Origin of the sequence: Rummeliibacillus pycnus, from assembly GCF_050459865.1 — a bacterium.
GTDB classification, from domain to species: Bacteria; Bacillota; Bacilli; order Bacillales_A; family Planococcaceae; genus Rummeliibacillus; species Rummeliibacillus pycnus_B.
In genome coordinates, this window is record NZ_JBCMNM010000012.1 from 1 (window position 1) to 115,343 (window position 115,343).

Here is a 115,343-nt window from a genome sequence, read left to right on the forward strand (position 1 = left end):
TCGCTTTCCCGCAGGAGTCTACGCTGATTCCACTTCAACATAGATAACAACACACAAATTTTTATCAAAAATATATTATTCCATTTTGACTTTTCCAGTGCCTTCACTTCGTTCTCTCCGGGTCTTTCTAACTTATTTTTCCACAGGAGTCTCGCAAGTTCTCCCCATTCAACTTTCCATGAAGTTCTGATTAATTCAGTTTATAAACTAACTATACCTAATATACCTTTTTATTATTCTATGAAATAGCACAAAAATGTTGTAAAAAGGAACTTAAATTTAGGTACGAATAAAGGGGCTATCCATTTATTGGACCGCCCCTTTTATCTTTGTTTAAATTCTATAAAGCTGCTTCTACTTCCTTCGCCATTTCAGCTACAGATTGTAGTCCACCACCAGATAAGTACCAAACTTCTGGGTTAAGATAAATCATTTTGCCATCTTTATAAGCATTTGTTTTCTTTACGATATCATTTTCAATATCCTTCTTCGCAGATGCTCCTTCAGTAACAACAGAATCACGGTCTACTACGAAGATGATGTCTGGATTTTTTTCTAAAACATATTCATAAGAAACATTTTGTCCATGAGTAGAAACTTCAATCCCTTTATCAACAGCTTTGAAGCCAAATACATCATGAATAAGACCAAAACGTGATGCAGGACCGTAAGCACTGATTTTGCCTTCAGAACCTAGGATGATTAAAGCTTTTTTATCTAAATCTTTTGTTTCACCTTGCACTTTTGCGATTGTATCATCAACTTTTGCTAATTCATCTTTTACTTGATCTTCTTTACCAAAGATTTGACCAGCTAGTTCCGTATTCTTTTTAAATGAATCCATGTAATGTGTAGTATCTAAACCTACATAAACCGTTGGGGCAATTTTGCTTAGCTCTTCATAAAGGCTTGCTTGACGACCAGAGATGAAAATAACATCCGGAGCCATTGTCGCAAGTTTTTCAAAATCAGGTTCTTTTAAGGCACCCACATTTTCATAATCTGAACTTGCGTATTTTTCAAGATATTTTGGGATAGTATCTTGTGGAACACCTGCAATTTTAACACCAAGTGTATCAAGTGTGTCTAGAAAGCCCATATCAAAAGAAACGACTTTTTTTGGATTTTTAGGTACTTTTACTTCGTCTTTTACTGAATCTGATGAGCCATCTTCATTTTGAATTCCAAAATCATTTGTTACTGTAATTGTTTCTTCTTTTGAACCGGCATTTGAATCCTCTTTACTTGAACCTTTAGGGCCACATGCCCCTAATACAAGAAGCATAGCGAATACTAATGTTAATAACGACCACTTTTTCATTTTTTCGTCTCCTTTATTATGAATTAAAATATACGCAGATACGGCAACTATTCATCTCTTGAATAGGAATATCCATATCATAAATTTCCTTTAATGATTCAGAATTAATAATTTCATTGGTTGGACCATCTTTTATGACCTTTCCATCTTTTAATGCAACGATGTAGTCCGAATAAACGGATGCAAAGTTGATATCATGCAAGACAATAACAACCGTTTTGTCTAATTCATCCACAAGCTTACGTAAGATTTTCATAATCTGAACAGAATGCTTCATATCTAAGTTATTTAATGGTTCATCCAGCAATATATATTCGGTATCTTGAGCGATTACCATTGCGATAAAGGCTCGTTGGCGTTGACCACCTGATAATTCGTCTAAGTAATCATGCTGAATATCTTCTAAATTCATATAGTGAATAGCTTCATCGACTTTCTGATTATCTTCATCTGTTAAATGCCCCTGTGAATATGGAAACCGTCCAAAAGAAACAAGCTCGCGGATTGTTAAGCGTACATTCATGAAGTTGGATTGTTTTAAAATTGATACGCGTTTTGCAAAATCATTGGATTTTACTTTCTTTACATCTTTACTATCAAGTAGCACCTCACCAGTGTCTGCATCTAACAAGCGACTTACCATCGATAATAATGTAGATTTACCGGCGCCATTAGGACCGATAAAGGAAGTAATCTTCCCACGTTGGATATCAACGCTTACTTTATCAACGACGACTTTCTTTCCAAAGAATTTGGATATTTCTTTTACTTGAATCATGCAGATCGACTCTCCCTTAATAATAAGTAAATAAAGTAGATACCACCGATGAAATTGACGATAACACTTAATGTTGTTGAAAAAGTAAATACTCGTTCAACAATCCATTGACCACCGATTAATGCAACTAGACTTATAAGAGCTGCACCCGTGATTAACACAGAATGTTTGTATGTTTTGAAAAATTGATAAGACAGGTTAGCTACGATTAATCCAAAGAATGTAATCGGTCCAACCAATGCCGTTGAAACTGCAATTAACACTGTCGATATGATAAGCATACGTTTTACCACCTTATCGTACGGAACGCCTAAGTTAATAGCTGTTTCACGACCAAGTGATAAGACATCTAATTGATTTACCATACGCCAACCAAATACCATAACAATGATGACGATTACTAATGCAAACCATACTAAATCGCCATTCACATTATTAAAACTTGCGAACATCTTATCTTGCACTCGAGCAAACTCATTAGGGTCTATTAGAACTTGCATGAAAGTAGTAATACTTCCTAAAAAAGTCCCCACAATAATGCCGACTAAAAGTAAAAAGTAAATCGGACGGCCCCCTGAGCGAAATAAAAACTGATAGAGCAATAAAGCAAAGCCAATCATTACAACTACGGAAATAATGAAATTCACTTGTGCATTCATAATCGCAATATGGCTAGATCCGAGGAAGAAGATGATGACCGTTTGCAGTAACAAATACAACGAATCTAATCCCATAATACTTGGGGTTAAAATGCGATTATGTGTGATTGTTTGGAAAATAACAGTTGAATAAGCAATGGAAACACCGGTTAATACCATCGCAATCACCTTAATTGCACGCCGAGGCAATATGTAGTCATAATTACCATTTAAACCTTGAAATAGATATAAACTACAAAACATAGTAGCAAGAATCACTAGTATGAGCATTTTCATACTGTTACGCATATGCTTTCCCCCTAAACAACAAGAATAGGAAGACCGCACTGCCGATGACGCCTACCATTAAGCTAATCGAAATTTCATATGGATAAATCAACACACGACCTAAAATATCGCATATTAATAGGAAGATTGCTCCTAGCAATGCGGTATGTGGTAAAGTCTTTTGTAAATGATCTCCTTTAAAAATGGAAACGATGTTCGGGATGATCAAACCTAAAAATGGAATCATGCCCACTGTAAGTACAACAGTAGTAGTCACTAAAGCAACGAGGATCAAACCAAAATTCACGATACGCTTATAAGCTAGCCCTAAGTTCTTTGCAAAATCTTCTCCCATTCCAGCAACCGTAAACCGATTTGCATAGAGATAAGCAATAATTAATACTGGAACACTAATATAAAGCAATTCATAGCGCCCCTTCATAATCATTGAAAAATCCCCTTGCAGCCAAGTTGATATATTCTGAATGACATTCGACTTATATGCGAAGAACGTTGTAATAGAAGATAAAATATTTCCAAACATCATCCCAACTAGTGGAATAAAGATTGCGTCCTTAAATTTAATACGACCCAAAATTTGCATAAATAATAATGTGCCGGCTAATGCAAATACAAATGATACGGCCATTTTTTCCAACATCGAAGCGTTTGCAAATAACAGCATCGATACAAGAATTCCTAAACGAGTGGCATCTAATGTTCCAGCCGTTGTAGGTGACACAAACTTATTGCGGCTTAAGCTTTGCATGATTAAGCCCGCAATGCTCATACCAAACCCTGCTAAGATAATCGCGATTAACCTTGGTACACGACTAATAAGGAAGATTTGTGTTTTCTCCGAATGAATATTGAGTAAATCCTTTGGTGATATATCCGTTACCCCTACGAAGAGAGATACGATTGATAAGACAACAAGCGCTAAAAATAAATATCGTTTCTTCATAACAATCCCCGACTTTTTTCCATTTTGTAAGTTGTTTCTTGAAAATGAAAATCATTATCATTTAACTCACAATATTTATTATATCATCTTGATAATCATTTTCAATGATTAATTGAAAATGATTATCAAATAAGTGACGGATTACCAAAAAACGCCTATAATTACTCATTTTCTGCGTTTCCTGATTCTCATTTAGCATTTATAAAATAGGCGCTGTTAAATATGATTGGGCTAGTTGAAAGGAATCTATATTGCGCTGGCACTGCGAATACAATTAATTAACGGTGTCCATTAACATAGTCTTTGAAATAAAAAAGACCCGTCCCACAAAATCGGCATAACCGACTTTGATAGGACAGGTCCTGTATAAAATTAATTTTATCTAAGGGTACCCATTTTCTTAGAAATCCAAGGGCTTAGTAATAACATGATAAAGAATAGTACTATAGAAGCTCCACCAAGATAACCAAAGTATTGAACTTCAGAAATTTCCGCAAATAGTTTTGCAAATTGAGCGTTAAGTGCTTGAGCTGCAGTACTAGCTAAGAACCAAAGTGACATGGTTTGTGCAGCAAATGCAGCTGGAGCTAATTTCGTTGTTGCTGATAAGCCCACTGGTGACATCAGTAATTCACCAACTACTACTAGGAAGAATGAAAGAACAATCCACCAAGGGCTAATTAATTCTTTACCACCAGAAGATATTGCAGGGATAATCATGATTAAGAATGATAAACCAGCAAATAATAGTGATAATGAAAATTTAATTGGTGTAGATGGCTGACGATTGCCCAATTTAACCCAAATCCAAGCAAAGATTGGAGCCATTGTAATGATAAATAATGGGTTTAATGATTGGAACCAAGAAGCTGGAATTGTAAATGATCCAACTGTTAAATCAGTACGTTCAGCTACATAAGTAGCAAGAATAGTTGAGCCTTGTTCTTGAATAATCCAGAACATTGTACCCGTAATAAATAAAGGGATATATGCAAGAAGATGTGACTTCTCTTCTTTTTTTGTTTTTTTACTAGTGAACATCCAAGTAAATACTGCGATTGGTGCTAATAAACCGATTACTGTAAAGAAGTTAACAGCCCCATCAATTGATAAGTTACCGGTCATTGCTGCAATTAAAACTAATACCGCTACTACAATAACTGCTACAATCAATTTTTTAAGAATGCTACTACGTTCTTTAGCATTTAATGGGTTTTTAGGTTCTACACCCGCAAGACCCAATTTTTGTTTTTGGTTAAGAGTGAACATAAATAACCCAATAGCCATACCAATTGCCGCAATACCAAAACCTACATGATAGTTATAATTTTCTTTTACGGCACCTACAACTAATGGAGAGATGAACGCACCTGCGTTGATACCCATATAGAAGATGTTGAAGCCTGCATCACGACGGTTATCACCATCTGCGTAAATATCACCAACAACTGATGATACGTTTGGTTTTAATAAACCAGTACCAATAATAATAAATACCATTGAAGTAAATAAGAATGGTAGGCCACCAGGAATTGCTAAGCAGATATGACCAGCCATAATTAAAATACCGCCCCAGAAGATTGTTCTTCTAGTACCTAAAATACGGTCAGCAATCCATGCCCCGATAATACCTGACATATATACTAATGATCCATAAATTGCCATAATTGAAGCGGCTGTAGTTTTATCTAACCCCAAACCACCATTTTGTACTGTATCGTACATGAAATATATTAGGATTGCCTTCATACCATAATATGAGAAACGTTCCCAGAATTCTGTAAAGAACAAACTAAACAAACCCTTTGGATGTCCGAAGAACCCTGTTTGGGGAACCGACTTGACGATTTCTTCTTTAGTTGCCATAAAAACTCTCCTTCTTTCAATATAAAAAATAGTCTTACAATTCAAACTATAAAGTTTATAACTTCGTAAATTTAGTGAAGATGTTGTCCATTATACACGCACATTTGTGTCATGTCAAAAAATTTTCTGATATAGAAAATTGTTTATTTTTTGATTATTAAGACAATTAGAAACCTTTTTACAGCAACGAATATACGTTATACTATAATCAGAAAATTACAATATTTCAGTTCATTGAAAAATCAACCTGAAAAGTATGTCCTTTCCAAAAATACATATGGTTCCTTTATTAAGTTACAAATGCTAGATTTTCAAGTAAAGAAAAAAGCGAATGACGCTCGTCCAAACCCAAAAATTATTGGATAAATTGAAAACAAATAAAAAAGGAAGATGAATTTTATCATCTCCCCTAGTTTACCCGAAACTCTCTAAATTTTTGCGCAGTTGATTCATGAACTTCAACTTTTAATATAGTACCCTTTTCATCATAAGATGTTTCAAATATATGAGCTGACTCATTCATATAAGAAACTATATCTCCTCGTTCAAAAGGTATACAAAATGTACACGTTACATAATCCGAGAAAATGTGTTGACGAATTAATTGTAGTAATTCATCAAGTCCAGCTCCTTCTTTTGCTGACATCCAAATTTGATTGTTATTTACATAAGGATAAGCAAGATTAGCTAAATCCGCTTTGTTAAATACACAAACAGTCGGAATATCTTCAACACCAACTTCTTGCAAAGTAGTATTTGTAACTTCCATCATATATTGATTTTCTGCATTGGATGCATCCACTACATGCAACAGCAAATCAGCATCTCTTGCCTCTTCCAATGTAGAACGGAACGCTTTAACTAAATGGTGAGGAAGTTTACTAACAAAACCAACTGTGTCTGTTAACAGAAAGCTCTTATTGTCAGGTAAGGTAATTTGTCTTACTGACGTTTCGAGTGTTGCAAATAGCATATCCTTTTCAAAAACTTGTTTATGTTCTTGTTGATCGATTTTATTTAACAGTTGATTCATAATTGTTGATTTGCCTGCATTTGTATAACCTACAATTGAAACAATTGGAATTTCACTTTTACGACGCTGTTTTCGTTGAGTTTCACGTTGTTCTTTTACATGCTCTAGCTCTTTATTGAGTTTTGAGATTTGTTCTTCAATTTTCCGGCGATCCAGTTCGAGTTTTGTTTCACCAGCACCACGGTTTTTAAACCCACCACCAGTACCACCACCTTGACGACTTAAGGAATCTCGAAGCCCTACTAATCGTGGTAGCATATATTGCAATTGAGCTAATTCTACTTGCATTTGCGCTTCTTTTGATTTTGCTCGTCTGGCAAAAATATCTAGAATGAGCATAGTTCGGTCAATAACTTTACACTCTAAATCTCTTTCTAAATTACGAATTTGTGATGGTGATAATTCATCATCGAATATTACCAAATTTGCGTCTGCTGCATCATAGAAATTTTTTATTTCCTCGGTTTTGCCTGTACCGACATAGTGCGAAGGATTTATACGTTCTAAATTTTGGGTTACAACACCAACCACTTCTACGTTTAGCGCTTCAGCCAAATTTCCTAGTTCTTCTATTGAATAGTCAAAGTGTAAATCATTACGTAAATTAACCCCAACTAATATTGCTTTCTCAATGAATATATCCAATAATGATCCTCCTTCACAAATCATGCAGAACAATTAAAAAAGAAGAGCCGAGCAGATTCCCTTTTCTACTCTCCTCTTCCTGTCATTCCTATTTATAAGTTATGTCCATCCTAACACAAGAAATGTCAAAAACTCAAACTTTCACAATATCGATAGTTTGAAGGCGTTCTTTTCCTTCTTGCAATTGTTGAAATTCAAAAGTTGCATTGGCTAGTTTTAATGTATTTCCTTTAGCAGGTAAGGATAGTAGCCGTGACCACTGTATTAATTTTCTTTCTACATCTTTTACACGGAAAATACAGCGTTCTATTTGTATTTCTTCATTTACTTGCTGGATTGTACCGTCAGCTTTTAGCATGTCATATCTTTCATCTAAAGGCTGTTCCCATTCTATAAAAAAAGGATAAGGCAAGGAATCATCTAGTTTTTGCTCAATGAATAACATTTTCCATCTAATAACTTTACCGTCTGCTGTTTTTCTTTCAGCAGGTAAAATGCCACTCGTTCGATAACCTAGCTTTTTGAAATAAAGATTTTTCCTTTTTAAATCATCTGATCTTAAACATAATGAGTAAAATCCATCCCCATCATCAATATCATAAAGTAATTGTTTTACAAGTGGTTGATTTGTCACCTTTGCAACATCTTCATTCTCCACTGCTAACCACTCAATATAACTATTTTTTGTATATAGTAATGCATTATACGTTCCCCATTGTAAATGTTGCCCACCAATAACTGGATGAATTCCTTCTATTATAACTTGCTGTGCAATCTGAGCTGGACTTTTCGTTGTAAAATATACAACATGATCTAATTCGAACATTTATTACCACCCCTTAGAAAAAATCGGCCTGTAGCCGCATTTATTGCAAACTACAGGCATGACTTCTTTACCCTCTTTTTTCTTGTTCTAACAATTCTATCGTTCGATCGAATTCATCTTCAATGTCTTTATTTGGTCTATACGTAATTAAGCTAATAATTACTGCGACAATTAAACAAATGATAAAACCTGGAACAATCTCATACAGGGCCTTATGTAAATGCTCATTAGATCCCCAAATATAAGCAGTTGCAGCACCAGCTACCATGCCTGCGAGAGCACCCCAGTTCGTGATTTTTTTCCAATAAAGTGTTAACAAGATAATTGGACCAAACGCTGCACCAAACCCAGCCCAAGCAAAGGATACAAGATCTAGAATTTTATTGTCTTGTTCCCACGCCAAATACATTGCTAAAACAGAAACAAGTAATACGGCCATGCGGCCCAAAAATACATATTGTTTATCTGAAGCATTTGTTTTAAATACCGCTTTATAGATATCTTCTACTAAAGCAGATGATGTAACGATTAATTGTGAAGAAATCGTACTCATGATTGCAGCTAAAATAGCCGCTAACATAATACCTGCGATAAACGGATGGAATAGTATTTGACCAAGCGCTATAAATACAGTCTCTGGATTTTTTAAGGTTAGACCTTTTTGGTGATAATACGCAATCCCTACTAACGCAGTAGCAATCGCACCAATTAAGCTTAATAACATCCACCCGATTCCTATACGTCGTGCTTGTTTTGTTTCTTTTACACTCTTAATAGCCATAAATCGAACAATAATATGGGGCTGTCCAAAATATCCTAGCCCCCAAGCAACCGTTGAAATAACACCTGTCACTGTAGCTCCTGAAAATAGACTTAATAGTTTAGGATCCACTTCACGAATGGATGCTGTTGTTTCTGAAAATCCACCTGTTAAAAATACACCAAAAATCGGGACAATAATAAGTGCTAAAAACATCACAAGTCCTTGTATAAAGTCTGTATAACTTACTGCTAAGAAGCCGCCAAATAATGTATATGCAATGACGACACCTGAAGTTAACAATAAACCTGAATGATAGTTATATCCAAATGAACTCTCAAAAAATACTCCACCCGCAACCATTCCCGAAGAAACGTAGAAAGTAAAGAATACTAAAATGATTAAACCCGATGCAATTCTTAGTAATTTTGTTTTATCTTTTAAGCGATTATCTAAATAACTTGGAATCGTAATCGAATCATTCGATACTTGTGTATACATCCTTAAACGTGGTGCCACAAATAACCAGTTTAAATAAGCCCCTACAGTTAAACCAATGGCAATCCACGCTTCTACTAAACCGCTTGCATAAATTGCGCCTGGTAATCCCATTAATAACCATCCTGACATATCTGCTGCTCCAGCACTTAATGCTGTAACTGCAGGTCCTAACGATCGTCCACCTAACATGTAATCTGTTAAATTAGACGTCTTCCGAAATGCATACCAGCCAATGACCAACATTGCGACCATATAAATAAGAATGGCCATTAATTGAAACATATTATCGGACATCTTGATTCCCCCTTTGAACAACTCTGTTTTATATCCAACTTAATTTCTCGTTACAAAAACAAACCTTTTTATATTGCAATATAGCTGGTTTCAATCTAAAGAAATTAATAATGAATATATTTAAAACTTTTTACGCCACCCCATTTAATAGAGTTCTGTATATTCTATACTATCATATTATTCTGTTATTAATAACCTTAAAAATGAATGACTATTTATTCATTTGAGTCAATTTCATAAATGCTTATTCTTAGTATGCCGCTCCAGATGGCGCTTTCCACTGGCGAGCGTTGAGCCTCCTCAGGGCAACAGGATGTTGGTCACGGAGTCGTTGCCACAGGACGTGGCGTTCTTAGACTCCGTTCCTTAATTGCTTCACTGCGGGGTCTCACCTTTCTCGCTTTCCCGCAGGAGTCGCCATCTTCCGCTTCATAGATAATGTTCTCATAAATATGGCATATAACAATGGTACTTTAGTTTTCGTGAATTCAGGCTTCATCCTATAATAATTGCTACTGTTTATCTTTTATGGTCATCCTTCTTAGCTTCTGAGTATTCATTTTATCAACGACTCATTATATAAATTAACTATTTTAAATAAAAAAAATACGTCAAACATATTGACTAGTTTTCAAAACATGTTAAAATACTTTATAGCTTCAACGCGTTGAAGCGAAAAAGTATATTTCGAGTGATGGACCAATAGTAGTGTTGTAGATAACAGCAAATAGAGACTAGGTAGTTGCTGAAAGCCTAGGTTATTACAATGATGAATTACACCATCAGCTAAACTTGAACCAATGAAGTGGTCAAATTAACTTTGACAATTAGGGTGGTACCGCGGAGTTTTCCTTCGTCCCTTTTGATGGGATAGAAGGATTTTTTTATGAATAAATGCTCTGTCACTAGCGCGGGAAGTTAAATAGATTATTAATTTTGAAGGAGGATTTACCATGTTTCGTATTCAAGCTAAGATGACACCTTCCTTTTTAGAGGCACTCATCTTAATCATTATTATTATTGCTACTATGACAATTTGTATTGCTGGTTTTGATGCAGTACCACATATGCCTATTTTAATCAGCATTCTATTATTAATGGCATATGGTCTATATAAAAAAGTATCCTACAAAGATTTGGAGAATGGACTAGTAGAAGGTGCATCAGCAGGACTTAGCGCTATTTTCATTTTCTTCTTTATTGGGATGTTGATTAGTAGTTGGATTATGAGCGGGACAATTCCTACACTTATTTACTTAGGATTTGAAACAATTACTCCTCATTTCTTCTACGCTGTAGTATTTATCGTTACTTGTATTGTCGGAATTGCGATTGGTAGTTCTCTTACGACTACGGCAACAGTAGGAGTAGCCTTTATTGGTATGGCTAGTGCCATGGATATTTCGCTTGCGATTACTGCAGGTGCCATTGTATCTGGTGCATTCTTTGGCGATAAAATGTCACCATTATCTGATACTTGCAATTTATCATCTACAATAATGGGCGTTGATTTATTTGAACATATCAAGAATATGTGCTGGACAACCATTCCTGCACTCATTCTTTCACTAATTTTTTATGCTATTTTGTCACCATCACAGGTATTACAAAACGCACATAAAATTACAACCTTCAAAGACGGTTTGCTTTCAACTGGAATGATTCATTGGTACACATTGATTCCACTTTTCGTTCTTGTTTTAATGGCATTGAAAAAAGCTCCAGCTATTTTAACACTAGCAGCAAGTACTGTTGTAGCCATATTAGTTTCTTATTTCCACCATCACTATGGATTTGGTGATGTCTTGAACATTCTATTTAATGGGTATACATCTCATACAGGTATAAAAGATATCGATTCTCTATTATCTCGCGGGGGCATCAATAGCATGATGTTTACTGTAGGACTTGTTATTTTAGCTCTTAGTATGGGTGGCCTTTTGTTCACTCTAGGTATCATACAAGCATTACTGTCCCGTGTTGAAAAAATATTCAAAAGTGTCGGTTCTGTTGTTACAGGTGCTGCATTAACAGCTATTGGTGTGAATGCATTAATCGGGGAACAATACCTTTCAATCTTACTTACTGGCCAAGCCTTCCAATCACAATTTCAAAAAGTAGGATTAAAGAACAAAAACTTAGCTCGTGTTGCAGAAGATGCAGGAACTGTTGTAAATCCACTGATTCCTTGGAGTGTTTGCGGAATTTTCATCACAAAAGTGTTAGCAGTATCTACGTGGGAGTACTTGCCTTTTGCATTTTTCTGCCTTCTATCACCCATATTAACTATCATTGCTGGTTGGACTGGTAAGACTCTTACCTATATTGATAAAAAGTAACGATTGATCCTTCATCGTTTAGAAAATCCAAAATTATGATACACTTATGCCAATGATTAAATGATAAAGAAGGCGAAGATGATGGATTTTAACGAAATGAAACAGGGTTTGCTCGAGCATATATTAAAGGAAGAACTTGTATCAGCAACCATCAGTCAACCACGTACTAAATCTAGTGATTTAAAACGGGTGAAAATGAAACCAATTAATCTAAAAGGTATTTATCATATTCAATTTGAATATCAATATGAACGAATTATCAAACACGAAAATATCCCTTTATCTTTGATTGGCCCTAGCTTAAACGAACTCTTTGAACAGTTCCGCCAATTCCAAGGTGAATTTATCCGTGAAAATATTCAAGTGCAGCTTTCTAAGAAAAATAAAGTGCTATGGAAAACAGAAAAGACTGAAAAGAAAAAAGTGAATTTATCACACAACCGCAAGAAAAATTATTTACTTGATCCCGATAAGCCATATCCATTCTTAATCCGTCTAGGGGTTCAATCTCCTGAAGGTAAAGTAAAGAAACAAAAATACGATAAATTTAAACAGATTAACCGTTTCATTGAATTTATTCATGACTCGCTTGATTACTTACCAAAAGATCGAACAATTCGTATTTTAGATTTTGGCTCTGGAAAATCTTATTTAACCTTCGCTTTATATCACTATTTAAAAGTCGAACAAGGATTAGATATTCGTGTGACAGGACTTGATTTGAAAAAAGAAGTCATTGAAGAATGTGCAAAAATCGCAAAAGACTTACAATATGACCAACTTGAATTTTTAGTTGGAGATATTAATGACTATAATGAGGAAACAGCTGTTGATATGGTCGTTACGCTTCATGCTTGCGATGTCGCAACAGATATGGCTTTAGCACGTGCTGTAAAATGGGGAGCCCGTGTTATTTTAAGCGTCCCTTGCTGTCAACACGAATTGAACCGTCAACTTCATTCACCACAACTTGATATCATGCTACAACACGGTATCATTAAAGATCGTTTCGCAGCACTTGCTACAGATTCTATACGTGCTGAAATTTTAAATCTCGTAGGATATGATGCACAGCTCCTAGAATTTATCGATATGGAGCATACACCTAAGAATATCTTAATCCGTGCTTACTATACGGGTAAAAAACCGACTATTGTTCAAAAAGCACGTTATAATGCATTTACCGAATTATTATCAGCCAAGCCATTTTTGGAAAATGAATTAAAAGAATATCTAGATTAATCTCTAACAAAAAACATGCCCCACCTTTTTGATGGGACATGTTTTTTTATATTTATGATTAGATTATTTAAACTTTGTTTACCGATACTGTTGATCTCTCGTGGGCGGACCGACAAGCCTATAACAGCGTCATTACTTAATATACTGATTACTTACTAAATCCTTTTGTATTATTTTGGTTGGGATTTTAAACTCAACTAGCCCCATGTATCCTGGTGCTACTTCATATTTATCAAATGCTATAACTAATTGATGGTGTTTATTAATATAGAAGTTTTGAGTTGGTTTAATATTCTTTGATCCATCAAATGTACCATAATCTTGTCCCCCTACACCTTCTACCCAATAGGTTTTATCTTTGGATTCTTTCATTTCTTTCTTCATCTGATCCTCGATATAGTTGGAGATGGTTTTGATATAGGCATCGTCTTTGAATAGCATTGGCAGACTTAGAACGACTTTATTTTCTTTGTCCACCGTATCGTATTTCATCGTTGTTGATGAAGAGCCCACTGTGTTTACAACATATCGACCGATTGATACGAGTTGCTCGTCATTTGTTTTTACTGAGTAACCACTTTCTACACCATAATGGCCTCCACCATTTTTCTTAATATCTGCAACGGTGTCTTTAAAATCACTATAAAGTTTTTTTCCATCTTCAATATATTTTTCGTTTAACTTAGATTCTAATTTATCATCATTTAAACCTTTAATATTTGGTACTTTAATATTTGCTTCATATGTTTCATCTTTTACTTTATATTCACGGAAAGTAAGAATTTTCGCGACTTTATTAATAACCGGTATACCATCTAATGTTTGAGCCATTGCTGGACTAATGTTCACCCCAACAGTGAAAATCGCCACTGCTGCTACAGTACTAAAAAGCCATCTTGGTACTGTTTTTTTCTTTTTTCCTTTTTTTATAGCCATCTCAATGACATCATCTAAATTGTCTGGAATAGGCATACTCTCATATTGTTTTTTTAATTCTTTTATTTTGTTATCCATGGTACTTCTCGCCTTCTTCCTCTTGTAATTCAATTCGCAAAAGCTTCAGTGCCTTGTACAATCTGGTTTTAATCGTATTCGTATTTTCATTAAGAACATAGGCCACTTCTTCTAATTTCATATCCTCAAAGTATCTTAATATAACAATTTCGCGATATTTTGTGGGTAACATCGATAAGGCTTGTTGAAGATCAATGTTCTCATACCGATCTTCTTGAGGAGAAGTTAAATAGTGTAATGTTTCATCTTCAGTTGGTAAATGACGATTTTTCTTTAAAAAATCGAGTGATGTATTAACTACTATTCTATAAAACCAGCTTTTCAGCTTTTCCTTCTCCATTAGTTGATCATAATACTGCATAGATTTTTGAATGCTTTCTTGTACAATATCTAAAGCATCTTGCTCATTTTTAACGTAACTATACGCTAACCAATAGAGTTGCTTTTTATTTGCTCGGATAAATGATAGTAAGTCTTCATCATAGTGCATCTGCGCTTTTCTTTTTTTCATTCCTTAGAAGCTCCTTTAGGGAATTTTCCTGTATACGTTTAAAAGACGATTATACATACATAAAAAGTTTTACTGTAATTTATCGTAAAAAAAAATTAAATATTTTATCCATACACCTCATATATATAGGGAAGTATTGTAAAAAGTTCGAATTTTAATTTTTACGTAAAGTTGAAAATAGTTTTGTAGATTCATATATTAACTCCACTCTTTTAATTTCTTTCTCTAATTCTATTGATTTTCTCGATGATAATGATTATCATTACTATTAGTGGAAATGAACCGAGAAATAATTTAATAGAAAGAAGGATATGAATGAAAGCGAAATCATTAACAGCCATTTTATTAGCAGGGAGCGTTGTTTTAACTGGCTGCAATAGTTCAGATACGGCTAAGAAAGATGACTCCAAGGCAAAAACAGAAGAAACAACTTCTGCAACATCCCCTGATTTACAAAAAGAAATCGAGGCATATAAAGAATTTGCAATTGACCAAATGGACAAATTCACAATTGAAACTGAAAAATTCGTTAAAGCAGTGAAAGCTGGCGACGTCGAAAAAGCGAAAGAAATTTACCCAACAGCTCGTATGTATTTTGAACGTTCAGAACCAATCGCAGAAAGCTTTGGCGATCTTGATCCTCGTATTGATGCTCGTCTTGCAGACTTAAAAGCAGAAGGTCAAGGTGAAGAAGACTGGACTGGTTATCATAAAATCGAATACGGCCTTTGGAAAGAAAACACGACAAAAGGTTATGAAAAAATAGCTGACCAGTTACTTGCTGACTCAAAAGAATTACGTGCTCGTGTAGAAACTGTAGACGTAACACCTGATCTTATGATGACTGGTGCTGTTGACTTATTAAACGAAGTATCTACATCAAAGATTACAGGAGAAGAAGAAATCTATTCTCACACTGACTTGTATGACTTCAAAGCGAACGTTGAAGGTGCAGAAAAAATCTTCACTATTTTAGAAGATCAAATCATCAATAAAGATCCTAAATTAGCAAAAGATTTAACTGAAAAATTTAAAGCAGTTAATGATTTGTTAGCAAAATATGAAACAAAAGACGGCGGTTATGTTTCATATACAAAACTAACTAAAGAAGATACTAAGGCCTTAGCAGAAGCTGTAAACCACCTAGGTGAACCATTAAGTCAAATGGGAATTATTATGGAGTGATTGATCAATGACTGAAACAAATAATGGTGAAAAATTATTAGATAAAAAAATCTCACGTAGACAAATGTTGAAAATGACCGGTGCTGGAGCTGCCGGTATTGCAATTGGCGCCTCTGGTATGGGAGGAGTTTTAAAAGCATTCGGTAAAGATTTCTTGCTGGATGATGATAGTAGCGTAGCCAATAAAGTAAACTTTTACGGTAAGCACCAATCAGGTATTGACACTGCTGTACAAACGAATATCTACTTTGCTTCTTTAAACGTTTTAGTCAAATCAAAAGCAGAGCTGCAAGAGTTGTTCAAAATGTGGACACCTCTTGCTGTTCATATGATGAATGGCGAAACAATTGGTGTGGAATATAAAAATGGTATTCTTCCACCAAAAGATACTGGTGAAGCAAAAGGACTGGATGCTCGTAATTTATCCATCACATTTGGTGTTGGACCGTCTCTATTTGAAAAGAAGGAACTTGGTCTCGCATCTCTAAAACCAACAGAACTAAAAGACCTCCCCCATTTCCCAAAAGACCAGTTAGAAGAGGTTTATACAGGTGGGGATATTTGCATTCAAGCTTGTGCTGACGATCCACAAGTTGCATTCCATGCAGTGCGAAATCTAATTCGTGCCGCATCAGGTAAAGTTTCTATGAAATGGTCCCAAGCAGGATTCAATTCATTCCCTGTTGAAAACGGCAAAAAGCAAACACCTCGTAACTTATTTGCATTTAAAGATGGTACAGAAAATCCAATTACTTCAAGTGAAAAAGATATGAATAAGGTTGTTTGGGTACAATCCGGTGATTCTAAGCCATGGATGACAGGTGGTTCTTATTTAGTTGTCCGTCGTATACAATTACATTTAGAAACATGGGATCGTACAGCATTAAAAGAACAAGAAAATACTTTTGGTCGCCATCGTGATAGTGGCGCTCCAATTGGTAAGAAAAATGAATTTGATTCTATGGACATTGAACGTAAAGATGAAAATGGCAACTATATTGTGCCAGAAAACTCACATGTATTCCTTGCAAAACAATCCAAAGCCCGAATCATGAGACGTTCTTATTCTTACTCATCAGGTATTGTAGATTCAACAGGTTCTTATGATGCTGGATTAGTCTTTATATCATTCCAAAAAAATCCTGAACAATTTACTAAAATCCAAAACCAGCTTGGTCGTATGGATAAATTAAATGAATATATTACCCATCGAGGCAGCGGAGTCTTTGCTTGCTTCCCTGGCATTAAAAAAGGGAGTTATATAGGTGAAGCATTATTTAATACGTTGTAGTCAATTTGCTATTATCCTTCTCCTTGTTACACTAACAGCAATTCATCCTGTAGCTGCTGCGGAATCTTACAGTCATCTGTATATTTCCATCAGCGATGCCATTATGAATTCCAAACAAGGTGACGATGCAAAAGCAAATGACGCACTCCAAACTTTTGAAAAAGATTGGAATCAAGCAAACGTCAAAAATTCAAAAGAATCAAAAGCTGTTACTCAAGCGTTGGATGATGCACAAAGCGCATCTTCAAAAGATGATCGTTTAGCTGCACTTTCAGCACTTTCAAAAGCATTAACAGCTCTTGAAAAAGCTGAAAACCCAGTTGACGAAAAGGCCGAAAGAAAGGCTTTTGCCACTGCAATGACTCCTGCACTTAATCAATTGCAAGCAGCGATAAAAGAAGGTAATGTTGAGAAACTTACAACAGCTTATAATAACTTTAATGCCTTCTGGAAGAAAAAAGAAACACCAGTACGCGAATACGATATTGCTGCATACGGTAAAATTGAAACGAAAATGTCTTTCATACGTATTGCACTTTCTGATGAAAAACCAAATATTGATGCAATTCAAGATCAATATAACGAACTACAAAAAGCCATAACAGATTTTGGGGCTGGTAAGAAAGTCGCTTCAACTGCTAAAGGTACTTTCTCTTTACAATCATTAGTTGACTTAATCGATCAAGCAAAAACGCAAATTGATGACCAAGATTATTCAAAGGCATCTGCTACTATCAAAAAATTCATCACCACTTGGCCTAACGTTGAAGGCGATATTCGTACGAAGAATGCAGGTCTTTATACGAAAATTGAAAGTGACATGCCAATTATCGCAAGTGATTTGATGAAAGATCATGTTGATACAAAAGATATCCAGGCACAACTTGATAACTTTAAGCAACAAATTCAGTTGATCCAAGGTAATCAAAACTATAGCTTTTGGGATTCAGCATTAATCCTTCTTCGTGAGGGTTTGGAAGCATTACTAATCATTATTGCATTAGTTGCTTTCTTAAAGAAATCAGATAACCGCCATATGGAAAAATGGATTTATCTTGGTGCCGGTGTTGGGATTGCATTAAGCGCTGTCGCAGCGATTTTAATGTCTACATTATTTAACTCAGCTACCATCAACACGAGCCGAGAAATGATTGAAGGATATATTGGTTTAATCGCAGCTGCTATGATGCTAGGTATTGGTGTTTGGATGCATAGTAAATCCAATATTAAAGCTTGGAATGCTTATATTGCAAAACAATTAAACCATGCGATGTCAAAACAAAGCGTATGGGTAATGGCTTTCATTAGTTTCCTTTCCGTATTTCGTGAAGGTGCTGAAACATTAATTTTTTACGCCGGCATAGCTCCCAAAATGTCGACTTCGGATTTCTCTCTGGGAATTGCAGTTGCAGTCGGAATATTAGCTGTTGTAGCATTCTTCTTATTAAGATTTAGTGGAAAAATTCCTGTTCACCGATTCTTTACAGTCGCAACAGTATTAATTTATATACTAGCGTTCAAAATTATTGGTGTAAGCATTCACACATTGCAACTAACAGGTGTATTACCTTCAACTGTTATTACTGGCTTGCCAGTATGGGCATCTATTGGTTTCTACCCAACAGTTGAAACAATTATCGGTCAAGTAATTCTACTTGTTTTAGTTGTTCTAACGATCATTTATAAAAAAAGAAATGAACATTAATAATTCCAACAAAGTAAAGAGCTAACGAAAGTAATTTTTCGTTAGCTCTTGTTTTAATTTATCGACGTTATAACTCGAGTATTTATTTACTTGAGCTAGTTAAATCTACGAACACTTTTATTAAATAATAGTTAATACGACAGAACTTAAAATCACCGATACAATGGTTAACATGATTAGTGGTTTTAAAGCTCTTGTTTTTAATTCTTTTAAGTCAACTGACATTCCTAATGCAGCCATTGCTACAGCTAAAAAGAAAGTACCTGTTTGAGCGATTATATTTTGCATTGCTTCACTAAGCCATCCTTGTTGTGTCCCCCAAGTACCTAGGGCTGAAACGATTAAGAATCCTAATAAGAAATATGGAAAAGAAGCTTTTTGACCTGTTCCCCCATTTTTAATTTTCATAAACCCAACAAGCAATAATGTTACTGGGAATAATAATAATACACGGCTTAGTTTTGCCAATAGAGCTGGCGTTAGTGAAGCATCACCAAATGCTGCTCCCGCTAATGCAGCGTGTGCAATTTCATGTAAACTATATCCTGACCAATACCCATAAGCTTCTGGCGTTAAGTTCAACAAATGACCAACAGTTGGATAAATTAAGGAGAAAATGGTTCCCATTAAAGCAATCATACCAACCGACATGGCTGTATCTTCTTCTTTAGCTTTTACAATAGGCGAAACTGCAGCTATAGCGGCTGCACCACAGATTCCTGTGCCAAATGCCAATAGCATCGTTAACTTTTCTTCTACGCCTAATAATTTCCCAATAAAAACTGTTAATAAGATTGTGCCTACAATGACCCCTGCTGCTCGAAGAATCAATGGAAGTCCTTCATTTGCTACAACAGCAATATTTAATCGAATCCCATATAGGATAATTGCAAATCGTAAAATTTTCTTAGCTGAAAAATCAATTCCACTTTTCCACTGCTGTGGATAAGGTCGTGTATTTCTAATAATAACTGCAATAATTATGGCAATTGCCAATGGCCCTAAATAATTCATGTATGGAAGTTTGCTTAGGAAATACGATACAATCGCTATAACAATGGTAAATACTATTCCTTTAATAAACCCTCCAGATAGTTGCATAATCTCATCTCCTATTTTGTTTTCTATTATCATGATAGAATGTAGCTAATCAAAAAGATAATTAATGATTATTATCAAAACCATAAGTATTTACTTATAGGAGGGTCTATGGCTGATAAACTACAGATTTTCTTAACTGTCGTAAGGCATATGAATTTTTCACGAGCTGCAGAAGAGCTGTATATGACACAGCCGGCTGTCAGTCAGTATATAAAAAGTTTAGAAGAAGAGCTAAACGTGCAGCTTTTTGATCGTTCACAAAAAAAGATACAACTTACTAAAGCTGGGGAGATTGTGGTCTACTATGGAAAAGAAATAAACATGTTATCCACAAAAATGAATCGAGCATTGGACGATTTGACGAATCATGTTGCGGGTGAATTACTACTTGGTGCAAGTTATTCATATGGTGAATACCTTCTACCCAAATGTTTAGCAGCGTTTTTAACAAATTATCCACAAGTATATCCACGTATATGTATCGATAATACAACAGAAATAGCTGATAAAATCATTAATCAGACTTTAGATTTGGGGATAATTGAAGGTTCTATTCCCATTAAACGGTTAGTTATGCACAAGATTGCAACAGATCATATGGTCATTGTTGCAAAGTCTGAACAAACTGTGCATAACTTAAATGATCAAACATGGATTATTAGAGAACAGGGCTCTGGTACTCGTGAAGCATTCGAACATTTTATAAAGGAACATAATATTGTACCTCATCGTATATTAGAATTTGGTAGCACACAGCTCATAAAAGAAGCCGTAGTAAATGGTCTAGGGGTTGCACTACTCTCTGAATGGACAATTAAAAATGAAATGCAGTTAAACAAGTTACAGATTGTTTTAAAGGATAAATACAATTATAATCGTGACTTCCATGCTATTCATCTCAATACGCCATTCCTTTCTAAAACAGCCGAGACATTTCTAGAGTTTTTGAAAAAATAAAAAAGACCCTGTGAAAAACATAGTATCAATGTGGATATACCAAGGAAAAAGGAGTTGCCAAATGTGCTATATTTGGACAACTCCTTTTTAAATATCTATACGAATTTAATCTATTGTGAAATGTAAAATCAAAACCACAATAAGTTTTAGAATTTAATCATTTTGCTTGGAACAACCCATTCGTTGAATTGTGCTTCTGTTAGAAGACCAGTTTCAAGGGCAGCTTCTTTTAATGTTAGACCATTTTTATGTGCATGTTTAGCAATTTTCGCTGCATTTTCATAACCGATGTATGGGTTAAGAGCAGTTACTAACATTAGTGAGTTGTTTAAGAAGTGTTCAAGTTTATCTTCGTTAGCAGTAATACCTTGTAAGCAGTGTTCATCGAAGCTGCGGATTACGTCAGATAATAATTCAACAGATTGCATGAAGTTATAAAGAATAACAGGCTTGAATACATTCAATTCAAAGTTACCTTGAGATGCAGCAAAGCCAAGAGTTACATCATTACCCATAACTTGTACAGCTACCATTGTAACAGCTTCACATTGAGTTGGGTTTACTTTACCTGGCATAATGGATGAACCTGGTTCGTTTTCTGGGATTGAGATTTCACCAAAACCAGAACGAGGACCTGAAGCTAACCAGCGAACATCGTTGGCAATTTTCATTAAGTCTGCAGCTAAAGCTTTCATAGCACCGTGAGCTGTTACCATTTGGTCATGAGAAGTTAGTGCATGGAATTTGTTTGGTGATGCAACGAATTTTAGACCTGTTTCTTTAGCTAATACAGCAACTACTTTTTCATCGAAGCCATCAGGAGTATTTAAACCAGTACCTACTGCAGTACCACCGATTGCAAGTTCTAACATATGTTTAGAACTTTCTTCAATCATTTCTTCTGATTTTTCGATCATGTGTAACCAACCGCTAATTTCTTGACCTAATGTTAAAGGAGTAGCATCTTGTAAGTGTGTACGACCAATTTTAATTAGTTGCATAAATTCTTCAGATTTTGCTTTTAAAGTTGCTTTAATTTGACGTAAAGCAGGAAGTAAATTCTTTTCTACTGCAATTGAAGTTGCAATATGAATTGCAGTCGGGAACGAGTCGTTCGAGCTTTGAGATTTATTCACATCGTCATTTGGGTGTAGGCGTTCTTCACTACCTTGAGCTTCAAGGTATTCGTTACCAAGGTGAGCGATTACTTCGTTAACGTTCATATTTGTTTGAGTACCACTACCTGTTTGCCAAATAACTAGTGGGAATTCGCTATCCCATTTACCAGTCATGATTTCATCAGCTGCATGAGCAATTGCATCTGCTTTCACTTGTGATAATGTACCAAGTTCAACACATACTTTTGCTACTGATTTTTTAAGTAATGCATAGCCATGAATAAAGTCGATTGGCATATGTTCAGAACCAATTTTAAAGTTTTGTTTACTACGCTCCGTTTGAGCACCCCATTTACGTTCTGCAGGTACTTTTACCTCTCCCATGGAATCATGTTCAATACGATATTCCAAGTTGTTCATCTCCATTTCTTTTGCTACGAGTTTTGTTCCCACTCAACACTTATGATAGCGGTTTCTCTTCTAATTGTCTGCTATTGTGTTTTAATTATGGTAAAAACCTATTGGAAAAGTAAAAATCCTAAATTTAACCCTAGATTCACACAAAAGATCATATATACTCCCTATTCTAGACAGATATTATAATGGCATAGGGGTTGATGTTGGTTTTGCATATCCCTCTTTATAATCATTATCAATTTGTTTACGGATTTCTTTAAGTGATGCCCCTTCTTGTGCTTGCTTAATCGATTTAACTGCAATTTCTACACAAACAATACAGCGCGTACCATGATCATCCCACACAACGGAACCATCGTCTTTTACTTTTTTTATAAAACAATTTAAGTTGCTTTTATGATTGGCACTTTCTGCACATCCACAATAACAAGGCATCCATTTTAAAACTTCTGTTGCCTGCCCAGCTGCTGTATAAACCAGTTTCAAATCCTCTGATTGATTATCTAAAAAACTCGGTAATTTGTTTGCCGATGCTGTTTCCTCTTGAAGATCGCCATTGGCTAGTGTGTGTTGATGACTTCCGTGATTTGATTGCTCTTTTGTTTGTGTTTGATCATGTTCCGTATGATTTTTCTTAGACGATTCTTCTGCATTGTTGCCACAAGCTGCTAAAATCATTGTGCCCGCTAATAGCACTGATAACCACTTTTTCTTCACAGTAAAACTCCTTTAAACGCTTTTTCTTTCATTATACCTTAGGTAGGTATTTTAAATACTGACAATAATGACAAATCAAAGACAGTGCTTTTTATTTAAAATCAACAAAAAAATAAAAATTGCCCGACAAGTCGATTCTCCGACTTACTCGGGCAATTAAGGATGCACTAATTTTCAGTAGTTGTTGCAGCTGATGCATCGTCTTTTTGTTTTACATTGTCAGCTAATCGTTCAATACTTGGACGAATTGTATATTTACCTGAATAATTTTCTAATAATTCCTTCATATCAATACCTGAAGATGCTTTTAGTGTTTCTTGTAATGTTGCCATTAAGTCTGTTGCATATCCAGTTACTTTATTGGCTCCACCACCTTCACCACTACCAGTATCTACGACAGTAATTTTATCGATATTAGATAATGGACTTGCAACTTGTTTTGCATATTCAGGCATCATTCGGATAATCATATCTAATACAGCGGCTTGACCGAATTGTTCGAATGCTTCTGCGATTTTACGTTTTGCTTCGGCTTCTGCAAGACCTTTAAGACGGATAATTTCTGCTTCTGACTCCCCTTGTGCACGTTCAGAATCAGCTTTTGCCAAACCATCTAAACGGATCTTCTCAGCTTCTGCTTTTGCTTTCGCTTCAATACGATATTTTTCTGCATCGGCTTGTGCTAATTGTTTCATCTTTTCTGCTGAAGCATTTTGTTCAATTGCATAACGATCCGCATCAGCCTTTTTCTTCACTTCTGAATCATATTGTTTCTCACGACGTAAAATTTCTTTTTCTTCTAATTCAATTTGCTTTTGACGTTCAATGATTTTAATTTGCATTTCTTGTTCTGTTACTTCTTGTTTTGCACGCGCAGTTTCTAATTCGTACGCTTGGTCAGCACGAGCTTTTGCAATATCTTGTTCACGACGGAATTCAGCTACTTTTAATTGATTTTCTTTTTCTGCTTCCGCAATTTCGGTTGCACGTTCAAGCTCTGCCTTTTGTGCTTCTTTATCTGCTTCTGCTCGTTTAATACGAGTTTCTTTTTCTGCATCTGCTGTTGCAATATCTGCATCACGTCTGACCTGAGCTATTCTTGGTTTCCCTAGTGAATCTAAGTAACCGTTTTTATCTCGTACATCTTTAATCGTGAAGGATACGATTGTAAGACCCATTTTTGCTAAGTCTTGAGAAGCAACACGTTGTACTTCTTGTGAGAATTTATCACGATTTTTGTAAATCTCTTCAACTGTCATAGACCCTAGAATTGAACGTAAGTGACCTTCAAGCACTTCTTTTGCTTCGTTTTCACGTTCTTCTTTTGGTTTACCTAAAAACTGTTCAGCAGCCGTTGCAATTTCAGCTATCGAACCACCAATTTTGATAATGGCAATCCCATCAGCCATTACCGGCACACCTTGCTCTGTATAAACTTCAGGCGTTGTTACTTCTAGTTTACTGGATAGCAAACTAAGAGGTTCCGCTTGTTGAAATACTGGTAACACAAATGTACCGCCACCACGGATAATTTTAATACGGTTTCCACCTTCATCCGTATGTACGTTCTTAGATCCTAGATAACTACCTGTAACGATGAGTGCCTCATCTGGACCAGCTGTGCGGTATTTTGTTATATACACTCCAATAATTGCTAACAAAATAACTACTACGATTACACCAACAATTAGTATCGGTGATAGTAATAATGACATATCAATTCCCCCTATTTTTATTCTTATACACCTTTAAAATATTGGATCATACTCCCTGACATATAATGTACCTTTTGTCACTTCTATGATCAGCACCTTTGAATCATAAGGTATTTCCACATTATCATAGCTTGTTGCACGTTTTGAAATGATGCCGTTGACTGTCTCAACTACTACCTCACCAAATCCATCGATAGGAATAGGCACAATCACCTTTCCTACCTGACCTCCCAAGGATTCTTCGGTATACGCCATCGATACTTCAGCAGATTTTAACGGAATCAAGATGAAGTAATAAAGTAAAATATCTAGTATGAAGGAGATAACTCCAGAAATAATTCCGATTAGAATACTACTTAATGATGTAAAAGTTTCGATGATAAACCCAAGTGCTGTGAAGAAGGTTAAAAAAGCTAGAATGACGGTTGGATTAAAAAAAGGAATTCCTTCTCCCAAGCCATCAGCTATATCGCCAAAAAAAAGATATAAAATCATACAAATTGCTAAGAATATTAATGAGTACAAATACCACTGTTCAATGGACCAAGAATTTATATCAATCATCTTCACCCCCTTGAATAACTTTTTCTGTTCAATATGTAATACGGATGGCTTACTTAAAGGTTTCATTTTTTTCTGATTATTTTTATAATAAAAATGCACACTCTATATATTACGGGAATGTAAATTTTGTTGAATTTTATATGATATTTGTAGGGGTTTTTTTCGCAATTTGTTATGATTATAATTGCGTTCAAAATTAGATTTTAGTGATTTATATAACGAATTAGGAGGCTTTTTATGTTTAGCTCAAAAAAAGAAGATCCTTTCTTCTCTGCATTGTTGAAGATTGCCCAAAATGTAAATGAAGCAGCTCATTATGCTGATGAATTCCAAATTACAGGCGTTGCAGACCTGAAAGAGCTTAGCGTTACACTTAAGAAATACGAAACAGATGGAGATTCATTAATTCATGATTTAATCCAAATGTTAAATAAATCATTTATGACACCAATCGAACGTGAAGATATTTTAGAATTAGCTGTACGAATGGACGATGTCTTGGATGGCGTTGAAGGATGTATCGCACATTTCGAAATGTTCTCACTTACTGAAGTTGATGAATATATGAGAGATTTCCTAAAATATATTGTTCTAAGCACAGATGAAATCGCTACTGCTATGGAACATTTAACAAACAAAAAACTAATTAACATGCGTGAACACGCCATTCTCATTAAGGATTATGAACGTAAATGTGATGAAGTGTTACGTACTTCTATTAAACAATTATTCCTACATGAAAAAGACCCTATCCGCATTATTAAATTCAAAGATATTTACGAACAACTTGAAGAGGTTGCTGACTATTGCCAAAATGTTGCCAACTCAATGGATACTATTATAATGCGTAATGCATAGGAGCTGTAAAATCAAATGGATACAATAATAATTTTAACCGTTCTTGTTGTAATATTCGCATTAGCATTTGACTTCATAAACGGTTTTCATGATACTGCAAATGCAATTGCTACAACAGTTTCGACGCGTGCACTTTCGCCTCGCGTTGCAATCGCTTTAGCTGCAACAATGAACTTTATTGGTGCAGTTACCTTTACTGGCGTTGCCAAAGCAATTGCAAAAGATATTGTGGACCCTTTTGCTCTAAGTAATGGAACATATATTATTTTAGCCGCATTAATATCAGCAATCGTATGGAATTTAGTTACATGGTACTTCGGTATTCCTTCCAGCTCATCCCATGCCTTAATTGGTTCATTAGCCGGAGCTGCAATTGCTGCTGCAGGGTTTTCCGTTATTAACTTTGGTGGTTTTATTAAAATTATTAAAGGTTTACTTTTTTCACCATTTATCGCCATCATCCTTGGTTTCTTGATGATGTCTTTATTTAAAATGCTATTTAAAAACTTTAATTTATACCGTACGAATAAAGGATTCCGTAAAGTACAGATTTTCACTGCTGCTATACAAGCTTTTACTCACGGTACAAATGATGCTCAAAAATCAATGGGGATTATAACTATGGCTTTAATTGCAGCAGGTTTTCAATCTGGCGATGATGTACCTATGTGGGTACGTGTATCTTGTGCCGCTGCAATGGGACTAGGTACTTCAATTGGTGGTTATAAAATCATTAAAACAGTTGGCGGTAAAATTATGAAAATCCGTCCTGTTAATGGGGTTGCAGCTGACTTATCTTCATCAATCATCATTTACGGTGCCACTCAAATAGGATTGCCAGTTTCTACAACTCACGTTATTTCTTCTTCAATTATGGGTGTAGGTGCTGCACAAAACGCTAAAGGTGTTCATTGGGGTGTGGCGCGTAGAATTGTCATCACTTGGGTAATTACATTGCCTGTAGCTATATTATTAGGAGGATTAATTTTCTCCATCTTTAATCTATTTATATAAACAAAACTTTATGCGGAAAATCTGTCACAGGCTGACAGATTTTTTGTTTTACCTAAAAAAAAAGATTCTAACGCTTTATGCGTATAGAATCATTTTATTTTTATCAGATGTTTTTTCGATGCATAGCGTGTTTTCCCCTTTACCCGATATCATTATCTCGGATTCAAGACAATGGAAGATTGTACCACTTCAGGTGTCAAACCTAATGATCTTTGATTAGGCTGATGGGGGTTATTTTTAAAAAAAGTTGAAATAGATAAGTAGATCAGAATCAGACAAACAAGAACAATTCCAATCACCACTAAGACCGCCTTATTACCTGACATCTCCCTCTCCCCTTTTAATCTTACTAAAAGCTCTTTCTCCATTTTCAATCATTACTTGTTAGATGGTTTAAATCCTTCGGCAAATAAATAATCTTCCGCATCATCACGAGTGCCAAAACTTTCTTCTAAGTTGAAGCCATGATAAATATTCCAAAAAGGTGCATCGTTTACTAAAAGCAATTGGTCACCAGTTCGATTACGCCAAATTTGTTCAATTTTCACTTCTTCAACTGGTTCATCTACTTCTGACAAATACATAATAGAGTCTTCAATCGCTTCACGAAGCTCTTGTTCTGAGAAGTCTCGAATATTTACAAGGCCTCTTTCATCTGCATTATAACGAAGTAAATCGCCAACATAGACAAAACCGTTGCCATTTGGGTGTAGTTTTTCTACAACGATTTTCTTTTCAAATTGGCTACCTTCAAAGTGGTAATTTAAACGATTCATTGAAATTTCTTTGCGTGTTAATTCTGGAAAACTCTCGATGATTTGTTGTTTTTGTTCAAATGATAACATAGTATGCTCCTTTGTCCTTTACAGTCTTTTTTAGTATAGCATTTTTAACTTTTATAATCGCTTATATACGAAAAGAACGAAATTGACTGTGAGGAAGTCTCACAGCCTATTCCGTTTTATCAATTTCTCTTTTAACAAACTCAATAATGTAGTCATATATTGACCTTCATAACGTACAAAATCATCCGGCTTTACATTTTGAACAAGGTCTTTCTTGTCACCATTTTCAAGAATCTCAAATCCCTGAACATGAAGTTGCGGCAGGTTTCCTGCAAAAAAATCAAACACATCAGCCAGTTTTGCACGTACGATACCCGCTACTTCTTCTTTTTGCAAATGAAAATTATTAAACTCCTCTGACTGTACAACTATATATACGTGTGAAAATTCACGATCAAGCATCGGAGGTTGTTCAATAACTGCAGGTATAATCGCTAACTTCTGTAAGTCACTGTTTGAAAGTGATAAGCCCAACTCTTCACGTAATTCTCTAATGCCGTCCTCCGGTTCTTCTGAAGCCAACAAATGACCTGCAGCTGTAATATCGAAGAGTGAGGCATAATCTTTTTTCTTAGCACTTCTTAATTGATAATATAAATAGTACTCTCCTTCGATTCTGCTGATCAACCAGCAATGAAATGTTTCGTGCCATAATCCTTTCGCATGAACTTCAGCTCTTGTCGCAACTCCTGTTTGTTGGTGATGAACGTCAAAGGTTTTTAATATTTCACTTTCCATGTTCTTCACCTATATATTCTTAGTTGCTGTTGAACGAATATCCTTCCGATGATCATATATATTTTTCACAACAACCTTAATTACTGCATACATTGGCACTCCTAGTAATATCCCCACAAATCCTGCTATATTACCTGCCGCTAAAATAATCGTAATAACAGTTAACGGATGGATATCTAGCGTTTTTCCCATTACGTTCGGAGTGACGAAGTTACTGTCTATTTGTTGTGCAACAAGTGTTATCACACATACCCAAACAGCTAATATCGGGTCCTGTAACAATCCAACTACTACGGCAGGAACAAGTGCAATCCATGGTCCTATGAAAGGTATCATATTCATAAAGAACGCCAAGAGAGCTAGTAATATTGCATATTCAAGCCCGATTATTTTATATCCGATGAAAATAATGGTTGCTAGGATAAAACTAATCAATAATTGACCTTGGATATAATTACGAAGTACATAATTGATTTCTGACAATGTTTTCTTAATCCATTCACGACGTGATCCGGTAAATAGACTATAAACTTTTGGCGCAAATTTCTCATGATCCTTTAACATGTAGATAAAGAAAAATGGAACAAGGATTAATACAAATGCACCTGAAACGATACTAGAGATAAACTGAACTAAAAACTTACTAGTAGATACTGCATAACTTTGAATAGAATTCATTACACTATTAATCGCATCATTTAATTGACTTGGGAAATTATCACGATTTTTTAATACAGTATCGACCATATCTGTTAATTCATTTGCTAATGTTGGAGCCGCTTTTACCAAATTATTAATTTGCGCATTAATTGGCGGGACAATAATAGCTATGAAACCATATACAGCTAAGCATATTAATAAAATAATTGTTAATATACTTGCCCAACGTGGGAACTTTCTTTTTTCTAGGAAACGTTGAATCGGCTCTGTTGCATAATACAAAATCCCACCTGCTAATAGTGGGACGAATATTGCACTTAAAAGAGCCACAATTGGGTAAAAGAGGGATTTAATTTCAAGGAAATACTTCACGATTAGCAATGCTAGAAGTATACCAACACCCACTTGAAACCATAGTTTTTTTGTCAATTAACTTCACTACCTTCTACATATTTTATCTAAGTATTATTTTCATAGTTCAAGTATACTTCATACTCTAAAAAACTGGAAATGCACACTTCAAAAAAAGGATTTGACCAAATGTAATTTTTGATCAAATCCTTTGGGAATAAGTAGCTGGAGATATGCAGGAGTACTACTTTCACAAAGAAGTACCTATAGATAGAAAGTCACTTCTATTTACGAATAATTTAGAGAGTTATTATACTATCTTGTTTGATTACTTTGGTTATCCATAAATAATTTTTGGAGCTTTCCGAATTGAAACATCCCAATTAGTCCCTGTACCAACATGATAGGCATCGGCAAAGGATCCTTGATTAATGGCAATGCCGACATTATCTAATGAATTAATATACAGAAGTGGTTCCCCTACTCGTAAATCTGCAAAAGAATGGCCGTAAGTCATGATACTTTGATAGATTTTACGATTATCAGTGCTTATCGTTACTTCGAAAGCATCACCATAGTTTTTTGCTAATCGTTTAAATTGACTGCGCCGAACATTTGTCCATAAATTCCCAAATGGTTTATCTACAATATCAATGATTCCAGTAATTACTCCATCTTCTATCGTTGACTCTTTTAGTTCTAGTTCTACAATATCTGAAACTTTTAATGAAGGACCAACCTCTTCATACGTGATAACACCAGAGGCTAAACGCGCTCCTGTATAAGCAAAAATATCTCGTCCGTGGAATGTATGGGATTCTCCTGAATTGGGTAAGCGATTGATTGATTCATCAATTTCCCGAATTTCTTCAATGCCATAATAGCGTTTTATATGTGTCAACGTTCCATTATCAGGTGTTACAATATATTGATTATTTACTGTTTTCACCACAACTGCTTTACGATCTGAACCAACGCCAGGATCAATAATAGAGACAAATACAGTACCTTCAGGCCAATATTGTACAGTTTGCAATAAACGATAGCTCCCCTCCCAAATATTAAACTGTGGGATTTGATGTGTAATATCATGAATTAGAATATCAGAATTTACACTATGTGCTACTCCATACATTGCACTAACAGCACCATCACTTATGCCAAAATCAGATTGAAATACAAGTAAACCTTTTCCCATTTGAAACATCTCCTTATTGAATATATTTCTGTCTAGGCTTTACAGCGGAACACACCCGTTTAGGAAAATATCCATCTTCAGCATGTAAATAAAAAAATCCCGCCCCTTACAACCGAACGATTGCAAAGGACGAGATATATTCTCGTGTTACCACCTTTATTTACTACTTATTCACATAAGCAGCCTCCACCAGTACAGAAATAATAGTGCTTCCTAGACTGTGATATTGGTAACGGGTATCAAATCCCGCCGCATCCTACTAATGCCTATTGCAAGTTCAAAACGGAGCTCAGAGGCCATTTTTCAAATGAGGATTTCTACTTCTTTTCAGCTACCGAAGTTCTCTTTTTAGAAATTCATTCATTTTACTTTTTCTCGTTATCGCTTTTAGTATTTACAAGTATTAATTTAAATCTAATCAATCAGGTTGTCAATTAATTGATTGAAAATTTTTTATAGTTTGTCATCTTCAACAGCATCCAAGTATGCTTGAATTGCGCCTATTACAGATTCAACACAACCATCTTCAAATGGCGAAACAAGATTTGCTTCTGCCACTAGTTTCGTGAATGACATTTTACCACCTAGTTGGCAAAGATGAATATAATCTTTCCACGCTTCTTCGTGATTTTCACGTGATTTTTTCCAGAATTGGAATGCACAAACTTGCGCTAATGTATAATCAATATAATAGAATGGGCTATTGTAAATATGGGCTTGACGTTGCCAGAAACCACCTTGTTCTAAATATTCAATGCCATCATAGTCACGATGTGGTAAATACGTTTGTTCAATTTTCTTCCAAGCAGCTTTACGTTCTTGAGGTGTCATTTCTGGATTTTCATAAACGACATGTTGGAATTCATCAACTGCTACACCATATGGTAAGAATAATAATGCTTCGCTTAGGTGAGCGAATTTATATTTTTCCGTATCCTCTTTGAAGAATAATTCCATCCATGGCCATGTAAAGAATTCCATACTCATTGAGTGGATTTCACATGATTCAAATGTTGGCCAGATATATTCTGGAATACCGATATTACGACTTGTATACACTTGGAACGCGTGGCCTGCTTCATGTGTTAATACATCGATATCACCAGAAGTACCATTAAAGTTTGAGAAGATAAATGGTGAACCGTAATCATCGATAAATGTGCAATAACCCCCGCCCTCTTTACCTTTTTTCGCAACAAGATCCATTAAGTCATGATCAATCATAAAGTTAAAGAATTCCGCTGTCTCAGAAGATAATTCTTCGTACATTTTTTTGCCGTTTTCAACAATCCATTCTGGTGTACCTTTTGGCGTTGCATTACCACTTAAGAACTTTAATCCTTCATCATGGTATTTTAATTTATCTACACCAATACGTTTTGCTTGGCGCTCACGTAATTGCGTAGCGTATGGTACAACAACGTCGCGAATTTGATCACGATAATTTTTAACCATTTCTGCATTATAGTCGATTCGATTCATCAATACATAACCAAGTTCCACATAGTTTTTATAACCTAATGTAACAGCCATTTCATGACGTACTTTTACAAGTTCATCGTAAATACGATCAAAGTCCTCTTCATGCTCTTTAAAGAAACCGGAACGTGCCTCCGTTGCGGCTTTACGGACATCACGATCTGTTGATTCTGCATAAGGTCCCAATTGGGCAAGAGTCAACTCTTTTCCATCAAAAGTAATTTGAGCCGAAGCTACAAGTTTTGAGTATTCAGAGCTTAGTTTATTTTGCTTTTGCATAAGTTCCATAATTTCAGGAGAAAACCCTTTAATTTGATTCTCTGCTAAATCAAATAATTGAGCACCCCATTTTTCTTCTAACTCTTTACGGAATGGAGAAGCTAGTAGAGCTTTATAATATTCTGTCGTAATTTCTTCCATTTCAGGCGTTTTTTCATCTAAATAATCGCGTTCTTCTTGATAAAATTCATCATTTGTATCAATAGAAGCACGAATATAGACTAAGTTATATTGAGTTGAAAAATCATTACGGAAAGCATTAATTTTCTCAATCACTTCACTTTGTTCGTCAACTGATTTTGCATGATTAAATTCTGTTAATAATTTGTGGAAAAGTTCTTTACCCGCTGCTAAATCCGGGCGTTTGTATTCATAATCTTTAAAAGTAATCATATTCATTCCCCTTTACTGTGTTTATTTTTCGAAAACCGAAGTATTTTCTACTATTATTCATTATATTCTGAAATATTGCAACTAATGTTGTCAAAAATGCGCTAAAATTTGGTAATTTTTTACCCATTTTGAAATAGCCCAATTAAAACACTTATTTTTTTTCTAAAATTGTGCTAACCTAATTTCATGCCCAATTTTTAAAGTGAGGTGCTTTACATTGGTAGGTCGTAACGATCCTTGTCCATGTGGCAGTGGCAAAAAATACAAAAAGTGTCATGGTAAAAACGCTCTAGGCGATATTACTACACTTGTAAGCGAAGAAATTGATCGTATTGTGGAAGGCTTTGTAAAAGAGTCATTCAATACTTCAAGTTATCAAGAATTAGAAAAAAGAAATCATCTTTGGCAAGATTCATTACAACATGCATTTACAGATAAATTAATAGATACAATTGCCATGGAAACTTACATTTATATTGATCGCCCTGAACTGTGGCAAACTTATATAAATAAACAATTGACTGTTCTAAATCGACAACAAGTAAAAGATATTCTTCAATCATGGTTGAAACCTGTCTATATGCTTGCAAAAGTGGATTCTCAAAGTTCAGAAGTAATTGCATTAACAGACATCGTAACAAACAAAAGCTATGTTATGAATGGTACACCTGCGAAGACTTTCTCAGGTAGCTGGTTGTTTGGTATTTTCATGCCAGATGTTCGTAAAGGTGAAAATGGACTAACTGCTACAAGCAGTGTTGTTTTCATTCCAGATGATAAAGAAACGATTGTACAAGCATTATGTGAAAAACTTCAAAATGGTTATACAGATTCCTTAGATCTTTATCAAACATTTATCGAAAATGGTAAAGTGGATACTGCTGCTCCTAAAGAAGTTGAAAATGATGCAGTGAAAGAAGTCGAAAGTGAAGTAGCAGTTACGATTGAAGCTTCTGCAGATTTAGCTCCGTTTACTATTGAAACCCTAGAACTTGTGAACAAATATGTAAACGAATATAAGCTAGATGCATCTGAATTCATCGAAACTCTTACAAGCTTCCTAGAAAGTACAACTGTAAAAGCGAAAAAAGCGGAAACAGTTGCTGCTGGTGCTGTACTAGCTGGACAAGCTAATGGCAATATCCCAGAAGGCGGCATATCAAAAGTGAAAGATGTCGCAGCTTACTTCGAAGTGTCTGCATCTTCTATTTCTAAATATCGTGATCAAATCAGTGAATTTCTCGCTAAATAATGCCATATTAAAAGCCATCTAGCTAGGCACTAGATGGCTTTTTTTCTTTTAAATGCTGAGAGCGCTCTCTCAGACCCGAGATCATTGGAAGGCCCGAATCGAAAACATCTTTTCTGTTTTCGACCGAGGGACTGAAATGACTCGAGGGTCTAGCGCTCGCTTAAGCATTAGAGAGATGACTATAAATTGATGTATTCCAATTTATCATTTCCCTGTAATAACTGATTTTAGAAGTGCGAAGCGTTCTCGAAATCTTACTTTAGCTTCAATGCTTTTAGGCGTTTTTGCTGGTACTACATCACATTTTATTTGAAGTTCCTCAGCAAGCATTTTGGCCCGTGCTAAATGATAATCGCTTGATACGATTGTTAATCCTTTTAAATCTTCTCCAATAATTTTCTTCGTGTTTAATAGATTTTCATAAGTAGATGTGGACTTATCTTCAACGATGATTTGAGATACTGGAAATCCTCGGTCTATTAAATATTGCTTCATAACAGATGCTTCTGTTGCATCTTCATCGAATCCTTGTCCACCTGAAACAACAATATAAACATACGGATATTGCTTAGCATAAGTTAATGCTGCATCTAAACGAAATGCCAATGCTTTAGAGGGTATTGCACCCTTTTTTACTTTTGCGCCTAAAACAATGACATACTTATATGTACCATTCGCCTTTGGTTTTGCACCATCTATCAGCCATTTTGTAGTAATACCCCAAAAGAATAGTATCGGTATACAAATAATTAGTAAGATTAACATCCTCTTTTTTCTCACCTCAGCATCATCCCTTTTCATAGATTGCTATGTTCTCTACAACTCTTTTTCCATGATAATTTTATGTGTACCACTTTTACTAATATACGTCTCAATAATATTAAAACCTGCTTTAATATTTATAATAAGCATAGCTCTATGATAATTACGTCCAATTGTTCGGATTTTTTGATAACCTTGCTCGCAAACTAGATTATGTTGTAAATTCATTATTTTTGAAGCAATGCCCTGACCACGATAATTCTCACTGACACCTCCTAGCCAACTATAGAAAACCCCATCCTCTTTCTCATACCCTTATTTAAAGCCTGCAACCTTATGGTCATCTAAGGCAATACAGCATAGTAAATTCGGTTTTTCCTTCAACTTTTCTATTGACAGTTCAGATTCATCAAAAACTTCTCTATGAAGCTTCTGGATACCTTTAATACATTCCTCATTTGGTAGACCTTTTATATAAATGAAATCCATTCTTTTCCCTCTTTTATATTCATCACATAAATTTCTTTTGTTTAAAGTATTAAACGCCTCTGAAACTGCCATTGTTTCCGTGCTTTATAGATAGTATAAGTTATTTCAATTGGTAACGGCTAACAATATTTGTAAGATCCCCTGCCGTTCTTGCAAGTTTATATGTACTTTTTGTTACCTTATGCATCAATCTATTCGATTGTTCAACAGAGCCCACAGCTAAATATCGTAATATAAAATAAAAGACTGCCTTTATGGCAGTCTTTTTTTCTAGCAATTAGTAATTGCAAATTCATTTAACTTGGTTTGTTAATAATTTACGATCAACTGGCTTCAGTTTTATAGTTCAACGTTGTGATATACGTTTTGTACGTCTTCTAAGTCGTCTAGTAAATCGATTAAACGTTCGAATTTTTCGAGATCTTCGCCTTCCAATTGTACTTCTGTTTGTGGAAGCATTGTTAATTCTGCAACACTGAATTCTGTAATATCTTGAGCTTTTAATGCCTCTTGTACAGCGTTAAATTGATCTGGTTCAGCATAGATAATTGCTGATTCGCCTTCTTCGAAAACGTCGCGAACATCTACATCAGCTTCGATTAACATTTCTAAAACTTCGTCTGCAGATTTACCTTCTAAAGCAAAGACTGCTGTTGCATCGAACATATAGGCTACAGAGCCACTGACACCCATGTTACCGCCGTTTTTACCATAAGTTGCACGTACATCTGCTGCTGTACGATTAACATTATTTGATAGTGCATCAACGATAATCATAGAGCCATTTGGTCCGAAACCTTCATAACGTAATTCATCGAAGTTTTCTTCGCCGCCGCCTTTTGCTTTATCGATTGCACGGTCAATGATATGTTTTGGTACACTATATGTTTTTGCACGTTCTAAAACTACTTTTAACGTACCATTAGATTCTGGATCAGGTTCACCTTGTTTAGCAGCTACATAAATTTCACGACCGAATTTAGCATAGATACGAGCTGTACCTTGGTCTTTTGCAGCTTTTTTTTCTTTAATGTTGTTCCACTTACGTCCCATTGGATTCACTCTCTTTCAATATATTCAAATATATAAATTACTCGTGGGTTTGTGTAAGATCCCCACATGGGGATAAGCCATTAATTTACTGTAGTATTATACACTATATTCGTCATAAATAGAATATCAGCGAAAAGTGAGAGATGTCCTAGGTAAGAATTAATGAGTAGAACTGAAACGAAATTAAAAAGAAGCCATCTCATTACGAGTGGCTTCTTACGTCTGATTCAATTTTTTGCAATAATGCTTTACAACCTTCTAAACAAAGCTGATATGTTTCTTCAAAGTCACCAGTAAAGTACGGATCTGGCACATCTTTTGGATCTTTTATCAAATCGAGTAGCCGGAACACTTTTGTACTTTCATCATGACCTAGCATTGGTAATGCATTTTTGATATTGCTGTCATCCATACAAACAATGTAATCAAAGCGGTCATAATCTTCTTGTTTTATTTGGCGGCTAAACATTCCATCAGTCGAAATATTATGCTCTGCAAGTTTTTGAACTGTCCCTTGATGCGGTCCATCTCCAATATGCCAATCACCAGTGCCAGCCGAGTCGATATCAAACTGATCCGTTTTCCCTTGTGCCTCAACTAGATTACGGAAAATTGCCTCAGCCATTGGAGAGCGACAAATATTGCCTAAGCAAACAAATAACACGCCTATTTTCATAACAACGCTCCCTCTATTGATGTCTTACATTAGAATTTAAATGGGTAAAATTGAAATTTCACTTCACCCGTAATTGCAGAACTTTTGATAAAACCATACTCACGGCTATCGCTACTATTTTGGCGATTGTCTCCTAATACGAAATAGGAATCTTTCGGTACTTTCTCCTCACCTGTCACTTCTTTCAGTGTGAAGTCTTCTGTGAAATGATCACCCATTTTTTCATATTCACTTATACCTTTTTTCAAATATGGTTCATTGTATTCTTTGCCGTTAATATATAACTTATCATTTTTTACATTTATCGTATCTCCAGGTAAACCAATAACACGTTTAATATAATGGTCATCTTCCACTGGAGACTCAAAGACAATGATATCGAAGCGATCGATATGACTTGTTTTACTTATGATAATCTTATTATTATTTTGATATGTCGGTTCCATTGATTCACCTTTAACTGTTACTGGTGAGAACAAAAACTGTCTACATAATACAGCAATAACAACAGCAATTAGAATTGGCCATACCCATGATAAAACTTCTTTACTTAAACTTCTCTTTTCCATTTAATATCACCCTCAAATTGTGGCTTCATTTTCATAGCTACTCAATATTATGCCACCTATAGACGAGTTCTGTCATTGAATATTTACTGAAATGAATAGAAATGGTCTCAATTTTTTCTAAATCAAAAGCGCTAAGTGTAAAATCCACGCGGTTAAATAATCGATTTAATTCAATAAAAAAGAGGTGTCTATTAGTTAAACTATCTAATAGACAACCTCGTTAAAAATTCCAACAGCTATGTATTCGGCTGTTCTTTCAGAGCTTCTAAATGTGTCTCTGTAATACCCAAAACCTCATACACTTTCTGTAATGTCGTATCTCTGACTTTACTGTCACCACGTTCGATGCGGCTGACAGTTTTTTGTGTGACATTTGCTCGTTCTGCCAACTCCGATTGTGTTAGTCCAACTGACATACGTTGTTTAAAAATGATTTGGCTACGTTTTTCAGCCAGCACTTCTAAAGGAGATTTCTCCTGTTCCACATTATTATCTTCCTGTTCAAATAAATCTACAGTAACCATCTAACCACCCCTTAAAAGAAATTGTGTTCTACAGTATTCTTTTATTTAGTTACCTTTCAAGATGACTGAATCCAGAAGAAGTAATGATGACTTAAGATGCACTTCCAAACTCAAAAATAATCTAGAGTTTTTCTTGTGAAATCTTCTCTTCTAGTTGCTCTTTTAAAGTAACTAATTGCTCCTCCAGGAAATTCGTAAATTCCTCTCTACCACTTTTACCTCTTGCTGTAACATAGAAAGGTTCTCCATAAATTAAATAACCTTTTTTGCGCGCAAAGACTTCTTTTAGCGTATTTGGTCCTATGTATGCAGCTGGGATAATTGGTGCTTTCGAGAGTTGAGCAATCGTAATAGCACCTTGTTTTAGAGAAGTGCCTTCCGCATTTCGTGTGCCACTAGGAAAAATCCCAACAGCTTTCCCTTCTCTTATTAACTTCATCGGTACTTTTACAACGCTTGGTCCTGGATTTTCACGATCGACCGGGAAAGCTTTCAACTTTGTTATAAACCAGCCAAGTAGTTTATGATCAAAGAGCTGTTTCTTAGCCATAAAATGAATTGGTTTCGGGTAAATAGAAACTCCAAGATTCAAAATATCAATCCATCCTGTGTGTGTACAAGCAATTAAATAACCACCCTCTGTTGGCACGTTATGCTTGTTATAAACTTTTGCCTTATTAAATAAACCTAAAAACTTAGTAACAAATAGACATACAAATCTATACAATTCCCTACTCCTAACTACTAAAGAAATATAGTCAACTCTACCCGTCTACTATATCTCCCAACGTTCCCATATAAACAATAATAATTCCTGTAAAATAAATAGTAGACTCATATTATGAACCCATTTTCTATTCCCCTTACCTTATATTGTAAACGAAATTCTCAAAATGTGTACCCAATGTACATAAATTATTTAAAATAATTTGTTTTTTCAAACATTTTACGTTAAAAACGTGGAATATATATTTATTCGAGCATCAATTACAATTGATGTAGATAAAAAAATGTTGCCTCAATTTTCAAAAAAGTAGATTAATAATCTTGTGTTTGCTGGGGGTGGAATCCATTAAACAGGAAATTATATAATAATTGAATTGATCATAGAATAGCCTTTACTTTATTCATAAAAAAATCATCCATAATTAAAGGATGATTTTTTCATTTCGATTTAGATTTTGTTGTTTTACTATCTGATTTTGAAAGAAAGACCATTAGTGCGATTAAACTAATAATATTTAATAACGTGCCGCCAATAAGCAGGACCCATTGCATACTAAGTGGTATATCCTTTGTCACCGCAAAAGTAATACTAAGAGAGCCTATAGCGATCAAAACCATATAAATTGGTAGCCCTTTGAACAACGTTCCCGCCTCTTTCCTATAGATTATTATTTCTAATCAGATAGTATCATTTGTTGCGTGAATCTTCTAGACGTATACTCATTAAGCATGCAGTGAAAACTTATCTGCAATCACTTTTGGCAATAAAATATGCTTTATATTCCCAAGGTATTGTTTATAATTTTTTTCAATGACATTAAATGCAGGTTCTTCTGTGACAAAATAATATTGAATAGTAGCATTGGTTCGGTTTAATAAGCGGCAATCCTGTAAAAACATACTCCGTTGACTTGGAGCAAAGTCAGCTGTTAAGGCGGGTGGTGATGTTTTTAATATAGCTGCAATTTTCTCCTCTGTTTTTGTTTCTTCTTCATATAAAAAAGTATATTCATCTTGTTGTTTAATGTAAGAACTATTCGGTTCTAGAAGATGCTTTTCTAGTAAATATTCCTGCATTAATTGCTTTGCTAGGTAGTTAACATCTTGTTCAATTTTTCCAAACAGTCGTCGCCATTCACAAAATACTTTAAATTGAGAAACTAACGATTCCTCAGCAAAACGTCGTTGATGGTTTTCTGCAAAAAATTGTTGGACAGCATCCATTTTCGCCATTATTTTTTGGAAGGATTCGATTTCACAATATGTTGTATCTTGCATTGGTATAGATTTCGAGATTAATGATTCTCTCATTACTTTATTCTTTTTCTTCGTCAATATTTCCTTCGAGACTTTAATAAATTCTACACAACGGCCAAATTGTACAATATCTACACGAAATCCCGCTTCAAGCCACGCAGCTGCTTGTACATATGTTCCACTTCGAGTATTTCCCCACCATGCTTGATACTTATATGCAGATTTCGGCAGTTTAGCCTGTAAAATTTCTTCAATCTCTTCAAATGTTAGTACAATATGTTTATCTTGCTGTTTAGAGAGGTATTCATATAAAGGGAGATACTTGCCCTGTAAGGTATTACTTGCCATTTAGATTACTCCTTCATATTTGGAAATTATAGGTTAATCTATTTTAACATAATTGTACTAAAAATTCTAAATATTCTTTTTATCTAAAAATATAGAATTGACTCTTGTTATAAATAAAAAAACGTATACACTTTTGTATACGTTTTTCTTTGTTACCTTCTTATTATTTTATTTACTTCTTTTTCTGTTCTTTTAAAAATAGATCGTATAGAGGTTTTAGTGTCTTTGCTTCCAGCTCAATATCGTGCTCATGAGCATACTTCACAGCATACCCAAGAGAAATCGTCATTGCCCCTGCCACACTAGCGCCAGCCACCGTGCCAGCTGCTGGTACAAATTTGACAATTTGTCGGAATATCGTTTTGCCAACATTCCCGACAACTGTAGCAATTATCATCTCTTTTGCCCTGTCTTTTGAAACAGGCTTATCATAAAGTGTAGATAATTTAACCATTAATCCTACTTGTAACGTAGTTAGCGGAATAAAATCTGCCCCCGGAATAGGCACTGCTCCGATAGCCGCTGCAGAAGCGCCCGCACCAAGTATCCATTTCTTTGCGGTCGCTGATTTATCCGCCATATGCTTGGCCATCAGTACTTCCTTTTTTTTGCTTTCTAACAGCTCCAAAATTTTATTTTGGAGCATCTCCATATTTTCACCTGTACGTGAAGAAATAGGCGTTACTGGGTAAGTATAATTCGTATGGTCTTGTATATATTTCACCAGGCTAGGTATATCATCAGCTGCATCAATTTTGTTGAGTACAATGATTATATCTTTATTTACTTCACTAATTTTCTTTAATGAAGCCAACTCTGAATCGGAAAGGACAGTACCAGCTGCATTTAAGAAGAACAAAACAATATCTGCCTGCTGATAGAAATTCATCGTTACTGCAGAATTCTCTGCTTTTATATCATCAAGGCCAGGGGTATCCACAAATATAATCTTATCCTGATAGCTATATTTTTTTATCTGCTGTGTTTCTCCTGGTTTTGCCCCAACAAGCGCTACTTCTTCATCCATTAATCGGTTAATCGTTGATGATTTTCCTGCATTCACATCACCAATCATTGCGATTAGGATTTCTTCTTCAAGTTGATCATTTACTTCTTTTGATTTTTCGGCAAAAATCCGATCGAATTCTTCATCGGTAAATGGTTTAAATTCGCTCATAAAAACACCCCTATCGCATACAGTTCTTATAATTAAACTATATGATTTGATAGAGGATTGCAATTTTTTACTTTTTAGTACTTTCTAATGCCTGAAATATTAATACTTTCTTGAACTCCCTAAAACAGAAAAATAGCCTATTCTAAAATAAGTCAATCATTTTAGAACAGGCTCGTTAACTTTCAAGTAAAATTTATGCTTTTTTTTCTGCGTAATATTCTTTTAGTTCATTATAATATTTGTTTAATGATGACGTCGAAACTCCGAATTCTTCTGCTAATTCTTTAACCGTTATTTCGATTGGTTCGAAAAGACCTGCTTCTCCACCAAAACGAATAGCACCTGCTGCAATAGCAACAGCTTTCCGTGCTTTAGGTTGACGTTCAACAACATAATCTTCAACAATTTCTAATACGGTTTTAGGATCACGACCGCGAGCTTCTAAAAACCCAAGAACTTGTAAAAATACATCTGCTTCGAAATCAGTGAATTCTCCACCTTCAAAACCATTTTCACCAAGGTTTTTCCAGAAGCTTAAAGAATGTTCTTTCCAAAATTCTTCTTCTTCAAGTTGATCTTGCTCTTTAAAGCCAGCTGCTAATTTTCCGAACACTTCTTGATGATCTTTTGGGAAGAATATCATGCTAGATACAGCAAGGTAATACTTTTCCTTGTTTGAGCCATCAGGTAAAATGAAGCAAAATACATGGACATCTACAGGAATTGGCTTTTCTCCCTCACGACGCAGGTGAATGATCTCGTCTGTTAAGATGTTTTGTACGATCATATAGTTCTCTTCAACATCCATTACTTTAGCAACCATCATTGTTGGATGATCCCATGTTTCAAGTACAGCTAATGTAGAAGGGCGTACTGTTTCCTTTTTGATTTTTTGCAAATAGCCTGTCCAAATATCTGTTCGCTCATGGAAAAAGAAAGAATCCAATACGATTGCTTCAATCATATCTTCCACTAAATATTGCCCAATAGTTTTTTGCCATTTATCTGCTAATTCACCAAAGTCTTTATAATCTTTTCTTAAAGGATAGACATCATAGAAAGTTTGTAAAACTCTTTCTAGCTCTTCCGCATAAACTTCTTCAACTGTTACAGCTTCTTTTAAAGCACAACATTTTTTGTACTTTTTACCACTACCACATGGACATGGATCATTACGTCCTGGCATTTTAACACGTCCTTTATTCTATTAAGTGCTGTTTTAGCATATCATTTTTTCTGCATTATCTAAAGTTCTCTTCTAAAAGTATAAATTCTTTATCAAGAGCTATGAAAAATACATATTAATATGGTACGTTCTTTATATGAAAAAATTTATTCCACTTCTTATATTATTGTTAGCTATATTTATCACATCTAGCCAAACTTATGAGCAACAATCAATTGTACCAACCTTACAAAAACATTTTCCAAATGAACCTTTAAAGCCTTTTTTATCACTATTACATTTTCATTATTATGGAATGGATATTTCTGTTGAGTCACGAGGCTACTATTATTTCCTTGAATTCTTAGTTCGTAAGGCCACTCATTTTTTAACTTTCGGCGCAATTGGGCTAGCATTATATATTGCATTGCCTCGCCTAAAGTTTCGATTATTGTTAACAATAGTTGGTACTTTTCTATTGGCAACAATTGATGAATTTCATCAATACTTCACCGCCGGTCGTACCGCTTCCTTTCAAGATGTCTTATTGGATACGACGGGTGCCATTACATTTTTAGCAATATTCAAATGTATTCAGTTGCTCATCCATACAAAAAAATCCACAAAAGATTAGTCAGTCTTCTGTGGATTTTCTTTTCCTTATATCTATACTTTACCAATTAAAATATCCAAATCAATTGTTATTTCTTCAACTTGATTAGAACTAGTATCTGCTGTTTGATGCCACCCCATTGGTGTCATGTATATGAGCATTGACACCATTTCAGGAGCTATTGTAACCGTTTGTGTAATACGTTTTACCTCAACATCACTGAAGTGCTCTTTAAATCGCTCAACTGTGCGATCATTCGAATAGGATTCTTTATCCGAATCTGCATAAAATAATTCCCGTAATTGACGAAGATATCCACTTTGTGGCACTACTTTTACTACGACGCCATTTGGCTTTAAAAGTCTTTCGAATTCTGAATAATTCGCTGGAGACAAAATATTTAATATCACGTCAAAGCTTGATTCTTGAAATGGACTTTTTGCTAAATCTCCCACACACCAGATTAAGTCTTCATAATTCCGGCCTGCTGCAATAATCCCCTCTTTTGCAATATCGATTCCTGCTCCGACAATTATGTTAGTCGTTATTTCTTCAAATTGTTTTTTTATCATCGCTAAATGTGAGCCTTCACCGCAGCCGGTATCTAATATCGTAAGATTCTGTCCAAATGTTTTCAATAATTCCACGACATTCTCATGCATCGGTGCATATATTCCACTTTCAATGATTTCTTTCCGTGCATCAAATAAATCTTTTCCATACATTGATGTTGCAGGATGCGTCATAAAATTTACATATCCTTGCTTCGCTATATCAAAAGTATGTCGATTTTTGCAAGTTACTACACATTGCTCTGTTACCGTCATTTCCTCATGACAAACAGGACAAGCAAAGATTGCTTGCTGTTTTCGCATATAATTAGCACTTGCCTCTTTTTTCGACAATCCCACAAAAACACCTCGTTCATTATTCTTCTGTTATTAGTATACACTGAACTCTACAAGAGTAGAAAATATGACAAAAATCTAATAAGACGAAAGGCTGTTTCATAAGTTGTTTTCTACACTTATGAGACAGCCTTTCAGTAATCAAGTTTTGCTTTTATTTGGTGAAACAAGTGCATAGCGTTCCCATTTACGACTTTTCCATCTAAAGAATACTAAAATCGCACGACACCATTCATCAGCAGCAATTGCAAGCCAGACACCAACCAGTCCTAGATGTAAATGGAACACTAAAAGATATCCAAGTGTTAGACTCATACAAACCATCGAGAAGAAACCTATGATAACAGGATATCTTGCATCGCCAGCTGCACGTAAAGAATTGATAATCGTAATATTAAATGTTCTACCTGTTTCTAGCAATATACTTAATAGCAAAACTGATGCTCCAATTTCAATAACTTCTGGATTATCCGTGAAAATTCGCATAAGTGGATAGCGGAAAATCATCACGAATGCTACCATTACCAGGGTAAAGGATATTGCCCATTTTACACTGGTCCATAGTTGATTATAAGCATCGTCTTTTCGATTTGCTCCAACATACCGCCCCACTATAATTGCTGTTCCAGATCCAATTGCCATAGCAAATAAGTATGTAAACATCGAAATATTATAAGCATATTGGCGAGCAGCTAAGGCTTCTGAACCTAAAAAAGTCACATAATACAAAAAGGTAATTTGACACCCTTGATATAGTACTTGTTCAAGAGCTGAAGGTACACCAATTTCCAATATCTTTTTAATATATTCTTTAGGCAAAGCTAAATAATATTTGAAATCAATTTTAAACTCTAGTACTTGATATAATAACCAGAAGAATACGACAAGTGCTATAGCACGACTAATCACAGAAGAAATCGCAGCTCCTTGTACACCTAATTCCGGAAATCCAAATTTACCAAATATCAACATATAGTTTCCAACAATGTGTAACACATTCATTGCAACAGATACGTACATGGTTTGTCTGGTCCAGCCATGAACTCTTACAATAGCTGCTGTTGCATTGATTAAGGCTTGAAGGAATATTCCTCCACCAATAATAGCCAAATATTGATCTGCATATTGAAGTACATCACCGTGCAGATTCATAGCAATCATCATTTGCTTTGAGAAAAATACAAAAAGGGAGCTTAAAACAAGACCTATAGCAAGATTCATCGTTATCGCAACCGCTGCAATTTTAGGGACCTCTTCATAACGTTTTGAACCTATATATTGTGCTACAACGATCGAAGCACCATTACCGATTACTTCTAAGATTAGTATAGTTATATGAATAAATTGATTGGCTGCACCTACACCTGCTACTGCATCATCTGCTAATGCACTAAGCATAAAAGTATCTGCTACACCCATCAACGTAAATAAAAACACTTCTAAGAAAATTGGCCATGTTAAATGGAATAAGCTTAATTTTTCTCTAGTTTCATTTTCTTTTATCACTTGCTCCATTTTATCGCCTATCTTTCTTTTCCAAATTTTAAAACAATCTGTATCTTTTCACATCATAAATCCCATCGCTATTGCTTATGAAAAAAAATTCGCCAATTGCTTGGCGAATTTGAGTTTTGCATTTCAGATGAATGTATAAACTATCTACATGTAAGCGTTTATCATCAATCTTTAAATTTTTTCAAAAAAATAACTTAATAATAAGCCAACTGATGAAAGTAAACCGTAAAATGTATTCGTCATTGCGGTAGATTTCATAGCAAGTCCTAATTTTGCAGGTTCTCTTTCCCCTTCTTTAAAACTTTTAATCGCAGTTATTGGCTTTGGAATACTAATCAATACTACTAATAACCATGGACTAACAATACCCAAAATAACTAACACGATCATCCAAACATATGCTACTACGAAGGACAAACCTAAGAGATTAATAGAATTTTCGCGCCCTAAAAGAATGGCTAATGTTTTACGACCGCCTATCGTATCTTCTTTAATGTCACGAATATTATTGGACATATTAATACCACCAACTAAAATCCCGACTGGTATTGATACAAGCAGGCTCACTATGCTAATGCTTCCAGCTTGTATAAAATAAGAAATCAATACAAAGGCAAATCCCATACTAAGCCCTGCAAATAATTCACCAAAAGGTGTATAAGCAATAGGGAATGGCCCACCGGTGTATAAATAGCCAATCGTCATACCTGCAGCACCAATCGCTACAAGCCACCAACTACTACTCATACAAATATAAACGCCCAATACAACAGCGATTGCATATAATAATAATGCAAAGTTTAATACAGTTTGAGGTTTTGTGCCATGGCGTACCAATGCACCACCAATACCTACAGATTCAGCCGTATCTAAACCACGTTTAAAATCGTAGTATTCGTTAAATAAGTTTGTTGCGATTTGAAGACATAAGCAGCAAACAAGCATAGCTATAAATAATAACCAATTAATTTTGACATCGAACATCGCAAGCGCTGTTCCTAGAATAACTGGAGAAAATGTTGCTGTTAACGTATGTGGACGCGTTAATTGCCACATCAATTTTGCAGTACTAATCTCCTCTATTTGTTGATTACGATTGTTACTCATAATCTACTTCCTTTCAATCTTTCTATACAACTATTCTATCTTAACCGATTTTTTTCTTCTGTGCCAAAGGAGAATCCTTTGAAAGGAACTTAAACATTGGAAGCTCTTACTTTTCCCCTACTTATTTTTTTCAAACTCCATTTAATTTTCATGCTATTTTTCTGTTACTTTTACATATAATGCAAAGTGACAAATTGAGAAGGATGTGAGAATATGTGTGGAATTACAGGTTGGTGCAACTTTAAAAAAGATTTAACAACACAATTACCCTTATTACATACGATGACGAAAACACTCCAACAAAGAGGCCCCGATGCAGATGGTATTTGGTGTGACGGTCCAATCGGCTTTGGTCATCAGCGTCTAGCTATCATTGACCTTGAAGGCGGCAAACAACCGATGACATATGAAATGAATCAACGACGTTACACGATTACGTATAATGGTGAATTGTATAATACAGACGAATTGCGAAAAGAATTACAACAAAGAGGCTATCACTTCTATACAACTTCTGATACTGAAGTTTTACTAGTTTCTTATATAGAATGGCGTGAACAATGTGTAGAAAAAATCAACGGTATTTTCGCCTTCGGTATTTGGGATGCTTCAGAAAAAAGTCTATTATTAGTACGCGACCGTCTTGGTGTTAAACCACTGTATTATAGCGCTCAACAAAATCAATTACTTTTTGCTTCTGAAATAAAAGCATTACTTGCCCATCCAGATATCCCCGCAACTGTCGGCTACGAAGGCTTAGCTGAATTATTCGGTTTAGGTCCTTCTCACACACCTGGAAAAACAATCTATACTCATATTCAAGAACTGCGCCCAGGACACCTCTTAAAATATGAATTAAACGGTCTAAAAATAAACCGTTATTGGAACGTAAAAAGCAAAGCACACGAAGATTCCTTTGACGATACAGTTACAAATGTTCGAGACTTAGTTGTTGATGCTGTAGAACGGCAGCTCGTATCTGATGTACCCATTTGCACTCTTCTATCAGGTGGACTTGATTCCAGCATTATTACTGCTATCGCTGCAAACAAATTTAAGGACACTGTTCAATTCCCTCTCCATACTTACTCCATCAATTATGAAGACAACGCTCAATTCTTTAAAGAGAATGATTTCCAACGATCAGACGATACGTTTTGGATTGATAAAATGTCTCAAAACTTCCACACCGTTCACCATTCTGAAGTTATTCTACAAGAAACCCTCATAAAAGAACTAACAGAGTCTGTATATGCAAAAGATATGCCTGGAATGGCAGATATCGACTCATCTCTATTGTGGTTTAGTAAACGAATAAAAGAAAAGTTTAAAGTAAGTTTATCTGGCGAATGTGCAGATGAAATTTTTGGTGGATACCCTTGGTTCTACGCTAAAGAAACAGCAGGATTCCCTTGGATGCGCTCTACTAAAGAACGTATTGACTTACTCCGTCCAGAATGGCAACAAAGATTAAACATCGAGGAATATGTTCAGCAAGCCTATGAAGTAGCTATTAAAGAATCTCCTGTTTTAGAAAATGAATCTCATATTGATGCAAAAAGAAGAGAATTATTTTACTTAAATATGACATGGTTTATGCCTACATTACTTGACCGTAAAGATCGCACAACCATGCGCGCTGGATTAGAAGTTCGTGTTCCATTTGCTGATCATCGCCTTGTCGAATATGTGTGGAATATTCCCTGGGAAATAAAAAATTGTGGAAATATGGAAAAAGGTGTCTTACGAAAAGCAATGGAAGATTTGTTGCCTAATGAAGTTCTATATCGTAAAAAAAATCCATATCCAAAAACACATAATCCTGCCTATACAAAAGGTGTTGGAAAATGGCTAAATTCTATTTTACAGAATAAAAACTCAGTCCTTCTCGAGTTCTATAACAAAAAACAACTTGAATCTCTCATCGAATCAGGAGGATCCTCCTTCACAGCCCCTTGGTTTGGTCAACTAATGACTGGTCCTCAATTACTTGCATATCTGATTCAGACCCATATTTGGTTCGAAAAATACAACATCAATTTGGTAAATTGACATTTTATAAACAAAGTTATATTATGTTTATAGATTAATAAACGTAATATAAATAAGTTTATAGAAGGTGATGGAAGATGAAGGATACAGAACTATTTGAACATGCAACGATTCAAGAACTAAAGAATGGGTATCTAGAAGATGATAATTGTTATACTTGCCTACTTTGCAACGATAAAATCGAAAAAGGCATCATCTATCCCTATAATGAGCAATTATTTGAAGCAAAAAAAATGATGGAAACACATATTAAAGATAAACACAAATCCGTATTTGATCATCTGATCAATTTAAATAAGAAGATGACCGGTTTAACTGAACATCAAAGTAACTTACTGCGTCTTTTCTATGCCGGGAAAACAGATGGTGAAATTCAAAAGGAACTTGAAATTGGTAGTGCTTCTACCATTCGACAACATCGTTTTGCATTAAAAGAAAAAGAGCGACAAGCAAAGACCTTTTTAGCCATGATGGAATTACTAAAGGAAAAAGATGCTGTTACTCCTGAATTTGTGCCTATTCACTCGACCGCAACAATGATCGATGATCGATACAATATTACAAATGAAGAACAACAAGAACTCATTACAAAATATTTCCCAAATGGCATAAATCAACGAATTTTAAGATTCCCTAAAAAAGAAAAACATAAAATTGTAATATTACGCGAAATTGCTAAACAGTTTCCTGAAGATAAAACATACACAGAAAAAGAATTGAATACCATTTTAAAAACATACGATGAAGATTATGTTCTCATCCGTCGCTGCCTAATTGAATACGGGTTTATGGATCGTAAAGATGATGGCAGTAAATATTGGATTAAAAAATAAGGCCATTTAATATGATATTGTCAAAAACAAAGAAAGTAGGTCTCAATTTATGGATCATAAAAAAGAGTTGAAAGAACAATACAAAGATATACCCATTCAAGCAGGCGTCTATAAAATCACAAACACTCAAAATAAGAAAGTCTTTATCGGTAGCTTTAATAACTTAAAACGTTTAAATGGATTGAAATTCATGCTAAGAACAAATACTTTTTCGAACCAATTGCTTCAAAAGGAATGGAATGAATTCGGCCCAGATGTCTTCACCATTGAAACTGTAGAAATGTTAAAGAAACCCGATGAAGGTTACTTTGATGCGAAAAAGGAATTGGAAAAAATAGAACAAAAGTGGATTGACCAGCTTCAGCCATTTGACGACAAAGGTTACAACAAACCTATTGAAACGCTTTAATCTATTTGCTATGATAGATGCAACTAAATAGTGACAATGATTTCTAGGGTTCCGCAAGAAATACTTGGTCTGGTCCGAGAGAAATCACATAGCCTTGTCGCTATGCCACGGAAGGATAAAAGCCTGGGAGATACCTGATTTAATCAGTGGTCTCTTAGGCTTTTTCTATGTAGAAAGGATGATATTCATGAAAAAACATTGGTTTATTGTATTGCTTGCTGTTTTATTTGAAATATTGTGGGTCATAGGTTTAAAGCATTCACACAGCATTTGGGCTTGGAGTGGTACAGCTATTGCAGTTGTTTTTACCTTCTATCTCTTATTACTCGCAGGACGTTTTCTACCAGTAGGAACAGTGTATACCGTATTTACGGGATTAGGAACTGCTGGCACAATTCTTGTAGGTGTACTCTTTTTTGGTGAGTCACTAAGCATCGCGAAAATTTTACTATTAGCAATATTACTAGTAGGGGTTATTGGGTTAAAAACAGTTACCTCACATGAAGCAAAGGATGGTGCTGCATAATGGCTTGGCTTGCAATTATTACTGCTGGATTTTGTGAGATATTTGGCGTAGCTATGATGAATCGCTGGCAGGAAGAAAGAACAATATCTACGATTGTATTTTTGGTAATTAGTTTCGGCTTAAGCCTTGCATTATTGTCCTATGCAATGAATACAGTTCCAATGGGGACTGCATATGCAGTTTGGACTGGGATAGGAACTTCAGGCGGAGCTTTAATCGGCATGCTTTTCTTTGGTGAATCAAAAGATTGGAAGCGAATTTTATTTATTGTAATGATTTTATCTGCAGCCATTGGTTTAAAATTACTTTCGTGAGCTTTATAAAACAAACTTTTTTGTTAATTACACACTAATCCGCTTTATTTAATACTCTACTTTCTAGTTTTTTTCATATATAATATGCAACATAGCACTAAAACAAGAGAGGAAGATCGATGTGAACGTATTTGAAATTACAACACAAGAAGATTTACAAAGAGAATTTGATATTCGTATGAAAGTTTTTGTAGAAGAGCAAAAGGTTCCACAAGAAGAAGAAATCGATTCTTATGATCACCTTGGTGGCGAATGTTATCATTTCCTTGTGACAACTGATGATGACAAAGCAATTGGTACAGGTCGCATCCGATTAGTTGAAGGTGTTGGTAAAATCCAACGTGTAGCTGTTTTAGAAGAATATCGTTCGCACGGTATTGGTCGTATCATCATCAAAGCATTAGAAGATAAGGCAAAAGAACTTGGCGCACCTAAAGTAAAATTAGATGGCCAATTACAAGCACAAGGCTTTTACGAAAAAATAGGCTACGAAGTGAAATCTGGCATCTTCCTAGACGCTGGTATTGAGCACGTACTAATGGTTAAAACATTCGCATAGTTAAAAGGCACTCAACATTACTTTGAGTGCCTTTATTTTAATCCAATGCCTGTTTACTTGGTTTCACTAATGTATAAATAATACCACCGAAGATCAACACAATACCTAGTGTTTGCCAAATTGTTGGTCGGAAATCTAAAATTAATATATCGAGTAAAATTGCAACTACTGGATCTACGAAAACTAATGCAGAAACAATGATTGTCGGTAAATTCCGCAGACTATCAAAGAATAAGTAATACACAAAACCCGTATGTATTAAGCCCGTCCCCAAAATATAAAACCAATTCCACCCTGTCAAACCATGAAAAACACCAAAATCAATAAAGGGTAATAACATAATAATCCCGACTGTTGTCTGAATAAAGGTCAATGCATAAGCACTTAATTGCGTAATTCCTTTCCCTACAAACATTGTCATCGCATAACAAATTGCTGAAAGAATAGCCCAAGCAAATCCAGAATTAATGATTGCCGATATTGATGTAAATTGCTCCATCCCAATAATCAGGACACTTCCTAAAAAACATACAATTACTGCAAATACAGCACTTACAGACATCTTTTCTTTTAAAAGTAAACTACCCAATATTAGGACAAATATGGGTGCTAAATTATAAATTGAAATCGCCACTGAAATTGACATTTCTTCAAATGCTTTAAATAAAAATACCCAGTTAAGCACAAGAAATACTCCGCAGATTATCGTTTTGACTACTTCTTTTCGCGAAAATTGCTCTGCTTTATAACCTCCTGTAAATAACCACATACCTCCTAGAAAAAGAGTTGCACAAATACACCGTACAAAAACTAATTCTTCTGCAGGAATTCCGGTATTAACTGTAAAAAATCCAATAGACCCAAAAAGGGCCATTGCAATCGTCATCTTCAACATCGCTGCTATATTCAACTTTAAACTCCCTCACTTTACTCAAAGTCACTCAATTGATTATCTGAACTATTGGCTATGTTAATGAATATTGTTGATACTTTTATCCACTGTGCGAACACGCTAATATAAAATCAATAAACTTAAGTTCTTTACTATTTATTGGAAAGTAGTTCACATAATCTAGCAAAAAACACTACCCTGACAAATTTAATAACTCTATAAACCATTAAATAATCATAACATTTTAAATTATTAAATAATCATAACATTTTTTAACCCTTTATCCACCTAAAATTCTTTTATTTACAAATAAGTGCATATTCTAAATCCATAATTCAATTGATTTAAAAAAAGAAACGCATCGCCTAAGTTGAATATAAACCTAGGTGTTACGTTTCTTCCAATTTGCCTTAAAGCAGACAACTATTATTAGACTTAATTAAAAATACATTTACTCTACTCAACCTGTGATTTTTTTTCAGCATTATCACTACCTGCTAAACGATCGTTTGTCAGCAAGAAAACAAAAACAACGACCAAAACAGCAGGGATAAGTGCCCATGAAAAAGTATAGCTAATCGAATTTGCTAGTGCATCAATAATTTTATGAAGAACGTCTTCAGGGATATTTGCACGAGCTTGCTCAGAAAGCAATGCACGCGGATCATTACTCGAGCTATTAAACGCATTTTCAGCTCCATGAAAAGTCTCTTTCATATCGCTAGAAAAGACATTGCGTTGAATGATTCCGTATATCGTAATCCCCACTGTCATTCCCAATTGACGAACAAATGATACGGTTGAATTTGCAGAACCACGCTGTTCAGGTCCAATATTATGAATCGCCGCCATATTTAAAACAGAAAAAGAAGCTCCTGTACCTAAGCCAACAATAATCATATACCACGTTACAGTGGCTCTAGTGGTCTCTGCATTAATCGTACTTAGTAAATAGATTCCACTGACAAAAATAAGAGCGAAAACCATCATTACATTCCGATATCCAAATTTTGCAGCACTTATAGCTCCCGTTTGAGCAGATACAACAACCCCTAGCATCATTGGCAAAAGAATTAAGCCAGAGTTAGTTGCGCTACCACCTGTTACTCCTTGAATGAAAATTGGAATGTATACAGAACCAACTATAAAGGCTACCCCAAAAAGTAGACCTAAAATGGTACTTGCAGCAAAAATCCTATCTTTAAACATCGAAAACGAAATAATAGGGTCTGATGCTCTTCTTTCAGCAAATAGAAATACGATAAATAAAACTAGAAATCCTGAAAATAAACTAATAATATTTATTGAGTCCCACTCATATTTATTGCCCCCTAATTCAAGTGCAAACATTAGGCAGACAACCGCTCCAACAAGCGTAATAGCACCAAGCCAGTCGATTTTTTGTTTCTGATGTTGAAGAGATTCAGTATAGTATAACGAAATAAGAACGAGAGAAATAATGCCTAGTGGCAGGTTGATATAAAAAATCCAATGCCAACTAATATAGTCTGTTATATACGCTCCAAGTAAGGGTCCAAAAACACTAGATAACCCGAAAACTGCTCCAAAAAGTCCTCCCATTTTTCCTCGGCTTTCTGGAGGGAAAATATCAAACATAATCGTAAAAGTAATGGGAATTAAAGCACCGCCACCAATTCCTTGAATTGCACGGTATATACTTAACTGTTCAATACTTTGAGCTGTACCACATAATATGGATCCAATCATAAATAGTGCTAGCCCCATAATAAAGAATCGTTTTCGGCCGAACATATCAGAGAGCTTTCCGAAAATCGGCATTCCGGCCATTTCTGCAACCATATATGCAGATGTCACCCATATAAACTTATCCATTCCTCCAAGGTCTCCAACAATCGTTCCCATTGCTGTAGCTACGATGGTATTGTCCATAGATGACATAAGTATGGTAAGTAGCAATCCAGCTACAATAAATTTTTGTTTGCTTTTTTCGGTCGTCATTTTACATCTCCTTTTAGCTTCATAGTTGTTATTCCTCTTTTTCAACATAAAAAAACGATAAACAATTTATATACAAAAATCAATAAAAAATGGAAAAATAAATAATTTTTTCTTCACCTATAAATCAGCTTCATAATTAAAAATTCTTTGAATAATCCGAGGAGTAAAATTATTAAAAAAGAAGGGATATCTTATAAGTATAAATAAGACATCCCTTCTCTATTATTCTAAATAATATTGTTGAAGTTGTTGACGTTTAGAAAAATCTAACCCAAACTCCCCTTCTAAAAATCTATCCGTATTTCCATATTGTTGATCAATTGCATGAAAGACAGCTTGTAAATATCCTTCTTTAGCACTCATTATATCCCCGAACTGTTGCATTTCTTGTTCGTTTAAAAGCTTAGATAATATCGGAATCATCGCATCTCTCATTGGTTTCATATAATGATTTGTCAATAAATAATCCACTAATACCGTATCTCGCGGAACGCCTAATGCTAGCAATATTAAAGCACCTCCTACACCTGTACGATCCTTGCCAGCTGCACAATGATGTAGTAATCCGAGCTGATCTGGTTCTTGGACGATATCCATTAATCTTTGATAGGAAGGATTATTAAATGCTAACTGGCTATACATTTTAGTGAAGTTATCTTCATTAATATTCTGGAGAAAATCCCGCTGATCCAGATCCTTTAAAGTAACTGTCGGCATTTCAAATCCTACATTACCTTTAGCTGGAATACGTATATTCACCACATTTCCGAAAATTGGATCTGGTTTTGCTTTCGCTTCACCATCATCTCGATAATCAAAAATGGTTCTTATACCTAGTTTCTCAAATACAACTTTATCATTCTCTGTCATTTTTGATAAATCACCTGAACGATAAAAAATCCCCTTCTTAACACGTCTTCCATCTTCCGTTTGATAGCCGCCCATATCTCTAAAATTCATGATTTTTTCGAATGGACTGGTTATTATTTTGTTCTTATTTTCCAATACTACACCCCCTACAATTCTAAAAAATACACACCAATATTAATAGACTATCATGATTGCGCCTTATAAGGTATTTTTTAACAAAATAAAAGCTACAGATTTTTTTCTGTAGCTTTCATTTATGAAATGATTTATTCAATTGGAACCCAAAGTTCAATCTCGTTATTTTCTGCTTCATCATAAAAGAGATATTTTTCGAAGCATGGAGCATGTCTAAAGTTAATTCCCTTAACATTCAATAACGCTTCTAAACTTGCTGGAATGTCTTCAATTCCGTGTTCTACGATTCCTACTAGATAACGGCCTGCTGAAACTAATACCTGATCTGGGACGCGGATTCCTTTGACAGCATTTGACACTAATCCTGCTACATAGTGCAACCCCTCATCACCCATTGATACACAAACACCATACGTAATTTTAGGTCGCTTATTCAGCTTATCTATTTCTTGTTCAAGTTTGTTCCATTGGACTGGGATATCTCCCCAAGCTCCATTTTGTACTGAAAAACCTTTCACTATAAAGCCTTCAATCTCCTCGAATCGTGCGAACATCACATCACCTCATTCCAACAACATTCTTTAAGGATACTTGGCAAAAATAAGTTTCGGTATTTATTCCTTACTTTTGCTCAATTTACCTGGTAGTAATAAGACTCCAATACCAAATGCAATAATACCAATGTATAATATATACTTAAAAATATTCGCATTCGCTATCCCAGTTGGATATGCTAGGCCTACTATCAACAATACTAGCCCTAGATAAAACACGAATAACCTCATTGGATTCTTGCCTCCTTAACCGTGATTGAGCGTAACTTATTTCACTTAACTTTTGTGGTAATCGAATTGATTTTTTCCTGCATTATTTAAGATAAACTTGTGTAATTTTACTATTCCCTATTTTCAACTAAAAAAACATTCCTTTAAAAAATTTCATTACTCAATTTATTTTTTGAGGTGATATGGAACCGTAATAAGTACAACATTTTTGCTATACAGCAGTGATGTCCTAATTAATAAACTGGATTGGTTATGCAAAATATTATGCCATCCTTTTTTGGGTATAAATTGTGGAATGATAACGGAAACTTGGCGATTTTCTTGTCTTGCTTTGTTTTCAATCTTATCAATAACTTTCGACAGTGGAGATATTAAACTTCGATAAGGTGAATACAGTGCCAACAACTTTACATCTGGGAATCTGTTTTCCCACTTTTCTTCAAACTCATGCATTGTTTCTTTATCAAACCCTATATAAACAGCAATTAAATGTTCAGGAGAAAGTGACTTAGCATAACTTAATGAATTCTCCACAACCTTGCTAATACCCCCAACAGGAACTAAAATGATATTGCCGCCAATAGTTGGGAGTACATTGTTCAATTTATCGACACGTAATTGATCGCCAACCAAATCATAGTGATTTTTTATACGATGGAATGAAAAAATTAAGGCTGGTAAAAAGATTAATATTGGCCAAACATGATCAAATTTTGTAATGAAGAAAATCATGGCAACTACAAATGATATAAATGCACCTACCGTATTAATAGCAAACTTGCTACCCCAACCTTTTGGTTTTTCCTTCCACCATTTCACCATCATACCTGTTTGAGCTAAAGTAAACGGGATAAATACACCAACAGCATATAAAGGAATTAGCTTTTCTGTTGAACCATGAGTAAGCAGGATTAGAAGCATAGCAAATACGCTCAACATGATGATCCCATTTGAATAACCTAAACGATCACCTCTAACTTGGAACATTCTAGGAATATATTTATCCTTCGAAAGATTTACTGCAAGGAGTGGAAACGCTGAGAAACCTGTATTTGCTGCCAATACTAAAATAAGTGCTGTAACGCCTTGTATAATAAAGTAAAATAGAGAACGACCAAAGACATCCTCAGAAATTTGCGATACAACTGTTTCAGTTGGACTTGGTGAAGAACCTAGGTAATAGGCTAAAAAAACAATTCCACAGAATAAGACTGCCAATAACCCCCCCATTACCATCAACGTTTTTGAAGCATTAGAAGGACCTGGGTCTTTGAAATTAGGAATCGCATTTGAAATTGCTTCGACACCCGTTAAGGCAGAACTCCCAGAGGCAAAAGCCTTTAATAAAATGAATAAACTTACCCCTGCAACTGGAGTACCGATTGCTGCGTGAAGATCCGGTGAAAATTGACCTGTCACGATTTTATAAATCCCTACTACAATTAAAATGAGTAATGCTGCAACAAATAGATAGACAGGATAAGCCAACACAGAAGCAGATTCAGTCACACCTCGTAAATTGATGATTGTTAAGATGACTAAAAAGACAATAGATATTTCTACATTATATTCATGCAATGCAGGAAACGCTGATGTAATTGCGTCTGTACCTGCAGAAATACTAACTGCTACTGTTAAAATATAGTCCACTAACAGAGAACCACCAGATACAAGCCCTGCATTTATGCCTAAGTTTTCCTTCGATACAACATAGGCACCGCCACCATGTGGATAAGCGAAAATAATTTGTTTATATGACAATATTAATGCCACTAAAAGTACAACAACAAAGACAGCAATAGGAATCGAATACCAATAAGCTGCTGCTCCTAGCGTCATTAAGACGATTAATATCTGCTCAGGACCATATGCTACAGAAGACAAAGCATCGGATGATAAGATCGCAAGTGCTTTCCTTTTACTTAACCTTTGTTCTCCTAATTCTGTAGACTTTAAGGGTCTACCAATTAACATTCGTTTTAACGAAAATTTCACCATTTACACCTTCTCCGAAAGAATGAGTCTCGTAATTCTAACTAAAAGAAAAGAAAAAAAGCCTACAAGCCCATACGAAACAGACTTGTAGACATCGTGGTTTGCCTAACAAGCTCCATTTTTCTTCTCTTATAACGCTTACGAGGTTAGCTGTCGGATTTGGACCATGAGTAGCCCTACCTTAATTAAGGATTCACCCCAAGGATATAGATTATACATCCCAAAAAATTGGTTTCCCCGCGAATTACACTTCAGCGATTTAGAAATATGAAACTTAATTTGTGAGGTAATACTACGCTCATTTTCCAAAAAAGTAAATACTTAAAAGCGAAATAATTATGGGTATTTATTACTATTTTTATAAAGACTTAATATTCAAAAAATGCTGCATGAAAAGTAAATCTTCGCAAATAAGTCCAGCGAGTACGAGCTTTTATGTTATGTTATTATGTACAAAAAATTATATTCTAAAATAAACACTGCATCACCTTTGCTATACATAGACAAAGATGATGCAGTTATTTTACATTTTATTTACTTTGAAAGGATAGGTTGCTCTTTAAGAAGAGCATGTAAGTCTTCTAAACGTTCGATTTCATACATTGGTTTCACGGAAGTATTATTCACTTTATGATGTGGATTAAACCAACATGTATCTATTCCAGCATTCTGTCCACCCTTCATATCGGATGAAAGAGAGTCCCCTATAATTAATGTAGAATGCTGATCAAATGTTGGAATACGTGAAAATACATAGTCAAAATATTCCTTCATCGGCTTTTGATATCCGGTATCCTCAGATACGAAGATATTTTTAAACAGTGGATATAATCCACAATCCTTTAAACGTTTATACTGCGTCTTTGTTACTCCATTGGTCACAATATATAGATTATACTGAGAAGCTAAACTATTGATTAGTTCTGGAGCATCTTCGATAAAATCATGGTTTTCTGCTATTAATTGTTGATAGCGTTCACCTAATAGTTTGCCATCGACTTCCTTACCATACTCTTTAAAAAGAAGACCAAAACGTGTATCAACAATTTCTTCTCGAGAAACTTTCCCTTCTTCAAACGCAGACCATAAGCTGGTGTTAATTTCTCTATAACGATTTTCAACCTCGTCTGTTAATTCTAGATTATTTTCAGCAAATAGGCGGTGCAGTGCCTCATCCTCTGCTGCAGAAAAATCTAATAATGTATCATCAACATCAAATAATAAGGTTTGATATTTGCTCAAAATAATTCCCCCAATACAACTTAGTTATAACAGAAAACATGGGAAAATAACACAGATTCATATTTTGTAATATAAGAAAGAGACTAACAACTTAATTTTCAATCCATAGTCTTTCTACTGAGTTTAATCGGTTCATCTTAAATTCCATTTTATAAATGTCCGGCATTGCTAACTGCTGCCAAAATGAAAAATCAAAACTCTTGTCAAAATATTGCATTATTAGCACCATTAAATTACCATGTGTACCGATTAAAATTCTTTTCCCTTCATATTGTGCAAGTACTTTAAGTAAAGCTTCTACTCCTCGTTTCTGCGCTTCAATGTTAGATTCTCCACCCGAAAATGAGAAGGAGGGATCAGTCCATACCTTAGAAATTGCCTCTTCAAAATTCTCTACAGGTTTTACAGAGAGCAACCGTTCACGGAAGTCAGGGTGGATATAAACATCTCTTCCAATCTTTTGTGCTACTCCTTCAACCGTTTGAATCGCACGTTTATACGGACTTGCCATTACTATGTCAATTGCTTCTTGATCTAATAGCTTTGTTAACGTATCGGCATCACGGAAACCTTGTTCTGAAAGAGGTCTACCCAATTCATCCTGCGTATAAATTGAATGTGCGTGGCGAACAAAATAAAGGATAGTCATCTGCACTGTTCCCTTCAATAGGTAAGTTCTTAAATTAAACGTAAAACCATATGATATTCATCCCAATAGGTTGAATCACTGGATTTCAATGCTCTTTTTTCTGTTCCGTATATTTCAAAGCCCAAGGATAAATATAAACTGATTGCAGGTGTATTGGTCGTTACAACTGAAAGGTAAATTTGCTCAATCCCATCAGTTTGCTTCGCATGATGGATAGCTGATTGCATTAAGCTTTTTCCTATTCTTTTTCTTCGGCCTTCTGATGTTACATACATTGCGAAAATCGTTGAACGGTGGCGTAACTTATGGCCTTGCTCTCTAATTAGTGTTACAACACCAACTAGTTGACCCTTTTCAAAAGCGCCAAAAACCCAAAATTCTTTTCGACTTAACCCATTTCGATAATCTTCCAAAGTTTTTTTTAGCTCATCTTCATATATGGTAGCAAAAGCTTCAGGACTGTCTTTTAATGCTTCTAACCTTAACTCCCGGTATGCTATTGCATCTGATTCATCTAACAGTCTAATATTCAAATTCATCCCCCTTTGTTTACATCATACCTATTCAGCTACAATCGTTCCTCGGTGGAAAAACATCTGCCACTGACCATCAACTAACTTCCAAATCGAACTACGCAAAGTGTCATTACCGCGTTTTCTAATTCCCATAAAAACAAGATTCCTTGTTGGAACCTTGTTTTTATCTTGAATAATCAAAATATCTTATTTCATAGATGTTGCCATTTTCAAAGCATCCATTGGATCATTTACTTTCTCAATCGAATACACAATGTTATTATTTTGCCATTTCACATTATTTTCTGTAGATTTAATGGCATCTAAATGAATAGATCCATTTGGTTTTGGAATAGGTAATGAGTTAGTTTCTAAAAATTCAACTGCTTGCTTTGCCAATTCGAGTCCAAGTTCTGGTTTGGTTGTTCTTGTATGGGTAGCAAGAGACCAACGTCCTTCATTCCAGCTGGTCCATAATGATCCTGCTCCTGCATCCTGATAACCTATAATATTATGGCCCAGATTCATCTTTTGCCCGCCAGCTTTACTAAAATCTTCGAAGCTAATTTTCTCATTAGCCTTTTCTAAGCTGCTGTATTTCACCACTGTATATTTCGCAATAATGGATTTTTTTGAAGCCTTTTTCAAAGATGGATCATTTACTGGTACTTCTTTATCCATTTCATAAAAAACAACTGTATATTTATTTTTCTCTACGGTAGTTGTTGCAGTTAAATGCTTCCCTTCTTTTAATGGAAGTTGACTTGGGAGTGATACCGGCAACTTCGTCTTTAGCTGTTTCTTTATCGAAGCAATGACATCTGTTTGATTGTTTCCATTTATTTCAGTTTGACTGTTGTTATTTGAGTTTATCGGTTGATTCGTCGATTGATCGTCTTTTGTTTGTTCTGCTTCAGCATCCGTATTAGTAGTCTCTCCGCTTGTTGCTGCTTCACTTTTGCTCTGATCTGTTTGCTCATGCTTTTCAGTTGGATTATCTGTATTATTATTTTCAACGTTTTTCGTGACATTCCCAGAACAAGCACTCAATAATCCCACAGCTAGCATACAACTTAAAATTTGTTTAGAATATCTCATCTGTTGCACCTCTTTTTTTGTCGATCTATAATTACACTTCCCACTTTTATTATATCTAATCTTAAAGGAAATAAATTACCGAAAAATTAAAATGCTATGACAAGGAAATTACAAACATTTATGGCATAATATCAGCATGGAGGTCTATCATGAATTCAAAATTCAAACTAACTGAAGGTACAAAAGTCCATGTTCATAACGCGCCTGACACTTTCTTATTAGAAGGCATCAAAACTACAACCACTAAACCCTTTGATCGTGTGATCGCATTCGTCTTTTCAATTGAAGAACTAACTGCCTATTTGCAACAGTGCATCGAAGAGAAACTGATCTCTGAGCAAGGCTATCTGTTCTTTGTTTATCCTAAAAAAGGGAACAAATCGTATGATACATATATCCATCGTGATGCGATTTTCCCCGCTATTTCTGTTGATGAACAAAAATACATTGTGGGTAGCGACTATAAATTTGCCACTTTATCTTCGTTAGATGATACATTCTCGATTCTGTCTATCAAGGTTGATGGCAAACAAAAAGGCAAGAAAAAAACTGCAAACAGCCAGTGCGTCGATGATTATATCGAAATGATTCCACAACTTAAGGAATTTTTATCATCAGATAAAAAGTTGCTCTCTTTTTATGAATCACTAACCCCAGGCTATCAAAAAGATTGGGCACGTTATGTATTCAGTGCCAAAAGAGAAGAAACACAAAAGAATCGTCTAGAAGAAATGAAGGACATTTTAGGACAAGGCTTTAAAACAAAGGAACTTTTTCGCCAAGCTCAAAAGAAAAATTCTTAAACAAAAGGAGAATGTCATTTGAAAGATGCAAAAGCATTTCTAATGTTCCAAGGTCAAGCAAAAGAAGCAATTGAACAATATCAAGAATGGTTTACGGATCTCTCACTCGTTAAAGTAGCTTATATGCCCGATTCAACTCAAGTGTCTATGGCAGAGCTTGATTTTAAAGGCTATCGCATTTTATTGAATGATAGTCCGATTAAGCATAATTTTGACTTTACCCCTTCTTTCTCCATCTTTATCGTATGTGAAACAAAAGAAGAAATTGAACGCTATGCTAAAGTGGTTGCTGATGGTGGTATGACATTAATGGAATTAAACAATTACGGTTTCTCTGAACTATTCACTTGGGTACAGGATCGTTTCGGCATTTCGTGGCAATTCACTTATAATCCTTTAGTGCGAAAATAAGCTTTCTTATAAACATTGTAAATAAGAAAAAGGCTACCGAAACTTTCGGATAGCCTTCTTCGCAATTATTATGAGTAATTCTTATGGTCTGCTTTGCTGAGGTTCTAGCCTTCCTACTGTCCAATTTCCAGAGTTACTGTGTTGCATCACGCGTTTAACTCCATTTGATATTTCATCATTCGTCAACCATCTAGAACGATTATTTTCGCGTATAAACCCGAGCTGAATTGTAGCGTAATTACAACTAGTTGGGGCTCCTATTTCCTCTACAGTTGGTATCTCACGGCTACTCCCTAAAACATGATAGAACGACCATTCTTTGTCTGACTTTAAATGCTTGATTAGGGTCGGAAGAGTTGATTTTGCTTTAGAATGAATCCATGCAACAACCATATCTACCGGTCCATGCTTCTGTATTAAGGTATCTAAACAATTTGCTAATATATGTGTATCAGTATAGTCCACATAATTTGGAATTATTTTCGTAGGTTCTAGTGCTTGGTTAATAAGCAGCTGCATTTTTTCTTTATTTCTAGCAATAATCGATACTTTATAGCCTTGCTCATTTAACCATAAAGAAACGCCCGATAGCATCCCTGTTCCACCAATTACAAGTGCATGCTTCATACCATCCCCCCATGTAGATTTTTATAAACCACTCCGCCAAAATGAATTTATCATTTGGTTACTTTTTCTGATACATTTCCATTTTTAATTTTTCGCCAAATTTTATAAGTTCTAATACATTCTTAAGTTGCTCCATTGTTCTCTCCATTTACTTCATGAAATAAAATAAAAGAATCCATTCCGAAAAATAGATTCCTTTAGTCTGCGTAATTTCTATTGTTGTTGCATTTCTCTTGTTGGACCCATAACACCCGGTACTGTTAATCCCGCTTGGCGTAATAACACTGTCATTTGTCCTCTATGATGTGTTTGATGATCGATTAGCGAACGTAAAAACTTACCACGTAAAACTGGGCCGCCGAAGCCATTGACCTCTTCTAAAAAATCCTCATCTGATAGTTTTGCCGCTTCATTTTTAAAGCCCTCTGAAAGCTGTTCATAGGCATCAATAATTTCAGCAATATCTGTTGGCATTTCTTGATGCCGACCTGGTCCAGGCACTTGAAGTTCAGCTAAATGACCAAATGCCGCGCCAGCGCTAATTAAATGCCATGCTAACCAACCAAGTGTATTATGTCCTTCTACTATACCTTGGTCTAATTTATCATTCGTAATTGCTTTCATAACATTCAATGTTCCTTTTGAAGAAGCCGTCCAATCTTCCAGAAAATCCTCCACTTTACGATACATACATGTCACTCCTATATGAAGATAAATTTTACAGTTTAATCATATCGAACAGAAAAAACACATGCAATTTTAACGACTTTCTAGTTAAGCTGTACTCTCTTCTATTTCAAAGCATTTTGGATATGAACTAAATGATGTTTACCATGCCATGCATAAATGCCAATACTCTTTTCTACTGTTGTAATACCCGAAACAGGATGTAAGAATGCTCGTTTCAACTGTTCTTCAGTTAAGCTTTGTAGCAAATAAATCCATCTTACATAAAGACTTTCGATTAACTGTAATGATACGGATATAGGTAGGCTAGAATCTGGTAGCTCTGCCCATTCTGTCTCTTCATACGGTTTAATGGTTGGTGTTTCTTCAGTTAAAGCTAGTTTTATACGTATATAACTGTTCATATGACTATCTGCAATATGATGAACAAGTTGGCGGACAGTCCATCCATTTTCGCGATATGATCTATTAAGTTCTTCATCACTTAAGTCTTTGACAACTTCTGTTAATTGCTCTGGTAGTACACGAATTTCTTCAACCCATTCTGCAACTTGCTCTTTCGAAATAACATCATCACATTCAAACTGACCAATCGGGTATCTTTCATCTGTCATTTCACTTTCTCCCCACTTTCAAGCTTTATTATCTCTAAAATCTCTTTATGCTTCTGTGCTAAATTTAATAACTTAAAACTTCCGTTATGTAATAGATTCATGAGTGTATTTGTTTCTTTCCATGCTAAATCATACTGAGCCTGATCAATTTCTCCATTTTGTAAAGCCTCTTCTAATTCATCTTCATCTAATAGAAAAGTCTTTTCTGAAGGTAATACCACGATATCCAAATATAAATCATCCATATAAGGTATACCGTTTTCTTCACCATTGCGGAGGCAAATATCAATATATGTATATACGATATTACCGTTCCTATCAAACGTAGTGGTTATTGCGTGATTGCTGTTACTAGGAAACTGCTGTAACCATATATAGCCATCATCAACAATACATATATTTTCCTCTTCATGATTCACATAGAGTGGGCTAGCTACTTTAACCATATCGAGTAATGCAATATAGCCTTTAAATTCTTTCGTATCAAGATAGGATTGTGCATAATTCTTTTGTAAAATGCGTTTCCAATCAGGGCGATTTCCGTACTTTCTCTTTAGAATAACTATACACTCCCTCTATTTTTCCTTATTATACTATCTTATCATTTTTACAAAAATAAATATCTAAATATTCAGAAATAAAATTAGGCCATCATAGAAATAGATTTTCTAGATAGCCCTTTACCGAAGTATCGATTACTTCAATCTATTTATTTGGTAAGGAAATTCTAGTTTTTCTTTTACACATCTAATTCCAAAATTAGTCTTCTACGCTTTCACTAGTTGATACCAAAAATACGACTACGTTTAGCACGAAGAATATAAAGGGCTTCATAGCAATTTCTAGACCTTGTCCTACCATTAAGTGTGTTGATGTAGCTCCAACCATCACAACAGCTAATGCTCCACTAGAAATAGGCACAAATCCTTTCTTCCAAAAACCTATTAATAAGCCGATAGATGAAGTAACTTCAACTGCACCTACACCATACATGATAATCTTTCCGTAGCCAAATACTTCAGTAAAATTCTCTACATGCATTGGATTAGCAGTTAATTTCATATAACCGAAATACATAAAAGCAAGAGCCAATAAAAATTGGATTATCCCAACTGATGACTTCTTTAAAATAGCAACTCCTCCTCTATTACAAATTACTTTCTATTAATATATAGTCTCGGAGTATTGAGTTTAGAAGTAGATTTATCAAAAAGTCATAGATTTCGGGATTTATATCAAAAAACGCTCTAACGATAGAAACATGGTTAGAGCGCTTTCCTATTATTCATTTATTTTTAAGAGCTTTATATTAAGCAGCAGGGTTAAAAACATTCACTTTTCACTATTCAGATTTGGATGTTCCACTACAGACGGCGCTTTCCACGGGCTTGGCTTCAATCTCCTCGGGCCAACACGATGTTGGTCACGAAGCCGTTGCCACAGGACGTGGCGTTCTTAGGCTTTGTTCCTTAAAAGATGCGCTCCTGCATCGCTTCGCTAGCTTCGTCGCAAGAAATTCTTTTTAACAAAAGAATTTCTTCCTGCGGGGCTTTCAGCTCAAGCTTTTCCCGTAGGACATTGAATTAGCTTCCTTGAATTAGCACCGCACGAAGAAAATGCGAATGCATTTTCGAGGACTCGCCGTCTTTCGCTCCACAATAAACAAAATTGGTTATCATTAGATGTTTGTATATTTCATATGAATTTTGCATTATGAAATTGTACAATTACTTCTATCTATAATAATAGCACAGTAATAATAGTAAAACATTGTTGATGATTTGCCTACTTGTACTTAATTGAATACGGACGAGGTTAAAAAAAGGAGAAGTGAGGGATTAAATTGATAGTACAAATAAAAGAGATGAATGAAACACTTGCAAAAGAAATTCTTAACTGGCAATACGATCCACCATATGACTTCTACAACAATGACTGCACAGATGAAAATATAATAGAATTGCTTAACGATCAGTTTAAAGCAATTGTTGATGAACATAATCAAATAGTCGGATTTTTTTGTGTTGGGGAATCAGCTAAGGTGCCAGCCGGCTACAAATTTGGTGTCTATGATGCTGATTTGATCGACATAGGTTTAGGAATGAATCCTAACCTTGTTGGTAAAGGATTTGGCTTTGAATTTTGTACTTCTATTATTTATTTTATTAAGAATCAGTTTGGAGAGTCACCTATTCGACTAACTGTTGCTACATTTAACAAACGAGCTATCCATTTATATGAAAAGCTAGGGTTTTTCTATGAAAATCGGTTTAACTCTGGTTTTACAGAATTTATTACAATGATAAATAAGAGTGCTGAAGAAAAAGAATGAGCAATCTAAATAATACAATCAATTACTAAGAGCCTTGCTAATTTTATCGGTTGCAAGGCTCTTTGTTTTATTTCAATACTATCTTCAATGGGAACATTTCGGTTAGTTTGTATGGTATTTCTTTTGAGAAATCCAATAATGAGACATCTTTAATGTTATCAAAATCCATATAAGTGTAATAAAAAAATTTCCGTAAAGACTCGAATTAACTGATCCTGTTATTAATAACTCAGTGGCATGTTGACTCATTCCTGCAGGGTTTAGTAAACCATTTATTGAATGTAAACCACAAATTAATCGAATAATAAGGAGAAATAAAATACTAAACATAGCAATAATTCCCTGTCCATTAAAAATCGTACTAATCATAGTAGTAAACGTAATCATAAAAAGAGCCCATACAAGGTAGAAGACCAATGCTATTAACATGCGTGAAATAGGAATGCTGTTAAATAAATAACTTACATATAAGTACGAAATAAAATAACCTATCGTAATGCTTGTAGCTACAAACAAAAAGCTTGAAAGCGTCTTTCCGCCAATGTATGTGCCTACTGTTACTGGCCTTGTTAAAATAAAATCAAGCATTCCGTTATTCTTATCAGACTGAATAATTCCCATCATAGAAACAACAATAATAATAATACCAAGTTGGTCAAATTGAGAACCAATGGTTGAAGCAAGCACCTGTCCTCCGTCTTGTTGAACCATATTAGGATCAATAGTAATCCCCTGGTTTCCGCCTAGTGACCCTAATATCGAAGGTAGAAAATAAGTAATAATTGGCTGCGTAGCACCTAAAAAAATAAATACGAGTGGCAGCCAGATAATCCTAAAATCGCGAAGTAGCTGAACACGTTCTTTTTTCATTAAAATATTAAATTGTTGATTCATGCGTTCACCACCATTTTCAAAAATATTTCTTCGAGTGTATCAGTGCTACCAACCTCAAACTTTATAAGATCGACTTTGTTTTCCAATGCATTAAAAAGTATCATATTTTTATTTTTCTGAATATTTTCCATCGAAATTTTGGCTCTATTCCCTATTAACTCCACGTTCTTTACATATGGAAGCTTTCTAATTAACTGAACCCACCCTAAATCTTTAGCAGTTATTTCAAGATGCATTACCGATTCACAATCTCTATTTAATAATTCTGCCAATGTTGTATCTTCTATTTTAAGTCCGTCTTTCATGACTACAAAGCGTTCACATATCTCTTCTGCATCACTTAATATATGGGTGGATAATAAAATAGTCGCTTCATGTTTAATTTCTTGAATTAAATTTAACACCTCTCTACGCCCTATGGGATCCAAGGCAGAAACAGGCTCATCCATGACTATTAAAGATGGCTTATGAAGAAGTGCTTGAGCAATACCCAACCTTTGCTTCATACCCCCTGAAAAAGTTTGAACTTTTTTATTGTGTTCTTTAGAAAGTCCTACTTTATCCAAAATTACTGGTATATCTTTAACTAATTCCTTTTTCGGTATACCTGATAAGCCACCCATAAAAAGTAGTATTTCTTTAGCTGTCATCCATGAGAAGAAGTCAGGATATTGCGGAAGATATCCAATCTCTCGCTTCATATCTGAAATTTTCTTTCCATCAAGGAGAACTTCCCCCTGATCAGCAATTAGAATATCTGCGATAATTTTAATGAGTGTAGATTTCCCTGCACCATTTGGACCAATAAGCCCAATACATTGACCTGTTTCAAATTCCAAAGAAAAATTATTTACCGCTACCTTATCCTTAAACTTTTTTGTCACATTTTTTATTTCTAATTTCAATTATGCTCTACCGCCTTTTCGACCGATTGTAAAGTATAAAATCGGACCTACTGTGTTAATAAACAAAATTACAATAGTCCATAATAAAATATTTTCTCTTACCTTTCGATGCCTATATAAATCAATCAAAGCTATAAGTATCAAAATTAAACCAACAATCAAAATTGGCAAAACAATCGGCAAAATAGCCATCCAATCGAAACCTTTAAAGTCATCAAAACCATAATGTAGCTTCATTTCATTTCTCCTTCCATTATTTCATTATCAATATTGATAATGATAATATAACATAAAGACTTCTCAATTGCAGTTGTTTTTTCACCAAATTTTATGATAATATTTTTTATTATTAATATTGATAATATAATTGTTTAAAAAAAATAAAATCTTACTATTTACAAAAGGAGTAAAAAATGACGAATAAAGCTGAGATTTTAATGCATCCTGTCAGATTAAAAATAGCCCAAGCCCTAATGAGAAACAAAGAAAAAGGTTTGACTCCACTTGAAATGGTAAAAATCATTAAAGATGTTCCTCAAGCAACATTATACCGACACATTCAAGTTTTACATGATGCCGGGGTTATTAAAATTATCAAAGAAAAAAAAGTTAGATCCGTCTCTGAAAAATACTATACGCTAAACGAAGAAGCAGCTCGACTTAGCTCAGAGGAGTTGAAAAAATCTACAGATGAAGAAAAATTAAGTTACGTATCTAATTACCAACTTACTCTATTAACACAGTATCAAAATTACCTTTCAACACTAAAACAAAAAAATTGTACAGAAGATCGTTCAACTTTTTCTCTTGTAGAAATGAAACTCGAGGAACAGGAATTTGAGAATTTCCAACACGATTTAAATGATTTAATGATTAAGTACTACAATAGAAACAATAAAAATCCTGACGTTCCAACACATACGATTGCAGTTACAATTATTCCTGAAATTTAGATAAACATTTCACCACATTTAATATTTAATATTCCAATTTGGATTTTCCGCTACAGACAGCGCTTTCCACAATGAACAAAATTGGATATCATTAAATCTTCTTATATTTCATATTAATTTTGCATTACGAAATTGATTCAAACGAAAAAAATGGCACTATATTTAAAGAATAGCCATTTTTTTCATTGAGTTTGATAACTCCTAATAAATCGAGTATTATTCAATTTGTTTTTATTTTGGGCAATATTGTTGATAAGCAAATATACATAAAGAATCTTGATTGAGGCCCTTACTTATATTCTTTTTAAATTAAATCCGCCCTAGATTTTAATTTGCTAGGTCTGTAAATATTTCTAGTCAAATGTCACTGTTCTCCATATCAAGCAAATAAGCTTCCGATATATAGTGTGTAACTTTTCTTGGTGAGTTGTATTTGTCATTCTTACTAAATATAGTAAGCCCAACCTCTTCTACTGCAATAAATGTTTCGACCTTTTCAAAATCAAGGTTATTAAATTCAATAGGTTTATCCCAGTCTCTTGTTGGAACTAAATTCACTTCAGAAATACCTTGTCCAAGGAAAATAAACACGCTCAATCCATTCAAAACTAAATCAACCGTACAATCACAAATTACTTCTAATGTGTCAGCCGAATCAATTTTGATAATGTAACTGTCAGAAGTAAATTTATAGGAAGGGATATTCCTTTCCGAAATTATCTTTTCTATGTGTTCCAAAATCACAGATTCCAGCACAAAGAAAACAGGAAATCTGAACATATTTTGAACTAACGTAAGAAGAAAGTCGGTTTCTATGTCTCTAATACCAACATCGATTGCTTTAAACATATCTTTTGGAATGGCATAATCATTTATTATACTATTGTGTGTGTATTGAACAAAATATTGGTTTTTCAATTTCTTCTCTCCTATTGAGGTTACTTTTAACATTTCTCTAAACATTAACCTATCCCCCTATGGCTCCTTTACCCAGTGAAAAACCTTCAAACAATTTCCCGCCATAAGGTTTCAAAACTTTTTCTATCAATTCGATTACTTTACTTTTGTCACCTGTCTTATAAAAAACATTAAAAGCATAAACAAAATCATGGGTGAATTCTTCATCATAATTCTTTAATGAGCGGACTACCCATTTCGATGTACCAATCCATTTACGATTTGTTCTTAAAACGAATTCACTTACTAATTCAGCAAGTGTATTTGCAATAAATAAATCTTCTGCTCTATTGGTACAACCGATAAAATCATCCAGTGTATCTGTAATAAAATAGCGTTTTATTTTAATTGTTTCTTCTGTCCATTCCTCTGGGCCCTTATCTAATAATTCACTCGCTTCTTTTATTATTGAGCCCATTACACCCTCATCTTTTAGAATAATCCCTTCAGAAATCATCTTTGGCAGAGAAGGTCTCGCTCTTTTAATATCATTTTCAAAATAGAGTTTATAAGAAAACAAATTATGTACAAAGACCTCAATAGCCCAATTAAACTCAATCAAAGACTCCCTGAATGATGAAAGAACATTTTGATCAAAAATAACAATGTCGAGGTCAGATGTTTCTGTTTCCTCACCTCGAACTACACTTCCTGCTAAAATGGCACCTTGACAATTTGGAAAATGTTTATTAATAAAAATCTGAGCTGCTTCGACTGGTTTCAGCCTTTTTATTTTACTCAATGCTCTCCCCTCCTATAAAAATTATTTTATATATTAAGCCTATATCCCAAGCCATTCATGCTCCAAAATACTATAAAGAAGTGAATCTCGCCATCCCGTTTCTAATCGCGAATTCTACCTTCTTTTATCATGCCAATTTTCTCTAGCACTCTTGATGATTCAATGTTTCGTGGATCACAAGTAGCAAAAATACGATGCAAATTTAATTGATCAAATCCAAATTCAATTAAAAGCTTGGCTGCTTCAGTAGCAATCCCTTTACCCCAGTAAGCTGGATTAACGATATAGCCAATCTCACCTTCTCTATTTTGGAAATCATGAATATTAATCTCCCCTGCTCCAATCATTCTGTTATTTGACTTATTAACAATTGAAAAAACAAGTCGACTTCTTTTATCCTTCTTGGCATCCAATATTACTTGAGTTACAAAATCTTGTGTTTCTTGCTCTGTATTAGGACCCCATGGTTGATATTGGCATACAATTTGTTGCGAAGCGTATTTATATACATTTATCCAATCATTTTCTAGATGATTCTACTACTTGTCAATTGGTTTACCATAAAGCCACTAACTTTAATTTTTTATTTAATTAATCTACATTAATCACTATAATTTCCCAATAATTAATTCCTTTTAAAATTGCTTATATTTTTCACTCAGTATCCCAACAGTTGATTTTTTCAACTAAATTCTACTATGATTCCATCGTCTTATTGTTGTTTAATGGATATACTGTACATATGAAGGAGTTGATGGAAATGAAAGAATTACAGTTTGCCAATACGATTTCTTCTTTACGAAAGCAAAAAGGGATCACACAAGATCAAGTAGCTGCTTACGTTGGAGTCTCAAAGGCCGCTGTATCGAAATGGGAAACCGGCCTCAGTTATCCCGATATATTATTGTTACCAAAACTTGCAACCTATTATAATTTATCGATTGATGAATTACTTGGCTATAAACCACAAATGACAAAAGAAGATATACAGAAATTGTATATTGAATTATCTCAAGAATTTGCTACAAAACCATTTGATGAGGTTTACTCCCGTATTCAATCCATTATTGATGAATACTATTCTTGTTTTCCCTTATTAATGCAAATGGCTGTATTGTTACTGAACTATCAGTCAATGGCAAGTGATAAACAGCAAGATGTAATCAATAAAGCAATCGATCTATGTCATCGGATAGAACAATCTTCTGATGATCTTCGACTTATTCGTCAAGCAAGATCAATTGAAGCACATTGGCAGCTTATGTTGAAACAACCTGAACGTGTATTAGAATTACTCGGAGATGATGTTGAACTTTATACAGGTAATGAAATTATTGTAGCATCTGCATTTCAATTGCTACAAAATCCTCAAAAAGCAAAAGAAACTTTGCAAGTAAGTATGTATCAATATGTAATTGGCATTTTATCAATTGCACCAAATTATTTAATGATGCATATTCATGATTCAAATCAGTTTGATGAAATTGTTAATCGAATGGTGAAAATTATTAATGCATTTGATGTTAATAATTTGCATTACAATGCTTCTTTAGTTTTCTATTTATCCGCAGCTCAAGGATATATACTGCAACAAAATGATGACAAAGCCACTGAGATGATACAAAAATATGTTCAAGTGTGTAACAAGATTGAATTTCCTTTCACATTACATGGTGATGGATTTTTCGACTTAATAGATGAATGGCTTGTGAGAGAACTTGATCTAGGATCTAATGCACCTCGTGATGAACAAACAATTAAAACTAGTCTAATCACAAGTGTTACTAATAATCCAAATTTCAAGTCTTTGATTGAGCGTACTGATGTTAAAGCGATGCTTACAAATTTACAACATAAGTTAGGATGTGATTAATATGACGTTACAAGAAGCATTACCCCTTATTATCCCTTTAGTTATTTTGGAATTGACGCTTGGAATTGTTGCATTGGTTCATGTATTAAAACACCCGAATTATCGATTTGGCAATAAAGCGATGTGGGTTGTTATCGTTCTATTCCTTCAACTTATTGGCCCAATTGTATACTTTATTTTCGGGAGAGGAAGAGAAGCATGAGCATACTAACACTAGATAATCTGTCTAAATCTTTTGGTTCACAAAAAGTAATTGACAATATCAACCTCACTTTAGAAGAAGGAAAAATCTTTGGTTTGCTAGGTCAAAATGGTGCTGGTAAAACAACATTAATGAAAATGATTTTAGGACTCCTCCCTACTTCAAGTGGTAAGATTCGCATATTTGATGATGAAGTTATTTACGGAGATACCCCGACAAATCGTTATGTTGGTTATTTACCAGATGTACCAGCTTACTACGCTTACATGACTGCTTTTGAATATTTGATGCTTTGTGGAGAAATAACAGGAATGCCTAAAGCTTTACGAAAAGAACGGGCTACGAAATATTTACAGCTTGTTGGCCTTGCTAATAACAAAAAGAAAATCCAACAATTCTCACGTGGTATGAAACAACGTCTTGGAATTGCTCAAGCTCTCATTCATCAGCCTAAACTACTTATTTGCGATGAACCTACTTCTGCGCTTGATCCTATTGGTAGAAAAGAAATTTTAGATATCTTGCAATCAATTAAACATGAAACAACTGTCATTTTATCTACACATATTTTGCATGATGCTCAGCAAATTTGTGATGAGGTAGCCATGCTACACAATGGAAAATTTGTTGTTTCAGGCAGTGTTGCAGAGCTAATGAAAACAAACAGTAAACAGCAAATCCGTGTGATGTTCGATAACGAAACACAAGTTAAACTATTTATTGAGAAAAGTGATTTAAAAGAACAAATCACATGTCAATCAAATGTTTTGTTAATCGAAGTAAATATTCTAACTCAAACACAACAACAATTATTCGCTCAATGTATTTCCCTGAATCTATATCCGACAGCTATTGAGGTTGTTCAACCTTCCCTTGATGAAATCTTCTTGGAGGTGAGCCGATGAATTCTTTTATCGCATTATTTAAAAAAGAAACGATGGAATTTAGTAGAACATATAAATTTTTAATTATTATTACTGTATTTTTAATACTATCCATACTAAGTCCTTTAACAGCAAAGTTTATGCCAGAAATTTTGACTGAATTTTTGCCAAAAGAAGTTGCTGAGAGCTTCCCTGATCCTACTGCACTCGATTCATGGGGACAATTTTTCAAAAACTTTTCTCAAATCGGACTATTCGTTGTTGCCTTATTATTTGCAGGTACGCTAATTCACGAACGTATTGAAGGTACACTGATTATTTTACTTACAAAAAGGTTACGCAGAAGTACAGTTGTATTGGCTAAGACTATTTTTGCTATGGTGATTTGGTCTATTATGTACTGGTTAGCATTTGCAGTGACCTATTTTTACACTTGGTACTATTGGAAAGCTGACCACGTCGAACATTTAGTTCTTGCTGTCGGTAATTTGTGGTTATTTGGTCTATTATTGATCTCTGTTATTTTACTCGGAAACGTGTTATTCAAATCTATATATGCAAACTTACTTTGGACAGCATTCTTTGTAGTAGTTTGGTTTGTTGTATCTATTTTTCCGAAAGCTGCTGATTTCAACATTCTACGATTAGCTTCAGATAGTAATAATCTATTACAAGGTCTTGTAGAGACTAATGAATATACATGGATCTACACAATTACGATTGGACTAATTGTTTTAATGGTGTTCAGTGCCGTTCGAGTTTTTAATAAAAGGGCTATTTCTTAAAATTCCTTAAATGCCATAATTTATTCTTTATATAGACTGGCGAGGTTTATAATTCTTAGAATTATGCTTGCAAGCTGAGTAAGTATTTGAGAATATATTCGGAAATTTGATTGTTAAAAAATGCGTAAAATGGTTATAAATGATCCCTTCCCCTATTAAACACAAAAAGCTCACAAACCCTTTTATATCAAGGTTTATGAGCTTTTATTTTTTAAATTAATCAAGCCGTTGAAATTTACTTTCCTTTCTTTACCTCATTCAGTAAGTCTGGGAAGTTTGTAAACATTCCTGTTACACCCCAGTCAATTAGCTGCTGCATTCTTTCTTTGTCATTTACTGTATATGGGTGAATTTCAAGACCACTGTTGACTACCTTTTGTATATATTCTTGATTTAAATACGTATGATTTGGTCCCACTCCAATTGCATATTCTTTAATTTTTGCGATTTCTTCATCTGTTATCACTGCATTCTTTTTATAAGATAACAATTGAATTAGATTTAGTGATGGATCCATTTCATTCATGATTTTAAGACTATCAGCACTAAATGATTGAAGAAGTAATTTCTGTTTATTGATGTCATACTTATCTATAAGACGTAAAAGTTCTTTTTCCATTCCAGGGTAAATGTCAGGTGATTTCGTTTCTATATAATAGCTAGCATTCTTTCCGAACTTTCGAAAAATCTCTTCAAGAGTTGGTACTTGTAAACCAACATACTCTGACTTAGCATATTGTGGGTATGCTTCATTAAACCAGCTTCCAGCATCTAGATGTTTGATTTCATCTAGTGTAAAGTCTTTCACTAGGCCTGTCCCATCAGTTGTGCGATCCAACTTTTCATCGTGCATAGCAATTAATTGACCATCCTTTGTCATCTGTAAATCGATTTCAATATAGTCACCATGCATTTTTTCTCCCATTTGATAGGAAGTAATTGTATGTTCAGGAGCATAACCAGAAGCACCACGATGTGAGACATTTTCGATATTCTTATATTTTTCCTTAGCCAAAGCTGTTCTTCCATCAGTTGTTGTCGCAATCCCCCCCACTATTACAAGAGCACCAAGAGCAGATAACCATTTTCTTTTCAATTCCAACATCTCCTATCTATTCTAATAGACTTCTATTCAACAATAACAGGAGAATGTTAACCTCTTTCAAAACGCTTGTAAATTTGGGTAAAGAATTTATTTATGGAAAAATCATGTTTTTATCCAACAGTTCTAATTGACCTAATCCATTTTTACTAAATTCATTGATTTTTCTTTTTTGAAGAACAACATATTATCCATTTTTTTCCTTAAACAAGATTACTTTCATCTGTTTTTCGTGTTAATTTCATAGTTTCAGAATTTATTACTTCCGCTTTACATTCATTTTCTAAATCTAATTGAAAATTCAAAAGTTTATCCTACAAAAGTAGTTAAATTAAATAATTTTAAATATAATATAAAATCTAACTATTTTTCTCTTTAGCCTACATACAGAAACAATCTTATTACCTAAATAAAACTCCCTTTTCTGTTTGGACAGAATATGCTTTATTTTACATAAAAAAATAGCGCCGACTTCTCTTGAATAGAAATCGGCACTCCGTTTATTCGTTATACGTTTAGCGTGAAGCTTTTGGGGGTTGGCACACGTCACATTTACGTTGGTTATTATTTTTAAATTTCGTAAATGTTTTTTCAAAGTTACTACCACATGCACATTTAAATAGTAACTTTTGAGAAAAACCGTGATATTCCGTCGATAACAACTTACTTTCCGAATTGTTCTCAACAAATTCTTTAATTTTACCAATCGTCCATCGTTTATTCATTCTCTTACACCTCCATATTTTATAGCTAGTCGGAGGCTTTTCTTGGCATCCGTTCAATTATAATTAAAAGTCTTAATTATCATAAGCTCCTCATTATAGCATGTGCTGGCACACAATTAAACAAATGGAAGGTATCTTATTTTACTATTCTGCTGAATTAGTTTAAGTATAACATTTCACAATGGATTCTAAGATCTTCTTGATGTTTCGGATAAAAAAATAGACCATCGAAATGAGGGTCTTTTTTAACTAAAACACCCCGTTCGCATTTTCAGGAATTTTCAAATGAAATATCTGTTTTATAGGACAATATCAATGTAAGTTATAATATTTTTTGCATAATAAAAAATGATGTTTTTCATGTATACCTAGTATATCAATACATTGTATTAAATTTGGATAATGAGCTATTGGATCGGGGTAACGTAAATGTCCAGCAACGTTATCGCTAATATTAGAAAGTATTTTTTCTAAATGCCTAGTTTCGCTATCTAGTTCGTTAACTATCCAATCAAATGGAATTTTCTCTTTAATACCTTTTGGTGGCACTAAAACAAAAGGTGCTTTCATAGGTTTGTTGTGTTTTTCTTTATATTCAGTGAATATATCTTCACTATGAAATTTGTATGACTTTCCACTTCTTATTGTAGCAATGGGCTTTGAAAGCGGTAAATACGGTTTGTTTAACTGTCTAAATAATTTAACCATTAAGTATAAATGATAATATGTTTCTCCAAAAGACCACTTGTCTGCTTGAGGACGTTCCCATTCTTTATTTTTAAAATTTTTTAGCTCATTAGCAAATTCTTCTCGTTGCTCATAAATGACGGTGAAATAATGTTTCATGTACCTACTTTCCATAACGTCTCCTCTAAATATAATCTAAAGTTTATTTATCATACCTCATTTAAAGTATATCACAATGAAATTCCATTATTTAACTATCTGTCATACAAATTATTAGCTGGTTAGTTGAATAAGTAAATTCTTCTGTACTTTTATGTTACTGAAAAAGTAATTGTTTTCCTCATTTATTAATCATCTTATTCCCATCATATTTTAGTTCTAATATTACTAAAAACCTCCTGGATTGCACCTCTTATTCAACTAAACTGCACCGTTAGTTTAAGTGGATTCCTTCGCAATTTTCACTAAACGATTTAACATATTATTCAATATCTGGCCCTTTACATAAAAAAAGAGCGCAATATCTAATCTAGAATTGCGCTCAATCGTGGAACAAGAATGTAGGTTGTATCACTTTAGCTGTAACTACAACTATTTATCCATCCGCCTTTTAGCAGTCATACTGGAACAACTACTATGAATGGTTATTTTAATTATTCTTCACTCCACCTTCCTTATTGTCCAAACAACTGTATTCGATATGAATAAAATATTATATTGAAGAGGAGGTGAATATAATATGGCAACATTTGAAATTGGAGCAAGAAGTCTTTTCAATTTTCGAAACGAACGCTTTTTCCTATTAGTTGAAGATGAAATTACAATTCCAGATGAAGGTGTAGAGATTGATCCAGTTAATATCTATGAGATTGACCAACAAACGTTCAATTTTATCAGAGATGAAGGAGATACACCTGTGATTGTACCAGTTTTTAAACTTCCAACTGTACCACCTGGATTTAAATTAGAACGAAAATGTATTTTTACAGTCGACAATGCATACTTTGTAATCTACGATTTAGAAAATGGCACTGATAACAATGTTTTATTAAGAATCAGTGCAGCTTTATTTAACTCAATGAGAAATTCTGGTGTTCGTGAATGTATTCCGCAAAATTTCATTTAAATAAATGAGTATTGTTATATATCCCGTCAATTGTGGTTTTATATTTAACAAACTGCTGTACAAAAGACAAGCGATCAATTTTATTGGTTGCTTGTTTTTTATTTTGAAGGTATTTACTCATGTTTAACACTTCAAAATTTTAAACGACTTAATTATTACTACACAGTTTACAAATACAACACACTCGATGTTATCCTTGTTTTGATAAAGCGTTTCATTTGTACGGTAATCATAATGTAGGTTGTCTCACTTTCTCATTTAATATTAGTTTTCCAGCCTTTTTGTAGTTGTTTTCGGATGTAAACAATTTGTCCAATATGGTAAGCGTTATGCGTAGACAAGTTTCCCAGTAACCCCCACCACTTTGCAGTCACTGGGAAACCATTCACTTCACTTTCTACCTTTTCTTCAGTTAGTAGATCTTGCCACTGAAGCAGAACCTCTATGAGGCACTCTTTTAAGTCAGCAAATTTTTTATTTTCTGGAACAATAAAGCTATTATTATTATCACCTATTGGTGCAACAGCATTCACATGAGATTTTTCGTACCTCTTTTGCCATGTCTCATTCCAGTAAAGTAGATGTTGCACAATTTCAGCGATACTGTTACTTTCATCGGTGGGTTTCCAAAACGCTTCTTCCTCTGACAAGTTTGCTACTGATTCCGAAAACGGTACGTAAAAGCTAGGGTCGTTCGCATTTGCTAAAAACTGATCGGCCAAAACATCTTTAGCATGGGACATATTAGTCACACTCCCTGTTAATTATATCTTTTCTATTTCGGTTCTCGTTTGATTTCTCCTGCTTTATTCCGTTAAATGACCCTTAAATGGAAAATAGGCACCGATCCTTTCTATTGGAAAGTCCCTATATAAAAGAAAGAGCACAATTCTTGCTGTAGAATTGCGCCCTATAACGTAATTAACATTAAACTTCTAGATTTCTTTAATTGAGGGTGAGAATAAACTCCTCCACATCTTTGCCACGTGCATTAGAATACCCACTGTCCTCACCAGTAATCACGAATCCACATTTTTCTAGAACCTTAAGAGATCCGGTATTGTCTTTAACGGCACGAGCATAAAGAGGACGAATTGTAATGTGTTTTAGAAATTCCCTTAAAGCTTTGGTTGCTATTCCTTTGCCCCAATATTCCTTTCCAATCCAATAGCTAACCTCTGGTTCTCCGAACTGCTCAAAACGTAGAATATGCCCAACCACATTATTTTCGATAATAATTGTCTGCTTCATAATATCCTTATCTGTAAGAATTTTGTTCCAGTGTGTGGTGAAGCTATCCCAATCACTGGGGTCTATTCTCGTAAAGGCAGCCATGTGGTTCGCTTCACGGTTCTGTTGGTGCTTAAAAAAAATTGGAAGGTCATCCTCAATCACATTTCGAAGAATGATGTTACTCATCATACTCCCCCTTGTTGTTTACTTCATTTTAACAAACATATATTTCTCCCTCTTTACGTGGATCAATACTAAGTGAATTAAAGAGAGCTTTAATCTCTGGTGTGAACTTGTCACATGCTAGAACATAATTAGCACAAAAATCACAGTCACAACCTTCGGTTATTAAATGATAAAATCCACATGTGACCATTACGACATCCCATTTCCTGTTTTAGAGCTGTGATAAATTACCATCCCTATCACCAATTAGCTGTTCCACCTCGGAAAACACCTCTTTATTGTTCCCGCGATTGAATAACGTAATTTCGTGTCCTCTTTTCAATCTTCTTCTACCAACTCTCTTCCTAAAAAAAGGGTACCTCCCAATATAAGAGCCTTCATACTCTTCCCCCATTCGTATTAATAGCCTACAACAAATACTTTCGTTTTATATAACGTTTTTCCTTCTAAAAAAATTTAATGAGAACATGAAAGAATGGATGGGGATTTTGTGAAAATCAATGTATTATAAGCTATTTATTCCTATGCACTATTCCAGAACTTGGCCTTATAATGAAAAACGAGCGCTTTTCCTTGTTCCAGGATAGCGCCCTTTAATGGAATAACTATAAATAGTTCTCAACCTAAAATCATTTAATTCTTGTTAAACTAACGCTACCCGTTAGCTTAACAAGAAAGCACAACTGAAAAACTTAATCAAAGGAACCATTTCAGTCTTTTTAAAACACTACATACTATTTGTTTGGTCTAAGGCTTCACGCAATGCATTTGCTAATTTGAAAGGTTCATCAGTTGCCCAAAAATGTAAAAAGAACAAACGTGGATTCTCTGTTAACATGTGATTGTGCAAGGCAGTTACATCAATACTATACTTACGCAAAGTACGTGCAACAAGATTTACTTCTTCAGCCGTAAGTACAAAATCTCCAGTTATTGCGACTTTCCCATTTCCTGTTGGCTGAAAATTTATTGATGTTGCAACTCCCATGGCAGGAGGAATTTCCATTCCATTCATCATAATTTTTTCTTTTCGAGGTATGGCTACATGATAAACACCATCCGAAATCGTGCCTTTATGTCTAAAGATTTGATCAAGTTTCTGATAATCAACGGAAAAGTTAACCGATTCAGATGTTCCGTTCTTTGGTATTTGTGTTAGTTTCAATCCAGAACTAATTGCTTTCGCTAATTGAACTGAATTTCCATGCCCTTCAATGTGCAAATACATAATTCGGGGCGTTTCACTTAATAAATGGTTATGAAGTGCAGAAACCTGAATTCCTTGACGAAATAGCTCATTCATAACCGGTTGAACTTCTTCTTCCGTAAGAACTAAATCACCCATGACCATTGTTTGACTGTCTATTTGTTTAAAAGCCACCCAGCCCCCTAAAGCTAATCCAGTGCGAATTGGTGTCCCCTTTACAGTTACTTTCAAATCATTACGTGGTAGGCTCAAATAAAAGACTTCACCTGGCCTCATTACACCTGATTTCCCTATTTCTTCTTCTACAATTTTCCATTGTGGTAAAAGATTTGTTGAATCCAAGTGATTAGGAGAAGAAGAACTTTTCGCATCAACTAAAATAATGGATGTAAAATTAGAAATTAAAGCTACAACAAAAAAAGCAGTTATTATTCTATATTTCCGTAGGTACATGTAATACTCTCCTTTGGAAGTAAAATGATATTCGTTTATTAAAATTCCCCAATTATGTCCTTTCATGCACCTTATGTATCTATCACATCTTATTAGTGTATTTCTCTTATTGAAAAGAGGATTAACTACATAAAAGGACAATTTCAATGAATTTGTTCCTAAAATATGTATCTTTTTGTTCATCTTTATCTGGTGGCTTATTTGATATACAAATCACTGCTAAAACAGCAATTGAAGCTACAACATCAGCTGCGGAGTGAATACCATCTGCAATACAGCCTTACTTTCACCTATAACTCCAAAAAAGATTTTACCTAACATTAATATCAAATTGGATATAAGTGCTATCCAAGCTACCTTTTTACTTATTTTTTCTCTCTCATTAACCAATTGTTATCCTCCTCTTAAAAGTTTCCCTATTTTAAAAAAATACCCTCACTCCTGGTAAGAAGTGAGGGTACTAAAAAAGCGATAATTATTTGGTAATTGAATTCGATGCACATCATAAAATGCCTCTTTTTTATTAATTAATTTATTATAGCATAATTACTTTTGGTGATATATAACCATATTCCCTGAAATAATTAATCAGTATATGCTAATAAAACTTTCAAAACTGTGCAAAACAACCAAACAAGACCATATATTTACCATATTTTATAATAGACCTAGAAAAAGGGAGGGAACTTCATGGATTGTGATAGCTTTCAAGGCTTCTCTCCCTATTTCAAAACTAAGTCAATGGAACTGAGTTATTCCTCAAAATTCCCATTCCTCCTACTGGAGCTTTTTCTTAAGTCCATTTTCTTACTTGTTAATCTTCCCATTACACAGTAAACTCCTGTTTACAATTGGCTTGTATTTAAGTGTTGCTGTAAAACCATTCTGAAGCGTTTTAACTTAGAATTTATAAATAATTAAAAAATCCACAATTACTATGGGATACCTGTCCACTCTTTTTTTACATTTGTGCATTAACTAATAAATAGGAGAGTCGAAAAATTTTTTCAACTCTCCATCAACGGTCAAACCGCTGATTTTATAAACGGAGGGGGGAATTACGATGTCGGATGGAATGTCTATGTCTTTCACATTAATTGTTGTTCTGTTTATCCTGCTCATTATTGTAGGAACTTCATTCATTAGTGGAGGCTACTAAGCCTACGTAGCTCATTTAATTTTGTATTATCGGAGGAAAAAGACAGATTGAGTGAATCTGTCTTTTTCTTGAGCATTTACTCTCCACAAATAGGTAATTCTAAAAAAAGGGGGTGAGAATTTTGCATCAATTAGTTAGATTTCAAGGTCTGGTTGTTGAAGTAAGAGATTGTCACGGAAGGATTCATAGAGGAGTTTTAGAAGGAATTGATCCAGCAAGAGGAATTTTCCTTCGCAGATCACCTTTCAACAGAATATTCATTCCCATCTTTTTAATTGCTGCTATTTTACTGTTAAGTTCTAGACGACGTATTTTCTAAAGATAGAGTACAGACAACTAAAAAGGTGACTATAACGTTTCATATTATTGATTATTAAGCAACAGAACCGGTTAGTAAGGTTGGTCAAATTAGCCCAATTACAATTTCCCATTCTCCTAACAAACGTATTTTAGCAGCTATTCGTATAACTATCCCTAGGAATAAATGCAAATAATAATCAGTAGAATTAATTGCGACAATGGAAGTGCGTAGGGTTACTGGAACATCTCGACTTTTGTTTAAGATATTCCATGATGGCAAAGAAATCTTCTGGGCCCGAGAAGGTGTGGAATCAGACCCTACATCAAAGGTAAAATATATAGTAACATTTCAAGCTATAGATAGAAATGTGCGACAAGGTACTCATTGCTTATCATGTATCTGTTGAAAACATCACTAATGGTTCGGAAGCTGCTGTTGTAGGACCAATTTTCTCTAGTGGTTTAGCAATTGCTTCTTCGCACAAAAATCATTAATAACAATCGGTACATGGATTGTTAGGAATAAAATTGATGGGATCTTTCGTACGAAGATCCTTTTTTAATTGCTGATAATAATAGAATAACACTCCTGTTACTCAGTAAATACCTAATCTGTTTTTTCCTTAATCCGATCTAATTACTTAAAAAGCCAACTTATTGTATCAAAATAGCTATATCGGAAATAACTAATGATCTCCGTTCGTTGAGCTATATCCCCTAGAAAGTTGGTTTGTTTTGTGAAGTAAGTACAATACTTCACAAATTATTAATCAAGTGATAAATCTAGAGGTGTTGCGTATTTTTACTACCAAACCCCAATTTCTCGACATAGGTTAGAAGAATTTCCCACCTCTTATACATATAGTATTAAAAAGGCAAAAAGGAGTTGTACTTTTGGAAATCCCTATTTCTGGATTCATGTATCATTCAGATGATTCAGATCCAATGCATTCTCACCAGCTTTTTATTACTCAATGGGATGGAAGACCTGTCCCTTCTCATGTTCACGAATTTAGAGGCGTTACTTCTTTTGAAATAGGACATAATCACAAATATGCCGGAACTACTGAACCAGCTCCAAGTGGTGTACCACACACTCATCGCTACTTTACTTTTACATCTGTGGATGATCGACATCGACATGAGATTCGTGGAGTTACTGGACCAGCTATCCCCCTCCCTAACGGTGGTCATTATCATGAGTTTAGTGGCTTTACTAGTGTAGACAGCGCTACTACCACTCCTCCCCATAGACACAGTTATAGCGGCAGAACAAGTTTTTCCTGACTCACAATATGATTGATTCATGTTCAACCTCTACTCTCACTGAAGAAATCATTACCTTATTGAACTAGTCTGCACTTTTGTTTTAGTTTATTTATTGACAATCTCATTTCCAGCTTTGTTTGGAATTCTTATTCCACAAACTGGCCCGTTTTTAAATTTGAAATTTGTAATTTTCTACTTTACATCGACAATTATGAATCCAAAATGTTAGGTAACGATAAAGACTTCTAACCGTCATATCCCAACTTTAGATAATGACATTTTAGAATAATATTAAATTTCAATAGTTCATACAATTAATTAAGGTGATTATATTCCTAATAAGCGTGGTGTTTGTTATAGGCTTTAATTTCATCGGGTAATTTTTAAAAAGTGAATATTATAGATCCAATTTTGATTTAATTACCACATCATTCACTCTTGTTTGTTTCAAAGTCTCAGTTACAGAAATAAAAATTGTTTCATTTAAAGGGGGAGAGATTGTATGAACGAAAAGGAGAACTCTTCAGAAGATAAAAATAAAGAAGATATAAAAATTTCAATTATAATACCCGCCCATAATGAAGAAAAGTACATTGAAAAATGCTTAGAATCTATTTCAAAAGCCTCAAAATTATATAAAAATCAAGTTGAAATCATTGTTGTGTTAAATCGATGTACAGACAAAACGGAAGAAATTGCAAAATCGTATAAATGTATCATAATAAAGAATAACGATAAAAACCTTTCTAAGATTAGAAACGCAGGTGTTGAAATAGCTAGAGGGGAAATCATCGTTACAATTGATGCAGATACACAGATGAACGAACATGTGTTATCTAAGGCAGAGGAGAACTTAATCACCGGAAAGTACATTGGCGGCGGAGTTACAGGAAAATTTGAAAGAATGTCTTTAGGAATTTTAGTTTCAACTTTGTTATTAATTGGGCCACTATTCTTTAAATATGGAGCAATTTCTGTGGGAATCTTCTGGTGCTACAAAAAGGATTTTAAATCGATTAATGGATTTAATGAAGATATGCTTATGGCAGAAGATGCAGATTTCGCTAAACGATTAAAAGCGTGGGGAAAAAAGAAGAGGAAAAAATACGGGACGATTCAAAATGGGATGATAACTTCATGCAGAAAGTTTGATAAACATGGAGACTGGATTTTACTTAAACGTCCGAAAATGATCCTTGCTTATCTTAAAGGAACAGACCAGAAATATGCAGATGAAGCATATTATGAAAATCAGGATAGATAAAATAGAAGTACCATTAGATTGTTCATGAGTTAGACTAAAGCTAGGTTTCAAGATGAAAGATATAAAATAAAGGGAAACAGAATGTAAAAAAATGTACTTAAATAAACAGTGACGTTAATCGAAAAAGGATTAACGCTTTTTTGTTGAAGTTAATAAACTGTCAGCTATCTTATCTTCAATAAGATCTTCCATAATCTAGCCCTATTCATAAAGAAAGACGCTTTCCTAAATAAGAAACGCGCCTGATTGTGGAATATCCTAAAGAACTTTCATTTTTCCGCTGTGTAAAAAAAAGACAGGAGAATCTCCTGCCTTTAGAAGTACCCTCTATTATTTTTTTGCTATTTCAGTAATGTAATCAAAGAATGCATCGCGATTCACATCATAAACGACATTTACAGGTCGTCCATCAGCTGTTTCAACTGTACGACCTTGGCTTGGACCGTCTGTGTGTACAATGCTGTTAATGGTTTGTACTTTCACAAGATCACGATTGCCAACAAATGCGGTTGTTAACACATCCCACAAATAGTATGTAGAGTTCGTTGAAAAGTGAACAAGTGGTGGTACCATCGCATAACATTGTCCAAGAAAATCAACACCCAGGTATTTGCGTTCTTTAGCCCAACGCTCACGTACATCTAAAGTTAGCGGTACTTGGTTTGTACTTTCAAGCGCCACTAAATCAATTTCTATGCTGGTATCCCATACACGAGCGGCTGCTTCAGGGTCCCAAAATACATTCCATTCAGCTGTTCCATCATGTTCAGGCTCGTGCACATTTCCTGCTTCACGAAATGTACCACCCATCCAAACAAGTCGTTCAATTTTCTCTTCGATTTCAGGATCTTCATCTAATGCACGGGCAAGATCGGTAAGGGGCCCTGTAAATAATAAGGTTGTTTTTTCTTCAGTTGCACGAATCGTTTCTATTAAATGAAGATGTGCAGGTTTGTCCGCCACTGGTGTTACAACTTTTCCAGATTCATTTAAAATCGGTAGTGCTTCTACATAAAAAGCGTGCATGCGCCAATCTTTTGGAAAAGGGTTTTTTGCGCGTGAATTTGACTCAGCTACGTCAAGGCCGCCGTTTCCAAAGCGATCAATAATTTTTCGGCTCGCAAACATTGCTGGTTCTAAATAACAATCTGCTGGAATGACTGAAACACCTGTGAGTTCAACAGTGTCCATTTTTAGTAATAGAAATAGCGAAACAAGATCATCAACTCCGCCATCATGATTAAAGTAAATTTTCTTTTTCATTATTTTCTCGATCCCTTCATGGTGAATTTTTATAAATTGCTTAGGGATTCACCCAAATATTTTCTTGTTGGAACACACGAATAACGACGCACTTTGTTTTACACTAAAAGCCACCAAAATTTGCCTGACGTGCCACCTCTCATGATAGCTTATAGACATCTTAAAATATAAAAATGCACCGATAGCTACCGGAGCATTGACTAGGGCATGTGTATATACAAAAGGAAGAATTGATCCCTTTTTCTATTTAACACTTACCTCGTAGTCAAGCACTTTACGGCAGCTTGGTAGAAACTATTGGGCCATATCCCCAATACTATACGACATTATTCTAAATTTAATTCGCATTTACAATAATAATAGTAATTTATGGTTTCGTCAATTAAATCACGAACGTTTTGCGTCAAATTTTATGATAACATTCGCGTTTTAATTGCATTTACAATGTTAATTTCTCTTTAACTACTTTCACACTTTTACAATGTTAGGGCTGACCTAAATCCCTCAACTGCTATATTCAGCACAATTTAATATCGAATTTGTCAGAATTGGTCGTCCTGAAGATTTTGATTTAACCCAGATCCGAACCAAGGTGGACATTCATTAAAGAAGATATAGACTAGTAGTCTTCAGAAAATCCATCTTTAAGAAATTCTATTATTTCTTCGCCAAAAAACGAAAAAATCAATAATAACAATACAATTAAAAGGGCTAAACTACCGAATATAAAGGAAAACACTTTTCCAACTTTTTTATCATTCAATAAAATCCCTCCGATACTAATTTGGATATTTTTACTGCAAATTAGAAATCTTTTATTCAACAAACCTCCTGCGATAGTTTAAGTACAATCTTTCATAAACATCAATCTATCATTATCATTAGTATTCAATTTTTCTTGAGATTCTTCCTCCATTAAATGGCCCTTAAATGCAAAATGCGCTTTCCTTCTTTCCAGGAAAGCGCTCATTTGTGGTAGAACTAAAATATGATATCAATATTAAAATCTGAATCACATTTTTTCGCTGCTATATTTTTTTACTACAGTTGCCAAAACCGCAATAATAAAAACAATCGCACTATTTATCATTAAATAATATCCCAGTTGCAAGCCATAAAAAATTGCAAAAGGATCACGAATAATAAATATTGCTAATGCACCACCGATTGCACCAAATAATACTGCTAGCAGTATTATTGTAAAGGAAGAAAAATATAGATTTCTCTTTTTTATGTAGATTATAAACCCAATAATATTTGCAACAACGATAAAGAAGCCCATAAGTATTAAGAAAAAGCTAGACACATAACTCCCCCTTTTTTAATAAATCTTTAGCTGTTTACAAATGAATGTAATGGTCCTTATATGTAGCGAAGATCCTGTACTTTGGAAACGCGCCCGATTGTTGAAGAGCAATAAGCTGTTCACCTGCTATAGTTGAAAATATTTATATCCAATTAGATTAACTTAGACGGGTGCCTAACTATAACCTGTTTAAGAATTGGACAATTTATTCCACTCGCTTAAATAAGGGACAAAATCTAATTCTCTTGGGTCATCATTCAGCATGGAAATGAATTCTAATTTATTCCCATCCGGATCTAAAAAATATATACTGGCAGCTGGCATCCATGCTTGAACAATCGGTTCCTCGTTGCCTTTTCCCTGACTTCCAATAACCTCAATTCCTTGATCCTGCAACCATTGAATGGAATGAATCAAGAATTCAAATTCTACTTCAAATGCAAAGTGCCTTTTTTCGATTTCACTTGAAACTGGCACCAGCCACAAGCCCAGCATTTGGTAGCCTGGTTCTCCAATCCAAAAAAAGGCGTTTTTTTCTGTTGCATATCCTAATTCAAGCTCTAACTTATCTTGATAAAAGTTGATAGCAGCTTTTAAATCCTTTACTTGCAAGTGAGTTTCGTAGAGTTTTTTAATCATTTTAGATGTCCCTCCTTCTAAGATTACTTGACAACAATCCTCATATAAATATTAACACAAATATCTAAATATTTTGAAATATACTTTTTTGTTAAATGGCCTTTAATGAAAATAAGCGCAGATCCTTTTATTTGGAAACGCGCCCGATAATAGAATAAATAAACTATGATCTCAATCATAAAATCACTTAATACTTCTTTCACTATAGCCCCCATTAGTACAATAAGTTCAATAAAAAAAGACCATCAAAAATGATGGTCCTACTTCACAACTATCACACAGTCATTAAAAAAACAAAGACAAAATCCTTCACCTTAAATTTTATTGTTCCATAACATTTCTAACAAACAATTGCTTATTTTTATGAGCAATCGTACTTACTATCGCAAGCAATAGCCCCGAAATAACGAATACAATTCTAATCCCTAACAAATCTGCTAATAGTCCCATAACAAGAGAGCCAACGCCAAAAATCCCAGTACCAATAGCACCTAATGAGGTATAAACAGTTGACAACTGTTCTTTTGACACACTAGTTTGTATAACCGTTTGTTGAGGAACTTTTTTAATTTGTCCAAAAAGCCCTACACAGAGCGATAAAAGTAAGGAAATGATTGGAATACTGTTTAGGCTAAATAATAATGTGAATAAGAAACTTGCGAATGAACCGACAAAAATAAAGGATCCTAATTTCTTTTCAACAAAAGAAGAAAATTTAATACAATAAGCACTTCCTAAAATCAGACCTAAAAAGTTAGCTCCATTGATAAATCCCCACCATTTTTCATCAACGTTTAAAGCATCATTGACAAACACATATAAAATAGCAGCTATCCAAACCGTTGCTGCAATTGTTTCTAAAAATTCTATCCAAGCAATCATTCTCAATACTGGAGTGTTAGATAAAGTTTTCCAACCCTCTTTAATCTTTTCTAGTTTCCCTTTTAACTCGGTTGTTTCATGATTTACACTTTCTAAAAGGCAAAGTAATATGCTTGCAATTACAAATAAACACGCAACTAACCAAACAAGTTGTTGAGAACTCATAATAATTAGCAATGAACTTCCTACGAACCACATACCTGCTTGTATGACCTGCGTAATAGTTTCTGCAATTCCATTAGCTTGAATTAAATGTTCAGGATTAACATAGTATCGAGTCAATGTCTGTCTTATTGGATTTGCACAACCGTCAAAAAAAGCAATCAATCCTATTATTAAAAAGATTAAATAATAATTAGCTGCTGTTAAACCAATTAACATAAACCCTAAAATAAAGAGTAAAATCGTTTTTCCAATTTGTGACCCAGCAAGTAACCATTTAAGATTTAATTTCTCAACCAAAAGAGGTGTCAGCAGACTGGATATAAACATAGAAGAAGCAATCGTAAATGGCACAAACGATGCTGCAATTGCAGAACCGGTTAATACAAAAATCGTACTTATAACACTGACTATATATAATACATCGCCTATATTAGCAAGTGACTGACCCAATAGTAATAAAGAAAAATTTCTATTCAATTTCATTATATATCCCCCAATATTTCATTCGATTTTTGGCTAAATAGGGGAATATTAGATTGGACTATTCATTAAAATTTGACTCCTATCATATATCGGACAAATCTGGGGGATGTAGATTTATCACAAGTTTTTTATCATCAGTAAATATTTATATGAATTATAGCATAATTCAAACACCTAATAGGTGCTATTCAACAATCTGACCTTTATATGTAAAATAGCACTACCCTTGTTCAAGGATAGTGCCAGTTTGTTGAAAATCAGTAGCTGCTGAAGATGGCTCGCACTTATTGAACTCTAGCATCCGATATGTCAAACAAGATTAATCTAGTTCATGTTAGGTCTTATTTTCTGTTCAAATTCGTCTTTAGTAATTTCCCACACTTCATACTCTTCCCCAAACTTATCTCGAACATCTTGAGCCATTAAATCAGAAATTATTTCATAATCATTTATTATATCTTCATTTAGAACTCCCTCAACTGTATCCCATTTAATAATTTTTTCATCATATGGACTGACAATATAAAAATATCTAGTTTCAAATTTAGTTATCATAATAGCCACCTCTTAGAAATTGTACTATTATAAGCATTTACAAAATGTTTGTTCAATTAAACTGCCCTTTACTTGAAGAAGAAAAAGGAATTTCCTTGTTCCGGTATTGCACCCATTAGTGAAATAAGGTTTAAACTTCTTCCTGATATATTTCTGAGTTTATCGGCTTTATATTGAAAAATATTTTAAACTCCTGAAGTTTTTCTATATGATTAAAAAAATCATCTATATCATGATAATCCATTGACCATTCTACTATTTCTAAATTACTTAATTCATCTGTTGGTTTAAATAAAAATTCACAGTGAAGTTGTTCCATACGAGAATACTCATCTTCTTCATAAACAGTAAACTGACGTACAAAATCAAGATGAAATAGTTCTTCTCCAGTAAAATCATAAACACCACATTGAAATAGGATTTCTTTATCTTCTTCTCCCTCAACTGGTACTTTACAAAAAGTCTTAAATGTTTCCCAAACCTTTTTTATATCATCGGTATCTGCACCAATCTTATTTTTAAGGTAACTTTCAGCATTCTTAACCGTAATCATTACAAAACCTCCGATATTAGTATGTAAGTTATTCTTATTCAACTAAACTGCCCTTTAGCTAATAGTCTCAATCCAAATATCAATTAGTTCTTCTAGAACTAACGCACCCAATTACTTTAATTGTAAATCTTCACAATCTGTTTCGTTAATCTGACAAACAAAAAGGCGATGCCTTTATTCAAGCATCGCACTCGTAAATTGAATAGGAATCACTTTTTCTCCATTACTGCAAAATAATTATTTTCACTATCTGCAAAATTAAATACTCTTCCTGAAGGCATATTTACAATTTCACCGACTGTAACGTTTTTCTTTACTAAGTCGCTATATAAATTATCAAGTTTTTCTGTGAAGAACATTAAAGAAGGTGTACCAAGATTTAATTCAGGCTGCAATTTAGCAATTAGCTCCTTATTATGGAGAATAACACTTGTATCAGCTTCTTTCGTTGGGGCAATTTCAATCCATCTCATTCCTTGACCGTTATCTTCCTCTGAAATTACACTAAAGCCTACTTTTTCTGTCCAAAACACCTTTGCTTCATCTTGGTTATTAACATACAACATAATTTGACCAACTTTACTAATCATTGATTTTTACACTCCCTTATAAAATTAATTACTATACACAATACTCCTAAATCATACTAACGCTGAAAACAACGTTACGGTAATTCTACTTCAGCGATTCCACTAATTCGTTCAAACGGTCCCAAGTTTCTGTGATGCCCTGCAGCATACCCATGTCCATGACGGTCTTAAGGGCCTCTTCGGAAACATATTCGGCACGGTTTATCAGCTTTGTCTTTCCACCCATATCGATGAATTCCAATGTGATCTCAGTCGACGGCATAGTGTCATTCGAATTGCCCTCTGCATCCGAAAAGTAATCAGTGTAGACGATTTTCTCCGGCTCGATAATCTCCTTATATACCCCTTTACCCCAGGATTCCATACCAAAAAATTCACCCAAATTCTGATCAACACACTTCATACAGTAGTGCCAAATTCCTCCCGGACGAAAATCTACCGTGCAGACTGGAATCTCCCAGCCCCTCGGCCCCCACCAGCGTTTCAGATGCTCCGGTTCTTTAAACATCTTGAATACGAGTTCGCGTGGCGCATCGAAAACTCGTTCCAATACTAATACCCGATCGTTCTCTACTCTCGATAACATTTCATTGTTTGACATTGTAATTCCTCCTTGATCATGAATGATTTTATGGTTTTTCTTTGTTCTGCAATTCCCTCAAATAATCATCTAGATTGTCGAACCTTTCTTGCAATACGCTCCGGAAGGACTGTATCCAAGAATCCAGTGCTTGGAAGGGTTCGGGCCGGAGTTTGTAGATACGTCGGTTAGCTTCGGCTTGCACTTCCACAATCCCGTTGTCGCTTAGCACTTTTAGATGCTTCGAAGTTTGAGGCTGCCTCAATCCCAATTGGTCGGCAATTTCCCCAACGGTCAGGGGGCCGTCACGCAAGAGTTCGACGATATTCATACGATTAGGTTCAGACAAAGCGTTCAGCGTCGTCATGTTTGCGCCCGGAATCTTTCCTGACATGTTGCTCACCTCGTCAAATTGATGGTCTTCGGTTTAAAGCATATCTACATCATCACCTTGTAGTATTGCCATGTTGTTGAATTCATTATACCTAACGAGGAATATTCCTGTCAAGGAATATTCTAAACACAATTATTCACAATATCATCTAACAAATATCTATTTTTTCTTTAAAGATGTTGTTCGATTATTTGGCCCTTAAATAAAAATAAGCGCTTATCCTTTTTCAAGGATAGCGCCATTTAGTTGAATAAGGACTTTTCATTAATATTGCCGCGAAGAAATTATCTTTCAATTATGCTTAGGGCTTACCACTTATTTACCTAAAGAAAGGCCAGAATTCGTTCCGATAACTACAGTAGCGTCCAGTTCCTCATCTCTAGCCACTTTCGTTGTCAACCCAGAACTACTAAAGATTTCAAAGGTCTGGGGTGTTTGCATTTTGCTCGTCTCTATCAAAAGATGCCCTCCCGGCGCTAGCCAAAGAGGTGCTTCTTGTGCTACTCTTCGCTGAATGTCAAGTCCATCCTCTCCTCCGTCAAGCGCCACCCTAGATTCATGTAGGCGAGCCTCCTGGGGAAGCAGCTTGATTGCTTTGGTAGGAACGTATGGTACGTTCGCAACTAAGATGTTCACATGGCCTTTAAGTGAATGAGGCAGTGCCTTATACAAGTCACCTTTAAAAACGCGGCCCCCGGAATTCGCTACGTTTCGGCTAGCACATTGTACTGCCAAAGGGTCAATATCAGCGGAGTATAACACGACCCGTCCCACAGCTGCGGCCAGCGCTACACCCACAGCTCCTGAACCGCAACATAGATCAACGACGATATCACCGGAACATGACAATGATTCTGCCTGATGAACAAGAAACTCGGTACGTTTGCGAGGCACAAAAACGCCCCGATCCACTTCTATCCGTAAACCACAGAACTCCGTGTATCCAACAACGTATTCAATAGGTAAACCGCCAGCTCGCATCTCTACCATTTTCATGAGTTCCTCTGAAGTTCGTGCCTCTGAGATAAGTAACCGGGTTTCATCTTCTGCGAAAACACAACCTTCACTCTGAAGCCTGTTAATTATACATTTTTCCGTTTTATTGTCCAAAAAGAAATTAATTTTCCCCATTATTTATCTCACCACTTTTTATAGACTTATTTAAAACCTTATATTCGTTAAAAATAGGAGATATCCTTCTACAACAAGTGGCCCTTAAATGAAAAATGAGCGCTTCCTTTTTCAAGGATAGCGCCCTTTAATGGAACAATATAATCTTAGCCATAAAACCATTTAATTCTTAATGAACTAACGCATTCGTTTGTTTAAGTAATTTTCTTCACAAACTGTGTTATCAAAATTTTTTGATTTTATATCCTATAAATAGAATCAAAAACCATATAGGTGCTACAATTAATGCTATTCGCATGTCCTCAATAAATCCCATTAAGACAATGACAAACGCTAAAAATGTTAACGCTAAATAGTTTGAAACTGGATATAATGGCATTTTAAATGCTAGTTTTTCTATTTCCTTTTTTGTTTTTGATTGTCTGAACTTTAATTGTGTAATCAGGATAATCGTCCAGCTGGTAATTACCGCAACCGTGGCAACAGAAGAAATATACAGAAACACTTTTTCAGGAACAATATAATTCAAAAATACTGCGATTAATAAAAACAATGAAGAGAACAGGATTCCACGTCTTGGACTTCCATTCTTGCTAAGCTTACCGAAATATTTCGGACCGTTATTTTGCAGTGATAAATTGTATAGCATTCTTCCCGAAGCGAATAACCCACTATTAAAAGCAGATAATGCTGCTGTTATGACAACGAAGTTAATTATATTTGCAGCACCAGGGATTCCAACTTTATCAAAAATTAACACAAACGGACTACCATTCGTGCCTATCTTATCCCAAGGATATAAAATCATCATGATTCCTAATGCACCAATATAAAAAATTAATATTCTCCAGATTACATTGTTGATGGCTGACGGAATTGAGTGTTGAGGATTTTTTGCTTCCCCTGCCGTAATTCCAACAAGTTCTACCCCGCCAAATGAAAACATCACGAGGACCAATGACATTATCATACCGTTGATTCCATTCGGCATTAATCCTCCATGAGTCCAAAGATTGTCAAAACCGATTGGCTGTCCTCCGTTCCCGATTCCCAGAAAGATGATTCCTAATCCAAGGAGAATCATTCCGATTATGGCTACAACTTTAATCATTGCAAACCAGAATTCAAACTCTCCATATGCTTTTACATTAGCAAGGTTTATCAATGTAAATACGATAAGTACAACCAGTGCTATCAACCAATTTGGAATATCAGGAAACCAGTAATTCACATAAATACCTACCACCGATATTTCTGCCATCCCAACGACAACCCACATAAACCAATAGGTCCAACCAGTTAAATAACCTGCAAATGTCCCTAAATATCGATGTGCATATGAACTAAATGAACCTGAAACTGGTTCATCCACAGCCATTTCCCCAAGTGCTCTCATAATGGTAAAAATAACTAAGCCTCCGATTAAATATGAGAACAAAATGGATGGTCCAGCCATTTGAATGGTTGCACTTGAGCCATAAAACAATCCAACACCAATTGAACCTCCAAGAGCAATTAACTGGATATGCCTATTGTCTAACCCCCGTTGAAGGCTCTTTTTTTGATAATCTTTACTCAATCCTTATTCCTCCTTAAATTTATTTCTAATATCGCAAGTTAATATAAGAAACAAAATAAAAAATAAAAAAACGCCCTTTTGGATTAACCAAAAGGACGATTCAACTCGTGTTACCACCTTTAATTCATAAGCAACTCATATTGCTTATCTTTGTAAGTACGGTCATCTGACGACGATACTTTAGCACATGATCACGGGTGCTAAGCCGGTGTAGCCTACTAAGGATTCCTTTTCAGTACACTGCTCCAAGATGAATTCACAATCTTTCAACATGCACCTCTCATCAGCCGGTAACTTTCTGTCTGTTTACATGATTGCTACTATTTCTTATCATAGCCTTTGTTCTTATACTTATATCTCGAAATGTTTTAAACAAATCTTCGTTATGCAAATATTAATTATATATAATTTTATCCCTAAATTTAAGTTTGTCAATACAAATTGTTAACGTCCATAGTTATACCTCCCCTAATAATTGTTAGTTTCCTCCACAATGTTTAACTGTCTTCGTCACTTTTGTATTCTAAAATATCTCCAGGCTGACGTTCTAAAGCCTTACAAATTGCCTCTAAAGTGTTAATCGAATCGCTTTTGCCTTTCCATTTTTCAATATAGAAAGGTTCGCATTGTTATTCCAACCTTCTCCGAAAGTTCTGTTACGCTTATTTTCCTTTTTGCTAACATCACATCAATATTGATTATAATTGCCATTGTTATTAACCTCAAACTGTAAAATCGTTTTCTGATTTGATATTAATTGCTTCTTGTAAAAGTTTTTTGAGAACAGCCGCAAAGACTACAATAACCATCGAAGCTTCATACCCACTGATTATTAGCCCTCCCCCCTTAAGGTGGGGCTCTTACTGCCCGTTAATGCGGGAAAAAAAAACATGCTGTTTATTTTTAGTATTGACATGATTTTATATTACATTTAAACTGTCAGTAACACATTACTGTTAACGACAGTATACTGTTAATAACAGTAATACTTTTAATGTTATGATGACAAAAATATTTTTTACATTTCATTTAGGAGGTTAGATATTTATGAAACATACAGGGAGACATACAGGTGCATTCCTTTTGCTGTTTTTAACAGAAGGAGATAGCTATGGAGGGAAACTCCTGCAGAAATGTGAAGAAGAGCTTCCCGTCAATCCAATTGATAGTGCCATCTTATATCGCACACTAAAAAAATTAGAGAAAGAAGGTGCTGTTGAGTCCTATTTAGATACATCTGATCAAGATAAACCGATAAAAATGTACAAAATTACTACAGCTGGAAAAGAACAATTAGAAGATTTTCAAATTGACATTGAAGAAAAAATTAAGAATTTATCATTTTTCTTAAATAAATACCAAAAACAGAAGGAGTCTGATCATGATTAATGGCGCTATCCTTTACACTATTGCTATTATTCTTATCAGTATTTCTATTATAAAGGATCAAAATAAAACAAAAGATGCTCTATTAAAGTCATGGAAAATGTTTCGCAATCTTATACCTTCCATGCTATCAATTATGCTTTTCGTTGGACTATCACTATCTATATTAACGCCTTCCTTCATTTCTTCCATCATTGGGGAAAAATCTGGATTCATCGGTATTGTTTATTCAGCAATCATTGGCTCTGTTGCACTTATTCCAAGCTTTGTTGTGTTTCCTCTTGGAAATACATTAGTCCAAAATGGTGCGGGCCTCCCTCAAGTTGCGGCATTAATGTCTACATTAATGTCAGTAGGAATCACAACTTTACCGATGGAACAAAAGATATTTGGGCGTAGTTTTGCTTATTCGCGTAATGCATCTGCGTTGTTAATGTCTATCATATTCTCGTATATTATTTGGGTGGTGATGGTATGAATGAATTAAAAAAATATCGTTTCTTTTTCATTTTACTATTGGAACTTATTATATTGACTTGTATAAACCAATCGTTGGGAAGGAACGCATTTCAATTAACAGGCAAAAGTATTTTAGATATGCTGTTCCTACTCCCTCCTGTCTTAATATTCGTAGGGTTGCTTGACCAGTGGGTGAAAAAAGAAACATTAATTAAATATATGGGAGAAAAATCTGGCATCTATGGTATTTTGTTCTCTCTATTATTAGGAGGAATTGCAGCTGGTCCTCTCTATGTGGCTTTTCCAATCGCAGCACTTTTATTAAAAAAAGGGGCGGGTATTAGGTACATCGTATTTTTCTTAGGCGTTTGGACAACTGCAAAATTACCGATCATAGTGTATGAATTCTCTTCATTTGGAGCTACATTTACACTCATTCACATTTGCTTCGGTCTATTATTTTTCTATTTAATGGGCATTGTTTTTGAGAAATTTTATGACCAACGACAACTGATAAAGTATGATATAACTAAAGAAGTTTAGATTTAGATTAGTAAGTCAATAAGCCCTTCCATCCCAGATTCTTTTGTAGCTGTAACCTTTTTTCAATAACCCAGAAACCAATTTTTATTTGGTCCATAGTATCACCTGCATATACATTTCATCTTATTTTACTATCTTTTCTTATTGAACTAACCTGTACCGTTAGTTGAATAATTTTAAATATCCTATTCACTAATTTTAATGTTTAGTTCGGTTGCTAAATATTTTTCATCAAATGAAAATGGAAATACGTTCTCCCTTTGACAATCTTGAACTAGGTTTAATGACTTGTTCATTTAATTGAATTGTTCCTTTTTCAATCTTTTCTATGATCTGTGATCGACTCCAATCCTCAATTTGATTTGCAAGCACTTTATCAATTCGATGTTTTCCTATCACATCATCTAGTACAATGTGTATCATCTTTACTCCTTGTTCTGCTAAGCTGGTTATTGGAATGGCTGACATAATTGAAGATTCTTCTTTCTGCTCATCAATTTCAGCAACATGCTCTGAGAACGTTTTATAAATAGATAGCTTTTTGTTCCAAGTATGATTTTTTTCGCATTTATAAATCGCAAATTTGTAAATGCTTTTTCCGTTTGCGTTATGCCTTCGCACATTGGTGTCCGTAAATACTGATAATTTGCCACACATTTTGCAGTGCTTCTTTACAGTTCGTTCTGGTATTTGAGAAATTTTCCAGTGGAATGTTATTTTTAACATTAATCCTTCACCTCTTAATAAGATAAGGTATGCAAGCATCTATTTGGATATCTTGCAGCGCAGAATTAAAATTAAATTGAAAAAATTAAAAAGGAGATCCCACACAAGGACCTCCTTTCTTCTCTCACTATTCTTCTTCGTTACTTTAAGAACATTTCTTCACAAGCTATTCATCTTGAGGACGAGAGTTTATATCTCCGTGGTACCACCTCAGTTTATTGATATGTCACCATACCAACCTCTTCGGGTACGGCAATTTTTAATAATTGATTATACCCTATCTCTATAACGGGAGACCCCGTCGCAGTATCACTAAGTATATCTTAGATCCGTGCAAAGGCTCCGAGTCTTTTTTCATAATGATCATTATTGCTCCTTTTCACCTACCGAAGCTCTCTGGAAATAATGAATCAAAATTACTCTTCTCTTCATAGCCGAATATTCCGTATATTTAAAAAATACATTAACTTAAATGGATATTTTAGTCAATGCTTGTTCAACTAAATGGCCTTTAAATGAAAAATGAGCGCATATCCTTTTTCAAGGATAGCGCCCGATTGTGGCATAAAATGACAAGGTCACGGAAATGAGCCACTTTATTTAAAGTAAAGTTCTTTCTTCATTGAAGTGAACAAAATCAATATAAGAAATAAAATAAAAATAATAAAGAAGGAACTGAGAATTTCTAAGGAAGGTTGTGGTGAACATCAAGGTTAAGAATTTTTATTATCTGATTGCAGGCGTCCTTGCGATGCTGTTTGCCGTCACGCACGCATGGAACGGGCAATCCGCTGTGCTACCGACGCTCAACATTGAGGCGATATCCGAGGGTACCCGGACAGTATTCACGTATGTCTGGCACATAATCACGGCGGAAAATCTGGTCTTCGGCATCGCTTTCATTTTCATGTCATTCCAAACCGAGCAATCAAAGATCCGGTTTGCCGCATGGTTGATCGCGGCAATCCTGATCGTCCGACTTATTGTTATTCTTGGTGTAACGGCGTTGCTTGACGAATCGGGGCTTACGGATACGCTTATAGATTCGATTACCATCATAATCTATGTCGCCCTCATCATACTGGGCACAAGAATGAAGAAAAAGCAGTACGATGGTCAGCAACCACAGTAACAGAGATGGCGAAGTTGTCTTCTAACTCTGTAAGAGGGTAAACCCCATGCCCATCAAGCTAATAACAAAAAATGAGTTACATTCTACCGTTTTTCTATAAAATCCGATTCAACTGGGACCTGAACAGAATGTCGTGCAGACCTAAATGAGCGTTATCAAGATAGAGGACATTAACACCAGGAATTAAAGATTCTATAGTCCTCTAAGGCTTAACCAAAAAGGATTTTATTATTTCCGCTAAAGTTTAAATGTAAAAGTTACAGTTATCTTGGGGTTACCCGTTATTCCAGAATATGGACCTTAAATGAAAAATGAGCGCTTATCCTTTTTTCAAGGATAGCGCCCTTTTTTCCACGATATTCCGATAAAACGACTAAATCCATTATGTTAGCAGCCATTATTTGATCTGATATAACCCTTACCATACCAATCATTTTGTTATTATCCCTAACTGTATATGCCCAGTTGAATTTTTAAATATTAATGTGAACTTTTCAATCTGCCAAAATGGAGTATTTCTCGCCCATCCAGCATCTTCAAAAAGTGCTTCAACGTAGTTAACTGGAACCCCCTCAGTACCTTCCCCAATTACTAAGCCATTATATGGCCCATTTTCGGAATAGCACAATTGGACTTCTCCGGCAATTTTACAAAAGTCGCCGTTAATCTAAGTGGAATATTTCACAATAGCAGCTTAATAAGCACGAGCAAACCAAACCGTATGTTTGGCTTCTTTACCACAATTAAGGCATGTGTGTTTTGTTGCTGGTGGATTAAATGGAATGTTTCGTGTTGTGAATTTTGTTTTTTCTTTTACATTATCTTCACAAGCATCGTCTCCGCACCAACCAGCTAATATCCAACCAGAAATTGTTCCATTTTGTTCGGATACTTCTAGATGTTGTTTTAACTGTTCGATTGTATCGATATGTGTGTGTGAATTCTCCGTACGGAAAGCTTTTGCTTTTTCAAATAGACGAGTTTGCATTGTTTCAAGTTCTTTTTTTATGCTTCCAACAATGGATTCTAAAGGTACGGAAACTTTCTCTTCTACATCACGTGCTTTCATTAAACCTTGATTATTTTCTAAATCACGTGGACCAAGTTCAATACGTACAGGTACACCTTTTAACTCCCATTCATTAAATTTATAACCTGGTGATTGATCAGAATCATCAAGACGAACGCGAATTCCTTTCGCCTTTAAAGCTACAAAGATTTCATCTAATTTCTCCATAATTGCAGGGTTCTTTTTCCATGGACCAACTGGAATCAAAACAACCTGAGTTGGTGCTATTTTTGGAGGTAAAATAAGACCTTGTTCATCGCCATGAACCATGATGACCGAACCAATTAAACGTGTGGACGTACCCCAAGATGTTGTATGGACATATGCCTGTTTATTTTCTTTATTTAAATATTTTATATCAAATGCTTCCGCAAATTTTGTACCTAAGTAGTGTGAAGTACCTGCTTGTACGGCTTTTCCATCTTTCATCATTGCTTCAATGGAGAATGTATCAATCGCACCAGCAAAGCGTTCTAATGGTGTCTTTTGCCCATCAAAAACTGGAATTGCAAGTAATCCTTCTACGACTTCTTTATAAATAGTTAACATTTGCATTGTTTCCTTACGCGCATCTTCTTCATCTATATGAGCAGTATGACCTTCTTGCCATAAAAATTCAGAGGTACGGATAAATGGAAGAGTTTTCTTTTCCCAACGGAATACATTTGCCCATTGATTAATTAAAACTGGGAGATCTCGATAACTTTTAATCCAGTTTGAATACAAATGACCAATCATTGTTTCTGAAGTCGGACGCAGTGCTAAACGTTCTTCTAATTTCTCTCCTGCAGCTTCTGTTACCCAAGGAAGCTCTGGTGAGAATCCTTCAATATGATCCTTTTCCTTTTGGAAGAAGGATTCTGGAATTAACATTGGGAAATATGCATTGCGATGACCGGTTTCTTTAAACCGTTTATCCATCTCTTCTTGAATATGTTCCCATATTTCATAGCCATCTGGCTTAAATGCAATACAACCACGAACTGGAGTGTAATCCATTAAATCAGCTTTTTGAATCGTATCAATATACCATTTTGAAAAATCGTTTGTTTTTTGTGACATCATCTTTTCCTCCTGAGAAAATGAAATAACTTTAAAAATAAAAAAGCATAAAGAGTCCTTAAAAAAGGACGTCTTTACGCTAATAGACGTGGTACCACCTTAGTTCGACATTAATAATAAATATTAAGTCCTCTAAACGTTTGTAACGAAACGACTCGGTTAGTTTTTATCCAAACATCTCCGTGGTAGGGTTCAATAAGAAGGGGTGATATAGCTTTCAGCCAAGGCTATATTTTCTGTTTCACAATACTTATTTACTTGATCACATCATTGATTACATATTTATAAACTAATGTATCAAATCGCCAAAAATTATTCAATAGTTACTGTAAACACATGTAACATATTATATATGGCCTACTTTAAAAAAGTTTTTAATTCTTGTTTATTAAATCTTCCTAATCAATAGTTTAAGTGTTAACTTTTGCAATATCCACTTTGCTTTAAAATTGTTATTAAACAATATGACCATTTAACTAAAGAATGCACAATTCTTTTTCAAGAATAACTCCCTTTAATTGAATAACGATTAACCTTCTATTAGCTGGTTTAGTTATTACCTATAATGGTTTCCAATCAGGGTCCTTTACAAACTCAATACACCTTTCCTCACAAGCTCCAATTAAGACATAATTTTTCTGCGCTTGCCTTAAAGATGGTATGTTTGCCCCACCCTGATAATCAGGGTCATCATATTGAACTCCATCGTCTTCCCAAAAACAAATACTACATATATCATATGTTCCTGGAGGTTTTTCATCTAATGTTTTATAACCACAACAAGGACAAGTATATTTCATTTGATCACTCCAATAATTGTATTTCCCTTCAGCCATTATCCTACCTCTAGAATTGCGCCCGATAATTGAAGATCGTTAAGCATCCGTTAGTGAAATAAGACATTACATACTCTGTACTCGTATCTATGTAGTCCTGGTTGAGAGAAATGCGAAACCCATTTAGCTTTTATGATTTCACCTTCTATATCAATAATAACTTCCCTATGGTCATACATTGTTAGGTATTTTAGTGATTAACTCAATTATATGTACCTTCATTATTAAGGTCATACCTATCAAAAGGAGAAGTAACTCAACAAACAATAACACAATCAACTTTCCCTTCGTTCTTTTCTTTAAAAAAATTCTGCATTATCACATCAGCATTTTATTCATACTTTATTACAAAATATCAATCTTTCCATCAGGCTTTTTACACTAACTCCCATAGATGCTAAAATAATGATATCAAAACTAAAGAGTTGTAGATATGAGTGCGAAAAGTGCAGTAGTTGTTTGTCTAGACAAATAATCCAAGGGATGTAACTCTAACTGCATGCCTTGAACAAGGGAGAAAGCAAATGGAACATTATTTTAAAGAATTTCTAACAGGTCAATCTATTACTTTACAGCAAATGACGGCTTCCGATTTAGAGGCATTTGTCAAAATTGAAAGTGAAAAAAAGACGTTATTACTTGCCAATGACGAAATCCCCTTTCCTAATACATTTGAAGATCATTCTAAATTCTTTCAAAGCATTAGCGGTAAAAAAGAGGAATTTTTCTTCGGTATCTTTGAAAAGTCATCAAATGAGCTGATCGGCTCCTGCGGTGTTTATGCAATTAACTGGCAAAATAGTACTTGCTTTGTAGGCATTTCAATTGGTGAAGATTGGCAAGGTAAAGGGCTTGGAACGGATACCATGAAAACCCTCATTGATTTTATTTTTAATTATATTTCCATCCATAAAATTAAGCTTCAGGTTTTCAGCTTTAATAAAGGTGCGATTCGCTCTTATGAAAAATGCGGCTTTACAAAAGAGGGCATTTTACGTAATGAAATTTTCCGCTTTGGCAAGTTTCATGATATCTTGTTATTTGGTCTATTACGAGAAGAATGGACTCCAGTAAAATAGCTATTAGGCCCGCATTTCTTCCAAGAATGCGGGCGTTGTAGTTGGTGTGCCTTGATGAAAGTATATTTATGTTCCTAAGTTTATCACATATGTCTCCTACAGATTCCTTCTCGATTGCTTAAAAGCTTTTCCCCTTTATTCAACAATCTGGCCCTTTTCTTGAATAAGAAAAAAGCATTACTATTGCTCCAGTAATGCACTCGTTACTTGAATAAGGTTTGTTCTTCTTTTATTAAAAATCGTTATCGTTTATTTCAGAAAAGCCCCCTTTAATGGAATAACGAATTTACTTTATTTAATTTTTAACCGAAACCCTTTTCATTAATCGCTTTAGTTTATTTTCTGTATCCGTTTCCTCTACTGGTGTATAGATACTGCACCGTAAATCCATATCACCTTGAACCTGAAGAGAAGTTAAATTAAACAACATTTTGCCTGCTTTAGCATGTCTGAATTCAATTATCATTTCTGGAGCCTTACTTACTTGACTTTCTTGCCATAAATCCTGAAATTCTGAATGTGAAAAACTCATTTCTTTAATAAATTGGTTGTACCATTCATCGCCTAAATAATGTCCATAATAGGTACGGAAAATAGCAAGAAAACCTTTTGCAAAATGTTCCCAATTGACGGCCAATGATTTAAATTCTTTTCTAGTGAACACTAAACGAATCAAATTTCTTTGATCATTCGGTATTTGTTCAAAATCTAAAAAAACATGAGCAGCTGCAGGATTCCAGCCCACTATATGGCAATGTCGATCTGTAATGATAGTCGGACAGTATGTTAATTCTGCTAGTATTCGTTTTAAAGAAGGGCTTAGTTCTGATTGATCCTTTTTTGGATGTGTAATTTCTAATTTTGCTTCTAATGCTAGGTCATATAAGTAGTCTCTTTCATCATTATTCAATTGCAAAACTGTAGAAATACAATCAAGTACGATAGAAGAAACTTTTATATCTCTACCTTGTTCTAACCATGTATACCAAGTGGTACTTACACCTGCTAATTGTGCGACCTCTTCTCTTCGTAATCCAGGTGTCCTTCTCCTGGTCCCGGCAGGTAATCCAACAGACTCCGGTTTAATTTGTGCACGCTTAGCTTTTAAGAACGTTGACAAAGCTTCAAGTCTAGTTTTATCATTCATTTTTATAACTCCTCTTTATACCAATTTAACCTAGCATTATTTATACCAGGATAAGCAATCTCTTGTAATAGGATAAACAGACTGTAAAATACAAGTATATTATTGATTGGGAGTGATGAAAAGTGGAAAGAGTTGTGATTACTGGAATGGGCGTAGTCTCTCCTTTAGGAAACAATATCAAAACATTTTGGAATAATTTGATTAGCGGAGAATCTGGTATATCCACTATTGATACATTTGATGTTACTAATCATAAGACAAAAATAGCAGGTATCATTCAAGATTTTGATGCAGATAAAATTTTAGGAAAGAAAGAAGCAAAACGTTTAGATCGCTTTTCTCAATTTGCTTTAGCTGCGGCTGAACAAGCTTGGACAGATTCTAAATTAGACCTTGAATGTATTGATGTAGAAAGGTTAGGGGTTTACGTAGGTTCAGGTATTGGCGGAATTAATACTTTAATTGAAAATATTGATGCGCTTAGACAGAAGGGGCCAAGAAGAGTGAGTCCAACTCTAGTACCAGCTATGATGTCTAATGCTGCTGCTGCACAAATAAGTATTAAATGGAACGCAATGGGACCCTCTATGTCTCCTGTTTCTGCATGTGCAATTGGAAACACAGCTATTGGAGAAGCCGTTAGAATAATTCGCTCTGGAGAAGTTGACGTTATGTTTGCAGGTGGAACAGAGGCAGCTATAACAGACTTATCAATAGCAAGCTTCAGTAATGCTACAGCATTATCAACAAGAAATGATGATCCAACTAAAGCCAGTCGCCCTTTTGATGAAAATCGAGATGGATTTGTCATGTCAGAAGGAGCTGGAATTCTAATCTTAGAATCTTTATCACATGCTTTACGTAGAAAAGCAAAGATTTATGCGGAAGTAATTGGTTATGGTGCAAGCTCAGATGCATACCATATAGTAGCTACACATCCAGAAGGTAAAGGCGCCTATCTTGCAATGAGATCCGCTTTAAAAAATGCTAATCTAACTACTGAAGAAATTGATGTTATTAGTGCCCATGCAACAAGTACAAAAGTGGGAGATATATCTGAAACCATGGCTATTAAGAAGCTATTTGGAAAACAAGCTTATCAGATTCCAATAACAGCTAATAAATCTATGCTTGGTCATATGTTAGGTGCTGCTGGTGGTGTTGAAGCAATTGCTTTAGCGATGAGTTTAAAGGAAGGAATAATTCCTCCAACAATTAATTTAGAAAAAACTGATCCATTATGTGATTTAGATTATGTACCAGCTGTTTCTCGTCAAGTGAACATAAAGACAGGACTTTCTAATTCGTTTGGCTTCGGAGGTCATAATGCAGCTTTAGTTTTAAGAAAATATGAGTGAATAAAATTTCTCTCATAAATCTAACCGTTTCTTAAGGAAACGGTTAGATTTATTCCGTTAAATGGCCTATTCATGAGGAAGATTATAATTAACGCTACCCGTTTGTTTAACAAGATAATTATTTAGTTCCATTAACTACGAGATCTACTCTTTCATAAGGTTTATGTTCGTTAACATAAATGTCTTCAGAAATCATCCAGTTATTTTCCCACATATCACGAGATACTTCTCCGTCTCTTTCAAGACCTCGCAAAAGCCTTATTTCTCGTGGACAATTAACCCATATTGTAAAATCGTATTTATTTACTAATTCTTCTCGAATAGAATAAACACCTTCAACTATAACAATTCCTCCAATGGGAACTGTATGCCATTCTGCTAAATCATCCTGCTCCCAATCATATCGCTGATATTGTCCTTCTTGATTTTGACTGATTGGTTTAAGAACTTGATTTAATACACGTTTCCAATCAAAGTCTGCACCAATTGGCTTTTTCTCTGGACTTAACTTTATAATTTGTGAGGACGGTAAATAGAAATCATCCATATGGACAACAGTTACGTTAGAACATTTATCCTTTAATTTATTTGCTAATGTACTTTTTCCTGCCCCCCCACAACCGTCTACTCCAATTAACAAGGTTGATTGTTTTTTTGGAATTAAATCAATTGAACTAATCAATTGTTCAAAATTATTATATTTTCCATTCTTCGCTCTATAATCCACAATATCACCATTTTTTAATTGTTATTTTTTTCAACCATTTAATTAAACTTGCTTTTTGCCATATATAGAATCGCACCATGGTGAAATGTTCTACACTTAATTAGCCTATCCCTTCTTCTATACCCATTTTCTTAAAAATGTTGTTCAACAATCTGGCCCTTAAATAAAAAAATGAGCGCTTATCCTTTTTCAAGGATTGCGCCCGATTGCTATAGAAGTGACAATGAGTATCTTCTAATGATATTTATTGCATTTCATTTTAAAATGTGCAATTTTATTATTTCGTATTCAAATGATAGATTAGTTGCACAACACCAGATGAGAATGTTCTTGTATTAACCAGGTTTAAATTTAACCTTTGCTTTATATCAGTAAACAGCGGTTTTCCTTCTCCCAAAATAACAGGATGAACAGATAATCTAAATTCATCAACAAGCCCTAAATTGATAAAAGTTGTAATTAGACTTGATCCACCATATAGCCAGATGTCTTTACCAGGCTTATTCTTCAATATATTTACTTCTTGAAGAATGTTATCATTTATGTAAATTGTTTTATGATTAGCCCCTTTTTGCGTTTTAGAAAATATAATTTTTTCTTTACTATGAATTAATTCCCACATTTCTTTATCAGAAATTTCTGGAGTAAATTCTCCCCATAAATCGTAGCTTTTTCTTCCATAGAAAATAGTATCAATTTGATTTAAGAAATTAATAAAATCCATCTCAGAGTCCATGATGCACCAATCAACTTCTCCATTTTCCCCTTCAATAAAACCATCTAAAGTAACTGCTAAATCTAATATAATTTTTCTCGATTTTACCCCATTAGACACAATTCTTCCTCCCTTTAATCATTTAGATTGTGTTTCTCACCGATTTTTTATTTTAACATTATTTACACAATTAGTTATACAAGAGAATTGTACCGATATGATGATATACAATGCAGGCCCATGATATTTGATTGCCTAGGGCGTTCAATCATTAGTTTTTCATTTATTTGTTTTCTTCCACATTTATGACACATTTCCTTTCTTGTGCCCTTTCTTAACATACTCTCCGTAAATAATTTATATGTATATATCGATATCTAATACTTTAAACCAATAATTATTGATAAAATTAATTTTCCCAAAACGGAACTTACCAACTATGGTCGTTCGCATTTGCTAACAATTGATTTACCAAAACGTCTTTAGCGTGAGACATCCAATCACACTCACACTAATTATAAAGTTTCTATTTCGACGCCCTTCTGAAATCTTCTGCATTATTCCTTTAAAAGGCCCTATGAAAATAAGCGCTCATCCCTATTCAAGGAAAGCGCCGTTTTCTTAACAAAGTCCCCAATATTTATTATTTGATTTGCTCCGCCAACTCTAAAATAATCCCTTCTGGCCCACGAACGTAGCATAATTTATAAGAGTTTTCGTAGTTTTGTATCTCACCAAAAAGTTCCGCGCCTTTCTTTTTCAATTTGGCAACAACGGCTTCAATATCTTCAACAGCAAATGCAATATGCTGGATACCCAAGGTATTTGCAAAAGATTGCTGAATACCTTTTTCATCTGACGGCGTATGGAATTTGACCAACTCCAAAGTTGCCTGGCCGTCTGGCATCCCTAACCATACAACTGTCTCTCTAACGTCATTAAGCCCAATTATCCGTTCCACCCACTCTCCTTTCACTTCTGTTTCCCCTAGCACTTCAAGTCCAAGGTTAAGAAAAAAGGCTTTAGCGGCAGGAAGATCATTTACGATTACACCCACATGATCTATTCTATGGATTTTCATATCTCATACCTCCTATTTTCCTAAGTTTATCACATATGTCTCCTAAAGATTTCTTCTCGATTGCTTAAAAGCTTGTCCCCTTTATTCCACAATCTGTCTCTTAAATGAAAATAAGCGCTTATCCTTATTCGAAGATAGCTCCCGATTGTTAAAAGATCATAATAACTTCTATTAGCTGGTTTTATTTATGTCAATCCTTTAAGAGCTCTTCGTTGATTTCTTCAGCAGTTTCTTGAGTACCATCTTTTTTTACTATCATTACTTCTGCATCTTTTACATCACTGATTGCATACCAAAACCTCTTATTATCTTCAACCTTGATGATTTTTGTACTCTTATCTCCTACATACACTTCAAAAATAGATTTTTCACTAATTGCTCCCGAATAAATATGGTACTTCGTGCATTAAAACGGGTTATAGTTCACTGACAGTAATTATTATATATTTTCAAAATTGGTTCTAAAACAAAATTAAAGAGCATCATTCTTATTTGTGAATGATACCCTCTAAAAACCGCACTTACTTATGATACGGTTCATCGTAATACTTCTAAATGCGATTTAAACAATCCTTTTTCTTATTTTTAGTATCTGATTCTCAAAAATCAAATCAGATGTTAACCCATTTAAAGTTTTTAAATCCTTAATTGAAACACTACATTCACTGGATATTCTATACAAAGTATCTCCCTTATTAACCTTATAGGTTTCGTAATCATCCTGTGGCCTATAATATAAAATTTCACCTTTTTCTTTGGTTGGATAAAAACTATTTTTTAGAATGTTATTGTCAATTAATGTTTTTATTGTTTGTTTTGCTCTGGCTTTATATGAGTGCTCTTGAACAGTTTTTCGTCCTTGTATCTGAATTTGTGATCTTTTTTGGGAATGATTAAGGAAATATAAAATTTTCTGTACGGTTTCTTCTGGCGATAAAGAGACAACCAAATCTTTTCCTGGTTCAAAAATTTTTCTTACTCCAGGTGTATCTACTGTTATTAGAAAGCCGCCGGATCCTAAAATTTCATAGGTCCGTTGCGTCAATAAATCAGGATAATTTTGTAAGCCTAATAAAATTTTTGCGGAACTGTACACTTTATTTGCATCACTATAATTTAGAAAACCGTGAATCCATTCATCGGGTATATCAAAGCCAAAATAATCAGCCATTTTGTCCCAATTGTTCCCCCAAAAATCAATACGAATATTCTCCCTAAGAAGTGGTCTAATTAAAATATCCAAAGATTTATGGCGGTAATGTTCTGGATATTTGTCTAAAATATCTGGATATGCATTTGCAACTATAGCAATATCTGATTCATATTCAGGATGAACATTAGTTGGATGATGTATCGTTTCTTCATAACCGAAATCTAAATGGTCAGAAGGTATTCCTAATTGTTTATAGGTTTCTATATTATCTGGGCATAAGGTAAAAACAAAGTCAGGTTTAATAGTATTTACTAAAGGAATCGACCAAACATCTGTATAAGCCGGGTCTTCAACAGCCCAATAAACCAACGGAATTTTGTGTGATACCATCTGTTTTCGAATTATCTTTTGCTTATCTTTTGTATGCTCCCTTCCCCAACCGATAGTAATAGCAAAATCAGGATTAAAATCTTCAATCATCTTGGATAGATTTTCATTATTTATTGGCCCTGAAATAAGAATATCATGCCCTTCCGCTTGAAACCCTCTTGTTAAATTATTAGTCCAAATCTCTCCGCTTTCTAAAAAGAGAATACGCATTGTTTCACCTCTATTATTATCTAAAAAGAATTTACAATTTAATTATTTCTTTTTTATTTTTAAAAAATGATTAACCTCAATTGTATCTGATTTAAGGCAATTTAAATGCTTGATTTCTTCAATGCTTACTCCAAACTTTCTTGATATACTCCATAAAGTATCATTTGGCTCAATGATATAAATTTCGTAGTCTTCCCTTAATGTATCCACATAATGAACCAAATTCCCTTCTCCAGAGCTTTTCGCACTTTTCGAAAGAATACCAGCATCGATGAGTGTTTCAATAATATAATTAGCACGCTGCTCATAAGAGTATTTTTTTACGGTTTCCATACCTGCTTTCTTTACTTTATTACGTTCTTCAGGATGACTTAAATAGTATTTTACAAGTTCAATCGTTTCTTTAGAGGAATTACTTACGATAAGATCTTTACCAGTGGTAAATAATCTCCTAATTTCAGATGTATCATTTGTAAGCAAAAAACCACCTGACCCCAGCACTTCATACGTGCGCTGTGTTAATTGCGTATCATGATTTTGTATACCTAAAATAATTTCTGCTGAACTGTACACTTTATTTGCCTCGGCATAAGGAAGAAACCCGTGAATCCAGTCATTGGGAATCTTCTTTCCAATGATATGCTCCATTTGATCCCAGTAGCGACCCCAGAAATCAATTCTTATATTTTCTTCCAGAAATGGACTGAGAAGTGACCGAAGCGCTTTAAAGCGGTAGTGGTCAGGTCTTTTTTCATATAGCATTGGATAACCGTTCGCAACAATTGCAATCTGAGCCTTATACTTTTCATTAACTTCCGCAGGGGAATGGACACTTGAATGATATCCAAAATCCAAGTGCGCCGAAGGAATGTTTTTCTCCCGATAGAAATCCACTCTGGAGGGACAAATGGTAAATACAAAGTCGGGTTCAATGGTCTGAATTAGAGGCAGGGAAAAGGTGAAAGTATACCCTGGATCTTCTGTAGACCAATAGACATGAGGAATATTTGTGGATGTGACACACTCTCGAATCATCTTTTGTTTTTCTTCTTTATGTTCTGCTGTGTGTCCCATCGTGAAAATTAAGTCCGGGTGAAAATTTGATATCATATCCGTCATGCTGTCCTCAGTCAGAGGACCCGAAACCATGACGGTATGCCCAGCATCACAAAAACCGTTTGGAAGTCCGTAAATCCACATCGGATCACTTTCTAGAAACAATACACGCATAATATCCACTTCCTGTAAAAACTTAGTTCCATAGCATTTCACTTACTTTTACTAACTGATATCCCTGTTTTTTAAGTTCTGGTATGACAAGATCCATTGCAGCTGCTGTAGGTTTTCCATTTAAATGTGCAAGTACAATGTCATTACCTGTAAGCTTTGAAAAAATCCGACTAAAAATCGTATCTGCAGTTGGTTCTTGCCAATCAAGAGTATCTATGCTCCAATAAATTGTAAAAGGAATATCGGTTTGACCTGCAGCTTCCAGGAGGGTTTTATTCCAATAACCAAATGGTGGACGGAATAAAGGGCTGCCCTTTATCCCAAGAACTTTTTCAATACACGAAGATGTGCGTGTTAATTCTGATAGGATTTCATTTTTGGAACACTTCGTTAGATCTGGATGACTATATGAATGATTTGCAATCTCGTGTCCATCGGATACAATTCTTTTCGCAAAATGAGGAAATTTTTCTACCCAAGCCCCGGTTAAAAACATGGTTGTTTGTATATTATGTTTTTTTAATACATCTAAAATAGCTTCAGTATTTTCTGCACTATCGCCAGCATCAAATGTTAAGGAAATCATTTTGTCATCCTTTAAACCTTTAGAAAGGAGAACAGAGGGTAACTTTTCTTCTGATTTGATATACTTCTTATCAATCTTTAAGAGTTGGCCTGCATAGATAAAATCTGATGCTAATTCATTTTCTTTTTTTAGTTCTTCGACTGAAATACCAAACTCCTTTGAGATCTTTCCCAATGTTTCTCCATGGCAAATTGTATAATAATCGTATTTATTCACTTTATTTTCTGCTAATCTTATTTTCAAAGGGAGACCGGTATCGATTATATCTGAGGTTAATTCATTTAAATGCTTTAACTGATCAATTGTTACCCCAAACTCTTTTGAAATTTGATACAAAGTATCCCCATTTTTAACGTCATAGATTTCAAAATTACCCTGTTGGTAGATTTTTCTTTCAATTCTTAAACTGTAGGTACTTTTCCTTTTGTTAAAGATTCCATTCTTCTCTAAAACTTCTAGCATATATTCCGCTCTTGCTTTATAAGAGTGTTTGTTTACCGCTTCAATGCCATACTTCTTGATTTTCTCCCTTTCTTTAGGCTGTTGAAGGAAATAATTTACTAATTCAATTGTTTCTTCAGGTGATGATGATGTTATTAATTCTCTTCCAGATTTAAAGAGCCGCAGGACTTCAGGGGTGCTGTTTGTTAACAAAAATCCTCCCGATCCAAGTACTTCATATGTTCGCTGTGTCAGTTGTGTAGGCAGATTTTGCAAGCCAATGATGATATCAGATGAACTATAAATTTTATTTACAATTGTGTAATCAATATAGCCACGGATCCATTCTTTTGGGATTTCTACCCCCAAAAGATCCCCCATGTTATTCCAATTATTCCCATAAAAGTTTATTTGAATATTATTTTCAATCAACGGTTTAATTAAATTTTTCATAGATTGGTGACGAAAATGATTTGGAAAATAAGAAAGCTTTCTTGGATATCCATTCGCAACAATAGCAACTGGTGAATAATATTTGGAATCAAATTCTACCGGAGAATGAACTTTAGGGTGATGTCCAAAATCTAAATGCTCCGAAGGGATTCCTAAACTTCTGTAATAATCGACCCTGTCCCGGCAGATCGTGAACACAAAATCCGGATGGGCTCTGCTAATATAAGGAACTGTAAATATTTCAGTGGATGTTGGATCTTCTGTAGCCCAATATACATGAGGAATATTAGCATTTATCGTGCTTTCATATATTTTTTTTTGCTTTCCTGTCGTTGAGTTTTCAGGACCCCATCCCATTGTAATGATTAAATCTGGTCGAAATTCTGAAATAAGATTAGGAATATCTAGACCGTCCAATGGACCGGAAATTTTCACTTCATGCCCCGCATCCTTAAATCCA

General features: G+C 34.7%; 119 protein-coding genes, 6 pseudogenes, 3 riboswitches and 4 other annotated features (1 of these 132 running past the window's edge). Of the genes and pseudogenes, 36 read left to right on the forward strand and 89 right to left on the reverse strand.

What is annotated here, in order from left to right:
• Positions 1-340 precede the first annotated feature (340 nt).
• From ABE048_RS01580 to putP, 8 genes are all read right to left on the reverse strand, one after another.
• On the reverse strand, positions 341-1,321 hold the full coding sequence (locus ABE048_RS01580) for a siderophore ABC transporter substrate-binding protein (protein ID WP_430308735.1): 981 nt from the start codon (positions 1,319-1,321) through the stop codon (positions 341-343).
• A 16-nt stretch (positions 1,322-1,337) separates the two neighbouring features.
• Positions 1,338-2,099, reverse strand: coding sequence for an ABC transporter ATP-binding protein (locus ABE048_RS01585; protein ID WP_430308736.1), 762 nt, complete (start codon positions 2,097-2,099; stop codon positions 1,338-1,340).
• Entirely contained in the window at positions 2,096-3,046 is a 951-nt protein-coding gene (locus ABE048_RS01590; protein ID WP_430308737.1) for an iron chelate uptake ABC transporter family permease subunit, read from the reverse strand. Before ABE048_RS01590 ends, ABE048_RS01585 begins: the two co-directional genes overlap by 4 nt.
• On the reverse strand, positions 3,039-3,989 hold the full coding sequence (locus ABE048_RS01595; protein WP_430308738.1) for an ABC transporter permease: 951 nt from the start codon (positions 3,987-3,989) through the stop codon (positions 3,039-3,041). The genes ABE048_RS01590 and ABE048_RS01595 overlap by 8 nt, the downstream gene beginning before the upstream one ends.
• Positions 3,990-4,367: 378 nt before the next feature.
• Positions 4,368-5,855, reverse strand: coding sequence for a peptide MFS transporter (locus ABE048_RS01600; protein WP_430308739.1), 1,488 nt, complete (start codon positions 5,853-5,855; stop codon positions 4,368-4,370).
• A gap of 409 nt (positions 5,856-6,264) precedes the next feature.
• Complete coding sequence (hflX, locus tag ABE048_RS01605; protein ID WP_430308740.1) at positions 6,265-7,533, reverse strand: GTPase HflX; 1,269 nt, start codon at positions 7,531-7,533, stop codon at positions 6,265-6,267.
• Positions 7,534-7,666: 133 nt separating this feature from the next.
• Entirely contained in the window at positions 7,667-8,359 is a 693-nt protein-coding gene (locus ABE048_RS01610; protein ID WP_430308741.1) for a VOC family protein, read from the reverse strand.
• A 67-nt stretch (positions 8,360-8,426) separates the two neighbouring features.
• A complete protein-coding gene (gene putP / locus ABE048_RS01615) occupies positions 8,427-9,914 on the reverse strand; it encodes a sodium/proline symporter PutP (RefSeq protein ID WP_430308742.1) in 1,488 nt (495 codons plus the stop codon).
• Positions 9,915-10,867: 953 nt separating this feature from the next.
• On the opposite strand from putP, the gene nhaC reads away from it, so the two are divergent.
• Entirely contained in the window at positions 10,868-12,253 is a 1,386-nt protein-coding gene (nhaC, locus tag ABE048_RS01620) for a Na+/H+ antiporter NhaC (RefSeq protein WP_430308743.1), read from the forward strand.
• Positions 12,254-12,334: 81 nt separating this feature from the next.
• Positions 12,335-13,495, forward strand: a complete 1,161-nt coding sequence (locus tag ABE048_RS01625; RefSeq protein WP_430308744.1) for a class I SAM-dependent methyltransferase — start codon at positions 12,335-12,337, stop codon at positions 13,493-13,495.
• Between the two features lie 132 nt (positions 13,496-13,627).
• Here ABE048_RS01625 and ABE048_RS01630 read toward each other — a convergent pair whose 3' ends face one another.
• Both ABE048_RS01630 and ABE048_RS01635 read right to left on the reverse strand, forming a co-directional pair.
• Positions 13,628-14,509: a DUF3298 domain-containing protein gene (locus ABE048_RS01630; protein ID WP_430308745.1), complete on the reverse strand. Its 882-nt coding sequence runs from the start codon at positions 14,507-14,509 to the stop codon at positions 13,628-13,630.
• Positions 14,502-15,020 (reverse strand): RNA polymerase sigma factor, encoded by a 519-nt coding sequence (locus tag ABE048_RS01635; RefSeq protein ID WP_430308746.1) that lies wholly within the window; start codon positions 15,018-15,020, stop codon positions 14,502-14,504. Before ABE048_RS01635 ends, ABE048_RS01630 begins: the two co-directional genes overlap by 8 nt.
• A gap of 315 nt (positions 15,021-15,335) precedes the next feature.
• Here ABE048_RS01635 and efeO point away from each other — a divergent pair, with 315 nt between their 5' ends.
• The 3 genes from efeO to ABE048_RS01650 are packed head-to-tail and all read left to right on the forward strand — an operon-like array spanning position 15,336 to position 19,201.
• Positions 15,336-16,205, forward strand: coding sequence for an iron uptake system protein EfeO (efeO, locus tag ABE048_RS01640; protein ID WP_430308747.1), 870 nt, complete (start codon positions 15,336-15,338; stop codon positions 16,203-16,205).
• A gap of 7 nt (positions 16,206-16,212) precedes the next feature.
• Positions 16,213-17,496 carry an iron uptake transporter deferrochelatase/peroxidase subunit gene (efeB, locus tag ABE048_RS01645; RefSeq protein WP_430308748.1) on the forward strand — a complete coding sequence of 428 codons (1,284 nt, stop codon included), beginning with the start codon at positions 16,213-16,215 and terminating at the stop codon, positions 17,494-17,496.
• Positions 17,471-19,201 carry an FTR1 family iron permease gene (locus tag ABE048_RS01650; RefSeq protein ID WP_430308749.1) on the forward strand — a complete coding sequence of 577 codons (1,731 nt, stop codon included), beginning with the start codon at positions 17,471-17,473 and terminating at the stop codon, positions 19,199-19,201. Before efeB ends, ABE048_RS01650 begins: the two co-directional genes overlap by 26 nt.
• A 120-nt stretch (positions 19,202-19,321) precedes the next feature.
• On the opposite strand, the gene ABE048_RS01655 is transcribed toward ABE048_RS01650, so the two are convergent.
• Entirely contained in the window at positions 19,322-20,302 is a 981-nt protein-coding gene (locus ABE048_RS01655; RefSeq protein ID WP_430308750.1) for a YeiH family protein, read from the reverse strand.
• A gap of 108 nt (positions 20,303-20,410) precedes the next feature.
• On the opposite strand from ABE048_RS01655, the gene ABE048_RS01660 reads away from it, so the two are divergent.
• Complete coding sequence (locus ABE048_RS01660; protein WP_430308751.1) at positions 20,411-21,259, forward strand: LysR substrate-binding domain-containing protein; 849 nt, start codon at positions 20,411-20,413, stop codon at positions 21,257-21,259.
• A 146-nt stretch (positions 21,260-21,405) separates the two neighbouring features.
• Here ABE048_RS01660 and fumC read toward each other — a convergent pair whose 3' ends face one another.
• The 4 genes from fumC to ABE048_RS01680 form a co-directional block, all read right to left on the reverse strand.
• A complete protein-coding gene (fumC, locus tag ABE048_RS01665; protein WP_430308752.1) occupies positions 21,406-22,788 on the reverse strand; it encodes a class II fumarate hydratase in 1,383 nt (460 codons plus the stop codon).
• 186 nt (positions 22,789-22,974) lie between these two features.
• Positions 22,975-23,511 carry a PCYCGC motif-containing (lipo)protein gene (locus tag ABE048_RS01670; protein ID WP_430308753.1) on the reverse strand — a complete coding sequence of 179 codons (537 nt, stop codon included), beginning with the start codon at positions 23,509-23,511 and terminating at the stop codon, positions 22,975-22,977.
• Positions 23,512-23,678: 167 nt separating this feature from the next.
• On the reverse strand, positions 23,679-25,226 hold the full coding sequence (locus ABE048_RS01675) for a flotillin family protein (RefSeq protein WP_430308754.1): 1,548 nt from the start codon (positions 25,224-25,226) through the stop codon (positions 23,679-23,681).
• A 33-nt stretch (positions 25,227-25,259) separates the two neighbouring features.
• A complete protein-coding gene (locus ABE048_RS01680; protein WP_430308980.1) occupies positions 25,260-25,787 on the reverse strand; it encodes a hypothetical protein in 528 nt (175 codons plus the stop codon).
• Between the two features lie 240 nt (positions 25,788-26,027).
• Here ABE048_RS01680 and ABE048_RS01685 point away from each other — a divergent pair, with 240 nt between their 5' ends.
• Entirely contained in the window at positions 26,028-26,648 is a 621-nt protein-coding gene (locus tag ABE048_RS01685) for a DUF47 domain-containing protein (RefSeq protein WP_430308755.1), read from the forward strand.
• A 15-nt stretch (positions 26,649-26,663) separates the two neighbouring features.
• Positions 26,664-27,662 carry an inorganic phosphate transporter gene (locus tag ABE048_RS01690; protein ID WP_430308756.1) on the forward strand — a complete coding sequence of 333 codons (999 nt, stop codon included), beginning with the start codon at positions 26,664-26,666 and terminating at the stop codon, positions 27,660-27,662.
• A gap of 377 nt (positions 27,663-28,039) precedes the next feature.
• On the opposite strand, the gene ABE048_RS01695 is transcribed toward ABE048_RS01690, so the two are convergent.
• The 5 genes from ABE048_RS01695 to ABE048_RS01715 all read right to left on the reverse strand — a co-directional run bounded on the left by ABE048_RS01695 (position 28,040) and on the right by ABE048_RS01715 (position 33,605).
• Positions 28,040-28,507: a hypothetical protein gene (locus tag ABE048_RS01695; protein WP_430308757.1), complete on the reverse strand. Its 468-nt coding sequence runs from the start codon at positions 28,505-28,507 to the stop codon at positions 28,040-28,042.
• Between the two features lie 99 nt (positions 28,508-28,606).
• The gene (locus tag ABE048_RS01700; protein ID WP_430308758.1) at positions 28,607-29,245 is read right to left on the reverse strand and encodes an NUDIX hydrolase; all 639 of its coding nucleotides are present in this window, start codon (positions 29,243-29,245) and stop codon (positions 28,607-28,609) included.
• Between the two features lie 9 nt (positions 29,246-29,254).
• Positions 29,255-30,334, reverse strand: a complete 1,080-nt coding sequence (locus tag ABE048_RS01705) for an AI-2E family transporter (protein WP_430308759.1) — start codon at positions 30,332-30,334, stop codon at positions 29,255-29,257.
• 259 nt (positions 30,335-30,593) lie between these two features.
• Complete coding sequence (locus ABE048_RS01710) at positions 30,594-31,454, reverse strand: SAM hydrolase/SAM-dependent halogenase family protein (RefSeq protein WP_430308760.1); 861 nt, start codon at positions 31,452-31,454, stop codon at positions 30,594-30,596.
• Positions 31,455-31,576: 122 nt separating this feature from the next.
• Positions 31,577-31,845, reverse strand: a binding site (T-box leader).
• A 62-nt stretch (positions 31,846-31,907) separates the two neighbouring features.
• Positions 31,908-33,605 (reverse strand): M3 family oligoendopeptidase, encoded by a 1,698-nt coding sequence (locus tag ABE048_RS01715; protein ID WP_430308761.1) that lies wholly within the window; start codon positions 33,603-33,605, stop codon positions 31,908-31,910.
• A 217-nt stretch (positions 33,606-33,822) separates the two neighbouring features.
• Between ABE048_RS01715 and ABE048_RS01720 the strand changes: the two genes are divergently transcribed.
• Positions 33,823-34,857 carry a YecA family protein gene (locus tag ABE048_RS01720; RefSeq protein ID WP_430308762.1) on the forward strand — a complete coding sequence of 345 codons (1,035 nt, stop codon included), beginning with the start codon at positions 33,823-33,825 and terminating at the stop codon, positions 34,855-34,857.
• A 204-nt stretch (positions 34,858-35,061) separates the two neighbouring features.
• On the opposite strand, the gene ABE048_RS01725 is transcribed toward ABE048_RS01720, so the two are convergent.
• From ABE048_RS01725 to ABE048_RS01775, 11 genes are all read right to left on the reverse strand, one after another.
• Positions 35,062-35,637, reverse strand: coding sequence for a YdcF family protein (locus ABE048_RS01725; protein ID WP_430308763.1), 576 nt, complete (start codon positions 35,635-35,637; stop codon positions 35,062-35,064).
• A gap of 297 nt (positions 35,638-35,934) precedes the next feature.
• A complete protein-coding gene (locus tag ABE048_RS01730) occupies positions 35,935-36,108 on the reverse strand; it encodes a hypothetical protein (RefSeq protein WP_430308764.1) in 174 nt (57 codons plus the stop codon).
• 339 nt (positions 36,109-36,447) lie between these two features.
• Entirely contained in the window at positions 36,448-37,161 is a 714-nt protein-coding gene (locus ABE048_RS01735) for a YebC/PmpR family DNA-binding transcriptional regulator (protein ID WP_430308765.1), read from the reverse strand.
• 202 nt (positions 37,162-37,363) lie between these two features.
• The gene (locus ABE048_RS01740) at positions 37,364-37,837 is read right to left on the reverse strand and encodes a low molecular weight protein-tyrosine-phosphatase (RefSeq protein WP_430308766.1); all 474 of its coding nucleotides are present in this window, start codon (positions 37,835-37,837) and stop codon (positions 37,364-37,366) included.
• 29 nt (positions 37,838-37,866) lie between these two features.
• The gene (gene lepB, locus ABE048_RS01745; RefSeq protein WP_430308767.1) at positions 37,867-38,406 is read right to left on the reverse strand and encodes a signal peptidase I; all 540 of its coding nucleotides are present in this window, start codon (positions 38,404-38,406) and stop codon (positions 37,867-37,869) included.
• Positions 38,407-38,642: 236 nt separating this feature from the next.
• Positions 38,643-38,930: a helix-turn-helix domain-containing protein gene (locus ABE048_RS01750; RefSeq protein WP_430308768.1), complete on the reverse strand. Its 288-nt coding sequence runs from the start codon at positions 38,928-38,930 to the stop codon at positions 38,643-38,645.
• A gap of 121 nt (positions 38,931-39,051) precedes the next feature.
• Positions 39,052-39,657: a lysophospholipid acyltransferase family protein gene (locus tag ABE048_RS01755; RefSeq protein ID WP_430308769.1), complete on the reverse strand. Its 606-nt coding sequence runs from the start codon at positions 39,655-39,657 to the stop codon at positions 39,052-39,054.
• Positions 39,658-40,094: 437 nt separating this feature from the next.
• Positions 40,095-40,298: a hypothetical protein gene (locus ABE048_RS01760; protein ID WP_430308770.1), complete on the reverse strand. Its 204-nt coding sequence runs from the start codon at positions 40,296-40,298 to the stop codon at positions 40,095-40,097.
• An 81-nt stretch (positions 40,299-40,379) separates the two neighbouring features.
• Positions 40,380-41,261, reverse strand: a complete 882-nt coding sequence (locus tag ABE048_RS01765) for a DUF7662 domain-containing protein (RefSeq protein WP_430308771.1) — start codon at positions 41,259-41,261, stop codon at positions 40,380-40,382.
• 172 nt (positions 41,262-41,433) lie between these two features.
• Positions 41,434-42,438: a GTPase gene (locus ABE048_RS01770; protein ID WP_430308772.1), complete on the reverse strand. Its 1,005-nt coding sequence runs from the start codon at positions 42,436-42,438 to the stop codon at positions 41,434-41,436.
• A gap of 193 nt (positions 42,439-42,631) precedes the next feature.
• Positions 42,632-43,624, reverse strand: a complete 993-nt coding sequence (locus tag ABE048_RS01775) for an SEC-C metal-binding domain-containing protein (RefSeq protein ID WP_430308773.1) — start codon at positions 43,622-43,624, stop codon at positions 42,632-42,634.
• A 136-nt stretch (positions 43,625-43,760) separates the two neighbouring features.
• Between ABE048_RS01775 and ABE048_RS01780 the strand changes: the two genes are divergently transcribed.
• Positions 43,761-44,237 (forward strand): VanZ family protein, encoded by a 477-nt coding sequence (locus tag ABE048_RS01780; RefSeq protein WP_430308774.1) that lies wholly within the window; start codon positions 43,761-43,763, stop codon positions 44,235-44,237.
• A 32-nt stretch (positions 44,238-44,269) separates the two neighbouring features.
• Here the strand turns inward: ABE048_RS01780 and ABE048_RS01785 are convergent, their stop codons facing one another.
• The 3 genes from ABE048_RS01785 to ABE048_RS01795 all read right to left on the reverse strand — a co-directional run bounded on the left by ABE048_RS01785 (position 44,270) and on the right by ABE048_RS01795 (position 47,746).
• Positions 44,270-45,121 carry a putative RNA methyltransferase gene (locus tag ABE048_RS01785; RefSeq protein ID WP_430308981.1) on the reverse strand — a complete coding sequence of 284 codons (852 nt, stop codon included), beginning with the start codon at positions 45,119-45,121 and terminating at the stop codon, positions 44,270-44,272.
• A gap of 144 nt (positions 45,122-45,265) precedes the next feature.
• Positions 45,266-46,639 (reverse strand): MATE family efflux transporter, encoded by a 1,374-nt coding sequence (locus ABE048_RS01790; protein WP_430308775.1) that lies wholly within the window; start codon positions 46,637-46,639, stop codon positions 45,266-45,268.
• A 171-nt stretch (positions 46,640-46,810) separates the two neighbouring features.
• Positions 46,811-47,746 (reverse strand): 1,4-dihydroxy-2-naphthoate polyprenyltransferase, encoded by a 936-nt coding sequence (locus ABE048_RS01795; RefSeq protein WP_430308776.1) that lies wholly within the window; start codon positions 47,744-47,746, stop codon positions 46,811-46,813.
• Between the two features lie 213 nt (positions 47,747-47,959).
• On the opposite strand from ABE048_RS01795, the gene asnB reads away from it, so the two are divergent.
• From asnB to ABE048_RS01825, 6 genes are all read left to right on the forward strand, one after another.
• Positions 47,960-49,798: an asparagine synthase (glutamine-hydrolyzing) gene (gene asnB / locus ABE048_RS01800; protein ID WP_430308777.1), complete on the forward strand. Its 1,839-nt coding sequence runs from the start codon at positions 47,960-47,962 to the stop codon at positions 49,796-49,798.
• A 77-nt stretch (positions 49,799-49,875) separates the two neighbouring features.
• Entirely contained in the window at positions 49,876-50,631 is a 756-nt protein-coding gene (locus tag ABE048_RS01805; protein ID WP_430308778.1) for a DUF2087 domain-containing protein, read from the forward strand.
• Between the two features lie 49 nt (positions 50,632-50,680).
• Positions 50,681-51,040 (forward strand): GIY-YIG nuclease family protein, encoded by a 360-nt coding sequence (locus tag ABE048_RS01810; RefSeq protein WP_430308779.1) that lies wholly within the window; start codon positions 50,681-50,683, stop codon positions 51,038-51,040.
• Positions 51,041-51,072: 32 nt separating this feature from the next.
• Positions 51,073-51,172, forward strand: a riboswitch (guanidine-I (ykkC/yxkD leader).
• Positions 51,173-51,227: 55 nt separating this feature from the next.
• A complete protein-coding gene (locus ABE048_RS01815; RefSeq protein ID WP_430308780.1) occupies positions 51,228-51,566 on the forward strand; it encodes a DMT family transporter in 339 nt (112 codons plus the stop codon).
• On the forward strand, positions 51,566-51,880 hold the full coding sequence (locus ABE048_RS01820) for a DMT family transporter (protein WP_430308781.1): 315 nt from the start codon (positions 51,566-51,568) through the stop codon (positions 51,878-51,880). The genes ABE048_RS01815 and ABE048_RS01820 overlap by 1 nt, the downstream gene beginning before the upstream one ends.
• A 121-nt stretch (positions 51,881-52,001) precedes the next feature.
• Positions 52,002-52,439, forward strand: coding sequence for a GNAT family N-acetyltransferase (locus ABE048_RS01825; RefSeq protein ID WP_430308782.1), 438 nt, complete (start codon positions 52,002-52,004; stop codon positions 52,437-52,439).
• Positions 52,440-52,476: 37 nt separating this feature from the next.
• Here ABE048_RS01825 and ABE048_RS01830 read toward each other — a convergent pair whose 3' ends face one another.
• The 10 genes from ABE048_RS01830 to ABE048_RS01875 form a co-directional block, all read right to left on the reverse strand.
• Positions 52,477-53,349, reverse strand: coding sequence for a DMT family transporter (locus ABE048_RS01830; protein WP_430308783.1), 873 nt, complete (start codon positions 53,347-53,349; stop codon positions 52,477-52,479).
• A gap of 438 nt (positions 53,350-53,787) precedes the next feature.
• On the reverse strand, positions 53,788-55,311 hold the full coding sequence (locus ABE048_RS01835) for an MDR family MFS transporter (RefSeq protein ID WP_430308784.1): 1,524 nt from the start codon (positions 55,309-55,311) through the stop codon (positions 53,788-53,790).
• A 222-nt stretch (positions 55,312-55,533) separates the two neighbouring features.
• Positions 55,534-56,316, reverse strand: coding sequence for a tyrosine-protein phosphatase (locus ABE048_RS01840; RefSeq protein WP_430308785.1), 783 nt, complete (start codon positions 56,314-56,316; stop codon positions 55,534-55,536).
• A 131-nt stretch (positions 56,317-56,447) separates the two neighbouring features.
• Positions 56,448-56,870, reverse strand: coding sequence for a GyrI-like domain-containing protein (locus ABE048_RS01845; RefSeq protein ID WP_430308786.1), 423 nt, complete (start codon positions 56,868-56,870; stop codon positions 56,448-56,450).
• A 60-nt stretch (positions 56,871-56,930) separates the two neighbouring features.
• Positions 56,931-57,101 carry a hypothetical protein gene (locus ABE048_RS01850; RefSeq protein WP_430308787.1) on the reverse strand — a complete coding sequence of 57 codons (171 nt, stop codon included), beginning with the start codon at positions 57,099-57,101 and terminating at the stop codon, positions 56,931-56,933.
• A 165-nt stretch (positions 57,102-57,266) separates the two neighbouring features.
• Entirely contained in the window at positions 57,267-59,096 is a 1,830-nt protein-coding gene (locus tag ABE048_RS01855) for an APC family permease (RefSeq protein ID WP_430308982.1), read from the reverse strand.
• Positions 59,097-59,215: 119 nt separating this feature from the next.
• A riboswitch (cyclic di-AMP (ydaO/yuaA leader) is annotated at positions 59,216-59,363 on the reverse strand.
• 267 nt (positions 59,364-59,630) lie between these two features.
• Positions 59,631-60,338 carry a YjjG family noncanonical pyrimidine nucleotidase gene (locus tag ABE048_RS01860; protein WP_430308788.1) on the reverse strand — a complete coding sequence of 236 codons (708 nt, stop codon included), beginning with the start codon at positions 60,336-60,338 and terminating at the stop codon, positions 59,631-59,633.
• A gap of 91 nt (positions 60,339-60,429) precedes the next feature.
• Positions 60,430-60,987: a histidine phosphatase family protein gene (locus ABE048_RS01865; protein ID WP_430308789.1), complete on the reverse strand. Its 558-nt coding sequence runs from the start codon at positions 60,985-60,987 to the stop codon at positions 60,430-60,432.
• A 29-nt stretch (positions 60,988-61,016) separates the two neighbouring features.
• Complete coding sequence (locus ABE048_RS01870; RefSeq protein WP_430308790.1) at positions 61,017-61,520, reverse strand: N-acetyltransferase family protein; 504 nt, start codon at positions 61,518-61,520, stop codon at positions 61,017-61,019.
• A 189-nt stretch (positions 61,521-61,709) separates the two neighbouring features.
• Positions 61,710-62,600 carry a hypothetical protein gene (locus tag ABE048_RS01875; RefSeq protein ID WP_430308791.1) on the reverse strand — a complete coding sequence of 297 codons (891 nt, stop codon included), beginning with the start codon at positions 62,598-62,600 and terminating at the stop codon, positions 61,710-61,712.
• 149 nt (positions 62,601-62,749) lie between these two features.
• On the opposite strand from ABE048_RS01875, the gene ABE048_RS01880 reads away from it, so the two are divergent.
• Together ABE048_RS01880 and ABE048_RS01885 are read left to right on the forward strand one after the other, a co-directional pair.
• On the forward strand, positions 62,750-63,403 hold the full coding sequence (locus ABE048_RS01880) for a YdeI/OmpD-associated family protein (RefSeq protein ID WP_430308792.1): 654 nt from the start codon (positions 62,750-62,752) through the stop codon (positions 63,401-63,403).
• An 18-nt stretch (positions 63,404-63,421) separates the two neighbouring features.
• Complete coding sequence (locus ABE048_RS01885) at positions 63,422-63,814, forward strand: VOC family protein (RefSeq protein ID WP_430308793.1); 393 nt, start codon at positions 63,422-63,424, stop codon at positions 63,812-63,814.
• 81 nt (positions 63,815-63,895) lie between these two features.
• Here the strand turns inward: ABE048_RS01885 and ABE048_RS01890 are convergent, their stop codons facing one another.
• The 5 genes from ABE048_RS01890 to ABE048_RS01910 form a co-directional block, all read right to left on the reverse strand.
• Positions 63,896-64,441 (reverse strand): SDR family NAD(P)-dependent oxidoreductase, encoded by a 546-nt coding sequence (locus tag ABE048_RS01890; protein ID WP_430308794.1) that lies wholly within the window; start codon positions 64,439-64,441, stop codon positions 63,896-63,898.
• Between the two features lie 213 nt (positions 64,442-64,654).
• Positions 64,655-65,131 carry a DinB family protein gene (locus ABE048_RS01895; protein WP_430308795.1) on the reverse strand — a complete coding sequence of 159 codons (477 nt, stop codon included), beginning with the start codon at positions 65,129-65,131 and terminating at the stop codon, positions 64,655-64,657.
• A gap of 101 nt (positions 65,132-65,232) precedes the next feature.
• Entirely contained in the window at positions 65,233-65,742 is a 510-nt protein-coding gene (locus ABE048_RS01900) for a YfiT family bacillithiol transferase (protein ID WP_430308796.1), read from the reverse strand.
• A complete protein-coding gene (locus tag ABE048_RS01905) occupies positions 65,739-66,188 on the reverse strand; it encodes a DUF402 domain-containing protein (RefSeq protein WP_430308797.1) in 450 nt (149 codons plus the stop codon). The genes ABE048_RS01900 and ABE048_RS01905 overlap by 4 nt, the downstream gene beginning before the upstream one ends.
• Before the next feature lie 313 nt (positions 66,189-66,501).
• Positions 66,502-66,897: a DoxX family protein gene (locus ABE048_RS01910; RefSeq protein ID WP_430308984.1), complete on the reverse strand. Its 396-nt coding sequence runs from the start codon at positions 66,895-66,897 to the stop codon at positions 66,502-66,504.
• Between the two features lie 688 nt (positions 66,898-67,585).
• On the opposite strand from ABE048_RS01910, the gene ABE048_RS01915 reads away from it, so the two are divergent.
• Positions 67,586-68,074: a GNAT family N-acetyltransferase gene (locus ABE048_RS01915; protein WP_430308798.1), complete on the forward strand. Its 489-nt coding sequence runs from the start codon at positions 67,586-67,588 to the stop codon at positions 68,072-68,074.
• 102 nt (positions 68,075-68,176) lie between these two features.
• On the opposite strand, the gene ABE048_RS01920 is transcribed toward ABE048_RS01915, so the two are convergent.
• From ABE048_RS01920 to ABE048_RS01930, 3 genes are read right to left on the reverse strand one after another with little or no spacing between them, the layout of a single operon-like run.
• Positions 68,177-68,968 (reverse strand): ABC transporter permease, encoded by a 792-nt coding sequence (locus tag ABE048_RS01920; protein ID WP_430308799.1) that lies wholly within the window; start codon positions 68,966-68,968, stop codon positions 68,177-68,179.
• The gene (locus tag ABE048_RS01925) at positions 68,965-69,873 is read right to left on the reverse strand and encodes an ATP-binding cassette domain-containing protein (RefSeq protein WP_430308800.1); all 909 of its coding nucleotides are present in this window, start codon (positions 69,871-69,873) and stop codon (positions 68,965-68,967) included. Before ABE048_RS01925 ends, ABE048_RS01920 begins: the two co-directional genes overlap by 4 nt.
• Complete coding sequence (locus tag ABE048_RS01930; protein ID WP_430308801.1) at positions 69,874-70,110, reverse strand: PLD nuclease N-terminal domain-containing protein; 237 nt, start codon at positions 70,108-70,110, stop codon at positions 69,874-69,876.
• 176 nt (positions 70,111-70,286) lie between these two features.
• Between ABE048_RS01930 and ABE048_RS01935 the strand changes: the two genes are divergently transcribed.
• A complete protein-coding gene (locus ABE048_RS01935; protein ID WP_430308802.1) occupies positions 70,287-70,826 on the forward strand; it encodes a helix-turn-helix domain-containing protein in 540 nt (179 codons plus the stop codon).
• Between the two features lie 357 nt (positions 70,827-71,183).
• Here the strand turns inward: ABE048_RS01935 and ABE048_RS01940 are convergent, their stop codons facing one another.
• From ABE048_RS01940 to ABE048_RS01950, 3 genes are all read right to left on the reverse strand, one after another.
• On the reverse strand, positions 71,184-71,789 hold the full coding sequence (locus tag ABE048_RS01940) for a hypothetical protein (RefSeq protein ID WP_430308803.1): 606 nt from the start codon (positions 71,787-71,789) through the stop codon (positions 71,184-71,186).
• Positions 71,790-71,793: 4 nt separating this feature from the next.
• A complete protein-coding gene (locus ABE048_RS01945) occupies positions 71,794-72,525 on the reverse strand; it encodes a nucleotidyltransferase domain-containing protein (protein WP_430308804.1) in 732 nt (243 codons plus the stop codon).
• A gap of 101 nt (positions 72,526-72,626) precedes the next feature.
• Positions 72,627-73,040: a GNAT family N-acetyltransferase gene (locus ABE048_RS01950; RefSeq protein WP_430308985.1), complete on the reverse strand. Its 414-nt coding sequence runs from the start codon at positions 73,038-73,040 to the stop codon at positions 72,627-72,629.
• A gap of 245 nt (positions 73,041-73,285) precedes the next feature.
• Between ABE048_RS01950 and ABE048_RS01955 the strand changes: the two genes are divergently transcribed.
• From ABE048_RS01955 to ABE048_RS01970, 4 genes are read left to right on the forward strand one after another with little or no spacing between them, the layout of a single operon-like run.
• Positions 73,286-74,398: a helix-turn-helix domain-containing protein gene (locus ABE048_RS01955; RefSeq protein WP_430308805.1), complete on the forward strand. Its 1,113-nt coding sequence runs from the start codon at positions 73,286-73,288 to the stop codon at positions 74,396-74,398.
• A gap of 1 nt (position 74,399) precedes the next feature.
• Positions 74,400-74,600, forward strand: coding sequence for a PLDc N-terminal domain-containing protein (locus tag ABE048_RS01960; protein WP_430308806.1), 201 nt, complete (start codon positions 74,400-74,402; stop codon positions 74,598-74,600).
• Positions 74,597-75,505 (forward strand): ATP-binding cassette domain-containing protein, encoded by a 909-nt coding sequence (locus ABE048_RS01965; protein WP_430308807.1) that lies wholly within the window; start codon positions 74,597-74,599, stop codon positions 75,503-75,505. The genes ABE048_RS01960 and ABE048_RS01965 overlap by 4 nt, the downstream gene beginning before the upstream one ends.
• Complete coding sequence (locus ABE048_RS01970) at positions 75,502-76,269, forward strand: hypothetical protein (RefSeq protein ID WP_430308808.1); 768 nt, start codon at positions 75,502-75,504, stop codon at positions 76,267-76,269. Before ABE048_RS01965 ends, ABE048_RS01970 begins: the two co-directional genes overlap by 4 nt.
• Before the next feature lie 235 nt (positions 76,270-76,504).
• Here ABE048_RS01970 and ABE048_RS01975 read toward each other — a convergent pair whose 3' ends face one another.
• From ABE048_RS01975 to ABE048_RS01985, 3 genes are all read right to left on the reverse strand, one after another.
• The gene (locus ABE048_RS01975; RefSeq protein WP_430308809.1) at positions 76,505-77,374 is read right to left on the reverse strand and encodes a glycerophosphodiester phosphodiesterase; all 870 of its coding nucleotides are present in this window, start codon (positions 77,372-77,374) and stop codon (positions 76,505-76,507) included.
• A 512-nt stretch (positions 77,375-77,886) separates the two neighbouring features.
• The gene (locus tag ABE048_RS01980; RefSeq protein ID WP_430308810.1) at positions 77,887-78,096 is read right to left on the reverse strand and encodes a hypothetical protein; all 210 of its coding nucleotides are present in this window, start codon (positions 78,094-78,096) and stop codon (positions 77,887-77,889) included.
• 312 nt (positions 78,097-78,408) lie between these two features.
• Positions 78,409-78,957: a DinB family protein gene (locus ABE048_RS01985; RefSeq protein ID WP_430308811.1), complete on the reverse strand. Its 549-nt coding sequence runs from the start codon at positions 78,955-78,957 to the stop codon at positions 78,409-78,411.
• 565 nt (positions 78,958-79,522) lie between these two features.
• Here ABE048_RS01985 and ABE048_RS01990 point away from each other — a divergent pair.
• Positions 79,523-79,909 carry a spore coat protein gene (locus ABE048_RS01990; RefSeq protein WP_430308812.1) on the forward strand — a complete coding sequence of 129 codons (387 nt, stop codon included), beginning with the start codon at positions 79,523-79,525 and terminating at the stop codon, positions 79,907-79,909.
• Between the two features lie 254 nt (positions 79,910-80,163).
• Here the strand turns inward: ABE048_RS01990 and ABE048_RS01995 are convergent, their stop codons facing one another.
• The 5 genes and pseudogenes from ABE048_RS01995 to ABE048_RS02015 form a co-directional block, all read right to left on the reverse strand.
• Positions 80,164-80,652, reverse strand: coding sequence for a DinB family protein (locus ABE048_RS01995; RefSeq protein WP_430308813.1), 489 nt, complete (start codon positions 80,650-80,652; stop codon positions 80,164-80,166).
• A gap of 202 nt (positions 80,653-80,854) precedes the next feature.
• Positions 80,855-81,328: a GNAT family N-acetyltransferase gene (locus ABE048_RS02000; protein WP_430308814.1), complete on the reverse strand. Its 474-nt coding sequence runs from the start codon at positions 81,326-81,328 to the stop codon at positions 80,855-80,857.
• Positions 81,329-81,542: 214 nt separating this feature from the next.
• A pseudogene (locus ABE048_RS02005) lies at positions 81,543-81,709 on the reverse strand (NAD-dependent epimerase/dehydratase family protein); the annotation flags it as partial.
• 346 nt (positions 81,710-82,055) lie between these two features.
• The gene (locus tag ABE048_RS02010; protein ID WP_430308815.1) at positions 82,056-82,988 is read right to left on the reverse strand and encodes a DUF1259 domain-containing protein; all 933 of its coding nucleotides are present in this window, start codon (positions 82,986-82,988) and stop codon (positions 82,056-82,058) included.
• 181 nt (positions 82,989-83,169) lie between these two features.
• Positions 83,170-83,378 (reverse strand): annotated as a pseudogene (locus tag ABE048_RS02015) (cation transporter); the annotation flags it as partial.
• Between the two features lie 691 nt (positions 83,379-84,069).
• On the opposite strand from ABE048_RS02015, the gene ABE048_RS02020 reads away from it, so the two are divergent.
• The 5 genes and pseudogenes from ABE048_RS02020 to ABE048_RS02040 all read left to right on the forward strand — a co-directional run bounded on the left by ABE048_RS02020 (position 84,070) and on the right by ABE048_RS02040 (position 86,980).
• Positions 84,070-84,147 (forward strand): YjcZ family sporulation protein, encoded by a 78-nt coding sequence (locus tag ABE048_RS02020; RefSeq protein WP_430308986.1) that lies wholly within the window; start codon positions 84,070-84,072, stop codon positions 84,145-84,147.
• Between the two features lie 112 nt (positions 84,148-84,259).
• Complete coding sequence (locus tag ABE048_RS02025; RefSeq protein ID WP_430308816.1) at positions 84,260-84,466, forward strand: hypothetical protein; 207 nt, start codon at positions 84,260-84,262, stop codon at positions 84,464-84,466.
• 88 nt (positions 84,467-84,554) lie between these two features.
• Positions 84,555-84,942 (forward strand): annotated as a pseudogene (locus ABE048_RS02030) (exosporium protein C).
• Between the two features lie 399 nt (positions 84,943-85,341).
• Positions 85,342-85,734 (forward strand): YmaF family protein, encoded by a 393-nt coding sequence (locus tag ABE048_RS02035; RefSeq protein ID WP_430308817.1) that lies wholly within the window; start codon positions 85,342-85,344, stop codon positions 85,732-85,734.
• Between the two features lie 484 nt (positions 85,735-86,218).
• The gene (locus ABE048_RS02040; protein ID WP_430308818.1) at positions 86,219-86,980 is read left to right on the forward strand and encodes a glycosyltransferase; all 762 of its coding nucleotides are present in this window, start codon (positions 86,219-86,221) and stop codon (positions 86,978-86,980) included.
• A 330-nt stretch (positions 86,981-87,310) separates the two neighbouring features.
• Here ABE048_RS02040 and ABE048_RS02045 read toward each other — a convergent pair whose 3' ends face one another.
• The 14 genes and pseudogenes from ABE048_RS02045 to ABE048_RS02110 all read right to left on the reverse strand — a co-directional run.
• Complete coding sequence (locus ABE048_RS02045; protein WP_430308819.1) at positions 87,311-88,243, reverse strand: nucleoside hydrolase; 933 nt, start codon at positions 88,241-88,243, stop codon at positions 87,311-87,313.
• 242 nt (positions 88,244-88,485) lie between these two features.
• Positions 88,486-88,587, reverse strand: a riboswitch (purine riboswitch).
• A gap of 275 nt (positions 88,588-88,862) precedes the next feature.
• Positions 88,863-89,006, reverse strand: coding sequence for a hypothetical protein (locus ABE048_RS02050; RefSeq protein ID WP_430308820.1), 144 nt, complete (start codon positions 89,004-89,006; stop codon positions 88,863-88,865).
• A gap of 249 nt (positions 89,007-89,255) precedes the next feature.
• The gene (locus ABE048_RS02055; RefSeq protein WP_430308821.1) at positions 89,256-89,549 is read right to left on the reverse strand and encodes a 3-isopropylmalate dehydrogenase; all 294 of its coding nucleotides are present in this window, start codon (positions 89,547-89,549) and stop codon (positions 89,256-89,258) included.
• 189 nt (positions 89,550-89,738) lie between these two features.
• A complete protein-coding gene (locus ABE048_RS02060) occupies positions 89,739-90,188 on the reverse strand; it encodes a VOC family protein (protein WP_430308822.1) in 450 nt (149 codons plus the stop codon).
• 321 nt (positions 90,189-90,509) lie between these two features.
• Complete coding sequence (locus ABE048_RS02065) at positions 90,510-91,718, reverse strand: MFS transporter (protein ID WP_430308823.1); 1,209 nt, start codon at positions 91,716-91,718, stop codon at positions 90,510-90,512.
• 324 nt (positions 91,719-92,042) lie between these two features.
• Positions 92,043-92,273, reverse strand: a complete 231-nt coding sequence (locus ABE048_RS02070; protein ID WP_430308824.1) for a hypothetical protein — start codon at positions 92,271-92,273, stop codon at positions 92,043-92,045.
• 130 nt (positions 92,274-92,403) lie between these two features.
• The gene (locus ABE048_RS02075; RefSeq protein ID WP_430308825.1) at positions 92,404-92,826 is read right to left on the reverse strand and encodes a hypothetical protein; all 423 of its coding nucleotides are present in this window, start codon (positions 92,824-92,826) and stop codon (positions 92,404-92,406) included.
• 209 nt (positions 92,827-93,035) lie between these two features.
• On the reverse strand, positions 93,036-93,416 hold the full coding sequence (locus ABE048_RS02080; RefSeq protein WP_430308826.1) for a VOC family protein: 381 nt from the start codon (positions 93,414-93,416) through the stop codon (positions 93,036-93,038).
• A gap of 85 nt (positions 93,417-93,501) precedes the next feature.
• Positions 93,502-94,017 carry an SRPBCC domain-containing protein gene (locus tag ABE048_RS02085; RefSeq protein WP_430308827.1) on the reverse strand — a complete coding sequence of 172 codons (516 nt, stop codon included), beginning with the start codon at positions 94,015-94,017 and terminating at the stop codon, positions 93,502-93,504.
• A 28-nt stretch (positions 94,018-94,045) separates the two neighbouring features.
• Positions 94,046-94,390, reverse strand: coding sequence for an ArsR/SmtB family transcription factor (locus ABE048_RS02090; RefSeq protein ID WP_430308828.1), 345 nt, complete (start codon positions 94,388-94,390; stop codon positions 94,046-94,048).
• Positions 94,391-94,705: 315 nt separating this feature from the next.
• A complete protein-coding gene (locus ABE048_RS02095) occupies positions 94,706-95,521 on the reverse strand; it encodes a putative protein N(5)-glutamine methyltransferase (protein WP_430308829.1) in 816 nt (271 codons plus the stop codon).
• A gap of 223 nt (positions 95,522-95,744) precedes the next feature.
• Complete coding sequence (locus tag ABE048_RS02100; protein ID WP_430308830.1) at positions 95,745-97,100, reverse strand: amino acid permease; 1,356 nt, start codon at positions 97,098-97,100, stop codon at positions 95,745-95,747.
• An 88-nt stretch (positions 97,101-97,188) separates the two neighbouring features.
• Positions 97,189-97,443, reverse strand: a binding site (T-box leader).
• Between the two features lie 154 nt (positions 97,444-97,597).
• Positions 97,598-97,811, reverse strand: a pseudogene (locus ABE048_RS02105) (helix-turn-helix domain-containing protein).
• Positions 97,812-97,822: 11 nt separating this feature from the next.
• A pseudogene (locus ABE048_RS02110) lies at positions 97,823-97,915 on the reverse strand (DUF2975 domain-containing protein); the annotation flags it as partial.
• 232 nt (positions 97,916-98,147) lie between these two features.
• On the opposite strand from ABE048_RS02110, the gene ABE048_RS02115 reads away from it, so the two are divergent.
• Genes ABE048_RS02115 through ABE048_RS02125 form a run of 3 tightly spaced genes read left to right on the forward strand, consistent with a single transcriptional unit; the run spans position 98,148 to position 99,488 of the window.
• Complete coding sequence (locus ABE048_RS02115) at positions 98,148-98,489, forward strand: PadR family transcriptional regulator (RefSeq protein WP_430308831.1); 342 nt, start codon at positions 98,148-98,150, stop codon at positions 98,487-98,489.
• Entirely contained in the window at positions 98,482-98,964 is a 483-nt protein-coding gene (locus tag ABE048_RS02120) for a hypothetical protein (RefSeq protein ID WP_430308832.1), read from the forward strand. Before ABE048_RS02115 ends, ABE048_RS02120 begins: the two co-directional genes overlap by 8 nt.
• A complete protein-coding gene (locus ABE048_RS02125) occupies positions 98,961-99,488 on the forward strand; it encodes a permease (RefSeq protein WP_430308833.1) in 528 nt (175 codons plus the stop codon). The genes ABE048_RS02120 and ABE048_RS02125 overlap by 4 nt, the downstream gene beginning before the upstream one ends.
• Positions 99,489-99,719: 231 nt before the next feature.
• On the opposite strand, the gene ABE048_RS02130 is transcribed toward ABE048_RS02125, so the two are convergent.
• Positions 99,720-100,214, reverse strand: coding sequence for a S4 domain-containing protein (locus ABE048_RS02130; protein ID WP_430308834.1), 495 nt, complete (start codon positions 100,212-100,214; stop codon positions 99,720-99,722).
• Between the two features lie 174 nt (positions 100,215-100,388).
• Positions 100,389-100,655: a binding site (T-box leader), on the reverse strand.
• Between the two features lie 256 nt (positions 100,656-100,911).
• Here ABE048_RS02130 and ABE048_RS02135 point away from each other — a divergent pair.
• Positions 100,912-101,346: a hypothetical protein gene (locus ABE048_RS02135; RefSeq protein ID WP_430308835.1), complete on the forward strand. Its 435-nt coding sequence runs from the start codon at positions 100,912-100,914 to the stop codon at positions 101,344-101,346.
• A 347-nt stretch (positions 101,347-101,693) separates the two neighbouring features.
• On the opposite strand, the pseudogene ABE048_RS02140 reads toward ABE048_RS02135, so the two are convergent.
• From ABE048_RS02140 to ABE048_RS02150, 3 genes and pseudogenes are all read right to left on the reverse strand, one after another.
• A pseudogene (locus tag ABE048_RS02140) lies at positions 101,694-101,974 on the reverse strand (GNAT family N-acetyltransferase); the annotation flags it as partial.
• 66 nt (positions 101,975-102,040) lie between these two features.
• On the reverse strand, positions 102,041-103,477 hold the full coding sequence (proS, locus tag ABE048_RS02145) for a proline--tRNA ligase (RefSeq protein ID WP_430308836.1): 1,437 nt from the start codon (positions 103,475-103,477) through the stop codon (positions 102,041-102,043).
• 61 nt (positions 103,478-103,538) lie between these two features.
• Positions 103,539-103,757, reverse strand: a binding site (T-box leader).
• Between the two features lie 280 nt (positions 103,758-104,037).
• The gene (locus ABE048_RS02150; protein WP_430308987.1) at positions 104,038-104,277 is read right to left on the reverse strand and encodes a CPCC family cysteine-rich protein; all 240 of its coding nucleotides are present in this window, start codon (positions 104,275-104,277) and stop codon (positions 104,038-104,040) included.
• 560 nt (positions 104,278-104,837) lie between these two features.
• Here ABE048_RS02150 and ABE048_RS02155 point away from each other — a divergent pair.
• Entirely contained in the window at positions 104,838-105,392 is a 555-nt protein-coding gene (locus tag ABE048_RS02155; protein WP_430308837.1) for a GNAT family N-acetyltransferase, read from the forward strand.
• Between the two features lie 295 nt (positions 105,393-105,687).
• Here ABE048_RS02155 and ABE048_RS02160 read toward each other — a convergent pair whose 3' ends face one another.
• A complete protein-coding gene (locus tag ABE048_RS02160) occupies positions 105,688-106,539 on the reverse strand; it encodes a helix-turn-helix transcriptional regulator (protein ID WP_430308838.1) in 852 nt (283 codons plus the stop codon).
• Positions 106,540-106,661: 122 nt separating this feature from the next.
• Between ABE048_RS02160 and fabF the strand changes: the two genes are divergently transcribed.
• Positions 106,662-107,897, forward strand: a complete 1,236-nt coding sequence (gene fabF, locus ABE048_RS02165) for a beta-ketoacyl-ACP synthase II (RefSeq protein ID WP_430308839.1) — start codon at positions 106,662-106,664, stop codon at positions 107,895-107,897.
• Positions 107,898-108,015: 118 nt separating this feature from the next.
• Here the strand turns inward: fabF and ABE048_RS02170 are convergent, their stop codons facing one another.
• From ABE048_RS02170 to ABE048_RS02200, 7 genes are all read right to left on the reverse strand, one after another.
• Positions 108,016-108,579, reverse strand: a complete 564-nt coding sequence (locus ABE048_RS02170) for a uridine kinase family protein (RefSeq protein WP_430308988.1) — start codon at positions 108,577-108,579, stop codon at positions 108,016-108,018.
• Between the two features lie 322 nt (positions 108,580-108,901).
• The gene (locus tag ABE048_RS02175) at positions 108,902-109,459 is read right to left on the reverse strand and encodes a dihydrofolate reductase family protein (protein WP_430308840.1); all 558 of its coding nucleotides are present in this window, start codon (positions 109,457-109,459) and stop codon (positions 108,902-108,904) included.
• 523 nt (positions 109,460-109,982) lie between these two features.
• The gene (locus ABE048_RS02180) at positions 109,983-110,420 is read right to left on the reverse strand and encodes a VOC family protein (RefSeq protein ID WP_430308841.1); all 438 of its coding nucleotides are present in this window, start codon (positions 110,418-110,420) and stop codon (positions 109,983-109,985) included.
• 190 nt (positions 110,421-110,610) lie between these two features.
• Positions 110,611-110,772, reverse strand: coding sequence for a hypothetical protein (locus ABE048_RS02185; protein WP_430308842.1), 162 nt, complete (start codon positions 110,770-110,772; stop codon positions 110,611-110,613).
• 210 nt (positions 110,773-110,982) lie between these two features.
• Entirely contained in the window at positions 110,983-112,173 is a 1,191-nt protein-coding gene (locus ABE048_RS02190; protein ID WP_430308843.1) for a glycosyltransferase family protein, read from the reverse strand.
• A gap of 42 nt (positions 112,174-112,215) precedes the next feature.
• The gene (locus ABE048_RS02195) at positions 112,216-113,403 is read right to left on the reverse strand and encodes a glycosyltransferase family protein (RefSeq protein WP_430308844.1); all 1,188 of its coding nucleotides are present in this window, start codon (positions 113,401-113,403) and stop codon (positions 112,216-112,218) included.
• Positions 113,404-113,425: 22 nt separating this feature from the next.
• A protein-coding gene (locus ABE048_RS02200) for a polysaccharide deacetylase family protein (RefSeq protein ID WP_430308845.1) crosses the window boundary here: on the reverse strand, positions 113,426-115,343 show its 3' portion. The gene runs 53 nt beyond the window's last position; the window shows 1,918 of its 1,971 coding nt (coding positions 54-1,971); its start codon lies off the right edge, out of view; it ends in the stop codon at positions 113,426-113,428.

Excerpts from the sequence above, each read along its gene's own strand:
- efeB (WP_430308748.1), top strand. The coding sequence starts at position 16,213 with ATGACTGAAACAAATAATGGTGAAAAATTATTAGATAAAAAAATCTCA.
- ABE048_RS01815 (WP_430308780.1), top strand. The coding sequence starts at position 51,228 with ATGAAAAAACATTGGTTTATTGTATTGCTTGCTGTTTTATTTGAAATA.
- ABE048_RS01730 (WP_430308764.1), bottom strand. The coding sequence starts at position 36,108 with ATGGATTTCATTTATATAAAAGGTCTACCAAATGAGGAATGTATTAAA.
- proS (WP_430308836.1), bottom strand. The coding sequence starts at position 103,477 with ATGTCACAAAAAACAAACGATTTTTCAAAATGGTATATTGATACGATT.
- ABE048_RS01675 (WP_430308754.1), bottom strand. The coding sequence starts at position 25,226 with ATGTCATTATTACTATCACCGATACTAATTGTTGGTGTAATCGTAGTA.
- nhaC (WP_430308743.1), top strand. The coding sequence starts at position 10,868 with ATGTTTCGTATTCAAGCTAAGATGACACCTTCCTTTTTAGAGGCACTC.
- efeO (WP_430308747.1), top strand. The coding sequence starts at position 15,336 with ATGAAAGCGAAATCATTAACAGCCATTTTATTAGCAGGGAGCGTTGTT.
- ABE048_RS01920 (WP_430308799.1), bottom strand. The coding sequence starts at position 68,968 with ATGAATCAACAATTTAATATTTTAATGAAAAAAGAACGTGTTCAGCTA.
- ABE048_RS01690 (WP_430308756.1), top strand. The coding sequence starts at position 26,664 with ATGGATACAATAATAATTTTAACCGTTCTTGTTGTAATATTCGCATTA.
- ABE048_RS01810 (WP_430308779.1), top strand. The coding sequence starts at position 50,681 with ATGGATCATAAAAAAGAGTTGAAAGAACAATACAAAGATATACCCATT.
- ABE048_RS01790 (WP_430308775.1), bottom strand. The coding sequence starts at position 46,639 with ATGGAGCAAGTGATAAAAGAAAATGAAACTAGAGAAAAATTAAGCTTA.
- ABE048_RS02040 (WP_430308818.1), top strand. The coding sequence starts at position 86,219 with ATGAACGAAAAGGAGAACTCTTCAGAAGATAAAAATAAAGAAGATATA.
- putP (WP_430308742.1), bottom strand. The coding sequence starts at position 9,914 with ATGTCCGATAATATGTTTCAATTAATGGCCATTCTTATTTATATGGTC.
- ABE048_RS01820 (WP_430308781.1), top strand. The coding sequence starts at position 51,566 with ATGGCTTGGCTTGCAATTATTACTGCTGGATTTTGTGAGATATTTGGC.
- ABE048_RS02070 (WP_430308824.1), bottom strand. The coding sequence starts at position 92,273 with ATGATAACTAAATTTGAAACTAGATATTTTTATATTGTCAGTCCATAT.
- ABE048_RS01990 (WP_430308812.1), top strand. The coding sequence starts at position 79,523 with ATGGCAACATTTGAAATTGGAGCAAGAAGTCTTTTCAATTTTCGAAAC.
- ABE048_RS02085 (WP_430308827.1), bottom strand. The coding sequence starts at position 94,017 with ATGTCAAACAATGAAATGTTATCGAGAGTAGAGAACGATCGGGTATTA.
- ABE048_RS01625 (WP_430308744.1), top strand. The coding sequence starts at position 12,335 with ATGGATTTTAACGAAATGAAACAGGGTTTGCTCGAGCATATATTAAAG.
- ABE048_RS02195 (WP_430308844.1), bottom strand. The coding sequence starts at position 113,403 with ATGCGTGTATTGTTTCTAGAAAGTGATCCGATGTGGATTTACGGACTT.
- ABE048_RS02000 (WP_430308814.1), bottom strand. The coding sequence starts at position 81,328 with ATGAGTAACATCATTCTTCGAAATGTGATTGAGGATGACCTTCCAATT.
- ABE048_RS01585 (WP_430308736.1), bottom strand. The coding sequence starts at position 2,099 with ATGATTCAAGTAAAAGAAATATCCAAATTCTTTGGAAAGAAAGTCGTC.
- ABE048_RS01940 (WP_430308803.1), bottom strand. The coding sequence starts at position 71,789 with ATGTTTAGAGAAATGTTAAAAGTAACCTCAATAGGAGAGAAGAAATTG.
- ABE048_RS01610 (WP_430308741.1), bottom strand. The coding sequence starts at position 8,359 with ATGTTCGAATTAGATCATGTTGTATATTTTACAACGAAAAGTCCAGCT.
- ABE048_RS02020 (WP_430308986.1), top strand. The coding sequence starts at position 84,070 with ATGTCTTTCACATTAATTGTTGTTCTGTTTATCCTGCTCATTATTGTA.
- ABE048_RS01635 (WP_430308746.1), bottom strand. The coding sequence starts at position 15,020 with ATGAAAAAAAGAAAAGCGCAGATGCACTATGATGAAGACTTACTATCA.
- ABE048_RS01865 (WP_430308789.1), bottom strand. The coding sequence starts at position 60,987 with ATGACTATCCTTTATTTTGTTCGCCACGCACATTCAATTTATACGCAG.
- ABE048_RS01895 (WP_430308795.1), bottom strand. The coding sequence starts at position 65,131 with ATGTATCGTAAAGTGGAGGATTTTCTGGAAGATTGGACGGCTTCTTCA.
- ABE048_RS01780 (WP_430308774.1), top strand. The coding sequence starts at position 43,761 with ATGAAAAAATTTATTCCACTTCTTATATTATTGTTAGCTATATTTATC.
- ABE048_RS02160 (WP_430308838.1), bottom strand. The coding sequence starts at position 106,539 with ATGAATGATAAAACTAGACTTGAAGCTTTGTCAACGTTCTTAAAAGCT.
- ABE048_RS01765 (WP_430308771.1), bottom strand. The coding sequence starts at position 41,261 with ATGGCAAGTAATACCTTACAGGGCAAGTATCTCCCTTTATATGAATAC.
- ABE048_RS01975 (WP_430308809.1), bottom strand. The coding sequence starts at position 77,374 with ATGTTGGAATTGAAAAGAAAATGGTTATCTGCTCTTGGTGCTCTTGTA.
- lepB (WP_430308767.1), bottom strand. The coding sequence starts at position 38,406 with ATGGAAAAGAGAAGTTTAAGTAAAGAAGTTTTATCATGGGTATGGCCA.
- ABE048_RS02120 (WP_430308832.1), top strand. The coding sequence starts at position 98,482 with ATGATTAATGGCGCTATCCTTTACACTATTGCTATTATTCTTATCAGT.
- ABE048_RS01710 (WP_430308760.1), bottom strand. The coding sequence starts at position 31,454 with ATGGGAAAAGGTTTACTTGTATTTCAATCTGATTTTGGCATAAGTGAT.
- ABE048_RS01965 (WP_430308807.1), top strand. The coding sequence starts at position 74,597 with ATGAGCATACTAACACTAGATAATCTGTCTAAATCTTTTGGTTCACAA.
- ABE048_RS02130 (WP_430308834.1), bottom strand. The coding sequence starts at position 100,214 with ATGTTAAAAATAACATTCCACTGGAAAATTTCTCAAATACCAGAACGA.
- ABE048_RS01850 (WP_430308787.1), bottom strand. The coding sequence starts at position 57,101 with ATGAGGTTATTCGTGTTTTATCTAGGGCTAGTATTGTTGATAGTAGGC.
- ABE048_RS01905 (WP_430308797.1), bottom strand. The coding sequence starts at position 66,188 with ATGGTTAAAGTAGCTAGCCCACTCTATGTGAATCATGAAGAGGAAAAT.
- ABE048_RS01600 (WP_430308739.1), bottom strand. The coding sequence starts at position 5,855 with ATGGCAACTAAAGAAGAAATCGTCAAGTCGGTTCCCCAAACAGGGTTC.
- ABE048_RS01900 (WP_430308796.1), bottom strand. The coding sequence starts at position 65,742 with ATGACAGATGAAAGATACCCGATTGGTCAGTTTGAATGTGATGATGTT.
- ABE048_RS01740 (WP_430308766.1), bottom strand. The coding sequence starts at position 37,837 with ATGAAAATAGGCGTGTTATTTGTTTGCTTAGGCAATATTTGTCGCTCT.
- ABE048_RS02060 (WP_430308822.1), bottom strand. The coding sequence starts at position 90,188 with ATGATTAAAAAACTCTACGAAACTCACTTGCAAGTAAAGGATTTAAAA.
- ABE048_RS01880 (WP_430308792.1), top strand. The coding sequence starts at position 62,750 with ATGAATTCAAAATTCAAACTAACTGAAGGTACAAAAGTCCATGTTCAT.
- ABE048_RS01845 (WP_430308786.1), bottom strand. The coding sequence starts at position 56,870 with ATGTTCGCACGATTCGAGGAGATTGAAGGCTTTATAGTGAAAGGTTTT.
- ABE048_RS01980 (WP_430308810.1), bottom strand. The coding sequence starts at position 78,096 with ATGAATAAACGATGGACGATTGGTAAAATTAAAGAATTTGTTGAGAAC.
- ABE048_RS02180 (WP_430308841.1), bottom strand. The coding sequence starts at position 110,420 with ATGAAAATCCATAGAATAGATCATGTGGGTGTAATCGTAAATGATCTT.
- ABE048_RS01685 (WP_430308755.1), top strand. The coding sequence starts at position 26,028 with ATGTTTAGCTCAAAAAAAGAAGATCCTTTCTTCTCTGCATTGTTGAAG.
- ABE048_RS02080 (WP_430308826.1), bottom strand. The coding sequence starts at position 93,416 with ATGATTAGTAAAGTTGGTCAAATTATGTTGTATGTTAATAACCAAGAT.
- ABE048_RS02065 (WP_430308823.1), bottom strand. The coding sequence starts at position 91,718 with ATGAAATTGAATAGAAATTTTTCTTTATTACTATTGGGTCAGTCACTT.
- asnB (WP_430308777.1), top strand. The coding sequence starts at position 47,960 with ATGTGTGGAATTACAGGTTGGTGCAACTTTAAAAAAGATTTAACAACA.
- ABE048_RS02095 (WP_430308829.1), bottom strand. The coding sequence starts at position 95,521 with ATGGGGAAAATTAATTTCTTTTTGGACAATAAAACGGAAAAATGTATA.
- ABE048_RS02125 (WP_430308833.1), top strand. The coding sequence starts at position 98,961 with ATGAATGAATTAAAAAAATATCGTTTCTTTTTCATTTTACTATTGGAA.
- ABE048_RS02190 (WP_430308843.1), bottom strand. The coding sequence starts at position 112,173 with ATGCGTATTCTCTTTTTAGAAAGCGGAGAGATTTGGACTAATAATTTA.
- ABE048_RS01775 (WP_430308773.1), bottom strand. The coding sequence starts at position 43,624 with ATGCCAGGACGTAATGATCCATGTCCATGTGGTAGTGGTAAAAAGTAC.
- ABE048_RS02045 (WP_430308819.1), bottom strand. The coding sequence starts at position 88,243 with ATGAAAAAGAAAATTTACTTTAATCATGATGGCGGAGTTGATGATCTT.
- ABE048_RS01795 (WP_430308776.1), bottom strand. The coding sequence starts at position 47,746 with ATGAGTAACAATCGTAATCAACAAATAGAGGAGATTAGTACTGCAAAA.
- ABE048_RS01590 (WP_430308737.1), bottom strand. The coding sequence starts at position 3,046 with ATGCGTAACAGTATGAAAATGCTCATACTAGTGATTCTTGCTACTATG.
- ABE048_RS01695 (WP_430308757.1), bottom strand. The coding sequence starts at position 28,507 with ATGTTATCATTTGAACAAAAACAACAAATCATCGAGAGTTTTCCAGAA.
- ABE048_RS01770 (WP_430308772.1), bottom strand. The coding sequence starts at position 42,438 with ATGAGCGAATTTAAACCATTTACCGATGAAGAATTCGATCGGATTTTT.
- ABE048_RS01595 (WP_430308738.1), bottom strand. The coding sequence starts at position 3,989 with ATGAAGAAACGATATTTATTTTTAGCGCTTGTTGTCTTATCAATCGTA.
- ABE048_RS01955 (WP_430308805.1), top strand. The coding sequence starts at position 73,286 with ATGAAAGAATTACAGTTTGCCAATACGATTTCTTCTTTACGAAAGCAA.
- ABE048_RS02155 (WP_430308837.1), top strand. The coding sequence starts at position 104,838 with ATGGAACATTATTTTAAAGAATTTCTAACAGGTCAATCTATTACTTTA.
- ABE048_RS01875 (WP_430308791.1), bottom strand. The coding sequence starts at position 62,600 with ATGAGATATTCTAAACAAATTTTAAGTTGTATGCTAGCTGTGGGATTA.
- ABE048_RS01580 (WP_430308735.1), bottom strand. The coding sequence starts at position 1,321 with ATGAAAAAGTGGTCGTTATTAACATTAGTATTCGCTATGCTTCTTGTA.
- ABE048_RS02115 (WP_430308831.1), top strand. The coding sequence starts at position 98,148 with ATGAAACATACAGGGAGACATACAGGTGCATTCCTTTTGCTGTTTTTA.
- ABE048_RS01890 (WP_430308794.1), bottom strand. The coding sequence starts at position 64,441 with ATGAAGCATGCACTTGTAATTGGTGGAACAGGGATGCTATCGGGCGTT.
- ABE048_RS02010 (WP_430308815.1), bottom strand. The coding sequence starts at position 82,988 with ATGTACCTACGGAAATATAGAATAATAACTGCTTTTTTTGTTGTAGCT.
- ABE048_RS01700 (WP_430308758.1), bottom strand. The coding sequence starts at position 29,245 with ATGGAAAGTGAAATATTAAAAACCTTTGACGTTCATCACCAACAAACA.
- ABE048_RS01935 (WP_430308802.1), top strand. The coding sequence starts at position 70,287 with ATGACGAATAAAGCTGAGATTTTAATGCATCCTGTCAGATTAAAAATA.
- ABE048_RS01630 (WP_430308745.1), bottom strand. The coding sequence starts at position 14,509 with ATGGATAACAAAATAAAAGAATTAAAAAAACAATATGAGAGTATGCCT.
- ABE048_RS02150 (WP_430308987.1), bottom strand. The coding sequence starts at position 104,277 with ATGAAATATACTTGTCCTTGTTGTGGTTATAAAACATTAGATGAAAAA.
- ABE048_RS02090 (WP_430308828.1), bottom strand. The coding sequence starts at position 94,390 with ATGTCAGGAAAGATTCCGGGCGCAAACATGACGACGCTGAACGCTTTG.
- ABE048_RS01735 (WP_430308765.1), bottom strand. The coding sequence starts at position 37,161 with ATGGGACGTAAGTGGAACAACATTAAAGAAAAAAAAGCTGCAAAAGAC.
- ABE048_RS01715 (WP_430308761.1), bottom strand. The coding sequence starts at position 33,605 with ATGATTACTTTTAAAGATTATGAATACAAACGCCCGGATTTAGCAGCG.
- ABE048_RS01655 (WP_430308750.1), bottom strand. The coding sequence starts at position 20,302 with ATGCAACTATCTGGAGGGTTTATTAAAGGAATAGTATTTACCATTGTT.
- ABE048_RS01960 (WP_430308806.1), top strand. The coding sequence starts at position 74,400 with ATGACGTTACAAGAAGCATTACCCCTTATTATCCCTTTAGTTATTTTG.
- ABE048_RS01835 (WP_430308784.1), bottom strand. The coding sequence starts at position 55,311 with ATGACGACCGAAAAAAGCAAACAAAAATTTATTGTAGCTGGATTGCTA.
- ABE048_RS01930 (WP_430308801.1), bottom strand. The coding sequence starts at position 70,110 with ATGAAGCTACATTATGGTTTTGATGACTTTAAAGGTTTCGATTGGATG.
- ABE048_RS01805 (WP_430308778.1), top strand. The coding sequence starts at position 49,876 with ATGAAGGATACAGAACTATTTGAACATGCAACGATTCAAGAACTAAAG.
- ABE048_RS01985 (WP_430308811.1), bottom strand. The coding sequence starts at position 78,957 with ATGGAAAGTAGGTACATGAAACATTATTTCACCGTCATTTATGAGCAA.
- ABE048_RS01995 (WP_430308813.1), bottom strand. The coding sequence starts at position 80,652 with ATGTCCCATGCTAAAGATGTTTTGGCCGATCAGTTTTTAGCAAATGCG.
- ABE048_RS01970 (WP_430308808.1), top strand. The coding sequence starts at position 75,502 with ATGAATTCTTTTATCGCATTATTTAAAAAAGAAACGATGGAATTTAGT.
- ABE048_RS02075 (WP_430308825.1), bottom strand. The coding sequence starts at position 92,826 with ATGATTACGGTTAAGAATGCTGAAAGTTACCTTAAAAATAAGATTGGT.
- ABE048_RS01660 (WP_430308751.1), top strand. The coding sequence starts at position 20,411 with ATGGCTGATAAACTACAGATTTTCTTAACTGTCGTAAGGCATATGAAT.
- ABE048_RS01750 (WP_430308768.1), bottom strand. The coding sequence starts at position 38,930 with ATGGTTACTGTAGATTTATTTGAACAGGAAGATAATAATGTGGAACAG.